Here is a 115,343-nt window from a genome sequence, read left to right on the forward strand (position 1 = left end):
AATTGAGAAAGTTTTTAAACGTTTACTGTCAGTCTTTTATGAACTCTCAGCTCCTTTTCCCATCCCTCTTAAATCAGTATTTCAATACCCTCCAATTAAAACTGCTTGCGCTTTAATTACTGTTGTTTTCTTTATCTCCCGCTTAGCGTTCCGTTAAGCGGATGCAAAGGTAAGAAGTGTTGTTTTAATTTCCTAATTTTAATTTCAAATAATTTAAAGTTTTTAATCCTTTATTTTTTATCTGTCGTTATGAGTCTTAGGGTTATTCTTTCTTTTCAGTATTTCAATGTAAACCGACAAACTCTCTTGTCAATCGATTATTTTTATGCTTCTTTTCTCTCAAAGCGGATGCAAAGATAACTGATTAACTTTCCTTTTTCCTAATTAAAATTTAGAAAATTTTAGAAAGTTTTTTATCGACTTATTGTCAGTGACTTAGGATTTTTAGTCGACCTCTCTCTGTTATCAGCATTTCAATCTCTTTGGCCATTTGCCTCCCCTCATTTGGGATCACAAAGGTAAGAACTATTTCTCCTCCTGCAACTCTTTATTGACTATTATTATTACGCACCTTTCCACTGCTTCATCAACGAACTATTGTTCAATAACTTATCTATTGAAATTATTTCAAATATTTTTAGGCACCTTATAAATTGGCACTGTACTGCATGGCTCTCCATACATAAGAGAAGAAACATAAGGGGTTAAATGCTTAGTTATTTCCGTAAAAGCAAATTCAGGATGACTTAAGTCAGAGCAACCTTTAATTACCAGTTTTCCATTTCTATACTGCTCCTGATCAATACTTGTTATATTAATGCGTAGCACTTCCTTCTCTAACTCATCAGAAGTCCCGAAAACTACAAGACTAGCATAAGGCGATAACTTAGATGCCAAAAGCATATAAGCCCAATTAGGAATGATGGCATCATCTGAACAATAAATATTTACAAAAGCATCTTTGTATTGGCTCCAGTCATGTTCTTTGGTAACCTCCCTGAAATCCTTTTCCTTCAAAACAAGTCCTTGAAAAAGGTAATCTTTCAAATCAATGGAAAACCTCTCTGTTTTCTTATCCAGAACTTCTTCAAGATCAAGTGTTACCAAGGGACTCCCTTTAACTCTGTTGATGATTTCCTCAGACATAATTTAGATTTTCATACTTTATATTAAAGAAATGACTTCTTCTTTGAAACTGGTGAAAAGAATTCCTTCCCATAATCAGGTTCAAAGTATGCCAAATCTTCAAATTGATTTAATTGATACTTTCCGAATGCCAACTTCCCCATAAACATTGCAGAGGGGTTAACATCTTTTATAATTATTAAGTTTCTTTTCTCTTTATAAAGATCAGATGCTTTTGAAGCCCCATTTCCAAAGAGGTATATGGTAGAATATTTATCAAAATATTTATCAAAAGAATCTTCAGTAAGAATAAGATTATTAAGCGGCTCGATTTCTGTCAAATCATACTGATTAACTTTATAAAACACTTCCATTCTCCTCGCATCAATCATTGGTATTAATAAAGGAGAAGTATTCAAAATGAATTTCTGCATTTGAACACACATAGTATCTAATGAAGAGATTGCAATCAAAGGAATATCCAATGCATAACATAGTCCTTTAGCAGTACTGAGCCCTATTCTTAAGCCTGTATATGAGCCTGGCCCACTTGACACAGCTACTGCGTTCAAATCAGCCAATCGTAAATCGCAATGGCTAAGTAGTTGTTCTATTAATAATGACAAGGATGCTGAATGAGATTTTTCTAAAAACAAATCTGCAGAAGCCAAAGTTTTTGAATCCTGATGTATTGCTACTGAACAAATACTAGTTGCAGTTTCTATGCTTAATATAGTAATCATATCAATTCGAATAGCTTTTTGAGGATGACAATCAGCACAAAAGTAGAAAATAAATAGCTGATAGTTGAGACAGATATTCTTCTGCTTAATTTAACACCGAAAGTCGCACTGATGAGTGTCCCTATTATGATTGGAATTGAAACCTGAAAGACAATGTAGCCAGTATGCGGTATATCCAAGGGAAACATAGGTTGCTGGAACATGTTAAATAACACCATAGATAATGAGGTAATTGATATCACTCCCAAGGAAATAGTTTTCGCTTTTCTGATCTCCATTCTTAAGCCTTCACTTAAGAACGGGATAATAATGATACCCCCACCCAAGCCAGTGAGTGCCGCTACAGTTCCAGCTGAAACGCCAGTAAAACCAAAAAATCTTTTAATAAAGCGGATTCTCTCTACAAAGAACTTTTGCCTTTGGGCATTTCTTAAGGTAGAAAGGAGCATTATAACCAATAATATTATTACAACTATATTAAATACTTCCTTAGAATAAAAAGGTGTATTTACAATAAAGTTCAGGGTAAGTAGTGAAGCAATGATAGCTGATAAACTAATTATCAGAATTGCTTTAGGATAGAACTCTTTATTCCCAATATGATTAACTGTGCCAAAACTGGCTGCAAAGAAGGTTCCAAGTATAGAATTAGCAACAGTATATTGAGCAATCTCCTGAACAGGAATACCTATATGAATAAATGCAGCAGGCAGGATTAATATATAAACCAAACCTCCTCCTACACCAAGTAAACCTGAAAATAAACCTCCCGCTAATCCTGCAAGAAACAATAAAAAATAAAACTCCATTAATTAGCTTTAAGCAATTCCTTATATTTTATTTCATTATTTAGAATTTCCACGGCATGAACTACCTCAATGTCGCTTTCGAACGATGCTTCAATCATACCTTGTCTTTTATGAAAGCGAGAGATAATTTCTTCTTTCAATACTGATTTAATTTCTTCCTGGAAAACCTGGACATCTTCTGACTTGTGATTTTGAATTTCCTTTTCCAGGTTTGCTAATTCATCATCTATAAATTCATGAAATTTATCTTTCTTCGATTGCTCCTTTAATTTACTAAGCATTCTCTCTGTATCAGAGTAATAATGATAATTCTTATTTTCCAACCAAATCGTAAATTCTTTAAAAAGTTGCTCTGGAATTTCAAAAGTCTTTGGGTCAGGAATATTCTCCTGGTTTTTGTAATAATAAGTAGTAGCAAAATCAAAAATAAATCCATTTTTAATTAATTGAACAGTAATAGGTGCGTAACCTTCATCTTCCACTTTGCTATCAGGGGAAATACCACCTCCATCATACACAACTCTACCTGATTTTGTCTTAAACGGGCTCTTTAGCGAATCCGGTATCTGACCTATACTTCCATCCTCATTTCTATGACTATAATCAATTGCCTGAATAGACCTGCCGCTTGGTATATAATATTTAGCGGTTGTCAGTTTAAGCTGACTATTATAGCTAAGAGGTCGAGTTGCCTGAACCAAACCTTTTCCAAAACTTTTCTGTCCTACCAAAACCCCTCTGTCGTAATCCTGTATTACTCCTGAAACAATTTCTGAAGCCGAGGCACTACCATTATTAATCAATACTACCAAAGGAATGTTAACATCCAAAGGATTCTTTGTAGCAGTATAGCTTTTGTTCCATTCCTCAATTTTACCTTTTGTGGAAACTATTTCATATCCTTTTGGTACAAACACATTTGAAACTTCAATAGATTCATTAAGGAGGCCTCCACCATTGCCTCTTAAATCCAAAATAACTTTCTTTGCTCCTTTATCCTTTAATTCGATTAGTGCTCTTCGAACATCAGATCCAGCACCGCTCGAAAACTCCGTTAATCGAATGTAGGCTATATCTTCTTCAATTAGCCCATAGTAAGGAACACTTTCAACATTAATTCTTGCTCTATCAACTGTAAATTTCAAAGGTTTTTTTTCGCCATATCTTTTAACAGTTACATCCAGACTCGTGCCAATTTGCCCTTTTAAAAGAGTGTTAATTTCATCTGTATCCTTTTCTCTGATATCCACTTTATCGATGGCAATTATTTCATCACCAATCTTAATACCAGCTTTTTCAGCCGGAGAACCTTCAAAAGCCATTAGAACAATATTTCTGCCATCAAACTTACCCATGGCCGTTCCAATCCCACCATATTGCCCGGTAGACATAATACGATAATCTTCAATTCTATCTTCCGGAATAAAGTTGGTGTATGGGTCTAAAGATTCAAGCATAGCTTCAATGCCAATTTCCATTAAATCAGTAGGATTGATTTCATCTACATAATAAGTATTAAGCTCTTTATACAGCGTTGTGAAAATATCAAGGTTCTTGATAATCTCGAAATACCGATCGGAAAGTTTTATTTTAAATGAAAACAGGCTAATCAGAATGATTGAGAAAACTGCAATTAGTAATTTCTTATTTGAATTCATGTGTATAAGTTTATTAAAGGTCACCTGGAATAACCTGAACATAGTTCTCTTTCAGAATGAACGTTTTTTATCTAAATATTCATCCTCGGTTGGTCCCGAGTACTCGGGATGGTTATTTCATGCGGTCGGTTTATTTACTGTTTCCTTCAAACGCTGTAATGTCATTTTTAGTTTTTCAGAGATTACAGAATATGGAAGGTCTTTGTCCGTGGTGTAAATATAAGCAATCCAAAAACTTTTCTTAATAGACTTGGGAGAAATCAAATGTTTCTGTAGCCTATAGCTTTCTCGAATCTTCCTTTTGATAGGGTTTCTGTCTACAGCTTTTTTGAATTTTCTTTTAGGTACTGTAATAAGTACCTGATGAGCTTGATGTTGATTGGGTATTGCCAAAGAGTTTTCCAAGTAGATAACTTTGAATGGGAATAAATAAAAAGAGGAGCCTTTGTCAAAAAGCTCCTTAATTATTTTTTTACTACTTAGTCGTTCTTCTTTCTTGAAGGAAAATGATGAATTATCTTTTAATTCGGAAGATATCATCCTATTAATAGCATCAGGCTATTTATTTTCTGTGCTTGCTTTTCTCATCAGAAACAGTCAGTTTATGACGACCTTTAGCTCTTCTTCTTGCCAACACAGATCTGCCATTAGCAGATTCCATTCTTGCTCTAAAACCGTGCTTGTTTTTCCTCTTTCTTTGAGAAGGCTGAAATGTACGTTTCATATCTTATATATTTATAATTCTTTGTTACTCAGTATTTCTTAAGGCCTGCAAAGTTAATTACTTAATTTATTATTACAAAGATAGTGTCAAAAATGATTTGAAATTATTCACATTAATAGGGTAAACCGCTTAATTATGATCAAAAACCGGAATAAATCCGCATTAAAGCTTTAGAAAACAAGTATGATTTCACAAATTTATCAAAATAAATGAATTAAACTCCTTATGCCTTACTACCATCTAAGTCAAAAATATCCGCATTCAGAATTTTTGCAGGTCGAAGTTACTTTTACAGAAATAGCTCGCAACTCTTTATCCGTTTCAGCAAGGCTACCGACATGGCGGCCGGGGAGATATCAATTAGGAAATTTCGCTAAAAACATCAGGAATTTTATTGCAAGAGATGAAAAAGGGAATACTCTGGATACTTTAAAGCAATCTCCACATCATTGGAAAATTCTCCTCAATGAAAGCCGAACAGTCAAAATCAGTTATGAATATTTCACTTCTGAGATTGATGGAGGAAGCACGTATGTGGATGAAGAACAGTGGTATTTAAACTTTATCAATTGCATGATTTACCTTGAAAATCAATTGGAAGTTAAATGCGAGATAGAATTAGCTGTTCCTAATGAATGGGAGATTGCTGCAGGTTTAGCACAAAAAGGAAAAACACTTTTTGCCAATACCTTTTATCAACTAGTCGATAGTCCGGTTATTGCTTCCCAAGTACTTAAGAAGTTACAATACAATGTGAATGGCATAGATTTCAATTTGTGGTTTAAAGGTGACATTCAACTTACATACCAGGATAAAATTCTCAGCGACTTTGAAAAATTCACCCAAGAACAAATAAACACAATGGGAGATTTTGAAAGTGACTCCTATCATTTTCTTTTCCAAATTCCTGACCAAAAAGCCTATCATGGCGTAGAACATTTAAATAGTACCTGCATAGTACTTGGTCCTGCCAAGGAGTTTAATAATGAGGAGTTTTATGACAACTTTCTTGGAATCAGTTCACATGAGTTATTTCATTACTGGAATATCATCAGAATAAGGCCCGAGGAAATGTTTCCTTACAATTTTACCAGGGAAAATTATTTCTCTACCGGTTATGTAGCAGAGGGTGTAACCACCTATTATGGAGATTTATTTTTAGTAAGAAGTGGCGTTAAAACTATTGAATGGTATCAAGAAGAACTTAACAAGTTATTAAAACGACATTTTGATAATTTTGGCAGGCATAATTATTCCGTGGCCAACTCTTCCATGGATTTATGGATTGATGGCTATGAAGCAGGAACTCCGGACAGGAAAGTTTCCATCTATGTAAAAGGAGCTATCATAGCTTTGCTGCTTGATTTGCAAATCATGATTGAAAGCAAAGGAGAGAAATCACTGGATGATGTAATGCGCTATTTATGGAGCAACTATTATAAAAAGAATAAAGGCTATTCTCCTGCCGATTACCTCAAAGTAGCAGAATTAGTATTAGGTGATGACCTATCCTCCTATAAAATAGATTTTATTGAAGGAACAGTTCCTGTGGAAGGCAAACTAGCTGAATTATTACCTGAATTTGGATTTGAGTTGATTGAAAAATATCCGGAAAACTCATTAGCAAAACGTATTGGTTTGAAATATACAGAAAACCAAGAAGGGTTCGCCATCAACAGAATAGCACCGGGCAGTGTTGCAGAGAAGGTATTTCGTAGGGGCGACATCATTATTAGTATTGATAATAAGGATATCAAGAACCTTGAAATGCAGCATATCCTGGATCTGGATAAGTTCACAATCCATTTTATGAGGAATGGCAAGATGAAAAAAACAGAAATCCATCAGCAGGTAGATGAAAAATATTTTGCCTATTATGAATTAAAAAAGCTTACAACTCTAACTGAAAAGCAAATGATGCTAAGGAGAAAATGGCTCAAAGCATGAGCTAGAAAAGTTAAATGGCTATAAAAAGCGAAAGGCCCCTCCCCAGGGACCTTTCTATTTCAACCAAAACCTTACAAAGTCATTGACTTAGATAAGATGTTGTAAAGTTAGGATAAAAAATTTTACTTGCAAACACTCATCTATTTTTTTTCATAAAAAACTATCCTTTTTATTTGAAAAATGAAATTTGCATGTTAAACAAGACATTTTGCCCGACTAAAGCATCAATCAAAATTCATAGGCTTGCTTTGCAGATACATGATCAGCAATTGATCTCCTTATCTCTTTTAAATTAGCCGGTTCAATTTTTGTAAATCTCTTTAATCCCAAAAGCATCATACGCTGTTCATCGCCTTCAGCAAAGGCAAAGATAGCTTCTTTACCAGCTTTTTGGGCTATATCCACAGCTCTGTGCATATATAATTGAGTCATGTTAATTTGTTGCTTGCAGGCTTCTTTTCCTTTCATCCCTATCAACTTCTCAGTTCTTAGTAAAGCAGACTCCGCAGCATAAACCTCAATCAACATATCTGCAAGGTTCATTAAAATCTCTTGCTCAGAGGAAAGCTTCTGCATATATTTTTGAACAGCAGCACCTGAAATCATTAAACCTGCTTTTTTCAGATTAGCCAATACTTTCTTCTCTTTGGCAAACAGAGCTGTATCTTCCTGCGCACCAAAATCAGGAATACTTGTCAATTCCTTCTGCACATTCATGGCAGGGGTCATCAAATCAATTTTTCCTTTCATAGCCCTTTTCAGAAGCATATCAATCGTCAACATTCTGTTGATTTCATTGGTGCCTTCAAAAATTCTATTAATACGTGCATCCCTATAGGCTCTATCCATAGGAGCATCTGCAGAGAAGCCCATACCCCCGTATATCTGTACACCTTCATCTACAACATAATCCAATGTTTCAGAACCATGTACTTTCAAAATAGCACACTCAATAGCAAATTCCTCTACGGATTTCAACTTTGCCTCTGCCTCATCCATTCCACCTTCAATCATCTCCTTAAAAGCATCGTCAATATTTTGACCTGCACGGTATGCTGCTGATTCAGAAGCATAGGTTCTGGCTGCCATTTCAGCTAATTTATGCTTGATGGCACCAAAAGTAGCAATTGATGTACCGAATTGCTTTCTTTCATTGGCATATTGGGCGGCTTGTCCCAACACACCCTTACAGGCCCCAATAGTTGAAGCCGCCAATTTTATTCTACCTATATTAAGGATATTTACGGCTATTTTAAATCCATTTTCCCTTTCTGAAAGAAGATTCTCAACAGGAACTTTACAATCGTTGAAAAACACCTGACGAGTAGAAGAGCCTTTAATTCCCATTTTAGCTTCTTCTTCATTCATGGTTACTCCGCCAAAGTCCTTCTCGATAATAAAAGCAGAAAGATTTTTATCATCGTCAATTTTAGCAAAAACAATGAATATGTCAGCAAAACCACCGTTGGTAATCCACATTTTCTGCCCATTGACGATATAATGCTTTTTATCTTCTGTTAAAATGGCTTTCGTTTTTCCACTATTGGCATCCGAGCCAGAATCCGGCTCAGTAAGACAGTAAGAGGCTTTCCACTCACCTGTAGCTAGTTTGGGCAGATATTTCTTCTTTTGTTCTGCATTACCATAATAAAGAATAGGAAGTGTACCAATTCCTGTATGGGCAGAAAGCGCAACGGCAAATGAATGGCCTGCACCAATTACTTCGGCTACTAGCATAGAAGTATTGAAATCCATTCCAAAGCCACCATATTCTTCCGGAACTGAGGTTCCTAAAAGTCCCAATTCACCTGCTTTGTCCATTAATGACGGCATCAATTTAGGATTGCCTTTTACATCATCAATAGCATCTAATTGAGGATAGATTTCTTGTTCAAGAAAATCTATACAAGTTTGAGCAATCATTTTTTGCTCTTCTGACCACTCTTCCGGAGTGAAAACTGCCTGGGCCGGGGTTTCCTTAATTAGGAACTCCCCTCCCTTTGCTGAAAATGTTTTTTCTGTTGTTGACATCTTTTTAATTTTTACTAGTGAGTAGTGGGTAAGGCTACCCACAATGTTTTTATTAAAATATATAGAAATTAAACCTGCCTCAGTACTTGAAATATAATCCTGAGACTCTGGCTTACATCATTTCGTAAATTCCGGCAATACCCTGACCACCACCGATACAAGCAGTTACCATTCCGTATTTGCCCTGAGTTCTTTTCAATTCATTAAATAACTGAACTGAAAGCTTAGCTCCTGAACAACCTAGTGGATGACCAAGCGCAATGGCACCTCCGTTGACATTTACTTTGCTCATATCAAGTTCCAGTTCTCTGGCTACTGCTAATGACTGAGCCGCAAAAGCTTCGTTGAGTTCAATTAAATCCAGGTCATTTAATTTTAAGCCTGCTTGTTTCAAGGCTTTTGGAACGGCCATTACCGGGCCAATGCCCATGATGCGTGGTTCAACACCTGCCACTCCGAAGCCCACCATTCGGGCAATTGGCTTTACGTTTAATTCTTTTACCATTTTTTCTGACATCACCATCACAAATGAGGCTCCATCATTAGTAGGTGAAGCATTTCCGGCCGTAACCGATCCACCTTGCGCAAAAACTGGTCTTAATTTCGAAAGCACTTCCATGCTGGTATCTGCTCGTGGGCCTTCATCTTTATTAACTACATAGTCACGGGTTTTCTTTTTGCCATCTTCCACATAAGTTTCCGTTACATTAATGGGGACGATTTCCTCATCAAATTTACCGGCTTCCTGCGCTTTAATAGCTTTCATATGAGAATTAAAAGCAAACTCATCCTGATCTTCCCTTGAAACATTAAATTTATGGGAAACCTGCTCTGCAGTAAGTCCCATTGAAGTGTAATAATCAGGGGTTTCAGTCGCTATTTTATAATTTAGAGCTGTTTTATAGCCCATTATAGGTACCAGTGACATAGATTCCGTACCACCTGCAATGATGATATCGGCAAATCCAGCCTGAATTTTTGAAGCTGCGATATTAATTGCTTCCAAACCTGAGCCACAATACCTGTTGATTACCATTCCCGGCACTTCTTTTCCAAGAGCCAATAAGGAAATCATACGTCCCATTTGCATTCCCTGCTCAGCTTCCTGCACAGCATTTCCTACAATAAGGTCATCCACCATTTCATTTTCTACTCCTCCTACCTGAGCAACCAAGTGCTTTATAATATCTGAAGCTAAGTCATCCGGTCTGTAAAATCGTAAACCGCCTTTTTTGGCACGTGTTACTGCCGATCTATATCCTGCTACTATATATGCATCCATAACATTTAATTTAAATTTTCTATAAATTTTAAATCTCTTATTCTAATTATATTAATTGACAGTTGACAATTCAATTGCCTGCGGCATCGATTCAATTGACAAAATTGTCAAGTATCTTTATTTACTTCGGCTATTTTTCTTCTGTACTTTTCAGGATGACCTATCATATGATTAAGTAATTTTCCAATTTGAATACTTTCAGTCATCAAAAGTTCATGCTTTTCACACTCTATATATTTACAATACAAAGCAAAATCCAACCAAGTTTGGGTTTCCGTATTTTCCATATCGCTATCGGAAACCTTATTAGTAAAATAAGCTTCATATTGCCTTTTTCTATAAGCCTCTGCAATACAAGACGCAACAGATCTGGAACTTCTTCTAATTTGATCAGTCAAAGAATACCTTTCTCTTTTGGAAATTTTTTTGAAATATCAAAAAAATTTCCATCGCTAGTTGAAAAGTTTTTTGATAAACTGTCAACTTTAGATAACCCCTCTCTACTTGTCTTTTGTCAATTGCCACTTTTGTCAATTGTTTATTGTCAATTAATTCCTAAGTGGCTTACCACCTTGAATTACTGACTGAATTCTTTCAAGCGTTTTCTTAGTTCCTAATAATGACAAGAAAGCTTCTCTTTCCAGATCCAATAAATATTGTTCTGAAACTTCCTGCGGATAAGATAAATCTCCACCGCACATTACGTAGGCAATTTTCTCAGCAATCAATTTGTCATGTTCTGAAATATAATTACCCATCTTCATCCCACTGATACCGGCACTAAATAAAGCAATACCTGTTCTTCCTTGAACCCTGATATCTGTTCTTTCCTTCGGCATAGTATAACCAGCATCATATAATCTCAAAGCTGCTGCCTTGGCATCGGCAATTTGCCGGTTGCGGTTTATGCTTATTCCATCAGATGGCCTAAGAATGCCCATTTCCCTGGCTTCCTCAGCAGAAGTAGCCACTTTGGCTGTAGCAATATTCATAAATGCATTCTGAAGAACATTTAATTCTACATCGCCTTCTTGTAATCTGTCAGAGACACGAAGTGCATTTTCCTTTGTACCACCACCTCCAGGAATTACACCCACTCCAACTTCTACTAATCCAATATAAGTTTCGGCTGAAGCCTGAATGTGATCGGCATGCATAGAAAGTTCACACCCTCCACCTAAAGCCATATTATGCGGAGCTGCCACTACAGGAACCGCAGAATACCTGATACGCATCATTGTTTGCTGAAACTGACGAATCATAAAATCCAATTCATCATAATCCTGCTCTATGGCATACATAAATACCATTCCTAAATTTGCTCCTAATGAGAAGTTAGAACCTTCATTGGCTATTACAACTCCTTTATATTTTTCTTCTCCAAGAGCAATACCTTTGTTTATAGCTTCAATAACCCCTCCACCCAAGGTGTTGGATTTTGACCTGAATTCCACATTTATTACATCATCACCTAAATCAATGATTGATGCTTCAGCATTTTCCCAAATCACTTTACCGCTTTCCCTCAGGTTTTCAAGAATGATAAATTCTTCAGTACCCGGGATCGCTTTATATGATTTGCTGTCGATATCGTAATATTTTTTAACTCCTTTTTCTACTTTGTAAAAAGACTCTGCCCCTGAAGCAAGCATATCATAAACCCACTGATTGGGTTTATAGCCTAATTCCTCCATTTTTTCAACAGATTTCTTCACTCCTAAAGTGTCCCAGGTTTCAAAAGGACCTAGTTCCCAGCCAAAACCTGTACAAAGGGCCTGATCTATCCGGTATAATTCATCAGATATTTCAGGAATCCTGTTGGAAACATATTTAAAAAGACCATAGAATGAGTCTCGGTAGAACTCGCCCGCTTTATCCTTCCCATTTAACAATACCGGGAATCTTTCTTTCAGATTAGTAATGGGCTTAGTTTGCTCCAAAGTACCAAAACTCACCTTTTTCTTTTCCTCATATTCCATGGATTCAAGGTTAAGAGTAAGGATTTCAGTTTTACCATCCTTTTTGGTTTTCTTGTAGAAACCTTGTCCTGTCTTATCTCCTAACCAGTTATTCTCTTCCAGTTTACCTATTACTTTAGGTAATTTAAATGTATCTCTGCTTTCGTCATTCGGAAGATTCTCATATAATCCATTGGCTACTTTCACTAAAGTATCTAAACCTACTACATCAGAAGTTCTGAAAGTGGCAGATTTGGGACGACCAATTACAGGCCCGGTGAGTTTATCCACCTGGTCTATATTTAAATCCATTTTCTGCATGGTTTCCACCACTTTAAGAATGGCATAAATTCCTACACGGTTGGCAATGAAAGCCGGGGTATCTTTACATAAAACGGTGGTTTTACCTAAAAACAAGTCTCCATAATGCATCAGGAAATCTGTGATGTATTGATTTGTTTTAGGGGTAGGGATAATTTCCAGAAGTTTCAAATAGCGAGGCGGATTGAAGAAGTGTGTTCCCAGAAAATGTTTCTGAAAATCTTCGCTTCTTCCATCCAACATTAGGTTAATTGGAATACCAGAAGTATTGGAAGAAATGATGGTACCTTGTTTACGGTATTTCTCAACCTTTTCAAACATTTGCTTTTTAATATCCAGCCGCTCAACAATTGCTTCCAGCACCCAATCGCATTCTTTGATTTTTTCCAGATCATCATCAAAATTGCCCAAGGTTATCCTATCGGCAAAATCTGAATGATATAATGCTGCCGGTTTATTTTTAAGAGTGGATTGAAATGCTTCATTCACAATTCTATTCCTCACCTGTGGTGATTCCAGGCTAAGGCCTTTTTCCTTTTCCGGTTCCGTAAGCTCTCTCGGGACCATATCAAGTAAAAGTACCTGCACGCCAATATTGGCAAAATGACAGGCAATTCTGGAACCCATAATTCCTGAACCCAATACTGCTACTTTTCTGATGACTCGTTTCATTTGCATTTAAGTTTATGTTTAATGATCAAATGGAACCTCGCTTTATATAATCATCTATTTGTTTATGATTACATCATGCGCGGTTTCAAAAGTGTATTTTTTTTCTTTTGTGAATCTATATTATATATTGAAAAATTAATCCTTTACTGTTTTAAGTCTATAGCAGAATAAATTTCTTTATCATCGATCAACTGATTGATCTGCAAAATCACATCAAAAAACACCTCTAATTTTTCAGGACTGATTTTATTAAAAACCGCTTCATTAAAAGCCTTTACAGTTTTTCGTGAGATCTCTTTTTTTTCTACACCCAATTCTGTCAAATAAATTCGAACAGATCGTTTATCCTCAGCATCCGGCTTTTTGTATATAAACCCTTTTTCTTCCATGCTCTTTAACATGCGTGTTAAGCTTCTGCTCTCCAAACCCATTAAAGGGGCAATTTTTGTTGCCGGTGTTCCTTCTTTAGTATTTATATTTAACAGTACAAAACCAATAGAAGTTGTGATTCCATATTGCACTGCCTGCTGATTATACATGCGCGAAATGGCATGCCATGCGGCCTTTATATTATAATCGATAGATTCTTCTCTCTTCATTGAATTCAAATATACAAAAATATAGTATGCATGCATACTATATGTGAAAAAATTTTTTTATTCTTTTCGAAGTGGTTTAAACGAAGATTACCTATTGGAAAAGACATTACAAAGAATTATTGATAGGTATTAAAGCATATTACCATTTAATATATTATTGGCAATAAATAAAGTGAGAAGAGAAATGCTATGGTATATTATGGCCTTTTAGCGAATGAGAAGTATGTAAATTGTTCTGAATAAATCCACAGCACCTATCTTTTTAGGATATTTTCCGTGTAATACCCAATATGTGGTACTGATTAATCAGGTAATCTGAATTATCACATATCAGTACTACATATTGAATTTTGAACTATAAAATCTTAAAAGATGATTTATTCGATTTTTCAAACCTTGAACAATATATCCAATTTGTTAATTCTTCAAATTCCCCAGGGGGTTCCTCACCCTGATGATAGTGAGCCACTAACGATCCAATCACCATTTGATGTTATTTTTTATATAGTTATCCCTATATTAATTATTATAGGATACTTCTTTTGGCGAAGAAGAAGGAAAAACAGGAATGATAAAAAATAACCTTTTCTTAAGAAAAGGATAAATAAAAAAGGGAAACTCGGTCGAGTTTCCCTTTTTTATTTATTAGATTTTGTTCGTTTTGGAATTACCCTCCAAAATCATCGAACCTTATATTTTCAGATGGTACACCCATATCATCCAACATTTTCAAAACTGCTGAGTTCATTAGTGGAGGCCCACATAAGTAGAACTCAATTTCTTCAGGTTCTTTAATATCTTTCAAGTAATTGTCATAAAGAGCCTGATGGATAAATCCTGTGTAACCATCGCCATCATCATCTAAACTCTTTTTCACTTTCCAGTTATCTTCTTCCATTGGTTCAGACAAGGCAATATGGAATTTAAAATTTGGATTTTTTTCTTCTATATCTCTAAAGTGGTTAGTGTAAAAAAGTTCTCTTTTTGAACGACCACCATACCAGTAAGAAACTTTTCTATCAGTACCTTCAGTATGAAACAAGTGGAAAATATGTGAACGCAATGGAGCCATACCGGCACCACCACCTATATAAATCATCTCAGCATCAGATTTGTTGATATGGAATTCACCATAAGGTCCGGAGATAGTTACTTTATCTCCCGGTTTTCTGGAGAATACATAAGAAGAACAAATACCAGGATTTACATCCATCCATCCATTTTTGGCTCTATCAAATGGAGGCGTTGCAATACGAATATTCAACATAATGATGTCTCCTTCTGCAGGATGGTTGGCCATAGAATAAGCCCTGAAGATTTCCTCATCATTTTTCATGACTAAATCCCACAATCCAAATTTGTCCCAATCTTCCTGAAAGATATCCTCCTTATGTCCCAATTCAGGGTGAGGTGTGATATCCATGGTTTTAAATTGTACTTCAATTGGTGGTACATCAATTTGAATATATCCACCCGGTTCAAAATCCAATGTTTCTCCTTCCGGTAATTGAACAACAAATTCTTTAATAAAAGTAGATACGTTATAGTTGGACTTAACAGTACATTCCCATTTTTTGATACCAAAAATTTCTTCCGGTATTCTGATATGCATGTCTTCCTTTACTTTTACCTGGCATGAAAGACGAACATTTTCTTTTTTCTCTGCCCTGCTTAAATGGCCTTCTTCTGTTGGAAGCACATCCCCTCCCCCATCTTCAACTACGCATTTGCACATTGCACAAGTACCACCACCACCGCAAGCAGAAGGTAAATAAACACTCTGTGTAGCCAATGTAGATAATAAAGTGGAGCCAGCTGAAGTTACAATAGGGTTTTCTTCATCTCCATTAACATAAATATTAACAGGGCCTGATTGTACTAACTTGGATTGCGCAAACAATAAAATAAATACTAATAGAAGTATGATTACTGTAAAGGCAATTACTGAAGCAATAATTACTGGTGTCATGAACTCTTTATTTTGTTCCTTTTTTAACTCAATGAATTGAAGTGCAAATATATTAGATAATCCTCAAAACCATATGTGGTTTTGATATATTTTTTAAATCCATTTCAGATGGCTAACATTTTGTGCCCTTAAAAAGTTGTGGATTTCCCGGGATTATTTGAATAAAGCTTTTTTCCACATTCCTTTCATTGTATTGTACTTGAAAGTAGATGGTAAGGCTTTCCAAAAATATTTATTTAATTCCACAGCAAAAGAAGGCTGCATATAACAGTTAATAGCACACCCTTCACATTCCGGCAACCGACCTTCCAAAGCAATTAACTGTTGTACTTCCCGGGTTTCATACAGTGCCGCTAATTTTTGTTCGATAGGAAATTTCTTCTTACCCAAATGGTAACATGGTAATACCAATTCATTATGAGGTGAGATTACAACTGTGGAACTTGCTGCCTTGCATACCGGGTCTATCACTTTATTCCCTCCATCTTTTCTTAACTGAATAAACCCTTCATTTAAATAAACATTTTTTTTCCTGCCCATTTTACTGATTATTTCCAGGTTCTCTGCCGTAAGCCCTCCTCCTGTTTCTACTTCATTGTAATCAAAAACAGGATTAATGATCAATACTAAATTATTGGGCAAGCATATTTTGGTATATACGTCCTCCAATTCATTCATATTCTCATTCATGGCTGTAAATAAAATGTCAGGCCTTTCCCCTAGCTGATGTGCTATATCTATTGACTGCATAACGAAATCATAACAAGCCACACCCCGCGCTTTATCATGTATTTCTTTATTATATGCATCCAGGGAAAAATGGAGCATGTCTACTAATCCTTTCAATGCTTTTGCTTTTTTTGGGTAAAGTAATCCATTGGTGGTAATAGTTGTCAAAAAACCTAAATCCTTGGCTAGTTTTAGAAAAATGTCGATTTCACGATGCAAGAGGGGTTCCCCACCAGTGAAATCAATAATTTTTACACCCATTTTTTTTAAGGCCAAGAGATTGGCCTCCACATCCTGCACTTTAATGTAAGGGCTTGGCTTTTCCCATATATCGCAAAAGTGACACGTAGCATTGCATCTATAAGTGACATAATAATTGCACAAAATCGGCTTTTGGATGAGTCGCATGCTGTAAAACTATGAAGTTTACATGATAAGCACTAATATTATAATGTTATGACTGATCTAAGTAAAATTTTACTCTCTGCAGATACTTTCTCCAAACAAGAAGCTGAAAAAGTAGCTGAAAGAATATTAAGAGACGAAGGTCATCTTGATGAATTATTGTCGATTTTCATTAAAGAAAATATTCGCCTAACCCAAAGAGCAGCATTGGTACTATGCTACTTTGCGGAGCAAAAACCGGATTTACTTATTCCTTACCTTAAATACATGTTAGAGAACTTATATAAAAATCCTACAGATGCTGTAAAGCGAAACACCCTTCGTATTTTACAATTTGTCGCTTTACCTACAAAATATCATGAGATGGCAATAGACAAATGTTTCCAATATTTGGAAAACAAAAAAGAAGCTATTGCTATCCAGGTATTTGCCATGACAGTTTTATCCAATATAGTAAGTGATTATCCTGAATTGAAAAGAGAATTAAAGATGTTACTTGAAAACAGAATACTCCATGGATCAGCAGGTTTTCAATCAAGAGGAAAGAAAATTCTGAAAAAGTTAAACAGATGTTAACCTCTTTAGAGGGAGGGGTTAAAAAAAAGCAATCAAATATGATTGCTTTTAGTGTCTCAGACAAATCAGGAGTGAGTTATAAATACTCCGGATAGTTACATACCGATGAATCTAAGATAGTAGTTATGAAAAAATCAATCTATCATTTTCAATAAAGTGGTCAGTTTAGTTTTTAATTGTCTTCTGTCAACAATAAAATCAAGGAAACCATGATCAAGTACAAACTCAGAACTTTGGAAACCTTTTGGTAAATCCTTTCCTATGGTTTCACGAATTACCCGTGGTCCTGCAAAACCAATCAGGGCTCCAGGTTCAGCAATATTAAAGTCGCCTAACATGGCATAAGAGGCAGTAACACCGCCTGTTGTAGGATCAGTTAACAAAGATATGTATGGGACTTTGGCTTCTGACAATTGTGCCAGTTTAGCAGAAGTTTTGGCCATCTGCATTAATGAAAAGCCTGCTTCCATCATTCTGGCACCTCCTGATTTGGAAATCATTAAGAATGGCACTTTCTTTTTAATAGAGTATTCAATGGCCCGGGCAATTTTTTCACCTACAACTGACCCCATGGATCCGCCAATAAATGAGAAATCCATACAAGCTATACAAATAGGCAAGCCATTTATTTTACCGTGGGCTGACCGTACTGCATCTTTTAAATCGGCTTTTTCCTGAGTTTGTTTGATTCGGATGGGATAGGGTTTACTATCCACAAACTCCAATGGATCTCCGGATGTCATATCCTTATCCATTTCAGTGAATTTGTTGTCGTCAAAAAGAATTTCAAAATATTCTTTAGACCCAATCCTTACGTGATATTCATCATCCGGGCAAACATACGCATTTTGCTTGAGCTCACGCATGTGGATGATTTTACCGTTAGGGGTTTTGTACCATAAACCATCCGGGGCTTCTTTTTTATCTTCAGTACGAGTTGTTATTCCTTTATTTTGTCGCTTAAACCAAGCCATATAGTCATTTTTTAATCAAGAAATATGATCGATTTCTTTCAATTGAAGGACAAAGATAATCTAATTGGTATTGATTTGCCAAAGAACTCTTTCAAATCCGTCCATTCAATCTTATTTTAAATTCACTCATAGCATAAATTTTTATGACTGAAATTTCACATCTGAACTAAAATCACTTATTTTTGATTTATATTGGCAGATATTATAATTTGTAGATGAACATTCTATTTTTTAAGATTAAATACGGGATCTACACGACAAAAGATTTTTTACCTGAACAAATAATAGCCGAATTATGCTAAAAAAAAGCCTTTTTGCCCTCCTATCATTTTTCCTTGTCATATACCTTTCATCCTGTAGTCATACGGTAAGAACCACCCAATCACAGCAAACCTGGAACGAGTACAAATCGATCAATAAAAAAAGCGTTAAAAAAACTCAAGACTACAGAAGCAAGAAAAACAGAAAAAAAAGATATTAAAACACTGATGTTCTTACTCCTGGCATCAAACAAAGCCCTCCAGCAATCGTAGAATAGTATTTCGGAAGGTTGGTTAAAGTGAAATCCTGAGGGTTTTAAACTACAATTAGTCCTATGGTATTTTTCATTAAAAAAAGAAACTGATGGAGCTAATTGTGGTCGTAAAACAGTTATTTCAAGATTAAGATACACTCGTGATAGTATTTATCCACTGTAGTATTTGGTTAAGAAATTAAATTGAAGCAAATTACGGAATGAACGTTCATTCCGCTATCAAAAACAAGATCGACAAGAAATCATTAATACTTAACACCACCTTAGTCTGCATATCAGAATTCGGTTTTCATGGTACACCAATATCCATGATTGCTGAAAAAGCAGGAATTGGAGCAGGTACGATATATCGGTATTTTGAAAATAAGGAAGCATTAATCAACGAGCTCTTTCTGGAAATCAAAAGAGATGTAATGGCTCAGATGTTGAAAGACTACGATAGCTCACTCGATTTTAAAAGTCGTTTTAAACATTTATGGATGAATCTTATTTCTTACTTCATGAAACATCCTCAGGAATTTCAATTTATTGAACAACATCGTTATGCATCATATATGAGCATGCTCACCAGAGAAGAAAGTTTTATGATCATGTCTCCGGTAATGATGTTTTTTATTGAAGCTAAAAGGGAAAAAGCTATAAAGGACTTGCCCTTGTACACTATTATTTCCCTCGCCTACGGCCCCATTACTTCCTTAGCTAAGCTGCAAATAGATCATCAGCAAAATTTAAGCGCAGAAAGAATAGATCAGGCTGCCAATGCCTGTTGGGATGCCGTAAGATTAATTGAGCGGAGTTAGAAAGTTTAGAAGCATTAATTGATAATTATGAAAACACCTAATATAATATTTAATGGTACCGGATCTTATATTCCATCAAAAATAATCTCCAATGAAGATTTCCTGGACCATACATTCTATACAGAAGATGGGAAACTCTTTGATATTTCAAATGAGGAAATCATCAGGAAATTTGAAAAAATAACAGGGATACAGGAAAGAAGGTATGCAGAAAAGGAACAATTAAATTCTGACCTTGGGTATGAGGCTGCAAAGAAAGCTTTGGCCAACAGCAGTATAGACAAAGAAGAACTGGACTATATCATTTATGCACAAAACTTTGGAGATATAGTTTATGATACCAACCGGGTTGACAATGTCCCTAGCCTGGCTGCCAAAGTAAAACATAAACTACAGATCAAAAATCCGGATGTGGTATGTTATGATCTGATATTTGGTTGTCCAGGGTGGCTTCAAGGTGTCATTCAGGCTTATCAAATGATTTTAAGCGGGTTCTGCAGGAATGTAATGGTTATAGGTGGGGAAACTTTGAGCCGGACACTTGATCCTCATGACAGGGATTCAATGATATTTTCAGATGGCGCTGGTGCCACCATAGTATCCGCATCTTATGATGATGACAGAAAAGGTATTTTAGGGTTTGCCAACAGAACAGATGCTGATGAAGAATTGAATTTCCTGGCGATGGGGAAATCCAATAATCCTGCATTGGCCAATGGCAGCAAATACATTAAAATGAAAGGCCGTAAAATATACGAGTATTCACTGGATAAAGTGGCCAGTGGCATTCAGGTGGCACTAAAGAGATCCGGCATCCTATTGGAAGAAGTCAAAAAAGTGCTGATCCACCAGGCCAATCAGAAAATGGATGAGGCTATTTTGAGGAAGTTGGGAGAACTCTACAACTTGCCACTAAATGGTGAAAATCTGATGCCCATGACAATCCAGAAATTCGGTAATAATTCAGTGGCTACTATTCCTGTAATGCTTGACATGTTGCTAAACAAAAAAATGGAAGGCCATTCCATTAAAGAAGGTGATGATATTATCATGGCATCAGTGGGTGCAGGAATGCATATTAATGCTGTGGTTTACAGGGTTTAACAAGCCTGTACTTCATATGAAGCATTTATTTCTGAACATTTGAAAAGGAATTTAGTTTTTGAAAATCCGTATTTCTAAATGTAACGTAAATGCGGGAACGTGAAACCAGACATAATTTAATCTTTAGGGCAATGATTATAAAATGCGAGCTTCTAAATTAAAACAGATGAAATTCATTGGAAAAACAGTGATGGTGATTTTATCCCTGGTGATATCGATGGCTTGTGAGCCGGGTCTGGTTGATGATGACCCAATGACTCCTCAATCCGGTACACAAGAAAACACCACTATTTTACTGGAGGGAAATATTTCTACTCAATCAACTGAATGGGTTTACACCAAATCTTCACCAATAAGCATCCCTCAAAGTAAAATAGACTCTATTATTTTCCAGGCTCCATTAAGAAGCGTAAATGCCAGTCCAGGAGCCGAGGCAATTTTATTTGATGAATCAAATGGAAATAAAATCAATTCGTCACTGGTCATTTCTACAATCCGCTACACTATACAAAATAAAAGGTCAGCCAATTTAAAAGGTTATTTTTCTTCAGGAGATTATTTATTGAAAGTAGGATTACGATCACAGTCATCCGACAATCCTGTTGCCATGCCTTATGAAGCCAAATTAATTATTTATTACCAGCCCTAATTGCCTCTCAGGATTTCATACAAAGCAATTGACAAAGCACTCACTACATTAATAGAAGAATTGTTCCCGAACAACGATATGTGAACCGAATGAGGTATTTCTAATAAACTGGCCTCAGAAATGCCTTTCCGTTCCGACCCTATTACCAATGCTACTTTAGCATAATCGGCAAATGAGAATTCCTGAACAGGAATACTTTCTTTTGTAATTTCCAACGCCACTACTTCATATTGTTGTTTTATTAAATCCTCAAGGACTATCAACGTACTTTCGCTAAAGCTAAAATCTATTTTTTGGTAGGTGTTTCTTGAAGCTCGTTTCACTTTTGTCGTGAGGTCTATTCCATGCGGCCCGGTAAAATACACCTTCTTCACCGCAAAAGCCTCTGCCACTCTAAGCACCATGCCTACATTTTCAGGGGTGCGGAGATTCTCAGCAATGATAACCAGTGGTTTATTATGCTCACTATTCACAACATCCTGATGTTGTTTCTGCAACTCTTCCATTCTTTGAGATTACCTTATTTTCTCCATCTGTGAATTCTTCAAAAATAGTTTTCATCCGCCATCCGGTTCAAAAAACATGACGCAATATCTAGATTAAATAATCAAAATGCCATAATGTCAGTAAATAATAAGAGATTAAATATTGGCACATCCATTGTTATAAATCTCAAAAAGAAATTAGAAAAAGCAAAAATTAATATATCATGGGAAAAATTATTGGAATAGACTTAGGTACAACTAACTCCTGTGTTGCGGTTATGGAGGGGAATGAACCCGTTGTAATCCCAAACAGCGAAGGAAAAAGAACCACGCCATCCATTGTGGCATTTTTAGATGACGGAAAAGGTGAAAGAAAAGTAGGTGATCCTGCCAAAAGACAGGCTATCACCAATCCTCATAATACTGTATCATCTGTAAAAAGATTCATGGGTAAAAAATTCTCTGAAATTACTGACGAGAAGAAAATGGCCTCTTACGTAGTGGAGAAAGGAAACAACGACACAGTAAGGGTGAAAATAGGTGACAGAACTTATACTCCACAGGAACTTTCAGCAATGATCTTGCAGAAAATGAAAGCTACTGCTGAGGATTATTTAGGACATGAGGTAACAGAAGCAGTTATTACTGTGCCTGCCTATTTTAACGATGCAGAAAGACAAGCTACTAAAGAAGCCGGTCAGATTGCAGGATTGGAAGTGAAAAGAATTATCAACGAGCCTACCGCAGCTTCATTAGCTTACGGTATGGATAAGAGAGATAAAGACATGACCATCGCAGTTTATGACTTAGGTGGTGGTACTTTTGATATATCTGTATTGGAATTAGGTGAAGGTGTTTTTGAAGTAAAGTCTACCAATGGTGATGTGCACTTAGGTGGTGATGACTTTGACCAGGTAATTATCAACTGGTTAGCTGATGAGTTTAAAAATGATGAAGGACTGGATTTAAGAAAAGATCCAATGGCTCTTCAGAGATTAAAAGAAGCTGCTGAAAAAGCTAAAATTGAATTATCAAGTTCAAGCAGCACTGAAATCAACTTGCCATATATTATGCCTGTTGATGGCGTGCCTAAACACCTGGTAAGAACATTGAGTCGTTCTAAGTTTGAGCAATTAGCAGACAGCCTGATCAAAAGATCAATGGAGCCTGTGAAAAAAGCATTGCAAGATGCAGGCATATCTCCATCTGATATTGATGAGGTAATATTGGTAGGTGGATCTACAAGAATCCCGAGAATTCAGGAAGAAGTAGAGAAATTCTTCGGCAGAAAACCTTCTAAAGGTGTAAACCCTGATGAGGTAGTTGCCATTGGTGCAGCTATTCAAGGTGGTGTATTGACCGGAGAAGTAAAAGACGTATTATTATTGGATGTTACTCCGCTTTCTTTAGGTATTGAAACAATGGGTGGTGTAATGACTAAATTAATTGAGTCTAACACTACTATTCCTTCTAAGAAATCAGAAACATTTAGTACTGCATCTGAGAATCAGCCTTCAGTGGAGATTCATGTATTGCAGGGTGAGAGGTCAATGGCCAAGGATAACAGAACCATTGGTAAGTTTCACTTAGACGGAATACCACCAGCACCAAGAGGAGTACCTCAAATTGAAGTAACTTTCGATATTGATGCCAACGGTATTTTGAATGTTTCTGCCAAAGACAAAGGTACTGGCAAAGAGCAAAAAATCAGGATCGAGGCTTCTTCCGGATTATCTGAAGCAGAAATCGAAAAAATGAAGAAAGAAGCGGAAGCTAATGCTGAGACTGATAAAAAAGAAAGAGAGAAAATTGATAAAATCAATCAGGCTGACTCTTTAGTATTCCAGACTGAGAAGCAAATGAAAGAATTTGGAGACAAACTTTCAGAAGGCAATAAAACGGCCATCAATGACGCATTAGCTAAATTGAAAGAAGCGCATAGCAAGCAGGATGTTGAAGCAATTGATCCAGCAATGGAAGCTTTAAACAACGCATGGCAGGCTGCTTCCCAGGAAATCTATCAGGCGCAGCAAGCTGAAGGTGGCGCTCAGGGCGGCACTGAAGGTCAGCCGGAAGGTAAAACTGATGACAGCGTAGATGACGTTGAATACGAAGAAGTAAATGATGACAAAGAGTCTAAGTAATTTTAGATGAAAGGTGCTAGAGTCTAAATCTTAGACTTTAGACTTCAAATATAAATTTTAAGCCCCTCGGGAAATTTCCCGAGGGGCTTTTTTATGATCATTATGCGCCCATACAATTCCAAGAAGCATTAAATTTCCCTTCATACCCAGATTAGGCCGAACTTAACATAAAGAGCTATTTTAAGCTAATCAAAATTTCCCAAAACACTATTTATTTCACTCCTACGGAGCTTTTTTGTATGTCTGTATTTTCTATTAGGGTATTACCCCTATGGGGCAAATGAACGTGGCAACTATAAGTAAGTATAAACAATTTCACAGCCCAAACTACCACACATTGTTCAAATTAAAGAAGCCTGAAATTCAAATTTATACATTTAAGAAATATTGCTTAAGGCATTCACCACAGCTCCAGAGGAGCCTGATCATACTAGTTAGTCATTACAACCGAACCAAAGCTCCAGAGGAGTGACATGATTTTTAATCCTGATTGCTTCAGTTTAAACATTCAGGTTCTTAGGGCATACCATATTCAATATGGCTCCTGATAATTTCCGTTTAACTATCGCAAAATCTCTATTGAAAGTTTGAAGGTGCCAATATGTGTATAGCTGCCTTTTTGATTTCCACTTTTATCTCACTCACCTCACCCATCAGTTCACCATCAATCTGAAGTAGCTCTTTTGTATGACACCGGATTTTGGCCGAGTTTGTTTTATAAATCTCCACAAAATCCGAATTATTGATATCTCCAAAAAAAGAGCTGAAAGTAAGTGAAACAAGGTCCCCCATGGGAATAGGCTTGAAAACAATCACCTCAAAAAATCCATCGTTCATGGAGCTGTCAGGATTAATAATAGCTCCGGTTCCGTAACTAGAAGCATTGGCAAATACAATCATTTCAGCAGTAACTTCAAACGACTGATCATTCAGTTCCACCGTAAAATCCGTTGCTTCCTTTTCGCTTAATGAATTAAAGAAAGATTTAGCATAGGCCAGTTTGCCACGTTCTCCATTATTCTCGAAATCCTGAATCATATTGGCATTAAAGCCCACATCGCTCAAGTGCAAAGAGATATGCTCATCATTGATCACCACCACATCCATAGGTTGGGGGGTGTTTTCCATCAGGATTAACAAACTGTCTTCAATATTTTCCGGTATATCCAGCTCATTGGCCAATCCATTGGCCGAACCTAGTGGAATAATTCCAAGGCTCACCTCGGTATCCAATAGTAGTTTGGCCAACAGATTAATAGTACCATCACCTCCACAAGCCACCACTGTTTTGGGGTTGGAAATTGAAATTTTTTCCTTGATTTTTTCAGGATCATTTACCCCTGTTGTATATAAAATCGTATATTTCCTATTATGTGCATTACATGCCGAATCTATATTGCTTTCTAATGCTGATTTGTCGGTATTTCCTGATTTAGGATTAACGATAAACAAATAATCTATTGGGCTCATATTCAATTTTACAATTAAAAACTTAAAGTTATTCTACGCTCCATCAATATACGATTAGGACTCTTCCTTAAACGATTTCTAGGAATAATTTCACCTCCCACAATTATCCCCTATATGGGATATGGGAGTAGAGAAAGGATATACGTAAAAGGACAAGTTTTGGAGAACAGACCTGATATATTTTCTGAAGCAACAGATAAAAAAAGAAAGAATCTTAAAACAATGCTGGGAAGATACCTCAGTTCCCCAATTCCTGAAACTACTGTGAAAATCAAACTGAATGGGCAAAATTATGAAACCATCAGTGACGAGCTAGGCTATTTTAGTGAATGGCTTTACCCTCCAAAACCCATTGATCCGGGCTGGCATCCTGTTTATTTTTCTATTTGTGATGAAGAGGGCAAGGAACAATGTGTAAAACAGGGAGAATTCCTGATAGTTCGCTCTGACCCGCAGTTTGGGGTAATTTCTGATATTGACGATACCGTATTGGTATCACACGCCACACAAATGTTGCGGAAAATCAGGCTTATTCTCACTAAAAATGCTAAAACCCGACTACCATTTGAAGGTGTGGCCTACTTTTACCGGCAATTAGCCGCAAATGGGAATCCATTGTTTTATGTCAGTAGCAGTGAATGGAATTTATATGATTTTCTGGCAGATTTCTTCTCCATCAGAAATATCCCTAAAGGTCCTTTTCTGTTGCAGGAATATAAATCAGGAATCAGGGACCTTCTTTTCTCAGGTGGGGGAAGCCATCAGCATAAAATTGAGAAGATAGAGCGTTTGATGAACCTCTATCCTGACCTAAGTTTTATTTTAATTGGTGATAGTGGACAGCGAGACCCGGAAATATATCAAAAAGCTGTAGATAAATTTCCCGGCAGAGTGAAAGCAGTTTATATAAGAAAAATTGGAAAGAAAGATGAGTTTGAAGAAAAGACTATCCAATATTTCAGGGAAAAAGGAGTGGAATTGCTGATGATGGAAACTACTGAAGAGGCAGTTAACCATGCAAGGAAGCTGCGGTATATTTAGGTGATAGGTTTTGATGTGTAGGAGTGATTATGTAAAAGTTAGGAGGTTGGCAAGGTTTCAGGTTTGCAGGTTATAGGATGATGAAGTTTTCACGTACATGATTCACCTAAAAAACTTCACCGTGGGTTTGACGAATAATCCCACTTGCCAGTTTAGGGAATTTGCCCACAAAATTTACTGCCAGTCGGGAGCGAAAGGAATGGCCAAACAAGTTCTGTGTTTTTCTACCATACCAAAGTCGTTGTGAAAAATGTCTTTGCCAGGTTTTCAAGTAGGTGCCTTCCACTTCTTCCCGCGTCCGGATATTGCCCTGATAGTATTCACTAACAGTATTTGCAGCTATAAAACCTGAATGAATAGCCATTGCCATCCCATTACCGCACAATGGAGTAATCAGGCCGGCTGTATCACCAGCCATTAACATGTGATTCTCTACCGTTTTCTTTTTCTCAAATGAAATTTCATTGATCACTTCCGGCTTTTCCCGTACAAAATCAGCATTTCCCAGGATATCCTTTAAATGTGGATTTTTGTATAAAACAGCTTTTTCCATTTCAGGGATAGAAGAATGGTTCTTCAGATTTTCCCTTCGGCTGAGGTAACAAATATTTAGCATTCCCTTTTCCACTTGGCTGACACCACAATAGCCTCCCGGGAAATTATACAAACCAATTAAGTGCTCGGGATAATCCAAAAAGGCATGGTATTTCACTCCCAGGAAAGGAGATTTCTTTTCAATAAAATTACGATTGAAGGTTTTATCAAGCTTCGATCGTTTCCCATAAGCATTGATTACAAATTCTGCCTGAAGGCTTTCCCCCTTTTTAAGATCTACCTGAAAGCCCTCACCATGAAATAGCACATCGGTTACTTCTGTTCCACAAAGTACTTCAACACCCAATAGCTTTGCTTTTTGATAAAGAAAATGATCCATCTCATAGCGACTAATGCCAAATCCTCCCAAAGGCAATTTTATTTCTGCTGTTTTTCCCTCAATATCAGACAACAAAAAACGCTTGAGTTGGGGAAGGGGAAACTCTTCAGGGAATATATCCATACGTTGTAAAAAAGGTACCACCTCATTGGAAATATACTCTCCGCAGACACGATGAAAGGGATAATGCTTTTTTTCTATTAATGTGGCTTCCACTCCATTCCTGGCCAGAGTAATGGCTGCTATCAAACCTGCCAATCCTCCTCCTACTATAATTACTTTTTGTTGACTATTTTTCAAACTATTATTTATTTTGCATGTATAAACACTAGAAGCCCCCGGTAGTTTAGCTTGTTTAATTGATAATTCTCATTAATACTACATCTTTCAGTAAAAGGTTTGTTTTAAAGGTCAGTGGACTGGAAAAATCATTACCTTTGTGGCTTGTTTAAAAATATGTGGACAAAACTAGCTCATAACGTAATAAAATTCAGGCTTCCCCTCATTATTATCCTGGCTTTAATCACCATTTTCATGGGATACCGTGCCAAAAATATTGAGATGGATTATGACCTTGCTCAAATGGTTCCTGACACTGATGTTGATTTCATAGCACTTAATAAATTTAAGGATTTATTTGGAGATGATGGAAATATATTAGCCATTGGAATAAAAGACAGCAGTCTTTATGAACCTCAAAATTTTGCCAGGCTTAATTATCTGGCCCGTGCTATCAATGATGTAGAAGGTGTTACAAATGTTCTTTCCATAGCCAATTTACAGCAAATTCAAAAAAATACTGCTGAGCAGCGTTTTGAAATGAGGCCAATGATTGATGAGTTACCTGAAAATCAGGAAGAATTGGACAGCCTGCTTGGTAAAATAGTTGATGAAAAGTTTTACTCAGGCCAGTTAATTAATCTCGAAACAGGAGCCACAGCGATTGTAATTTCTGTAGATGAAAAAGTGCTTAATTCGGCAGACAGGCAACGCCTGATGCAGGATATTATCCAGGTAGGTGATGCCTTTGCAGCAAAAACCAGCATAGAATTACATTATGCCGGATTACCATTCGTACGCTCAGTGATGATGGGCAAAGTTCGCCAGGAAATCATTAAATTACTGGTGCTTTCAGTTTTGGTAACAGCCTTTATCCTCCTGCTATTCTTCCGTTCCTGGGATGCTGTATTATTTCCGTTATTGGTTATTTTCTCCGTTGTTATCTGGTCCATGGGAACCCTGGATTTGCTGGGCTATAAAGTCACTATTCTAACGGGGCTTATTCCTACTATAATAGTTGTAATTGGTATACCCAATAGCATTTACCTGCTCAATAAATACCATCAGGAATTTGATCAACATGGCAATAAAATAAAAGCCATTAGCACCATTATTCGGAAAATAGGAGTAGTTACTCTGATAACTAATTTTACCACAGCGGTAGGTTTTTTAGTATTGGCCGTTACCGATATCAAATTATTGAGGGAATTTGGAATAGTAGTTGGCATCAATATATTTGCCACTTTTATTGTAAGTATCATTCTTATTCCAGCAGTTTTTTCCTACCTACCTAAGCCCGGAAGAAAGCAATTGAAGCATCTGAATTTCAAGATGACTGACTTTATGGTAGTGTGGCTAAACAAAGTAGTTCACGGACACAGAACCAAAGTATATGTCACTACAGGTATAATCATTGTAGTCTCCTTTGTGGGTTTGTTTAAAATCAATTCCATAAGTTATATGATTGATGATTTGCCGGAGGATGGAAAAACAAAAACTGATTTACGCTTCTTTGAACAAAATTTTAGCGGGATCATGCCTTTGGAGGTAGTTATCAATACTGGTAAGAAAAGAGGGATTGTCCAACTCAATACGCTTAGGAAAGTAGAGGAATTTGAGCAATTTCTGGATAGCATTCCCGCTATCAGTCAGCCGGTTTCTATCGTAAGTATGATAAAATCAGCCAGACAAGCCTATTATAATAACAACCCGGCATTTTACAGTTTGCCCAGCCAAAGGGACTATGGTTTTATTATGCGTTATCTTAAACAAGAAGAAGGGCAGCAGGATGTGATGAGCAATTTTACTGATGAAGATCTTCAAAAGATGAGAATCTCCTTAAAAGTAGCTGATATTGGTTCCGATAAAATGGATGTGCTGTTGGAGGATGTGATTAAACCCAGAATGACTCAAATATTTGAAAACACGGATTTTGAAATCACTATTACAGGAACTACACCTATCTTTATTAAAGGCAACAGGTATTTGGTGGAAAACCTGAGGTTAAGTTTATTGGTAGCCTTTACAGTGATTGCTTTTGTAATGGGGCTACTATTCTCCAACCTCCGGATGATCATCATTTCCCTGGTTCCAAATATGATTCCGCTGATCATTACAGCAGGAGTAATGGGTTATTTTGGTGTTCCACTAAAGCCAAGTACAGCTCTTATTTTCAGTATTGCTTTCGGTATATCTGTAGATGATACCATCCACTTCCTGGCCAAATACAGACAGGAGCTATTTGCCAACAACTTTTTTGTACCAATAGCTGTGACAAAAACATTGAAAGAAACAGGTAAAAGCATGATCTACACCTCCATTGTGCTTTTCGCAGGATTTATCGTTTTTGTCGCTTCTGATTTTGGTGGCACAGTAGCCCTTGGTTTCTTAACCTCCGCCACTTTATTGGTGGCAATGCTCACAAATTTGATAGTTTTGCCATCACTTTTACTTACTTTTGATGATGGTAAAAGAAGGAAAGATGTACATCCAATCATTGAGCAATACGATGACAATTTCTATGTGGCGTCTGATGATGAAGAAATAGATTTAAAAAAGATAAGCAAAGCAAACAGAACTTCAAGTGATGGAGACTCTGAAGAAAAAAATACATAATACAATGGGTCAATACAAAGAGTACAAAAACCTTGACTATGCCGAGCTGGCAGATAATATATTAACATATTGGAAAGAAAATAATGTCTTCCAACAATCCATTGACACTCGTTCGGGAAATCCAACTTTCACTTTTTATGAAGGGCCACCATCGGCCAATGGCACCCCAGGCATTCATCATGTAATGGCCCGAACTGTTAAGGATATTTTTTGCCGTTACAAAACCTTGAAAGGCTTTCAGGTAAAAAGAAAAGGTGGATGGGATACCCATGGTCTGCCTGTAGAATTGCAGGTTGAAAAAGAATTGGGAATTACCAAAGAAGATATTGGCAAGAAAATATCCGTAGAAGAATATAATCAGAAGTGCCGTGAAGCGGTAATGAAGTTCAAAGGTGAATGGGATGACCTGACCGTGAAAATGGGATATTGGGTTGACTTAGATAACCCCTACGTTACTTTTGAGCGCGACTATATGGAGACTGTGTGGCATTTGCTCAAGAAGTTCTACGACAAAGGCCTCTTATATAAAGGCTACACTGTGCAGCCATTTTCACCCTGCGCTGGTACAGGCTTAAGTTCTCATGAATTGAACCAACCCGGTACTTATCGAGATGTGAAAGACACTTCTGTCACCTCACAATTTAAGGTTAAGAAAGACCCCGGATCATCCTTTCTATTTGAAGAGGAAAATGAGGATGTTCGCCTTTTGGCATGGACTACGACTCCATGGACTTTGCCATCCAACTGTGCATTGGCTATTGGGGAGAAAATAGATTATGTAAAAGTAAAAACATTTAATCCATATACATATAAACCTGTATCTGTCATTCTTGCAAAAGCATTGATGGGCAAACACTTTTCTGATAAAGCCAGGGATGTAGCAATTTCCGATTATACACAAGGTGACAAATTAATACCTTTTGAAATCAAGCAAAACTTTAAAGGAAACGATTTAGTAGGAATCCGCTATGAGCAGTTGATGCCCTATGTAACTAATGAGAATTTAGAAAAAAATGCTTTCCGGGTGATTCCGGGTGATTTTGTAACTACGGAAGATGGTACCGGTATTGTTCATACGGCTTCTGTTTTCGGAGCAGACGATTTCCGTGTAGCAAAGCAAAATAATGTGCCTGCCGTAATGGTTAAAGATGAATTAGGGCAGGATGTTCCTTTGGTAGACAAGCAGGGAAGGTTTGTGGAAGAAGTCACTGATTTTGCAGGGAAATATGTAAAAGAAGAATATTATGATGATGCCACAAGAGCCAATCCTGATTTCAAACCAACTGATGTGCTTATTGCCATCAAACTGAAAGAGGACAATAAAGCATTTAAAGTAGAAAAATACGAGCACTCATACCCTCACTGCTGGAGAACAGATAAACCTATTCTTTATTATCCACTGGATTCCTGGTTTATCAAAACTACAGCCATGAAAGACCGCCTGGTAGAGCTGAACAAAACCATTAACTGGAAACCTGCTTCAACAGGAGAAGGCCGTTTTGGTAATTGGCTGGAAAACCTGGTGGACTGGAATTTGAGCCGCTCGAGATATTGGGGAACTCCATTGCCCATTTGGGTAACTGAAGACAGAACTGAGATGAAATGTATCGGTTCTATGGCGGAATTGCGGGAAGAAGTAGCAAAATCAGTGACTGCAGGATTTATGCAAGCTGAGCTACCAGAAGATTTTGATTTGCATCGTCCGTATGTGGATGATGTATTTTTAGTAAGTGCCTCAGGACAGAAAATGACACGCGAGGCTGATTTGATAGATGTTTGGTTCGATTCAGGAGCTATGCCTTATGCGCAATGGCATTATCCATTCGAGAACCAGGAAGAATTTGACAAGAATTATCCTGCTGATTTTATTGCAGAAGGAGTTGACCAAACAAGAGGCTGGTTTTTCACCTTGCACGCCATATCAGGGATGCTTTTTGATAAAGTAGCCTTTAAAAATGTAATTGCCAATGGTTTGGTGTTGGATAAAGATGGAAATAAAATGTCCAAACGTTGGGGCAATGCGATCAATCCTTTTGAAACACTATCGAAATATGGCCCGGATGCTACACGTTGGTACATGATCAGCAATGCTAATCCATGGGACAATTTAAAGTTCAATGTTCAGGGAGTAGAAGAAGTACAGAGAAAGTTCTTCGGTACGCTACAAAACACTTATAACTTCTTTGCATTATACGCCAATTTGGATGGTTTTACCTTTGAAGGAGATTACATCCCTTTAAATAAAAGAACAGAAAGTGACCGCTGGATTTTATCAAAACTAAATTCGCTGATCAAGGCTGTGAATGAAGCTTATGATCAATACGAACCTACAAGAGCTGCACGATTGATCCAGGAGTTTGTTTCAGGCGATTTGAGTAACTGGTATGTACGCCTGAACAGAAAGAGATTCTGGAAAGGAGAGTACAATGAAGATAAGAAAGCTGCCTACCAGTCCCTTTATGAGTGCCTGGAGAAAATAGCTATTATTTCTTCCCCAATTGCTCCTTTTTATACTGACCAGTTATTTCAGGACCTGAATAAGGTGAGCAAAAAGGATCAGTCGCTATCGGTTCATTTAGTGGATTTTCCGCAAGAAAACGAGCAAGTAATTGATCGCTCTTTAGAAGAAAGAATGTCCCTGGCCCAGCAAATCAGCTCTTTGACCCATTCCATCAGGAAAATTCAGAAAATAAAAGTAAGACAGCCTTTACGGAAAATTTTAGTGCCAGTATTTAATGAACATACCAAAAAACAAATACAAGCTGTAGAGGATCTGATTGCTTCTGAGGTAAATGTGAAAGCGGTAGAATATATTGATGATGCTTCGGGGGTTTTAGTAAAAAACGTGAAACCAAATTTCAGGAAATTAGGGCAGCATTTTGGCCCAAAAATGAAATTGGTAGCCAACATCATCAACGAATGGGGCAAGGAAGAAATAGCCACTATCGAGAAAAACGGCCAGATAGAAATTACACTTGAAGGTGAGAGCATCAACCTTTTGTTAGAAGATGTTGAAATCACTTCAAAAGATATCCCGGGCTGGTCAGTAGCTACCGAAGGAGGACTTACTGTCGCTTTAGATATCAATATTGATGATGAGTTGAAGAAAGAAGGAATAGCCCGTGATTTAGTAAACCGTATTCAAAATTTAAGAAAAGACCAAAGTTTAGAGGTGCAGGATAAAATCCATATTGCAGTGGAAAAAGGAGATTCTTTGGTAGAAGAAGCTATTCATCAGAACAAAGCCTATATTTGTGAAGAAACTCAGGCACTTTCGCTAGATTTGAAAGAGCAAGTAGCAAATAGTACAACTTTAGAAATTGATGATTTAAAAATTAATATATCTATTTCCTTATAAAACCCATACCCTGTGAAATATTCAAAGTACTTTTTCCTTACCATTGCGATCATTATACTTGATCAGGCTGTAAAATTGTTTGTGCACTTTAATATGGAATTAGGGTCAGCAGGACAAATTCCCGTTTTTGGTGATTGGTTTAAATTATACTATACCCTTAACCCGGGAATGGCTTTTGGAATGCAATTTGGGTCTGACTATGGGAAATTGGGATTGACTCTATTTCGCTTGATAGCAATGGTTTTCATTGCCTATTATTTATATAAATTGGCCAAAGACAAAACCCATCCTGGAGTATTGTGGAGTATGGCTTTGATACTGGGCGGAGCAATAGGTAATGTGATAGACAGTACTTTTTATGGTGTTTTCCTAGATAACGCTCCATATGATGCCATCACACCATGGTTTCATGGGCAGGTAGTCGATATGTTTTATCTGGATATCTGGGAAGGCCGTGTAGCAGAATGGGTGCCATTTTGGGGTGGGGATTATCTTTCTTTATGGCCTATTTTCAATATTGCAGATGCTGCCATTTTTACCGGGGTGGCTATTATTCTCGTTTTTCAAAAGAGATTTTTTAGTGCAATGAAGCAGGAAGCCAAAGCCTAGTTTCTCATTTATTCAGGTCAAACTTTTTTGCAGCTTCCCCATTCCGGAAGATTGATCAACAACAATCATCTACTTATTACTTAGTTTTTATAGGACGGTAATCTTAAATATTATTGGAATCGGGTTAACCTAACCCAAGGATATTTAACACTACTCTTTAAAATAAATAGCCGGCCCTACGCAAAGAAAAAGGCCCGAAAAATTCCGGGCCTTTCAATCATTTACAAAAATGTGTGATCTTAGTATACTAAAATCTGATCAGCGTTTCCGTCAGGATCATTATTAACTGTTCCATCAGTAGAAGTACTTCCTAATAATAAAACACCAGCTGCATGAGGCGCTGCCATAGAAGTTCCACTAATTGTGTTATAACCACCACCTTTCCAGGTTGAGTTGATCGCTACACCAGGCTGGCAGTAATCAACCGGAGGATTTGCATAGTTAGAGAATGAGGCCCAGTTATCGTTTACATCCATTGCAGAAATAGTGTAAACATTTGTTCCGTTTACTCTTGCAGGAGATGAATTATTAGCGTCAGCACTCTCGTTACCCGCAGCTAAAACCATTTTAATTCCTTTGCTTGCAGCATTAAGTACCGCAGCATCTAAAGCATCTGAAGTAGGACCTCCTAAACTTAGGTTGGCAACATCACCAGATGATCCGTTAGCAGCAACATGATCTACTCCGGCAATAACACCTGAGTAAGAACCACTACCACGTGAATCCAATACTTTCACTGGAATTACAGTCGCACCAGCTGCAACTCCAATTACACCAACATTATTATCTTTTGCAGCAACAGTTCCAGCTACATGAGAACCATGACCATTTCCATCATCAGTTGATTTTCCATCTCTTCCGGAAGTAAATGCATTAAAGCCTCTGGAAGCATCAACAGTTAAATCCTCATGATCCAAATCAATACCAGTATCGATGATCCAGGCAACAGAACCTCCAGTATAGCTTACACCACCATTAACTCTCGTAATACCATAAGGAGTGCTTTGGCTGGAGCTTCCGCCATCATCTCCACCACCATCATCCGGGTTATCATCACAAGGGCCACCATTTGGTGTTCCACATGGTGGGGCTAGAGTTACTATTCTATCAGGCTCAATAGAAGCAACTCTTTTGTCACTCTTTAATTCAACTAGTTCTTTATCGCTCAATTTTAGAGCAAATCCTTGAATAGCCTCGGAATAAACACTTAGAATGTTTTCTTTGGCAATATTCCTTTCTGATAATAAACTTTCAGTTTGATTAACTACAGCTAATTTTCTTTCTGTTACAGTGGCCAGGTTGCGGGACTGTAAACTTGCTTTCTCATTAAATGTCACTATATACTGACCTGGTATGATTTGACCATTTGTATTTTCACTTACCTCTATAAATTCGGAAGTGTCATCTATTTTCATTTCATCCTGGTTGTTACAAGATGTTAAGATGGCTGCTATCAGAACGAGGGATAACAGGGATTTTGTGATGTTTTTTAGTTTGATCATAATGTAATTTTTAGTTAAACAATTTGATTTCCTCAAAGCAGTAAAAAATATGTTGGAACGCAAAATAAAAACTATGTTTTTCGAGTAAAAAAGATAGTTTTTAGCAAAAAATACAATCAAAACCATAAAACATGAAAGTTTTTCTCAAATTTGCAGAATAATTATCCGTACTGTTAAAACAAATATTCAATGAGCTTTCTGATTATATACTCCTACATTAGGTACAAATACGAGTAAAATAGCATGTAATATAATAAAGAAAAAGATTGTAATTATTCTAACGGAAAGGCTTATCCCAATGTAATATTCCTCAAATTTATCAACCTCTTAATTCCTTTGTATTTTAGGCAAACAATAAGACAAGCTGTGCCATACCAAGGATTAAAATCAGAATGACAAGGGATAAGCGATAATCATTATTTTTAATAAGATAAAAATAAAGCCATGAACAAATCAGTACCAGGGGAATAATAAATCCGAAAACAGCGAATACCCCATACCTTTGATAAAACATTTGTCCCGGATTTTTAAGTGACTCTACTTTTATGGGTTGAGCAGTAATAGGACTCGCTGAAATTTTAAATATTTCTCCTTCTTCAAAAATCTCTGAATCTGCATGTTTGATCCTCATCTCATATCCATCATTAAAATTCAGGAGCGTATAATATTCATGAATTTTCCCTCCACGAGCATTATAGCTTTTAGTGAAGCCCCTGGCACTTATTAATTGCTTCTCTATTTCCTGGTTAGGAAGAAGGTAATCCACTGCCAGTATAATATTTAAGAAGGAGACAACTAATAATATTATCCTTACCCGGGAGAAAATCCAATGAAACATTTGTCGTTTCATTTCTGACTCCTTTTTCTTTCTGGCCCAATATTTTTTTCGATACTCTTCTTTATAGTTCTCTTGATAAACAGTCTGGGATTCATAAACAGTCTGAGGCGGTTCAGGGTGCTTTTTCAGGTATAAATAAGCATTATTAATAGCTTTAAATTGTTCACCTTGATCATCAGGATAGACATCCGGATGATATTTCTTGGATAAACTCCTGAATGCCTGCTTAATTTCATCAGGAGTAGCGCCTTCTGCCAATCCTAATTCCCGTAATGACTGATAATATATATGTTCGGAATTACTCATCATTACCCACTAAAAACCCATACCCAATTCCCAAAGCAAAGCCAATTCCTGTTCCAAGGGAAATATTTCCAAGTAAATACCCTAGCAAAGCACCTATCAAAGTAGCAATTGTCAATTTCAGGAAAGGATTTTTCAAGAATGAACGCATTATTTAAAGAGCCTGTATACAGGGTATCTTAAATGTGCTTTCTCATAATGTGCAGAGCGTTTGAAAATCCAATCCAATTGCGCATAATTACTCTGTGCAAAAGTGGAATCTTCCTCCTTCAACTGTTGAAATTCTTTTTGCTGCTCTTCAGAGAACTCATTTAAAATAGACTTTGCCTTTTCTTCAAAAACATAATCTGAAAACCCCTCTTTTTGCTGTAGAATTGAATCGAAGAAATTCCAGTTAAAAAAGGAATCTTGTGCCTCAGGTTCCAGCGTTTCCACCAGGTATCTTTTCGCTAACTGGTTCAATGGAATGATGTAATCCCCTTTTCTGAAGTTCATAGAAATGGTATCCACATCAACTTGTGTGTTATAATGTAAGTAATGACTTTCATACACATTCCTGACAGTTTGGTAATCCTTAATGCGGTAAGATTGTACATTTATAGTAGTGTCAATATTCAACACTTCCATTTTAACTCCATTCGCTTCCAATCGCTCTTTTAAGTTGTGCCATGCCTGGGGCAGGATGTAGTAATCAGGAACTCTCACTTCCTTACTCACTACATATTCATTGAAAAAAGGAACTTCCTTTTCAAATGGATCATCTCTATGGTATTTTAATAAAGGCTGGCCTGTTAGTTCACTTTCAGGCATGGAAGTGCGATAACCTTTCAGCGTAATCATTTTGAATTCATTCTTATTATTTTTCCATAAAACAGGAAGGCTATCAGCCTGCAATAGCTTTTCCTTTGCTTCACTTCGCAAAGATTTGATCTGTTCTTTTTGACTTCCACTGAGTTGAGCTATTGTCAATAAAAAATCATAATTAGCTTCTACCCTTTGCTCATAATCCTTCCACATATGACTTTCGGTCATAAACCCTATCGTTTGAAACAAAGTTGAATAGCCACTGGTGTAACGGGCAGCATCCCAGAATTGTGTCCATCCTTCTTCAGGTGATTTACCATGGACATTTACATAAGGGACCGGATCATTTCCTTTTTTGATCATCTCTTCAAAAATTAATGGCTCCAAAGTGTTCTCCAGGTACTTACCAAGTCCTCCACCTAGTTTGTTGTGCTGAGTACTTAAAATAGTAAGCACATGCTGATGGTCAGAGCCGTTGGTCACATGTGTATCAACAAATATATCCGGATCAAGAGAATGAAATATTTCGATAAAGGAAAAAGCATTTTTGGAATCCATTTTGATAAAATCCCTATTCAGGTCCAGGTTTTTGGCATTGCCCCTGAAGCCATAGGATTCCGGTCCATTTTGATTGACCCGCCAGACATTGTTCCTGTTCAATACTCCTCCAACGTTGTAAAAAGGAATGACGGCAATGACTACATCATCCAAAAATGGATTATCCTCTTCATTTTGCGCCAAATCTCTCAATAACATCATGGAAGCATCTACTCCATCCGGCTCCCCGGCATGAATGGCATTATTAATTAGAAAAACTGCTTTTTCTCCATTCTTAATCTCTGCCAAATTGAAATTTTGCGTTTTATTGAAAATAACCAAATGAAGGGGTTCTCCGCTATCTGTTAGTCCCATTTCCATCATCCGGATTTGTGGAAAAGCTTCCGCCAGGGATTGATAGTAATGAATACCTTGTTCATAAGTAGCCGTTTCCGTACCATTTGATTGTTCAAATGGCGTCTGAAACTCCTGCGCCTTGAGGCTGAGACCTGCTAAAAGTAAGTAAAGAGATAATTTGAAACACTTCATTATTTCATGACCTTTTGTTAAAAAAGCAAATTACAAAATGTTCTTTGAATTAGGACTTCTTCTATTCATAATTACAGGAACGATAGAAGATAGAGGCTTCTTTTTACAGATAAAATATCTTGTCTCTATCAAATTAACTTTCAATATTTATTGAAAGTTTAAAAACTTATATTATATTTGCTTTTATATGGAATACATTGAGGCGAAAAACAAATTCATACAGGCCTGGGGCACATTAGGATCAAGCTGGGGCATTAACAAAGCCATGGCACAGATTCATGCACTTTTACTAATTTCTCCGAATCCATTGACCACTGAAGAGATCATGGAAGAACTGAAAATTTCCAGGGGGAATGCCAATATGAATATCAGAGCCTTAATTGACTGGGGAATAGTGGAGAAAGAGCATCGCATTGGTGAAAGAAAAGAATTTTTCTCAACAGGAAAAGATATTCTTGAGTTAGCCAGGCAAGTATCAAAAGAACGAAGAAAGCGGGAAATTGATCCCATTTTAAAAGTACTGGAGCAGATACAAGATGTTTCCGGTGAAAATGAGAAACTCAGCAAAGAATTTAAGAACGTAACAGGAGATTTAAGAAATTTCACACAAAAGGTAGATGGTGTGATCGAAAAATTCTCCAAGTCCGACAAAAACTGGTTTTACAAATTGCTCATGAAACTTTAGCTATTTTTTTAAAATAAACTTTCAATATTTTCTGAAAATTAAATAAATAATGAAAATCAAACTCTAAACAAAACAAATATGAATTACAACATCCTAAGTTACCTGATTTACATCCCCTGCACCATTGCGCTCACAGTTTGGGTGGCTAACACATTATTTAAAAGCGGAAGAATTTTCCTGGTGGAAATATTTCATGGAGATGAAGCATTGGCAGATAGTGTAAATAAGCTATTGGTGGTAGGGTTCTATCTGATCAATATTGGTTATGCGGTTTATACTCTCCAAATAATAGGAGAAATAGAAACTGCGCAGGTTTTAATTGAGAAACTGAGCAAAAAGATAGGCTCCATCATTCTTATTTTAGGAGGAATGCATTTTTTCAATCTTTTTGTGTTCTTCAAACTTAGAAATAAAGCAAAGCAAGATCTTAAACTCCAGGTACAATGATCCGCTTTAACCTAAAATTACAGATCACATTATGCGGCATGGCTGGAATTCTAGCATTACTATTGATTTACAATACTGACTTTTTTATTTTGTTTGGCTTGTTACAATTTCTAGTGGGGTTTATCCAATATATTGCCTCCTTTATCTTGCTTATTTATAGGAAAACAAGGAATACTTTAGTCATTATTCATTTTAGTCTATCAACCTTACTGTTATCTTTCTTAATCATTTTGGAAGATAGTTTTGGTTTGATGATTTTCATTGTACCATGGATACTGGCTATCTTTTTCTGCTATATATTATATAAGCTTTACATAAAACAATTAACAGTAGGAAAACTTTGAAAGCGTATTAGAGGAAATTTCCTCAGGTAAACGATCATTTATTCAGAGGGAAAATCTCTTCTCCCTCTGAATTATTCCATTACTCCACATCCTTTAATAATTCCTCCACTGCTCTTTCCAACTGCTGATCACGGCCTTTTGAAATAACACCCGGCATATTTTTCACCTGGATATCAGGTTTGGTCTCACTGTTTTCCATCCATTTCCCTGCCTTATCCTTTGCACTAACAGGCACCGTGCCCCAACGCGTACCATCCGGCAAACCTTCCCAGCCTGCGAATGAGCATGTGCCTGGTACAGGCATCCCAACCGTTTTACCAATATTCAGATCAGTATAACCACAGGCAAAGCAATGTCCGTCACTGTAATTGGCTTCATTAAACATAGCCAAAGTGGGCTTCGTCCAGCGGAAAGTAGGCTCATAACCTACTTCTCGTTCTTCTGTAGCATAGGTAATAAATTTCTCCCCGGTAAAAAACATTGCCAGGTCAGCTACTAAATCACCACCGCCATTAAAACGGGTATCAACTATTACTCCTTTGCAATCATGGTATTTACCCATCATTTCTTCATAGGTGTTTCGGTACGGACCATCACTCATGCCCGGAATATGTATATAACCCAATTGCCCATTACTTAATTTTTCTACCTCTTCCTGATTTTGCTTTACCCACCTTTTGTAAAGCAGACCTCTTTCAGCTCCCAAACTAATAGGTTTGACAGTAATTTGCTGACGTTTCTTGCTGGCTGGGTCATAAATTTCAAGCAATGTAAACTGATCAGCTTTTCTGTTAAGGTATTGTGCCGCATCTCTGTCATTCGCTATTTCCAGTCCATCAATTTTTTCTATGATACTACCACTAGCAATATCAAATTTTGCTTTATCCAAAGGACCTCCTTTGATGATTTCTGCTATTCTAATACCGGAAGCTTTATGATCATAATCCATAAAAATTCCCAGTGAGGCTGTTGCATCTGATTCTTTGATGCTTCCGCTATATCTTGCCCCGGTATGAGAGGCATTTAATTCGCCCAGCATTTCAGAGATCATTTCAGCAAATTCATAACTATTTCCAATGTGTGGGAGGTATTTTGCATACTCAACTTTTAAACTATCCCAATCTACTCCATGCATATCGGAAGTATAGAAAATGCCATTGGTCCTGAGCCAAACATGTTCAAACATTTGAGCCCGCTCCGCTTCCTTGTCAAGCATCATATTACCATTTATCTTAACGGCTTCTTTTTTGCTTTTCTCCAGGTCTATTTTAAATATTGTCCCATCACTTAACAGAAAAAGATTTTTCATTTCCTTGTCCCACATGAGTCTGCCATATTTGGCATCCAGTTTCATTTCCATTTTGGTGTCTTTGGTCCAAAGCTCCGTGCTCCATAGGTTATAGTTTTCTTCAAAATTGGCCAAATAATAAAGCTTCTCACCATCTTTCGAAAGCACGGCATCACTTAATGAGGAAGAATGAATAGTAAAGCGTGCTTTTCTTTCCTCCATTAGATCCCAATCAAACTTTACCTCCTTAGGCTTTTCCTCTTTTTTATCTTCTTTTTTCTTATCCTTCTTCTTATCGTCCTCATCCTCCTCTTTCTCTTTCTTACTAAGTTTTTCAATTTCTTTCAGTAGATCGTGATCCTCTTTACTCAATTGATATTTATCCCAGGCTTCCTGATCAAAAAACATACTATACACATCTGTTTGTGAACCTCCACTGGTAGCAAAGCTTTTCAATCCATCACGGTTACTAAACCATAGCATTTGTTTGCCATCATTTACCCATTTAGGATAGTAATCGCTATAACCGCTCTTCGTTAAGTTCTTCATTTTTTGCTTCCCACTGGCATCCAGCAATACTACTTCTGCATTAGGCATGGTTGGCCTGTAAGTGGCCAGTAGCCATTTACTGTCCGGACTCCAGGTGAAGTACTGATCACCATCCCGCATATGGAAGAGTTCTGCCGAAGTGAGTAAAGTAACGGTTTCCTTTGTACCCAAATCCATCACTTTCAATGTTTTTCTATTTTCAATAAAAGCGATTTTTTTACCATCAGGAGAGTATTCCGGCAAATAGTTTTCCTGTTTATTGTCAATGAGAATGGTCTCTTTTAATAGAGTAGAGGCAAAAAAGAATGGCTCTTCTTTAGATCGTACTTTCTCCGTTTTGATAATAGTCCATTTACCCCCTTCTTCTCTTGAATAGACTAATGATTTACCATCAGGTGAAAAGTTCACAAACTTCTCCTGAGCGGCCGTACTGGTAACCCTCTTTGTCATTTTACCATCTACAGAAGTCACAAATACTTCTCCCCTGGCAATAAAAGCTACTTCTTTTCCATCGGGAGAGACAGTCATCTCCTGCACTCCTCCATTGATGGAGATATAGCTATCTTTATTGGAGGCACTTTGCGTACGAATGCTGATATCCAGTTTCTTTGGTTGCTCCCCCTCTACAAATGTGTAAAGCTCTCCATCATAACTAAAACTCATTTTCCCTGCATCAGAAATACTTAAAAACCTGACAGGGTGCTGTTGCAAGTTGGTGAGCTGTTGATTTTCTTCCGGTGAGTTCAAGTTCAGTTTATGAATATTGAAGTTCCCTGAAGACTCACTTAAATAATAAACGGATTTTTCATCAGGTGAGAACACCGGATTACGGTCTTCTCCGTAAAATGAAGTAAGCATTTTATGTGTATCCGTTGCAGCCTCATATAGCCAGAGATCTCTCGCAATGGCAGATTCCTGATGTTTTCTCCAGTCATTTTCGCCTCCTTTTTTATCCTGATAGATAATTTTAGAACCATCTTTACTGAATTGGGTAAGCTCCGCAGGGATTGTCCAAAGCATATCTATCCGGCCACCTTTTACAGGCACTTGATAAAGCTCATGCATGGAGTATGTTGGGTATTGTCGATGAGAAGCCAAATCCTGACGCACAGCTCCAAAAGTGACTGACAGATCATCAGCAGAAAAAGAATAAGGATATTCATCATTGGAATGATAAGTCAGCCGATTCGCTTCACCACCTTCAGCTTCCATTACAAAAATATCAAAGTTGCCATATCTGTCAGAGGCAAAAGCTATCTTTTTGCTGTCCTTACTCCAGGCAGGCATAAAATCATGGGCTTCATGAAAGGTTATTTGTCTGGCATTTCCTCCGGACGCTGAAGTTAAATATAAATCTCCTTTATAAGTGAATACAATTTGTTGGCCATCTGGCGATATGGACGGATAGCGTAACCATTGTGGATTATCCTGAGCATTGAGGTTTAGTTGAGCCAGTAATAATACCCCCATGAAGTAAGAAAAGAATGAATTCATAGATTAAAGTAATTAATTAGGTAAGTATAAAATATTAGACTGTAAATAAGATAATAATTTTGAAATAAACATTAAAACTTATTTAAGTGGCTAAATAAAAGCTGATTATAATCACAATATGGCTTTCAAATAGTATCCTCCTAAAATAATTCTCTCCTGCCTGTAAGAAAATGATTACTCCCAGTACTAATGGGCAAATGTTAAATTAAAACTTATTAATTATGAAAAATATCCTATGTAAAAATTCAAACGCACAAAGATGGACAGCACTTCTTGTGGCCTTATTATTTGCCACCGGGGTTCTGGGGCAAAACAATTACAGCTTTAAAGTGGAAAAAAGCGGTCAGGGTAAACCATTGATTTTTATTCCCGGCCTGATAAGTGGTGGTGATGTATGGGATGGAACAGTTGCGCATTTTTCTAAAAACTATGAATGCCATGTACTTACATTGGCCGGTTTTGCCGGGCAGGCACCCATTGAATCGCCACCTTATTTGGAAACCTATAAAGAGGACATCATTAGGTACATTAAGTCCAACTCTCTAACTGAAGTAAGTCTGGTAGGCCATAGTATTGGTGGCTATTTAAGTATGATGATCGGCTTGGAGCAAGATTCTGCTATTCAGCAATTAATTATAGTGGATGCCTTACCATTCTTTAGTCTCACATTTAATCCAAATGCCAAAGAAGGATTTGATCAAGCTTCTGCGGATCAATATATAGAAAATTTTAAAGCCTACAATCAGGAGCAAATCGATTCTTATAGAAGAATGACTGCCAAAGGAATGATTACTGATTCCATTTATTGGGATAAAGTGGTACAGTGGGCTAAAAGTTCAGATTTGAAAACAGAAGCTTATTGTTCCCATGAAATGATGGCCACAGATTTACGAGATAAATTAGCCAACATGAAAACCCCTATGCTTGTATTAGCAGCCTGGCAAAAAACTGAAATGTATCCTAATTACACATTGGAATATGCTCAGCAGATATATAACTCTCAATACGAAAAAGCCCCTAACTGCCAGGTGGTCGTGGCAGAAGATTCAAAGCATTTTATCATGTATGATCAGCCCGACTGGTTATATTCACAAATGGAAAATTTTTTACTTAATCCTTCCAAATGAACAAGGAAGAAAAAGAGCAGCTATTTAATTCCATTGTAGAAAAGTCCAGGGGCAGTATCTACCGTGTTTGCCTGACCTACCTTCGGGAAAAATCCGAGGTGGACGATCTCTATCAGGAAATTCTGATTGCTGTATGGCAAGCCATGGAAAGATTTCAGGAGAGAAGTAGTTGGAACACTTATATATATCGAATAGCCATTAACACGGCCATCAAGTTTAATATGAGGCTGAAAAAAAATGAACAGTATCTTGTGAAATTTGAAGTCCCGGATAAAGCGGAGGAAGTACAAGTCAACAATGATGAAGCGCTGAACAAGCTTCATCATTGTATTCATCAACTTAACGACTCGGACCGGATCATCATTGGACTGATTTTGGAAGATCTTTCCTACAAAGCAATTGCAGAAATTCTGCAAACAGACATTAACAATGTAGGCGTGAAAATTAACAGGGTTAAAAAAAGACTCTCCACATTAATGACAAAGAATCATGGATCAATTTGAATTATATAAAAATCAATGGCAACAACAGCAACCCTCTGATCAGGAATTGGCAATAGATGATATCCGCAAAAAAGCACAAGATGACTTGACCAAACATCAGCGAAAACTGATCTTTAGCAATCTTTTTATGTCTGTTAGCTTTGCTGCCACCATTGGGATGATGGTATGGATTTGGAATAGTATGAGTGATAGAAGTATATACTTTTATGTCAGCCTGATCTTTATATTTGTGCTATTAATCGTTTTTGCTGCAATACAGTGGTCTGGCGTACAGTACAAAAACATTAAGCCGGAAATCAATCCTAAAAAATTTATTGATTACAGTAGAAAAAAGCTCCTGCACAACCGCTTTACATTAAAATATGGCTTACCTGTTTATTTGTTCCTACTATCAGCAGGGTTAATGATGTATTTTCAAGATATCCTTGTGGGAGGAAGCCTGCTTTTTAAAGTTTTGGCCTATGGAATTACTTTCGGCTATATCATCATCACAAGCTTTTTCGCCTATAAAAAGGTGAAGAAAAAGGTAAAGAAAATAGACGAATTAATTGCTCACTTAAATGAGTGGGAGAAAATAATCAAGGAATAAACTAACCTCATTTAATTATTCTTTTTGAGAATGAAATAACACCCTTTAAACCTGAGTTCGATTTTAAAAATTGACGAAAAACTATATTAGGACGTTATTTCATTAACAATTAGCATGAGATACACCGTTAAGGCAGATTAAAGCAATCGAACTCAGGTTTTGGGTAATTAGGAAATAACCTCTACAATATTTCAGAATAATAGCCTGCTTTTTTAAATAAAACCTTGCAATTACTACTCGTTTTATTTCATAATCGTACTTTATCATCAAGTTTCTGCAAATTTTCAATATAATATTTTGATAAGTTGTTTACTTAGTGTAAATTAGACACTAAGTATGCTTTAGTTTTTTATTCTTCCTAAAAGCCCTGCGAACCAAAAGTCCATTTATTTTTTTATAGAATTTACAACACATTGAAAATTCCCGCTATGAATAACAAATCACTCTACGACCCCACCTTTGAACATGATGCTTGTGGCATCGGTACCATTATAAATGTAGATGGGAAAAAGGAGTTTCAATTGATTCAGGATGCGCTGGATATGTTGGAAAACATGGAGCACAGAGGTGGCAAAGGTTCTGATGCTCAATCCGGTGATGGAGCTGGCATATTGCTACAAATAGACAAGGAGTTTATTGATATTGTTTCGAAAGAGGCAGGTATCAACATACATAAAGGAAATCCGATAGGTATCGGGATGATCTTCTTTCCACAAATGAAACAAATTGCTGAGCGCTGCAAAGAGGTTTTCAAACAGCATGCCGCTGAATTAAAATTAAATATTCTGGGCTATAGACAAGTTCCCGTAGATCATAAAGTCCCTGGTGCCGGTGCCAAACCTGTAGAACCAAGTATAGAACAAGTATTCGTTCAACCGGAGGAAAACATCAGTGAAGAGGAATTTGAAAGAAAGCTATTTGTACTAAGAAATTACAGCCAACATTATATGGGCCACAATGTGCAAGGCAATAACAAAGCATTCTATGTATGCAGTTTGTCTACACGCACTATCATTTATAAAGGACAACTTCGCACCAATCAACTCAGGGTCTATTTTGATGATTTAAGGGATAAAAGACTAAAAAGTGCATTTGCCATTATACATTCCCGCTTTTCCACCAATACATTCCCCAACTGGAAACTGGCACAACCATTCCGCTTTATTTCCCACAATGGGGAAATCAATACCATCAGAGGAAATGTCACTAAAATGAAATCAAAAGAGGCAAGTTTTCAGTCTGATGTCTTTTCGGAAGATGATCTGAAAAAATTATTACCAATCACCAATCCTGAACATTCTGATTCTGCTAATTTGGATGCCATAGTAGAAATGCTTGTTCTGGATGGTCGTCCACTGGAGCATGTAATGATGATGTTGGTGCCTGAAGCCTGGCAGGACAATGACATGATGGATAAACAGCGAAAGGCCTTTTACAAATTCCATGCCTCCTTAATGGAACCATGGGATGGTCCGGCCGCTCTAATTTTTACCGATGGAAAAAAAGTAGGAGCCACATTAGACAGAAATGGTCTCAGACCTTCCCGATTCTGCATTACCAAAAATAATCGGCTCATTATTGCCTCTGAAAGCGGGGCACTGGCTATTCCACCAGAAGACATCATTCAAAATGGCAGGCTGCAACCGGGCAAAATGATTATGGCCGATATTGAGAAAAACAAAATATTATTTGATGAGGAAATAAAATCTGCTATCACCCATGACAAACCTTATACCGATTGGATTATTGCTCAAAGGGTAAAGCTTAGACTTCTACCCGATCCTCAAATCGAGAAAGAAACACTTACAGAGGAAGAACTGCTCACCAGACAGAAAGCTTATGGCTATACTTCCGAAGAGCTAAAAGTAATTTTGGCAGATATGGCCCAAACCGGAATAGAACCTGTGGGCTCAATGGGTGCCGATACCCCTTTGGCCATTCTAAGTCAGCAAAGCCAGCACATCTCCAACTATTTTAAACAGCTTTTTGCCCAGGTCAGTAATCCACCGATTGATCCTATAAGGGAACGAATGGTGATGTCCTTATTTACAAGGGTGGGAGCCAGTTTGAACATACTGAAAGAAAGTGCCGCACACACCAAGCAAGTACATATTTCCCAACCCGTCCTACTCGATTCGGACATTGCCAAATTCCGCTATCTGAAAGACATGGGCTTTGGATATGAAATAATCAATTGCGTGTTTAAGGCTGATGGTCAGGAAGGCCGTCTGGAAGAAGGTGTTAAGGAAATATGTGTACAGGCAGAAAGAGCTGCTAATCTGGGTAAAGTAGTTTTAATACTTTCCGATAAAAATATTAATGCAGATTTTGCACCTATTCCTTCTTTATTGGCTACAGGAGCTGTGCATCAACACCTGGTCAGCAAAAACCTGAGAACCAAAACAGGAATAATTGTAGAAGCCGGTGATGCCAGGGAAACACATCATTTCGCTACCATAATAGGTTATGGTGCCAGTGCAGTCAATCCATACCTGGCCATTCAAAGCATTGAAAACCTATATAAAAAAGGCTTATTGGGCGATCAGCTAAGCAAACAGGAAGCTGTGGAAAACTATCAAAAAGCAATTGGTTACGGCTTGCTGAAAATTCTATCTAAAATGGGCATTAGCACTCTACAGTCCTATCAATCAGCCCAGATATTCGAGGCTTTAGGTTTGGGAACCCAGGTGGTTGAAAAATGCTTTACAGGTACTATCTCACGTATAGAAGGCATCGGTTTTGAAGGACTTGCAAAAGAGGTGTTGGTAAGGCACCGCCAAGCATTCCCTACAAAAAAAGGTGTTAAAAAAAGGTTGGAAGTTGGTGGGGTTTATCAATGGAAGCAAAGAGGGGAAAAGCATCTTTTCAACCCTGAAACTATTCATTTATTACAGCATTCTACCAGGACTAATAATTTTCCGCTCTACAAAAAATATGCATCAAAGATAAATGAGCAACTAAAGGACACATTGACTTTACGCGGCTTGTTTGAATTCAAAAAGCGGATTCCTATTTCACTTTCTGAAGTGGAACCGGCTGATAAAATCCTCAAGAGATTTGCTACAGGCGCCATGTCATTTGGCTCAATTTCCCATGAAGCACATTCTACATTGGCCATTGCCATGAACCGGATTGGAGCCAAAAGTAATAGCGGAGAAGGCGGAGAAGATGAAATTCGTTTCGCTGTAAAGCCTAATGGCGATTGGGAAAGATCCGCTATTAAACAAGTAGCCTCAGGCAGATTTGGAGTAACCAGTTTTTATTTAACCAATGCTGATGAATTACAAATTAAAATGGCACAAGGAGCCAAGCCAGGGGAAGGCGGCCAGTTGCCAGGCCATAAGGTGGATGACTGGATCGGCAGGGTGAGGCATTCCACTCCGGGAGTAGGTTTAATTTCCCCTCCACCGCATCATGACATTTATTCTATAGAAGATTTGGCCCAATTGATTTATGATTTGAAAAATGCCAACCGTTCCGCCAGAATAAATGTAAAGCTGGTTTCGCAGGCCGGAGTAGGCACAGTAGCTGCCGGAGTTTCCAAAGCCAATGCCGATGTGGTGCTTATTTCAGGAGCTGATGGCGGCACGGGAGCTTCTCCTTTAAGTTCTATCAGGCATGCAGGATTACCATGGGAACTCGGCCTGGCAGAAGCTCATCAGACACTCGTGAAAAATGACCTTAGAAGTAGAATCACCCTTCAAACTGATGGCCAAATCCGCACCGGAAGGGACTTGGCCATTGCCACTTTGCTGGGTGCTGAGGAATGGGGAATTTCAACTGCAGCACTAGTGGTGGAAGGTTGTATTATGATGCGAAAATGCCATACCAATACCTGCCCGGTAGGTGTGGCCACACAAAATCCTGAACTCAGAAAACTTTTTACAGGAGATCCAGACCATGTAGTTAACTTTTTTCGCTTTCTGGCTGAAGATTTACGGGATATTATGGCGCAGTTGGGCTTCCGAACAATCAATGAGATGGTAGGTCATTCAGAAGTACTTAAAGTCAGAAATGACATTCCGCACTGGAAGTTAAAAGATATTGATTTAAGTCCCATTTTATACCAGGAACACATTCCGGAACAAGTGGGTGTGTTTAAGCAAATTGACCAGGATCACGAATTGGACAATGTACTGGACTGGAAATTACTTGAGAAGGCCTCTCCTGCATTGGAGAAAAAAGAAAAAGTAAATCATTCCTTTTCCATTAACAATATCAATCGCGCTGTAGGAGCCATACTTTCCAATGAAATCAGTAAAAGATATCATGGGGATGGATTACCCGATAACACGATCAATTTTAAATTTTATGGTTCGGCCGGCCAAAGCTTCGGAGCCTTTCTGGCCAAAGGAGTCAATTTAGAAGTAGAAGGTGAATCCAACGATTATTTCGGCAAGGGTCTTTCAGGCGGTTCTTTGATAATTTATCCGCCCAAGACTGCGAGCTTTAAAGCAGAGGAAAACATCATCATTGGAAATGTAGCTTTTTATGGAGCTACCTCAGGTAAGTCCTTTATTAATGGCATGGCCGGGGAAAGATTCTGTGTACGTAATTCAGGCGTATACACAGTTGTAGAAGGTGTTGGAGACCATGCCTGTGAATATATGACCGGTGGCCGTGTAATTGTATTGGGTGAAACCGGAAAGAATTTCGCGGCAGGCATGAGTGGGGGTATTGCCTATGTGTTGGATGAAAATCAACATTTCCGACAAAATTGCAATACAAGTATGGTTGGACTGGATCCTCTGGAAAAGGAAGATGTTGATTTAGTGAAAGAATTGATTGATGAGCATATTGCCTTGACAGGAAGTAAAAAAGGACAGGCGATAATGGAGAATTTTTCCCAATATCTCCATCAATTTATTAAAGTAATCCCTCATGATTATAAGAGGATTATGGAGGAAAACAGGCAAAAAGACGATCAGGAAACACCACAGAAAATTGTAGCATAATGAGCAAAAAAGACGGATTTCTAAAATATAAGAGAGAACTGCCTGAAGGCAGACCCCCTAAAGAAAGAGTGGGAGATTTTAAGGAAATACTTCAACCATTTCCCGAAACGAAAACCAAAGAGCAGGCTGCAAGGTGCATGGATTGTGGTGTGCCTTTTTGTCATTCCGGTTGTCCTTTAGGCAATATTATTCCTGAATTTAATGATGCCGTCTATCGGGAAGACTGGGAAGAAGCCACCGAAATCATGTATTCAACCAATAATTTCCCTGAATTTACCGGCAGAATTTGCCCGGCTCCTTGTGAGGCAAGTTGTGTATTGGGCATTAATAAGCCGCCAGTGACAATTGAGCATATTGAGAAAATGATTGGCGAGAAATCATTCGAATTAGGCTATATAAAAGCCAATCCACCAGAAAGCCGTACTGAAAAACGTGTGGCTGTAATTGGTTCAGGACCGGCCGGACTTGCTGCTGCTGATCAACTCAATAAAGCGGGCCATTGGGTAACTGTATTTGAACGGGATGACAGGATAGGCGGCTTGTTACGCTATGGGATTCCGGATTTTAAGCTTGAAAAGTGGGTGGTGGAAAGAAGATTGAACCTGTTAAGTGAAGAAGGCGTCCATTTTAAAGTAAATTCGGAAGTGGGCAGAAATGTTAATCCTGATATGCTAAAAGAGGATTATGATGCCATTGTCATTTGTACCGGCTCAACTGTACCAAGGGATTTACCTATTCCGGGCAGGGATTTAAAAGGAATTCATTTTGCCATGGAATTTCTAAAACAGCAAAATAAAGAAGTTGCAGGGGACGATGTTGCTGACAAGGTCAGCGCAAAAGGCAAACATGTAGTAGTAATTGGTGGTGGCGATACAGGCTCAGATTGTATTGGCACTTCTCACCGACAAGATGCTGCCTCTGTTTTGCAACTCGAACTATTGCCCCAACCACCCCGAAAGAGAGGCGATTTGGATCCATGGCCTTTGTGGCCAATGACCTTACGTACTTCTTCCTCCCATGAAGAAGGAGGCGAAAGAAAATGGAGTGTGCTCACGAAGGAATTTATTGGTGATGAAAATGGATTGACCCATATTAAATTAGTAGATATTGAATGGGTTAATCAAGGGGGCAGGCAAAACATGCAGGAGATTCAGGGGACAGAGCGTGATGTGCCCTGCGAATTAGCCTTGTTATCCATAGGCTTCACTCATCCTGAAAGCCCTTTGCTGGATGCTTTTGGAGTGGAAAAAACTAAAGGAGGCACTGTTGCTGATAAAAATTTCAAAACAAATATCGAAAATATTTTTGCAGCCGGAGATGCCAGGAGAGGTCAGTCTTTGGTAGTTTGGGCCATATCAGAAGGACGTGAAGCTGCCCGCGAAGTAGATAAATATTTAATGGGAACCACAGAATTGCCCTCAAAAAACGATTCTTTCTTTAGTGTAGCAGAATAAACATTCTCAAAACAAAATTCATTTAAAAATAATACATAATTAATAATTAAGGAGACGGGCATTTATAATGTAATTCGTAAATTTGTGCTATTAAAGGTTTAAATCAGGGAATTATTTATTATGAAATCCTCAAACTATGCAATTATAGATCAGAGTGATTCATCATTAATTTATATCACTTTTACCGGTTCTAAAGCTACGGATGCATCTTTCAAAAGATACCTGGATGAGTTAGAGTCATGTTATGATGAAAGGAATTATATTGGAAAAATATTTGATGCTACAAATGCCACTATTCCTAAACTAAGACACCAGAAACTACAAGCCAAATGGATTGAAAGAAATTGGCTATTGCTTAAAACGTATTGCAAAGGAACCGCCTATGTGATTCCCAGCACCACTCTAAGAACTGTTCTTAAAATGATCCTGTCGATGCAGAACCAACCTGTTCCCTATAAAATATTTAGTGATATAGAAAGTGCCAAAGAGTGGTTGAATAGCCTGGAAAGCAAAAAGGTGAAATAGGGCATTTTCTTAGTCCCATCTAATGAGGCTACACATGGAAAATGAATTTTAACTCTAAAACTGAATGCATTAACCTTAATGGGTGTTTTTTAAATTTTCAATTTAAATCCAAAACCTCAAAAAAGAGAATTTTCACTAACTATTGAGGTTTCACTTAAATTTCAAACTTTCTAAAACCAAATTTTATTTTTAATCTTTTGTCTTGATACAAAAGATAGAAAAAATCAAGACAAAAAGATGCTTCCACGCTACATTTCAGCGCGCTCCCCGCCTTTTTGTCGACCAGCCCGCTCGCTCTAAGCAAATATTATTTGGTTTTCTAATGTTGCAGTATTTATCAAGAGCTCCCTAATGAGAATTCGATTTCGAATTGCCTTTTACTTTCCAATAATAAATTTTTGGCTAAATACATCATTATTTGTTTTTAGCTGAAAAATATAAAGCCCCTGTGGCAAATTCGCTACATTGATTTTATTAGCAGAAGCAGATATTACTCCCTTTGCACTAACTTTTCCCGTAGCATCTATGATTTGATAATTTATCAATTTTGTGCGGGAGGCTTCCCATTGAATAGTGATGAAGTTATCGGCCGGGTTTGGAAAAAGCATGAAAGCTAATTTTTCCGATTCAGGCTTTTCAACAGAGGTGATCGCACTTCCCTTCTGGTTATAAATATCCAGTGCTGCATTTTCACTTTCTTTTAATCTGTAAGTACGCAAATAATCGCTCTCCGGGAATTCTTCTCTCCCATTTCCGATGAGGTTAATGCCATATTTATATTCAAAAGCAGAGCCTATCTTCTTATCATTCAATATTACTTTATAAATACCATCCCCGTCTTCATCAACCAACTCCTTTTCATCACTACCAAAATCATTTTGATTGGAAATTAATATAACTGTTTCCGTTTGAGGATCAAAGCTTTCACTTTCGATCATATCATTCATGTCCACCATCAGTTCAACATTGGTGAGGATATTTTCTTCATCCAATAATTTATAAATCCTGGTGGTCTGAGCAGGGATTTCGTTCAACTGATGCGTGAAACTACTACCTGCCTGGACTATTATACTTTCAGATTCCCCACTTAAAAGATCAACCAACTGATATTCACCGGCTGCAATACCTGAATTGGTAGAACTTATTTGAACCCCTGTTTTTGGAGAGCCGGAAACATTGGCCACTACCAGGACATGCTCATTTTCATATTGTCTTAAAAAAGAATATACCCCGTTATCACCAGTTTCAACAGTTCTATAATTTCCTCTGCGTAAGGCTATCTGTGAGTTTCGTGTACTGATCAGCTGATGGTAACTTCTCCACAAGGATTGCGGATCAATTTGCTGATTTTGAATATTTTTGTCAGTAAAATCTGCTTTAGGTGCTCTCCAAGGAGTTCCGTTGGTAAAACCAGCATGAGAAGCGCTGCTCCACTGCAAAGGCAAACGAATATCTTCATCCGGTTTGGCTCCCAACATACCTATTTCTTCACCATAATAAATATAAGGGATGCCCGGCAAACTGAATAATAGTTCCGCAGCTTGCCTGGCTTTATCTTCATTCTCTCCCAACACATTCATCACCCTGTCCATATCATGATTGGTCAAAAAAGAACCAAACTGCAAATAAGGATAACTCCCCATTACCTCCTCCGATTTCGCTATTAAGCCGGAGGCATTTCCATTATTCACCGCACCTAAAATATTTCCTGCCAAATCAAACTCAAATACATAATCCAGGCCATCACTGTCTACATATTTTTTGGCTTTCTCAGTGGCTGACCAAGCCTCACCGACAGCAAAAGCATCAGGATTTACACTTTTATAATGAGTTCTGAAATCTTTCCAGAACTGGAATGTTTCTTCTGTGTCTTCCAACCCCGCTTCGGTTTCGTAGATATATTTTACAGCATCCAATCTAAACCCATCTATGTTCATTTCCTCCAGCCAAAAACTGGCGATGTCAAACATTTCTTCCTTTACCGCAGGCGTTTCATAGTTTAAATCCGGCATTCCTCCCCAAAACAATCCATAGTAATAATCTCCATTACTTTGATGCCATACATTTTGTCCCCAGGGTCCGGTGTCTCCTGGACTAGTATCTTCCCACACATACCATTCTCTTTTATTATTGGTTGAATTTTCAGAATCTATAAACCAGGGGTGCTCGGTTGAGCTATGGTTCATCACATAATCAATGATCACTTTGATGCCCCGCTCGTGAGCTGCCGCAATAAAAGCTTTGAAATCTTCATTAGAGCCATAATCATTTTCAATGCTTCGGTAATCAGTTACGTCATAGCCATGGTAGCTGGGGGATTGTTGAATAGGCATTAACCAAATACCTGTAATGCCTAAATCTTGTTGGGTAGCAGGGTTGCCATCATTTAAATAATCTAGTTTTTCTGTCAGTCCCTTGAAATCGCCAATACCATCGCCATCTGCATCATAAAAACTGCGGACAAATATTTCATAAAAAACAGCATCATTCCACCAGTAGGTATCCTGGGTACCTATAGTAATATAGTTTTCAAATATTTTGGAAATAGTTTCGCCCTCTTCGTTAGCAATAGTCAGGCTGACATCATATTTACCTTCATTGGCATAAGTTACTATTGGGTTTTGGTCATTGCTGGTTGAAGGCGTACCATTGGGAAAAGACCACTCCCAGCTTATAGGATTCCCGTTGGACTGATCTGTAAATTGAATCACTTCCCCGGGCAAGCCGAAATTAGTGGAAGCGCTGATATTAACCTGTAAAATATTATCAGGTAGTTCATCATTATACCAAAATTCAATGATGGCATTTTCTTCTATGGTTAACTGCCTGTTCGAGCCCCCTACGGAAAATTCCTCTCTTCCATTCCATTCTCCATTAATGCGGGCCTTCAGTTCGATGCCTTCCCCTACTGAAAGAATTTGGTTGGCGGTATAAATACCATCATTATCTTCATCGCTTAAAAGCAAACCATTGGGAGCGCCCCAATTATTGAAAGAGCCTGCTATGTCTACAAATTCTGTAGCGGGATCAAATTTCTCCAAGGCCACTTGTTCATTCATATTTACCTTAAAAGTGACAGAGGTGCTTTGGCTAAAGGCGGTATGAAATACCAGCAAGAGAACTACGGGCAATAACTTTTGAATCGAATTTTCCATTAACCAAATATAACTAAAAAGTGTGTAAAGAGGGTTACCTGATAAATCCTTGCGAGATTTAGTCACATTAGAACCTAAAAAAGCCAAAAGATGTATCTACTGGAACCTGTGATTTATGTAACAATAATAATATCATCTGTAAGATAACGCCTCTACAATTGCCGACCTTTCCGTGTAAACCATTTAGATATAGATTTGAAATTATTTATTAAGTATATGATTAGTAACCGCTGCAAGTTGGCAGTGAAAGAAGAACTGACAAAACTGGGGTTACATTTCGTAGTGGCTGATTTAGGTGAGGTCGAAATCATGGAGGAAATAACAACGGAGCAGCTCAGGCTTTTGCAACTGGGCCTTAACTCCTCCGGGCTTGAATTAATGGACGACAAAAAAGCCATACTGATTGAAAAAATAAAGAATGTGATTACCGAAATGATTCATCATACTGATGAGTTGCCTAAGGTAAACTTTTCAGATTACATAAGTGAAAAACTGGATTACGATTATACTTACCTCTCTAATTTATTTACGGAAGTAAAAGGAATCAATATTCGTCAGTTTATTATAGTGCATAAAATTGAAAGGGTTAAAGAGCTGCTGTTCTATGAAGAGTTAAATCTTACGGAGATTTCCTTCAAAATGCACTATAGCAGCGTGGCTCACCTATCCAACCAATTTAAAAAAGTAACAGGACTTACGCCCTCTGCTTATAAGAAATTAAAAGATAAGAGTAGAAATACGATTGAGGAGATTGGCAAGTAATTTAATTTTTAAAGTGAGGTAAGCTAAAATTGGAAAAAAGTACTAAAGGATCGCAATACGCAAGGAGTTTGATTGAAGCAAGCCTCGACCCGCTGGTTACTATCAGTAACAAAGGGAAGATTATGGATATGAATGAGGCATTGACAAATATCACAGGCATAACCCGGGAAAAACTTACAGGAACAGATTTCCTGGATTACTTTACTGAAGCAGATAAAGCCAGGGAAGTATACCAGGAAGTATTTGCCAATGGATCAGTAGCAGATTTCCCACTTACTATACGTCATAAAAATGGTAAACTAACCGATGTATTATTTAACGGGTCTGTCTACAAAGATAAACAAGCTCGGGTGTTGGGGATAGTAATAGTGGCAAGAGACGTAACAGAGCAAAAAAGAATTGCCGCTGAACTTACAGAAGCAATTGTGTATGCAGAACTCGCTACAGGAATTGCCGAAGAGGCTAAAATGAAAGCGGAAGACGCACGAAAGGTGGCGGAAAATGCGGTAAAAGCCAAACAGCAGTTTTTATCCAACATGAGCCATGAAATCCGTACGCCCATGAATGCCATTATTGGTTTTACCAAAGTGGTACTCAAAACTGAGCTCACTCCCAAACAAAAAGAATATTTAACAGCCATAAAGACCAGTGGAGATGCACTCATAGTACTAATTAACGATATCCTGGATTTGGCAAAAGTGGATAACGGCAAAATGACATTTGAGGAAATTCCTTTCAATATATCTGCCTCAATTTCGGCCATTCTTCATTTGTTCGAGCTTAAAATACAGGAAAAGAACTTAAAATTTGTGAAGGAGTATGATTCCGATATCCCTAAAGTAATCCTGGGAGATCCATTACGGCTTCATCAAATCTTAATCAACTTAATAAGTAATGCTATCAAGTTCACCTCTAAAGGATCTATTAAAGTAAGTGTTAAGTTATTGGAAGAAGATGAACAACAATTAACTATAGAATTTGGGGTAACAGACACTGGCATCGGAATCAGTGAAGATAAAATCCTTAAAATATTTGAAAATTTCCAGCAAGCTTCCAGCGGTACTTCCCGATTATTTGGAGGAACCGGGCTTGGATTGGCTATTTCCAAACAATTGGTGGAAGCACAAGGAGGCAGTATTAATGTGCACAGTATTATAGAAAAAGGTTCTTCTTTTACCTTTACGCTAAGTTTCAAAAAAACAACTAAAGAAGCAGAATCGGAACCCATTATAGAAGAGCCGGATGCACTTATAAGTGATGTAAAAGTATTGGTAGTGGAGGATATCGCCCTCAATCAATTGCTGATGAGAACTCTCCTGGATGATTTTGGATTTGAGTGTGATATTGCCGTAAATGGAAAAGTGGCCATTGAAAAGTTAGAGAGCAAGGCTTATGATATCATATTAATGGATTTACAAATGCCTGAAATGAATGGATTTGAAGCCACAGAGTATATTCGTAAAAAATTAAAGCTTAATATGCCCATTATTGCATTAACTGCAGATGTTACTACCGCAGATTTGGCAAGATGCAAATCCGTTGGGATGAATGATTATATTTCAAAACCCATCGATGAAAAATTATTGCAAAGAAAAATGCTTTTATACCTTACCAGAGCAGCTCTAAAAAAACAAAATCAATCCAGAAAAGAAGAACAAAGCAGTAAAAGAAAATATATTAACCTTAAATATCTTATACACCGAACAAAGTCGGATCCCTTGTTAATGACCGAGATGATCTCCCTTTATTTAGGTCAAACCATTTCATTAAGAAAAGAAATGATAGAGAGTTCGAAAAACAAAAACTGGAAAGAATTACAAGTTATTGCTCACAAATTAATACCCTCCTTTTCAATTGTTGGATTGAGCCCCGAACATGAAACTTTAGCCAAAAATTTACAGGAATATGCCCGTAATGAAGAAAAACCTGAAGAAATCCAGGCGCTTGTATTAAAGCTGGAGAAAGTTTTAAACCTCGCCTGTAAAGAATTGGAGATAGAAATGAATCTTATAAATAAAACTACACCATGATTAATGAAAATAAATTAAAACTTTTCCTTGTAGACGATGATGTTGTTTACTTAAAAATGCTGGAAATTGAATTTCTCCAACATGGGGATTTTATCATAGAAACCTATGTATCAGGTGAACTTTGTGTAAAAAATTTAGCTCGCCAACCTGACATCATCATTTTAGATTACCTACTTGACGGAACTAACAAAAATGCTATAAATGGTATTGAAACACTGGATAAAATCAAAGCTATTGAGCCTGATCTACCGGTAATCATACTCTCCCAGCAAGATAAAATTGAAGTAGCTGTAAACTGTATGCACCATAAAGCGCTTGATTATGTAGTGAAAAGCGAAACAGCATTTGTGCGCTTACAAAAGATAATTACCGCAGTTTTTGAAAAACAAAAAATGGAAAAACAACTTATTTGGTATATGGAAAGAATGTAATGTGTTAATCTTTTTTGATCAGGCATAAGCTACAATTGCATTTATCCCCCTACGAGAGTTTATGTGAATCCCCTCATGAAAATACGCCCTAAAGAAGAGTTCTTTAGATATTTGGAAGCTATATAACCCTTGCATTTTTTTTCACACCGCCATTTTTTCCTAGTGCCGGAAGGACATCTCGCCCATAGCGTGACAAAAAATCATGGCTGTGAAAAATAGAGATTTTATGAATTGATATGCTTTTTAAGCAAGTCCACAAAGATTAAATCAATGATAGATGTAAGAATCGTGTTTAAGAGTGTAACTACATACATACTTTTGTACTTATATTTGTGAGGGTTAATTAAATTATTCATTAACCCACCCTCATAAAAAATAAGTGTAAACAATGATCAACTGGCCTGAAAAAAAAGAAAAGCTCAAACAAATCTTTATCACTCTTAAAGACAAAGATTTATTGATGGAAGAAGACAAAATGGACGAAGTATTGAGCAGGCTAGAAACTAAATTAGGGAAATCTAAAGAAGCTCTACGCAAATTAATTTCTAAATTATAATGCATTCTGCAAATAAATACCATTTACTCTTCAAAAGGTAAATTCATTGAATTTTCAGGAGGAACCTGCTTTATCTATCGGTAAGTTTCCAGTGTATAAAGCAGGCTTAGTCCTCACACTACATTGGCCAATAATTGCCCCTTCTATATCCTCTTTTGCATAACAGTGATTTATGTAAACCTCCCTGTGAAGCATATAAGTTATTGCGCAATCAAACCCTCACCTTTGTTTTGCTGAATATTCTTTTCAGACTGCACGCCAGATGCGTAGCTTAAATTTTTTAATGATGTTATTTACAAAATCGATTACCATATTCACCATAGCAGCAGCTATTCTTTTTACCGCATGCAATGAAAAGGAAGATGTAGGAGTACGCCCAAGTGTATTATCCACGGACCCAATCAGTGAAGCTAGTGGTATTGCAATTAACCATATAATCACTGCAACATTTAGTGAGGAAATGGATGGCTCTACTAATACGAAATTTAGTTTAAGACAGGGAACCGTAGAAGTAAATGGAACAACAGCTTACAATAACCTAACAGCTTCTTTTACACCTGAAAATGAGCTCTTACCTAATACACTTTATACTGCCGTTATCAATCAATCAGCTACAAGCCTGACAGGAAGCAGTATGTGGGAAGATTATACCTGGGATTTCACTACCGGAGAACTACCTGACAATACTGCACCAACGATCACTTTAAGCGATCCGGAAAATGATGCCATTAATGTCGAGCTTAACACTACTATTGTGTTTACTTTTAGCGAACCCATGGATCAGAGTACTTTCAACGCTTCAACCTTTGAGGTAAAGCAAGGAGAATCAGTTATTGCAGGTGAAATTACTACCGATGCAACAACGGCTACTTTTACTCCTTGGGAAAATTTAGAGGGCAATATGACATATACAGCAACTATTTCTACCGGAGTAAAAGATACAGCAGGAAATGCCCTTTTAGCCGATAAAATAATTTCATTTACTACTGCCGAAGCTCCTGATACATCAGTACCGAGAGTAAATGCGACAGAACCTATGGATAATGCAACAGAAGTTGTTCGCAACAAAACTATTTCTGTAACTTTTAATGAAGAAATGGATATTGAAACAATTAACAATTCCTCTTTCACATTAGAACAAGGAAACAATTCAATTTCAGGTACAGTAACTTACAATAATGAAATTGCGATTTTTACTCCTGATGCACTTTTGGAGGCCGGACTTACTTACACAGCAAGTATTTCAACAGATGCAAAAGATTTAGCTGGTAATGCATTAGCTGCAAATACTGAATGGAGTTTTACTACAGTTGAAACCTCTTCAGTCCTTGCAACAGTAGATTTAGGAAGCTCAGCTAACTATGTGATTTTAGCTAAGTCAACTATCACTAATGTGCCCACTTCAGCCATCACTGGTGATTTAGGCTTAAGCCCTGCTGCTACTTCTTTAATTACTGGTTTTGATTTGGTTGATGCCACAGGGTATGCTACTTCTACTCAGGTAGCAGGTTATAAGGTGTATGCTGCAGATATGGCAAGTCCAACACCTACTAATTTAACAGTTGCTGTTGAAGATATGATGTTAGCTTATACTGATGCTGCTGGACGTCCTACTCCTGACTTCCTGGAGTTAGCTACAGGTAGCATAGGTGGATTAACGCTATCTCCTGGCTTGTATAAATGGACAACTACTGTGACAATATCCGATGACGTGGTAATCAACGGTGGAGCCGATGATATTTGGATCTTCCAGATATCAGGTGATTTAAGTATGAGTTCTGCTAAGAACATTACTTTAACAGGTGGAGCACAAGCTAAAAATATTTTTTGGCAGGTGGCTGGTTCAGCTACTATTGGAACCAATTCCAGTTTTCAAGGAATTATTTTATCAATGAATGATGCAATCTTTCAAACTGAAGCCACATTATTTGGTAGAGCTTTGGCACAAAAGGCTGTAATTCTTGATAAAAATATAGTTACAAAACCAGAATAATTAAACACACTCATTTAAGAAAGGAAGGCTGCCGATGGCAGCTTTCTTTCTCCTTCATTATCCCATTTAAATAAAAATTATATGAAAACAAGAATATGGATGACCACATTCGCTGCTGTTATAATGGCCGCGTTTATCGGTGGTTGCAAAGATGAAAATGTTGAAATGACTGGCATCTGCCCAGAGGTAGTTTCAACCACACCGGAAGATTTGGAAACAAATGTGGTGCGTAACGAAATTGTAACTGTAACCTTTAATGGTGCTATCAATCCGGAATCGATAACTCCGGCAGCTTTTGGTTTAAGTGTAACTGCCAATACAAACGGTAGAGATATTGCTGCACAAGCTGTTACAGGCGACATGGCTTATGATGCAAGTACTTTTACTTTATCATTTACTCCCTCAAACCTGCTTTCCCCCAATACAAACTATACGGGTACTATATTTTCCTCTATAGAAGATTTAATGGGCAACGAAATGCAGGCGGATTATACCTGGAGCTTTACAACTAATGCAAACATCAGTACTGGAACAGGAACAGAGGTAATAGCTGTTGATTTAAAATCCGTTGAAAGATTTGGCATAATTGCCGGAGTTGGCGTGAGTAATGAAGCCGGCTTTAGTGAGATCCGTAATCTGGATGTAGGTATCAGCCCCGGTCTTCGATCTTCAATTACAGGTTTTCCACCTGCTATTATTGTAAATGGCGATATGTTTGCTTCTGATGATTTAGCACCGGCCGGAGTGGCAGATATGCTCACAGAAGCAAAGCTGCACCTGGAAGAAGTCTATCTTTTTACTGAAGGAGCATCTTCACCTGCCCCTGCTACTGTAGAAGGTGACCAAGGTGGTAAAACATTGGCTCCCGGCATATATAAATCAACATCAACACTTTTGATACAATCAGGTGACTTAACCCTGGACGCAAAGGGTGACCCTAATGCTGTTTGGATTTTCCAGATTGCTTCTGATTTTACAACAGTAGGCGGAGCCGGAGGAAGTATAATTCTAACGGATGGCGCACAAGCCAAAAATATTTTTTGGCAGGTAGGAAGTTCTGCTACAATAGGGGATTTCACCATATTCAAAGGAAACGTATTGGCTTTAACTTCAATTACCATGAATTCAGGAGCTGTTGCAGAAGGTAGAATGTTGGCCAGAAATGGTTCAGTAACTATGACCGACACCAACATAATCGAGAAGCCTTAATTAAAAAACTATTATGAAAAAAATAACTACCAATACAAACGAGAAACCCTTAGGGTTTCTCGTTAACAGACTGAATATTAAATGCTTTATTTTCAGTCTTTTGATTTTAATAGGTATACAAGTGCCATTAATGGCACAAGATGCAGAATACACTAAACCCTCATTCCGTTTTGGTTTGGCGGCAGGTGGAAACTTCAACTTTTATACTGGTACTACACAACGTTTAAATCAGGACTTAACAGTACCTACTGCATTCCGACAAGGTAATGGCATAGGACTTTATGTGGCTCCCTTAATTGAGTACCACCGTCCAGGCTCCCTTCTGGGAGTTATGTTGCAGGCAGGTTATGATAGTCGCAGAGGCTCATTCGATCAGGTGATGACACCTTGTAATTGTGAGGCCGACTTAAAAACAGAGCTTAGTTACATTACAATAGAACCCAGTTTACGTTTTGCCCCATTCAGGTCTTCATTTTATATTTATGCAGGCCCACGCTTTGCATTTAATATGGAAAAAGCATTCACTTATAGCCAAAAAGCAAATGCCGATTTTCCCGAACAAGAAGACAAAGAAGATGTAAATGGAGATTTCAGTAATATGAATTCTGTACTTCTTTCTATGCAAATAGGTGCAGGATACGATATTGAATTATCATCCAAAGAAAATAAAACGCAGTATGTCATTTCTCCCTTTGTAGCTTTTCATCCTTACATTGGTCAGGAGCCTCGTTCCATCGAAACATGGAATGTAACTACCTTAAGAGCGGGTGTAGCATTTAAGATAGGTAGTGGACAAAAAATTGACGAAAAGGAAAATACCGCAACTATTGGTCTTGCTGAGGCCCCTTCTGCTTCCAGAGTCAAATTTTCAGTGATTTCTCCGGAGAACATTCCTGTTGAACGAAGAGTAAGAGAAACATTCCCTTTGCGTAATTATGTGTTTTTCGACATGGGTTCTAATAACATTCCTGAGCGATATGTATTGTTGACTAAAGATCAGGTGAAAGATTTTAAAGAGGATCAACTGGAAGTTTTTACACCTAAAAAGTTGTCAGGGCGTTCAGAAAGAGCCATGGTTGTATATTACAACCTGATCAATATTGTGGGTGACAGAATGGGCAAAAACCCTCAGGCTACAATTACCCTGGTAGGTTCATCAGAAACCAGTAATGCTGATGGAAGAGCCATGGCAGAATCAGTTAAGCAATATCTTACAAGTGTATTCTCCATTGATCCGGCAAGGATAAAGGTTGAAGGACGTGAAAAACCAAAAGTTGTGTCAGGGCCGGAAGGTGGCACTATGGATCTCGCACTTCTTAGTGAAGATGACCGCAGGGTATCTATCGAAAGCAATTCACCTGCTATGCTAATGGAATTTCAAAGCGGGCCGGAAGCTCCTCTTAAACCGGTGCAATTTGAAGCCGTACAGATAGCACCACTTGACAGTTATATCACTTTTATAGCTGAAGGTTCAAATAAAGCATTTTCATCATGGTCGGTAGAAACAGAAGGCAAAAATGGTGAGGTTAAATACTTTGGTCCTTTTAATCAGGAAAAAGTGAGTATCCCTGGCAAATCCGTTATGGGCACACGTCCTGAGGGAGAATACAAAGTAACCATGGTGGGGAAAACCAATAATAATGAAGTTGTAAAAGAAAAAAAGACAGTTAATATGGTTCTTTGGACACCCGCAGAAGATGAAATAGGCATGCGATATAGTGTGATCTATGAATTCAATGAATCCAAATCTATCCGTATTTACGAAAAATATCTTACAGAAATAGTAGCTCCAAAAATACCTGCAAACGGTAAAGTTATTATTCATGGGTATTCTGACAAAATAGGAGACAAAGAAAACAACAAGGAATTATCTGAGGCCAGAGCTAATGATGTAAGGCAAATTTTGAAAAAAGCTTTAGCTAAAGCAGGTAAAAAGGATGTTCGATTTGAAGTGTATGGTTTTGGTGAAGATACTCAATTGGCACCATTTGATAATGAATTACCGGAAGGACGTTTCTATAACCGTACGGTAGTGATTGATATCATACCCAACAAGTAAAATCCACAACTTATAGATTAAGAGGCTGCCTTCCTGGTAGCCTCTTTTTTATTTCTAATGGTTTTACACAAATGATAAGGCTTCGATTTTCCCGGAATCAGTCAACTATATAAGTTTTGAAAGCTTCTATGTAATAGAATGAAGGTGAAATATCTCCAACTTTACAAAAAATAAAAGCTATCATGAACATGAACCAACAATTTCCTGATGTTTCTTTTGACAGACGCCCGAAAGTCAAAGAAATGAAAAAATTAAACCTTATAGAATTATTCCCTAATGTTTCAACGGAAAGGCTTCCGAAAATTAAAAATGCCTTCCACGGGAAGCTGTCTCAACTATTTCCTGACATCTCAGGGGAGATACGCAGCAGAACCGAATTTAAACAAAAAATTTACAAAGAGAGAGCCTTACAGTCTTCTGACTTAATAGATAATAAAAACTTAAAATGGATACTGGTTATTTTTACATTATCAATAACTCTTTACGTATGTTTTAATACTTTCAGTCTTAGTATTTAATTCGAAATCCGCTTAAAATAGTGCGTATTGAATCTCAGGCTCATTCTTATAAAGTAAGCTGTAGTTCGCTGCGCTTAAAACTACGGATAGAAAGAGGTTTTTATAATTTTTCCTTAAACCAATCTATGAGCAATTCATCTCTTTCTTTTACCTTATCAGAAAATTTGTGGTCAGTTTTAAATTTTTTAAGTGTAAAATCGTAATTGATTTCAGTCAGTTTACTGGCTATTTTATCTGATTGATTTGGATTTACCCGTTTGTCTTCTGTACCGCATAGGATAAGTAAACTAGCACTTTTATCTAATTCGTCAGCCCAATATATAACAGAACGTTTTTTCAGTTCTTCTTCTTTATTTTTTTCATAATTGGGTACTAATTTGGCATACACCTTAGTTTCCATTTCCGGTCTTTCCTTAATTAGCGCTTCTATATCTGATGGACCATTACCTATTACTGCTGTTTTTATTTTATCAGTGTGTTTTAGGGATAAATAAGTCATCATTCCACCTCTTGACCAACCGAACATACCAATTCTATTGGCATCCCCTTTTTCTATTTCTTTAGCAGTTTCAATTAAATTGAGGACATCATGAATATCATTACCTCCAAATTCATCATTTTCTCTATAACAACTGGCCATTACAACATAACCTTCATTTACTAATTTAGAGGTGGCAAATAGTAATGCATAAAGTGTCTTAGCCTTCGCCATTTTACCAATTTCTTTATTTCCACCCCGGTTAAAAATAATTACGGGAAATTTTCCTTCTCTTTTTGGCTCAGCAATTATTCCATTTACCAATAATGAATCACTTTTATAAACTATTACATAAAAATTAATTTGATTCAAATATTCATAAGTTTTTAATAGTGAATTGTTTTCGGAAATTTTATTCCAAATAGGTGGTATCTCAGAAAGATTAAAACTTTCTTTCGAGAGAATTTGTCCGTTTTTAAGATTTTTCGCTCTTTTAATATCTTTATCCTGGATTTCTTTATCCAAAATTGTATTGGAAAGTGCCTTTTCATTTTTATAAGATGTATAGTACTTGTTGCCGAACTTAAAGCCAATAAAGAGGCAAATAAATATTATAATTACTCCAATAAAAATTCCAATTCGTTTAACTATTTTCATAAATTTTATTTTTATGGTATGACTCCTGAACTATTTGTTTGTTACACATTACGCATAAAAAAAGTTGAATTTGTAAATTTGCTGAGTTAACTAAACATAGCAAGCAGGTCCAAAAAACTGAACCTCTTTTAACGGGTCTCGCTGAAAAGCCACCAACAAAGAGCCCGCGTCAAAAAGCAGAGTGTCTGCGTAAGCAAGGGGATTCCTGATAATTTATTTACCGTTTCCTTCGTCACGGCTCACAAATTTCAGGAATGACAGTAGCGGTGAGACAAAGAGGTCAGATAAGCTTGTTAGTAATTTCATTTTGCCTTTTTATGTAGCAAAAGTCTAACTACTATATCAATGAACAGGAACAACGATCCGGATATAGACTCTGGACTTTTCTAATGATCAAACAAAGTATCTACTTTACACATGAGTTTCACATAGCTAAGAAGTATGTGCTATATCGTTATGTCACCTAGTTTTTTCGTAGTTTGTGTATTTGGCTGTGTTTTCAAGCATATATTTAGGGCTATTCCCGATAAAAATATCGAAGTATGCTGTATGAGTTGCCCCCATTATTATTAAAACCCTGTCATCCTTAGTTAATGGAATGTCTGAAAAATTGGTGTACATTCTCAAATTTCTTTTATAAAACTCAGCTATGATATCCGATCCTTCAAAATTTCCAGGAGTATGCATAGTGGCTAAAAAGTTGTAAAAGTCAAAAGTTTCCGCCTTATACTCCTTTGTATTTATCTCTCTATATTGTTCTAGCAAAGGTTCTTTATTTACTTTTTCGTATTTATCCATAATACTTTGAACATAAAGACTGTCTGATGCTTTTTGATTAGCAATACTTATTAAACTAGGGTAGTCAAAACCAATTGGATTGTCAATTCCATAAATTTTTTTCGTGCCACTTAATCGCGCTACTTCAAGTCCAATAACATTTACTTCTTCCGAATAATTAATTCTATTGCTTTGGTCGTTCTTGTATTTTTGGTACGTTTCGTTAATAAAACCGGTGCTTTCAGGGGGTATTTCTACACAAATAATTGTTGGTTTGAAATCTACCAAACGGTCAACAATTAGTTTTATGTCTGCTTTAACTGTTGGGTTGTTTATGTCCGTAATTGAAGAATGAGCATCTGTGCTTCCACTTAAATGTATAGAACCAAAATTTAGCACTCTAATTTTGTCAGTGATGCTATTTTCAATTTTTGATTTATTTTTTACATCTTCTTTTCTTTCCGAATTACAGGCCAAAAAGGATAAGATTAAAATTCCTAATAGAAAAGGTTTCCTCATAATTATTTAGATTGGTTTTGAGTTAAGTACAATGCTTAGGCTTTGATGATTGGGACTAGAAAGCACTAAGCTTGCCATCTGCTGTAAGCCGCAACACCAAATTATATAGCGGAATAAATTTACGAATTGTGGTGAACTTTCCAACTACTACAAAACATTCCTGAACCTCATTTAGGCTTGAAATCACTTCCATTCATAGCCAAAACAACAGCCCCAAACTACCGTAACAATACATGACATTAGTCATCTTTTTCACCATTTATAATCAATAAATTGCAGACTATAGCCGGTAAATTTGTACTATCAATCTAAAATTAAAAACGAAAATACTATGTCCCATTCCATCAAAATAGTAAAACCTGAAGAAGCCGTTTCTCATGTAAAATCCAACCAGCGGATATTTATTCAAGGTGCTGCCATGACACCCGTTGCCCTCATAGATGCACTGGTAGCCAGGCACAGTGAATTAACCAATGTGGAAATTATGCATTTACATACGGAAGGCAGAGCCGGCTATACAGATGAACAATATCGCATGGCATTTCATATCAACAGTTGTTTTGTTGGAGGTAATGTGAGAAAATGCATACAGGAAGGAAGAGGAGATTACATTCCCATTTTCCTGAGCGAGGTGCACTGGTTGTTCAGAAGAAACATCCTGCCTTTAGATGTAGCCTTTATCCAGGTTTCCCCACCTGACATTCATGGCTATTGCTCTTTGGGCGTTTCAGTAGATATTACTTTACCTGCTATCGAAAATGCCAAAATTGTAATCGCACAAATCAATCCACGGGTTCCCAGAACACATGGAGATGGTATTATCCACGTTAGCAAAATCCATTATGCCATTGAAGTAAATGAACCTATCCATGCACACGACCTCACGGAGGCTACAGATATTGAAAAACAAATTGGGGCGCATGTTGCAGGCTTAGTGGAAGATGGAGCTACACTTCAAATGGGAATTGGGGCCATTCCGAATGCAGCCCTTGAGAATTTACATAACCACAAAAACCTGGGCATACACACAGAAATGTTTTCAGATGGTATTTTACCTTTGGTTGAAAAGGGCATCATTACTGGAAGCAATAAAGTAGTTAAAAACGGCAAGTTGGTTACCTGCTTTGCAGTGGGTTCTCAAAAGCTGTACGACTTCATGAACGACAATCCTATTGTTCATATGAAAGAAGCAGCCTATACCAATGATACAGCCATCATCAGGAGAAATCCAAAAGTAACTGCTATTAATTCCGCTATTGAAATTGATATCACCGGTCAGGTTTGTGCGGACACCATTGGCAAATACCAATTTTCAGGTGTTGGCGGACAAATGGATTTTATAAGGGGAGCATCGCTTTCCGAAGGCGGTAAAGCCATTTTAGCCATGCCTTCCATCACCAATAAAGGGATCAGTAAAATAGTGCCTTATTTACGAGAAGGAGCCGGGGTAACCACAACACGGGCGCATGTGCATTACATAGCCACTGAATATGGCGTAGTAGATTTGTTTGGAAAAAATCTGAAACAACGTGCTAAAGCCTTAATTTCTATTGCCCATCCTGATGCCAGGGAAGCACTGGACAAAGAAGCTTTTGAGCGGTTTAAGAGTAAATAAAATTTGAATCAGAAAAGCCTTTGCATTACAGAGGTTTTTCTGATTATTTTCTTTTTCTATAACTGACTGCTTCAATAGAATCATCCTCTTTCTTGATGTTAGTTTCTTTTCCTGGTACTATATCAGTATTATGAGCAGATACACAAAACCATTCACTGCCGGTTTTCTGCGCCACAAAAGTAAAAATAGTGTCTCTACTTTTGAGGTGCTGGTTTCCAATTGCTGTTTGTCCTTCTAAATGAAGTTTAGCATTTACTACAGCAACAGTATCTGAAAGATATTTGGTTTTGATTTTTCTTATGGAAAGTTTCGAGTTATTGAATAAATATCTCAATCCATAATCATGGGCTTTAAATATATCTTTTTTATTATGCCACCACAGACCTACTACATTAACAAATTCAGCATCTTCAGCAAATAAATTGGCTATACCTTCTGGCGCTCTGGCATTCCAGGCAGCTACAAAATTTTCCGGCAAGTTCTCAGGTTTTTTTACTTGATTATTAGATGGCATATGCAAGTTCTTTATTACCTTAACTTATTTCAATCCATTTTGTGTTAATACAATTTTCTAAAGCATCTGAGAAGACTCATACGCTAACATTATGGAAAAATCTACAACATAAGATACATCGACTGGAGCGATTTTTAATTGGTATGCAGTGAAATGCACTGCCAGTCATCCCCAGATTTCTGAACCACAAAGTTGAAAACCATATCTTTCCTTTGGATTTTATTTTTCGCAGAAGGATGGCTATCCAAATACAATTGGGCTTTTACCTCAGCAATTGTATCTGTAATATATTTAGTGCTAACATTCTTAACAGAAAGCCTTACCTCTTTAAAATTAAACTTGAGGCCGTTGTCATAAGCACTGAAGAATTCTTTGTTCTTATGCCTCCATAGCCCTTCCACATTCTCCAATTCAGCACTTTCATCAAACAAGTCTATCAATTCATAGGTATCCCTGTCGTTCCAGGCTGTCACGAATGTATCGGGAATGTCCTCGGGAGATCTTGGCTTTTGGTTCTTTAATGGTTCCATTTTAAAATATTTTGTTCAGGTAAAATGTAAAGGTAGTTTGCCTGCATTAAATTATATTCTTACTCGAAAAAATAAAATAAAAAACCCCTGATCAATTGAAATCGAACAGGGGTTTTGATCTATTTTGAATCAGCTTATTTAAGCTTCCTTTTCACTTCTTTTTCTTCAAATCCTTCGATTATATCACCAATCTCAATGTCATTATACCCTTTGATACTGATACCACACTCATAGCCTTTCTTCACTTCAGCCACATCGTCTTTGTATCGTTTCAATTGGTCAATTTCACCGGTATACTTCACAATTCCATCTCTGATCAATCGGATTTGGTTATTACGTTTCACATAACCATCAGTCACCATACAACCTGCAACAGTTCCCACTTTAGTAATTTTGAAGACTTCTCTCACTTCAATATTACCTGTAATGACTTCTTCAGTAGTTGGTGCCAGCATACCTTCCATCGCATCTTTGATTTCATTGATAGCATCATAGATGATAGAATATAACCTGATTTCAATCTCCTCTGCCTCTGCAATTTTCCTTGCATTTTGTGAAGGCCTTACCTGGAAACCGATAACAATCGCATCGGAAGCCGAAGCTAACAATACATCTGATTCTGAAATCTGACCAACTGCTTTGTGAATGATCTTCACCTGGATCTCTTCATTGGACAACTTCAATAATGAATCTGCCAAAGCCTCAATAGAACCATCCACATCACCCTTAATAATCACATTCAGTTCTTTAAACGAACCTATTGCCAATCTACGGCCAATTTCATCCAAAGTAATGTGCTTCTTGGTACGCATGCTTTGTTCACGCTGGATTTGCTCACGCTTATTAGCGATTTCTCTGGCTTCACGATCATTATCCATGACGTTAAACCTGTCTCCAGCCTGAGGAGCACCATCCAATCCCAGCATTAATACCGGAGTTGAAGGACCTGCTTCCTGTAGCTTTTTGCCGCGGTGATCAAACATGGCTTTCACCTTACCATAGTGAGAGCCTGCTAATAATACATCTCCCACTTTCAAAGTACCACTTTGCACCATAATGGTGGTTACATAACCTCTACCTTTATCAAGCTCGGCTTCTACTACTGTACCGGTAGCATTTCTGTTAACATTGGCTGTCAGTTCTAAAACCTCAGCTTCCAACAATACCTTCTCAAGTAAGTCGTCAATACCTTGTCCGGTTTTAGCAGAAATTTCCTGACACTGATATTTTCCTCCCCAATCTTCCACCAATATATTGATATTCGCTAATTCTTCTTTTATTTTATCAGGATTAGCATTAGGCCTGTCTATTTTGTTAATGGCAATTACCATTGGCACACCTGCAACCTGTGCATGATTGATGGCCTCTTTGGTTTGCGGCATCACGGCATCATCAGCGGCCACTACAATTACGACCACATCGGTAATTTTGGCACCCCTTGCACGCATGGCCGTAAAGGCTTCGTGACCCGGAGTATCTAAGAAAGCTACTCTTTTACCAGATTCTGTCTCCACAGAGTAGGCTCCAATATGCTGCGTAATACCACCTGCTTCACCTTCTGTAACTTTTGCTTCACGTATATAATCCAGTAAAGATGTTTTACCATGATCTACGTGACCCATTATAGTTACAATAGGCGCTCTTTCTGTTAAATCTTCTGGGTTATCAACTGTTTCAGTTACTTCTGTTTCATCATCGGCTTCTGTGAATTTCACATCGAAACCAAATTCATCAGCAATAATAGTGATTGTCTCTGCATCCAAACGCTGGTTAATAGAAGCAAAAATACCCAATGCCATACATTTGGCAATGACATCATTTACGCTCACATCCATCATTGAAGCCAAATCATTGGCCGAAATAAATTCTGTGGTTCGTAGTACTTTTGATTGTTCTTCCTGCTCCTGTAAATCGCCCTCTCTTCTATCTGCCTGACTTTGTCTTTTTTCTTTTCTGTATTTTGATCTGTTACCTCCAGCGCCTCCGGTATTACCTTTGCCACTTAGGCGAGCCATCGTTTGTTTGATTTGCTCCTGAATTTCCTTTTCAGTAGGTTCCACTTTTTCTACACGACCTCTTCTTCCACCTGCTGCTGCGCCTCCTCTTTGGTCAGGTCTTCCTCCTCTTTGATCGCCTCTGGCTGCACCACCACCACCGGCTGTGGCGCCAGTTCCTGAACCTGCACCTCTAGATTCTTGAGGCTTGGTAGCTCCAGGAGCATTGGTAGCAATTCTTTTCCTTGGACGTTTGCCTCTACGCGCTTCTTTCTTATCATCAGATGAAGCAACAGGTTTTACGCCTTTTTTACCTTTTCTATCTTTTTCCTTAGGCAATTCAATTTTCCCTAAAACAGTAAGACCTTTTAAAGCATCCGCTCTGGCTGCAATGGTTTTTTCTTCTACTTTCTCTTCCTCTTTAGGAGTCTCCTTAGGTGTTTCTTCTTTAGCAGCAGGTTGAGCTTCCTCCGGCTTTTTGGCCTCTTCCTGAGCTTTAGGTGTTTCTTTTACCTCTGCTTTATCATCAGCTTTTTCTTCTTTAGCGCCATCCGCTTTTGGAGTCTCAACTGGCTTGTCTGTTTCCTTTGTAGGTTGAACTTCCTCTTTAGGTTTTTCGGCCGATGGACTGATTTCTTCTTTTTTGGGCTCTTCTGGCTTCTTAGTATCCTCAGGTTTAGCTGCTTTCTCAGCAGTCGGCTCCTCTTTTTTCACAGGAGCTTCGGGTTCTTTATTTTTCTTAGGTCCTAAGTCTATTTTACCCAATACTTTAATCCCCTGAAGTTTTGGAGCTTCGGATTTATAAGAATCATCATCTTCCTTTTTAGCTGGAGATGGTTCTTCTTCTTTTGCAGGGGTTTTTGGTGCTTCCTGACTCTGCTTACTGGAACCAGCCCCTGTATTTTTAATCAGAATATTATCCTCTTCTTCCTCTTTTTCAACAGCATCACCATCTGAATCAATAGTAACATTGCTATTATGCTTTTTACCTATGGTAAGGCCGGAAGCCTCTTCTTTTTCCATAGCGGATGAAGCAAACTCTTTAGCAAGCATGTTAAATTGCTCTTCAGAGATTTTAGAATTTGGTTTGCTATCCACCTCAAAACCTTTTTTACTCAGGAAATCCGTGATTGTAGATAATCCTACATTCAACTTCCTTGCAGCAAGGTTGAGACGCATCATTTTTTCTTCTGACATAAATGCTTTGTATTCTTCTTAATATTATTAATTCGAGCCTATTAAAATTTACTCGAATTCCTGACTAAATATGTTAAATATTTCGTCTATAGTTTCTTCTTCCATATCGGTTCTTCTGATAAGCTCTTCCCTACCAACTTCCAACACTCTCTTAGCTGTATCCAAACCAATTTTTTTCAATTCAACAATTACCCAATCTTCAAGTACATCGCTGAATTCATCTATCAATACATCCTCTTCTTCGGCAGCAGATAGTTCTCTGAAAACATCAATTTCCATACCTACCAATTTACTGGCCAATTTAATGTTTTGTCCACCTTTTCCAATCGCTAAAGATACTTGATCTGGCTTTAAATAAACAGAAACACGCTTTTTATCTTCCTCAATTTTGATAGAACCGATTTTAGCGGGGCTTAATGCTCGCTGGATATATAGCTCTAAGTTTTCTGTATAGTTAATTACATCGATATTCTCATTCTGTAATTCACGCACTATACTGTGAATTCTTGAACCCTTCATCCCTACACAAGCTCCTACAGGATCAATTCTGTCATCATAAGACTCCACCGCTACTTTAGCCCTTTCTCCAGGTTCCCTAACGATTTTCTTAATAGTGATCAATTCATCATATACTTCCGGTACTTCCTGCTCAAACAATCTTTCCAGAAAAACAGGTGATGTTCTTGAAAGGATAATTTTCGGATTGCCATTGCTCATTTCTACTCTGTGAACAATCGCACGCACGCTATCTCCTTTTCGGAATCTATCCTTTGGTATCTGCTCAGATTTTAAAAGCACTAACTCATTACCATCTGAATCGGTCAATAAAGTTTCACGACTTAAAATCTGGTACACTTCACCAGCAATGATTTCACCCACCAATTCTTTATACTTGGCAAAAAGAATATCTTTCTCCAAATCCTTTACTTTTTGGATAAGGGTTTGTCGTGCAGTGGTAACAGCTCTTCTACCAAAATCCAGTAACTTCACTTCTTCCGCTACTTCTTCACCAATTTCAAAGTCAGGCTCTATTTTCTTGGCTTCTGACAAACTGATTTTATCATGTTCCCAGATGTCTTCGGAATTATCATCCACAATTTCACGGAAACGCCAGATTTCCAAATCACCTTTATCGGCATTTATAATAATATCAAAATTATCATCCGTTTCGTATTTTTTACGGATCATAGTTCTGAACACGTCTTCCAGGATACGGATCATGGTAGGACGATCAATGTTTTTCTGCCTTGCAAAATCGGCAAACGATTCTATTAGATTTAATGTGTCCATGTGTTACTTAAATGAAACCAAGACTTTAGTTTTCTTTATTGATTGAAAAGGAATACTTACTTCCTCTTCCTTGATTTTCTTACTTCCTTTTTCTTTTATTTGTTGGCTCACCAGGATAAAACCCGGTTCAACCTTTAATAATTCACCCGTTATGATAGTATCATCAATTGTTTCAACTTTCACCTCCCTGCCAATATTCTTTTTATATTGACGCTCATTTGCCAACGGATGATCCAGGCCCGGAGACGACACTTCTAAAATATAAGGTTGTTCACCCATTACTTCATCCTCTTCCAGCCGTGCACTTAACTGGCGACTCACGCTCGCGCAAAAGTCAATATCCACTCCCTCATCACCATCCAACAAGATCATAATCTTTCTTTTATCGCTACCCGATATCACAATATCTACGATAAAGTAGTTCGGATCAGTAATGATTTCCTGCAAATAAGCATTTATTTTCGCTTCTAAATCCATTATTCTACGATAAAAAAGAGGGGACTAAAAGCCCCCTCTTTTATTTGTTTACTAACTTTGTTGCAAATTTAGAAGAAAATTCTGAGCAAAACAAATAGCATGTATTTATATACATCAATTAAACTCAAATAATGCTATAATCAGTTAAAAGCCTTATTAATAAGTGCTTATTCACACAAATCTGACTTAAAATAGTTCCTCTTATTCTACTGATATGACAATTAAACCGTTTTAGGCAAACAGGATGATGGGAATTATTATGCCAATGTCTTTTCAGATGATTTATTCTTTTATTTCACAAGAACAAGGAAAGAAACTTCAAAATATTCCTAAAAAGAAAATCAAATTTTTAATTTTGCAGCATGATAAAAGATTTAAAAATCCATAACTCACTCACTCGTAAGAAAGAAGTATTTAAGCCTATCAATCCACCTTTTGTGGGGTTATATGTCTGTGGGCCTACTGTATACAGTGATGTACATATGGGTAATGTCAGAACTTTCATGAGTTTTGATGTGATTAATCGTTATCTGAGACACCTCGATTACAAAGTGCGTTACGTGAGAAACATCACAGATGTAGGCCATTTGGTAAATGATGCGGATGATGGTGAAGATAAAATTGGAAAAAAAGCCAAGTTAGAAAATCTTGAACCCATGGAAATTGTACAACGTTACGCCAATGGTTTCCACCAGGTAATGGACATGTTCAATAACTTGCCTCCAGATATTGAACCATCAGCCACAGGGCACATAGTTGAGCAAATAGAAATCACTAAAAAGCTACTGGAAAATGGATGGGCCTATGAGAAAAATGGTTCTGTTTATTTTAATGTAGAGAAATATAACAATTCCCACGAATATGGGGTGCTAAGTGGAAGGAAAATTGAAGATTTGCAAAGCAATACCAGAACATTGGACGGTCAGGACGACAAGAAAAGCCCGCTGGATTTTGCCTTATGGAAAAGAGCTTCTGATGAGCATATCATGCGCTGGCCATCACCCTGGGGAGATGGTTTCCCGGGATGGCATTTGGAATGTACTGTAATGAGTACTAAATATTTAGGAGAAACGTTCGATATCCATGGCGGTGGAATGGATTTGAAATTCCCACACCACGAATGTGAAATAGCGCAAGCTGTTGGAGCCACAGGAAAACCACCGGTCAATTATTGGATCCATACCAATATGCTGACTGTGAATGGCCAGAAAATGAGTAAATCATTAGGCAACTCATTTCTTCCAACTGAATTAATTTCAGGGGATCATGAAATGCTCGAGCAAGGGTACTCTCCTATGTCTGTCAGATTTTTTATGCTCCAGACACACTATTCCAGTACATTGGATTTTAGCAATGAAGCACTTAAGGCTGCCCAAAAAGGCTACAGGAAATTGGCCAATGGATTAAAAGTATTGAAAACCCTTCACTTTGTGGCCGATGATGGTGTGGAAAATGAGCAAACAATTTCTCAGATCAATCAGCTTTGTGATGAGTGTTACCGCTCCATGAACGATGATTTCAATACAGCAAAAACCGTTGCGCAATTGTTTGATTTGCTAAAAAAAATCAATTCACTTCATGCAGGCCAGTTAAAATACAGTGAAATTGGATCAGCTGTTTTTGAAAAAATGGTTAACACATATCGCTCATTCATGGTGGATATTTTAGGTCTAAAAGAAGAAAACCCTGCTGAGGTGGATCCTATTATCAATGCATTGTTGGATATCTATAGGAAAGCAAAAGTTGAAAAAAACTATGCCCAGGTAGACGAAATACGTGCTATTTTGAAGAGCAACAAACTCCTGATAAAAGACATGAAAACCGGGGTAGACTGGGCTTACGAGGAATAATCCAATCCTTTGTAAAACCATCAACATCAATTTTGAGCTGTTTCTTCATTTGAGAAAAATAGCATTTTCCTTTTTAAAAACAGAAAGAAATGGATGGGATAAGCAAAAAACTCACAGTTGAAATAAATGCTAAAAAAGCTTTTCGGAAATTTGTTCATGAATTCAATCAATGGTGGCCGAAAGAATATACCTGGTCGCAGGATTTTCTCAGGGAAATTAAAATAGACCCGAAAATAGATGGGCTATGTACAGAAATTGGCCCTTATGGATTCCGAATTGATTGGGGACGAGTAACAAATCTTACTGAGAATGAAAGTATAGAATTTAAGTGGCAAATTAGCCCAAAAAGAGAACCTATTCCCAATCCTGATGCTGCAAGTGATATAAAAATCAATTTTACCCAGCAGAATGGTTCAGCTACAAGTATTGAATTTGAGCATTACAATTTTAGAAATCACGCTGATGGAGGCAAGGAGTATCAGGAAATGATGGATTCTGAGTATGGTTGGGATTATATTTTAGGTCAGTTTATAAATTATTGCAAGGAATAATTCTTGCTTGACAGCCTTACCGGAGCCATTATTTTTACAGCCAATTGTTTTTAAAAGCACGCTGGCTCAAATTTAGAAAGGATATCCAATTCCAAAGTTCCAGATCACGTTATCCCTGCGCCAACTCTTGTCTCCATAGCGGAAATCATCCTGCCAAAAGAAATCACCATTTTCATCAGGCTTTCTCAAAGGTGTGGCCACATCAAGCCGAATTACAAAAAATTCAATGTCCACTCTGAGGCCGACCCCTGCGCCAACCGCAACCTGATCTATCCAACCTGAGCTAAACTTTCTGCCGTCCCCTTCAACATCTTCTACATTCCTGAGCCATACATTACCTGCATCGGTGAAAACAGCTCCTTTTAAAACTGAAACTATTGGGAAACGATATTCTAAATTGGCTTCCAGTTTAATATCCCCTGCCTGATCAAAGAAAGAACCTGTTCTACTTCTGCTTTCTTCAGGTACGTACCCACCGGGACCAAGAGATCTAATCCGGAAAGCCCTTACACTATTGGGACCACCTGAAAAATATTGTTTCGAGAAAGGAAGGTTATCGGAATTACCATACGGCAAACCAAAACCTGCAAAAACCCTGCTCACTAATCGTGGCTCATCTCCAAGGTTCAGATAGTGGCGGACATCCACATCAAACTTTGAATATTGGGCATACTGCTGACCTAAAAACTCTCTGTCTTCACCTTCTATACCACCAATATTTTGTCCCAATGCAATTGTATTACCAGCAAAATCCGCAGTGAAAAGCAGAAAAAAGCGGCTTTTTTGTTCCTGCTTCAGTAATTTATTATACTGAAATGAATAAGTTAAGCCTGCTATAAACTGTTGCTCAAAGCTACGTTCCAGCAGTGGGTTATCATCCAATATACCTTCAAATTCCGCAGTGGTATTGGAAAGATTAATCAAATTAATGGATATAGGATTTAAGTTGTGACTTACATATCGGTTGGCATTCCATGTGTAACCCATTTGTGCCAGAAATGAATTTAGAGAAAATAACTGTGACCTCCGGAGCAAATCATAGGACAAAACAAATTTGGTTTTAGGCACAGAATAACGGAAATACTGCTCCAGATTAAAAGGAGCAATTATCCTTGGCACCAGCAGCTCTCCTTTTATACCTGTTTCCAAACTACTTAAACCAGAAAGGTCACCTCCTGATATTTGTGCTTCATAACCAATTTTACCTGTTACAGTGAAACTTTCGCCTCCACGAAATAAATTTCGATTTTCATATTCCATATTAAAGGTGGGGCCGGCAAAATTATTCGATTTTGACACTAGCTGTAATTCAGTCCTAAAAGCTCTTTTTCTCATTGGAGAAAGGTAGATTGAGGTATTCAACTGTCCCAACCCATCTTTCTGAACTGAATCTTCCTGAAAACGAATACTCACAAATCTATAGGTTCGTAAAGAATTTAACCTACGGCTTGTGTGATCTTCATTTGTCTGATTATAATAGTCTCCCTCATTCAATAACAAGTAAGGATGCAGACGGTCTGGCCGGAAAAACTCTTCTTCCTGAATGAATCTCACTCCTTCATACTCTGTAGAGTCCAACGAAACCTCAGAGCTGTCCATCTTTACCTGGTAATTAGGGTAAACTTTTATGTCTCCTATAACATATCTCAAAAGTGCGTCTTCAGGAGTGGTTCTTTTAATTGAAAGGGTAAGTGAAACTTGATTGTCCAACTCCGTACTTAAAGTATCCGCATCAAAAAACAAGTAGTTGTCTGTAAAATAGTAAAAGCCATAATCCTTCAGTAATTGAGCAATCTCCCCTCGTTCTTCGGTCAATTTATCAAGCGTATAAGGCTGGCCTTCCCTCAATATTTTTTGATCCCGGATATGCTGCACTATTAGCGTATCCAATGCTGAGTCTCCTCTTTGTGTGTATTGATAATCTGCAATCATCAAACGATCTCCAGGTCGAATAACATAAAAAGCTTCTCCGGTTTTCTCTTCATGAATGGTATCGGAATCGATCTCACTATAGAAAAACCCCAGGTTTTCCAGCCTGTTAAACATTAGTTTTTCAACTGTTCCTGTTTCTACATCACTCATTAAAACAGGCTCCTCCCCAATTTTTTTATTTACCCATTTGGCAAAAAAACCGGCTTCATCACGCTCTACTTTTTGGTATGCCCACAGCCCGATCCTCATCCCTGCAATTTTATTATTGGGCTCGGGAATCAATACATCCTCTACTTTATCGAGGATTTCATTTTTATATTTATTGGGCACACCACCCTCAAAAGAAATATCTGCACCCAAGTATAAACGTTCGTTTTCAGGTAAGTGCTTTAAGGTATTGCAACTCAACATAGTTGTTAGCAATAATAAAATCAGTACTATATTTTTTGCAAACGATTTATTCATTTTCCTCAACTTCTTCTGTATTCTCCGGCTCATCAAGTTCCTCTTCTTTCGACCAAAGTTCACTAAGTTTATCAAACTCTTTAGTAAACTTAACTGATACCCCGGTTACTATTACTTGCCCATCCAAAAGCCCTTCAAATTCATTCCTACGGAAACCAGTTAACATATACCGACCATCTTCAGTGAGTAAATATTCCACTAAAACATTGCCCAATACATCTGTGGCGCTTTGTCTCTCTCTTTGCTCCCCTTCAAGGTCTACCTGGCTACCTACTTTTACCCTGAACCTGTCGTCAAAAAGTGACTTACTTAAACTAACATCCAATTGCGTTCTATCTTGTGCCGTTCCCGTTTCATAATCTTCATAGCTCTTTAAGTCCATTTCCAAATCAACTCCTTTTATGTATCGGTCGCTTAGCTTATTGAGTTGGTTTGATAGTATCTGACTGGCACTATTTCGTGCTATCGCCTCGGAATCGGGGCCACTACTTTCGCTTCCGGCCGGGAAAAATTGATTTAACACCAATAATGAGAAAACCTGCTTGTTTAATCTTGTTTCATTTTCATTAATAGCCTGAATTTGTTGGTATACGGTTCCACCTATTGCTCCTCTTGAATTTTGTGGCATGTCCAATCCAAATGAAATTTCCGGCTTGGAGATAGACCCATCCACAAATAACTGCACTATAAACGGTAGTTTCTGACGGTAGCGGTTTTGCACCTGCGTGGCCGATCCGGAAATCTGGTCTTCCATAAGGCTATTTGGAGCTGTTTCCACATTGTATTGAGCTGTAATATCCAGGGAAGCTCCCATAGGATCTCCCGTCCAGCTTATTTCGCTTCCACTTTTAATTTCAAATTTCCTTTTTACCAAGTCGTATAAACTAAGTTGATAAAAGCCACTATTCACAAGATAGTTACCACTCAAGGTTAGTGTGCCGTTTTTCCTTAAGTTTAATAACAGGTCTGCTTCTCCTGAAACTGTTAAATAATCACCCCTTCTTTCATCTACAATAATGTTGAAAGCGGCATTCTTATCAGTTTTGATATTGGCTGTAATTTCCATACCGGAGAGCTGAGTACTTTGAACCTCCTCTTCATTTTTCACTGTATCAGCCGGTTCATAAGGACTTTTAAATTCTACAATACCTTCTCTTTCTACCATATCAACTTCTGAATCGGGAATAACATAGGAGAAATCAGTGTCCTCATTAAGGCTCACAGTGGCACTTATTTTCGCATTACTCACTCTACCTTTCCAGTCAGCATTTATATCTACAAAAGCTTTCCCATAAAATAGTTCATTATCCTCTTTGGTGGAATTCATTAATTGAAAGTTTTTAGCATTTACCTGCAGGTCTATTTCCGGATCAGTAAAATCATCCGTCAGTATGGTACCATTAAGCTGCATTTTCTGTCCCTGCCGATCTACTAATGTAAAGTTATTTAACGCTATTTTCTCCTTTTCCAGGGTAATGGTTTCATTTGGCAAGCCAAATGAAGTATTCAAATCGGTCAGTAATAGTGAGGCTTTCTGAAACTGTAACTTTCCAGAATAAGTAAAATCAGAAGGCGTTCCATTTATATCAAAATTTCCTGTTAATGCCCCTTCTGCTTCCTTAATTAAGCCTTCAGTAAAAGTGGTTATAAAAGGCAAAGACAATTCGTTAATTTTAGATGCCATTTCAAATTGCAAAGTGTCGGAAGAGGTATCAAACCAACCTTTATTATCCATATTTAATGGACCATTGATGTTCAAATTCAATGCATAACGGCCGGCACTCTCTTCTTTCACATCAAGGTAAAGGTTGCCTGCATCCTCCTGTAATACTTTAATATCATTTAAATTCAAAGAGGCATAAAGGTTTAACGGTTGTGTAAAATCATCCATTTTTACCTCTCCTTTAAGAACTCCCTTTAGCGGACTTTCTTCGGCATTGATAATGGCGAAGAAATTCTGGATTTTGAAATTCTCAAAATTAAATAACATAGCGGTAGTCTCCCCACTTTCAGTGCTTAAGCTGAAAAGCTGTTGATTCCTTTCAAAAGCCAGGTTCCGGATCATAGGTGCTTCTTTATCAAAATACAATTGGTTGTTCTCATCCAAATTCCAATCTCCCCCATTCAGTATCAGGTTTTGGGGAGAAATATTCCAGACGAGTGAATCATTATTGTTCCTTGCTTCGGCACTTACATGGAAAAGGCTATCTTCCTCTTCATCTTGCATATAAAAATTAAACACTGCTTGTTGCTCACTAACGGTAGCCCTCAATCGGGTAGGATATATATCCATAATGCCTGATGTTATTCTATTGATAGTGGTAGTAGCTTCTAAATTTTCAGCATCAGAAACAATGTCCACCTGCAGGCTGTCAATTTTGATATCCTGAAAAGTTAGCATAGGCATATCCAAAAAGATTTCCAATGCCTCATCTTGTGCTGAGTATTCCCCAACAAGTAATAAAGGCTCAAAGTGAAGGTCAAAAGGAAGGAAATTTTCAATATTATTACTCAGGGCTGCATCTAGTTTAAAATCCACATACAACCCTTGCGAAGTGGTATCCTCTTCAAATAATTGCATTGCCAGTAAGCTGCCAAGGCTAAAATCAATGTTGGACAATACTTCTAAAGATTGATTGATGTGTGTATTAAAAGCTATTTCTTCCCAATTTAAATTGATCATGCTTGAATCAGGAGAGTTATATAAATTAAACTGAAGATCATTAAAAGGATAAGCTTCCTCCTCAGTTCCAAAGGAGAAATTATTGATTTTCAAATCTGCAAACTGCTCGTTTTCATTCATTCTTAAGTTGGCAAAGGCATTCATTTGCAGATATGCCAATGAATCAGCTATTCCAAAAGCCAACAGATTCATTCTTTTTATTTTGGTTGCTACCCTAATTGACTGATCCAGACTGTCAATATTTCCTGAAACATCCAGCATGAAATCCAGAACGCTATTAGTATACTCTGTATGTAAGGAGACCTCATTATCTATTAATTCAGCATGTAACTCTATTGGTTTAAAATCATTTTGTAGGTAGGAAAGGTTATCTATTTTTAAATCGGCTTCCGCCTTAATGTTCGCTAATTCTATTCCCTGACCTTTTACAGTTAGCATTAAATCTACCGGTTTATAAGTGGCTGTATCCTGAAGCCATTTGTCCAGAGCCAGGTCCTCTCCATTTAATTTGAGATTGTAATTTTTCGGTTCGTTCATATTGAAGTTCCCACTTAACCGGATTTTGGAAATATCATCTATCACAGTTCGTAAATCAGCTCTTGCTTTACCTTTGTCCCATGAAGCCTGACCCGTCATCTGGAGTTTCTGAGGGTAATGAGAGGGGTAATCCGAAGGTAAAAAACCCTTGAAATCAGAGGTTCTGCCTTTCAAATTGATATTATCCAGGAAAACCGATAGATTTTCCGTGGAAAGAATTTGTTCGGCACGACCATTTATGGCCAAAGAAAAGTGTTGCCCATAGAATAGTTTTATTTGACTCAAATTCATCTGCTCAGTTGAGCCTTCTATATTTCCATATAATTTGAAAGGGTGTTTGGCCAAATCCCTAAAGGAGGTATCAGTTCTTAATTCCGGGGCAAAATAGTAGGCGTCAGTAAGGTTGATTTGTGTACCTAAACCAATTTTTAAATCCACATCGCTTCCATAAAGGCTACCTTGCATCAAAGAGTCCAGCTCTTCATAATTAAGTACCAAATTAGTTTCAAAAACAGATTGGTTTGTTCGCAACACAAAATCAGATATAACGACTTGGTTTTGATCAAAAGCAATGCCTGTAGTGAGTTCTTTCAATTGAAATTGATTAGAATCTTTCACTGATAATCCTATACTATTCAAATCAAGAAGCTTCTGCTTATAATTTAACTCCTCCAGCTCCAGGCTTAAATCCTGAAATTCCATATGCGCTGCATTAAACCCTTGCCGGTTTTCCGGTTTTTGTCCCTGGTGAAAGCTTAAATCAGCAATATTAAAATCAAATTGGTTTATCTGGATGTTCCAATCAGGCCAGTCAAAGCTTTCGGAAGAATCAGAGGTGCTCGTGGTATCCTGTGTACCCGTACTTTCTGCCATTTGAAAATGAAAATATTCCTGCTCGTTTAAAAAGCTTTCTACAAAAACATGGTTTTTATTGAGATCAATACCGGATTCTTTAAGTGCCAATTCTTTCCAAAGGGCACTGATTGACATGCTGTCAAATTTTGTCTCATAGTTGATGGCAATATCTTGCAACTGTAAGTCTTCAATGGTAATGTGGGGCAATAGTCCTGTGGTATCCTGGCTTTCTTCCGTCTCAGCAAATTCCTGCTTCTGGCTATAATTAAGGACTACATTTGAAAGGTTTAAATTGTCTACTGAAAATATGAGGCTGTCCAAATCAAACTCATCCATGGCTATTTCCAGTTTGCCCAATTGCAAAGAAGTATTTAAACCTATAGTGTAATCCGAGTAGGTGAGTGCGATATCTTCTAAATCAACATCGCGGACTTTAAAAGTGGTATTTGATTCTTTTTGCTTTTCCTCCTTAGGAGGCTCCTCATTCTCTCCTGCAAATGCATCAATGATAAACTGGTAGTTAAATGTTGTATCCTGTGGACTGTTGTGCACATTTGCCCTTAAACCTTCCAGTTCAAGGTTCTTCAAAATATATTTCCCTAAAAGCATTGGGCGCCACGCCATATCTACTAATAAAGATTCTGAATAAATAAGAGTGTCCTGTTGTTGATCCTCCACATAAAGACCCTCAACAATGGCTTCTCCAAGAAAGGAAATATAAAGTTTGTCTATTTTTACCTCTGTGTTGGTTTTCTCACTTACAAAATCTGTAGCATAATCTGTAATCTTCTGTTGTACGACAGGCAATCGTAACAACAATAGGATGACAATCAGTAACAAAAGCAGAATACTGAAAGTATATAAGACTATCTTTCCAAATTTTTTCAAATTAGCAAATAGAGGTTTTAAGGAAATATAAATTAAAAGAAAAATTAACTGGAATTACCTAAGTTATAAGGCAATGAGTTTGTTTAATAAACGGAAAAGAAAAAAAAAGATTGGCTATTTTATTTCTTAATATCTAAATCTTCATAAAATTCCTGCTCTTTATAAGGGTGCTTAATATTAAATATTGATATCAGAATATTTTCAAAAATAGGACCCAGCCAAATTAACAGAAGCCCGGAAATCCCTAAAATAATAGATTCATTTTTCAAGGTTTGCATATTCTCCAACCAAAACAAGCTATGGAGTATAGAAGTGACAATCCGAAGGATCAATGTCCAGTTTTTACGCCAGGTAATGATTATTAAAGTATTTTGAAGAACTATAAGCACACCAAATACCAGGACATAATCATTCACAAACCAATCCAAAAATAGGTTTTCGAACACCGTTCTTTCAGTAGACAACCCGAAAATGGATTCTGAGAGCCACAAAAATCTATAGACGCAATAAAACAGTAATATCTGAATCAGACTGATTAGAAAACCAACAAAAACCCTCTTTTTTAACATGTGCTTCCAATTTGGCTTAAAAGATACAAAAAGGAAAGAAAGCAGCCATTTTTTTTTTAATTCTAAAGTTGGTGCAATCCAAAAATTCATCAAATATCACATCCATATATTTCTAAAAAAAACCGTTATATGAAATTAGCCTCTTGTGAATAAGACCATTAGTTACATCATTTATTGCTTACTTCCGTATCTAAAATAACGGAAAACAAATCCCCCAGGGGTATGAAAACCCATGTATAACTCTTAAATTGGGATACCAACTTTAATAATTATGGCAAAAACTATCATTGTATCCAATAGATTACCGATTAGAATAGAAAAAGAAGAGGAAGAACTAATTTATAAAACCAGTGAAGGCGGCCTGGCTACCGGCCTCGGTTCCATTTATAAAGAAAATGATAATATCTGGATTGGCTGGCCAGGTATTTCCCTGGAAAAGGAAGAGGAACAAGAGGTAGAGGAAGAACTCATCAATAGGAATATGCGCCCCGTATTTCTTTCAGAAAGTGAAGTACAGGAGTTCTATTTAGGGTTTAGCAACCAAACCTTATGGCCTGCTTTCCATTATTTCATTCATCATATGCGCTTTAAAGAGAAAGAATGGATAGCCTATATGCAAGCCAATCAGAAATTTGCAGATGCTATTTCTAAATGGCTTGAGCCTGATGATACTATTTGGGTACATGATTACCAATTAATGCTTGTTCCGGAATTGCTCAGAAACAAATTCCCTAATGTGACTATAGGATTCTTTCAACACATTCCTTTCCCTTCATATGAAGTTTTTAGAATGATCCCCTGGAGGAAAAAACTTTTAAATGGTCTTTTAGGAGCAGACTTTATAGGTTTTCATACTTATGATGATATGCGGCACTTTTTAAGTAGCTGCCATAGGCTGGCCGGCTATAGCTATAACAGAAATCAGATTCTTGTGAAAAACCGTCTGGTAGAAGTGGACTCCTTACCTATGGGGATTGATTATGACAAATATGCTGAATCGGCAGGAAGTCAACTTGCCAAAGCCAAGGAAATTAGTTACCGTGATTCCCTTGGTCCACAGGATTTAATTCTCTCCATGGACAGACTGGATTATTCCAAAGGAATTCCCGGCAGGTTAAGGGCTTTTGAAAAATTCCTGGGAGAATACCCTGAATATCAGGGAAGGGTCTCCATGTTTTTGATAGTGGTTCCTTCTCGCGATAAAGTACCTAGCTATAAAGAGCTTAAGGAAGAAGTAGAATTTCTGGTGGGCCACATCAATGGAAAGTATGGCACCATTAATTATGTACCTATTCATTTTTATTACAGGAGTTTCCCTCTTGATGATTTATCGGCTTTTTACAGAATGTGCAAAATCGCTATGATTACTCCCAACAGAGACGGGATGAACCTTGTCTCCAAAGAATACATTGCCTCTCGTGAAAATGTGGATGGCGTGCTCATATTGAGTGAGATGGCAGGTGCCTCCAAAGAGCTTTCTGATGCCTTGCTGGTAAACCCTAATGACGAAGCACAGATGGTGCTTTCCATAAAGACTGCATTGGAAATGCCTCTGTCGGAGCAGAAAAGGAGAATGAGCAGTATGCAAAAAACAGTACAAAAATACACCATTTTTCAATGGGTAGATTTGTTTATCAACAACCTCAAAGACCTGAAAAAACGACAATTAGCTATGGCCACTAAGAAGTTGAATAGTGGTTTGAAAGAAAAATTAGTTGAAGAATTTAAAAAGGCAAAAGAACCAATCATCTTTTTAGATTATGATGGCACATTGGTTCCATTCCATGAAGACCCGAATGATTGCGCACCAGATGAAGAGTTGACAGGGATTCTGAAGAAGCTTTCCAAAATAGCCCAATTGGTTATTATTAGTGGAAGAAAAGCAGGTAACCTTGATCTGTGGCTTTCCGATCTGGACATTGATTTGATTGCTGAACATGGTATAAAAGTAAAAAGAGCGGGTAAAGATTGGGAGGAAAATGAGAATCTGATTTCCAATGAATGGAAAACAGAAGCCAGAAGCATTATGGAGTTCTATATTCAGAGAACACCTGGGGCATTTTTAGAAGAGAAAGATCATACGTTGGTTTGGCACTACAGAAAAGTAGAAAAAGGTTTGGGAGATTTACGTTCAAGGGAATTGTCAAGTCATTTAAAGCATTTTATGACCAATAAAGACCTTAATGTGATAGATGGTGACCATGTAGTAGAAGTAAAGCCTTCTGCAATTAATAAAGGAAAGGCCTCACTCGAAAGAATTAAAGGACAGAATTATGACTACATCATGGTTTTTGGAGACGATCGTACGGATGAGGATACTTTTGAAGCCTTAACTGATAAAGCTCATACTATAAAAGTAGGAAGTGGATTTTCTTTTGCCAAGTTTGCCGTAGAAAACCATGAAGAAGTAAGAAGTTTACTACAGGATATGATTGATGCGAAATAGTAGTTAGCAATTGGGGCTTTTATTTCATAAATACATTCCACCATTCCTGGAAACAAATAAGTGCCCAAACATGCGCATGGCTGTCACCCGGATCGGATGAAAAAAGCTTTCTCTTAAGTTTTTCAACACCTTCCACATCAAAAATGGCTTGGGACTCAATAAAGTCCTGGCTGAGCCATTTATTATTGATATCTCCTTTTAACTGGTTTTGCAACCAACTTAAAAGCGGTACTTCAAATCCATGCTTGGGCCTATTGTAAATTTTGGCTGGTAATTTATCACGGAATGTATCTTGTAATATTCTCTTTTTCATACTGCCATTCACCTTAAATCCTTCAGGAAGGCTATTGGCAAAAGCCACCAGTTCATGATCCAGAAAAGGCACACGTACTTCCAAAGCATGCGCCATGCTCATCAAGTCCACTTTTTGAAGCATATCTCCTTGTAGCACCAATTGCTGATCCAATTGTAAGGCCTGATTAATTGAGGGTTGGGTGATATGGTTAAGTGTGCCAGACTTCCATAAGTCAAAAGCTTCAAAATCTATCTCCTCCAACATATCATCAGATAAAATATCCGTTACTCCTCTGCCTGACTGTAAGCTTGCCAGTAACCAGACTTGTTCTGAAACATCTAATTTTGAGGCCTCCGCAAATTTACTTAATTGCCTGGCTTTATTAGCTAATGGATTATTTCGGGACTTAGGCAATAAATTCCATAGAAAGCCTAAAGACCCTGCCAATTTTTCTTTTAAGCCGGGATGCCATAAACGGTATAAAGCAGCATGTTTATTGTATCCGCCAAATAGTTCATCTGCTCCATCACCTGACAATGCAACTGTCACCTTTTCTTTTGTCAGCTGACTAAGGGCATAAACAGGCAGGGCAGAACTGTCAGCAAAAGGCTCTGAAAATTGCCTGAGCATTTTAGGTAAATAAGTGTATAAATCATCCAGACTAAGTTGAAAAACCTGATGCTCTGAGCCTATATGTTTGGCTACAGCATTGGCATATTCTGTTTCGTCAAAGTAAGAATGACCTTTATAGCCTATGGAGAAAGTATGAAGATGGTTGGTTTTTTCTGCAACCAGTGCCGATATAATGGAAGAATCCACTCCTCCACTTAAAAATGTACCTAAGGGGACATCAGCCACCAATCTGCGTTCTACAGACTGATTCATCAGTAACCTCAGCTTTTCCTGAGCTTCATTATAAGTGCCGCTAAATTGTTGCCCAAAAGTATCTTTCAGCTGGTACCAATTGTTAATCTCTACCGATTTCTTTTTTACTACAGCATATTGGCCAGGCATTAACTTTTTAACACCTTTCACCATGCTCATGGGAGCAGGCAAGTAGTTTAATTGTAAATAGGTAAACAAGGCATTGGCATCTACTTTTTTTTCAATCCCAAATTTCATTATTGCTTTTAACTCGCTACCGAAAATGAAACGATCTTCATCCTTAAAATAATAAAGAGGTTTAATACCATAGCGATCCCTTGCCAGGAGGATTTCCTGTTTTTGCACATCATAAAAGGCAAAAGCAAAAAATCCATTGAGTTGAGGGAGTGCATCTGCCCCATGATGAATAAGCATCTGTAGCAATACTTCAGTATCACTTTCAGTTTGGAAAGTTACTCCCCGGGAAGTGAGATCTTGCCTGAGTTGCTTGTAATTGTATATTTCCCCATTAAAAACAATTTGATACCTGCCATCATGAGCGGACATAGGTTGGTTTCCTGCAGAGGAAAGATCTATAACGGATAGGCGTCTGTGTCCCAACCCCACAAATTCATCTACATAAATATTTTGATGATCAGGTCCACGATGGCTTAACTCTTCAGTAGCCAAAGATAAATTGGGGAGATTAAACCTTCCGATCTCATTAAAAGCAAATATTCCTGTTATGCCGCACATGCCGCGAAGATAATGAAATTCTGCTGAGATAGTTATAATTATTCATTCAACCAAAGTGAAGTATCCGCTCCTAAGCTGTGTAACCACTGTCTGTAATAGTACCTGTATTTCGATTGCAGCTCAATATATTTCAACCGCGCATCAACAAGGCTCATCTGACGGTAATTGATAAGGAAAATACTACTTTCACCCATCTCAAATTTTCTTAATTCCGCAGTAAGCAATTGTTCATATTGCCTTACTACTTGTTGATACGTTTCCAATTGAGTGCTTATATTTTGAAAAGTATTTTCATACTGCCGGGCTTTATTCAATATTTCCAGGCGTTTTTGTTGCACTTGCAAGTTGGCATTTTCAAATTTTAGCTCATTCAACCTCAAAGCACCTCTTTCTGAACGTAATAAAAGAGGAACACTAAAAGTGAGTCCCCAATTATAATTATCCAATCCTGCCACTTCACTTATATCATTGGCAGGATTTTGCAGGACATTATATTCCAGGTCTAATTTAGGTTTTAATTTTTCTCTTTTCAGCCTGCTATCTATCCGAATCATCTGCATTTTGAATTCGTAAGATCTTATCTCCGGATGATCTTGCACAAAAATGGGAAGGGTAGCCCTTAAGCTATCAATTTGATCTTCGGAAATAGTATTAACGTCTGACGGATAAAAATCTCCTTCCTCTAAAGGATTGCGTTCATCTCCCCAGAGGAAAGTGTACAAATTTAACCTTGCCGTTTCCAAATCATTATCTAACTGCTGATTTTGAATGGATAAGTTTTGTAGCTGGATAGAAGCTTCCAGTGTATCCACCGCGGGTTTATCTCCTTGCCTAAAAGCTATTTTGAAATTCTGAAAATTATCTGCAGCCAATTCTATGGCCTCCTCCACAACAATTTTCTGATATTTGTACTGCACCCATTGCCAATAATTTCGACTGGCTTGTAACATGACATCAATCAATAAAAGCCTTGCCTCATTTTCAAAATTTTGTCTTTCAATAAATGCTTGCTGAAGTGCGGCCCTGCGCTCATCTATTATTAATCCTTGAAGTACAGGTACAGAAACACCTGCATACCATAAGCCTTGAGGAGGAAGTGTTCTTTCCCGGCTAATATATTCACCTTCATTCCAATCGTACCCAGCCTGTACTTTAATTCCAGTACGGGTGGGCAAGGTAATACCTGAGTTGCTGTAAAGGTAATAATTAGTGCCATTGTAAAATTTCTGCTTATTCTTAGAGAATAAATAGGGATCAAATCCTCCCCTGGCCTGAAGTACAGCAAATTCTCCCATTTCCATTAAGTTCTGGGCCTGTTGAGCCATAGGGTGATTTTCCAAAACCAAGCGAAGGAATTGTTCCTCCGTTAGTTCCCCGGAAAGTTCCTGGGCCCGGGCTTTCTGATTACCTATAAAAATTATGGCACATAAGATAAGACAAAAGAAATTTCTCATTTTTTTTCCTTTCCTTTCTCTTCATATACTACATTATTATCCTCATTCTCAGGATTATAATAATTAGGTGGAAAGCCATTAATTTGTCTCCAGATCTCATACCATATTGGCACATCATGCAATAATGCCAGGGTATTGGCTCCGCCTCCTACTCTAATTGCCTCAGGCCACTCCGGTTCTTCAGGATCTTGTTTTACCAACAGCCTGTACATCCCATTATCACTGATAAACCTATCTATAGCAACTACCTCTCCGCCAAATGTTCCATAAGAAATGTTGGGCCAGCCAGAAAATACAATAGTAGGCCAGCCATCAAAAATTATTCTTACATCATTTCCAACATGCATAAGGGGTAAATTCATTGGCTTCACATACATCTCCACAGCATACTCAATATTATCAGGCATTAATGTAATTAATGGTTCTCCTGCTTTTATGTTTTCCCCAATTCCCGTACTTACCGCTTCAGTTATATAACCATCCTGAGGAGCTGTCACATAATAATAACCTGCCCTTACCTGGTAATTTGTCAACTGATTCTCAATTTTCACTACTTCCATTCTGGCATCCTGAAGGTTAGAGCGCGTGCTAAATTGCTCTGAATATGCTTTTTGTAATTTATCAGTATATTCATTGTATACGGAATTAAGTTCTATCTGCGCATTCAGAAATTGGTTTTGACTACTTAAAAGCTTGCTTTCAGCACTGATTTTTTTTGCCAATGCTTCCTGTAACTTTAGCCTCCTGCTTTCCAGATCCGTAAGGGATTTCAAACCCTCTTCATATAATTCTTCCTGCCTTTCAAGCTGTCGTTGAGCTATTTCAAGGTTAGTTATTGCAGCCTGATAGTCAATACTGTCTGCCTGAATTTTTAATTCAGCCTGCCTTAAATAGTTTCTTGCTTGCTCTTGTTTGAGTCTTCTATTCTGTTCAATAGCCTTTATTTGGTTGTCCAATGCTTTTATTTTGTCTTCATAAAAATCAAGCGATTGACGTTTTGCTGCTAATTGCTCCTGCGTACGTTCAATTAAACGCGGATCAAAATAAGATTCCTTTGTTTCAGAAATAAACAATAAACTATCTCCCTTTTTCACCTTTTGTCCTTCCTGAACAAACCATTCCTCTATTCTTCCATCAATTAATGAATTTAACTCTTGTGGCCTGTGGGAGGGAGATAAAGCAGTTACTTTCCCTTTACTTCTCACATTCTGGGTCCATGGAAGAAAGGAAATAAAGATAAAACTGACGAAAAGTGCTACTAACAAACGTTTCAACAATTTGTCAGGTTCGGTATCATCAAAAAGGCCAAATGAACGAAAGTCTTTCTCTTTAACTTTATTCCTAATAGAATATGGGCTGATATTAAGCATTTTTACTTAAAGCTATTTCTTGAAACCAATTATGATTTTTAGCATCCAAACCTGGGATATCATATAACAATTTACCCTTCTCCATTCCTATTACACGATCACATTTTTCTATCACATCCATATTATTACTTACTAATACAACTGTTTTCTTACTGTTTGTAAGATATTTGACAAAATCTAATTTCTCTTTATACGAAACCATACCAAATGCATCTTCCCAAAGTATAAGGGATTTATTACCTAAAATCCCTCTAGCCCATAACAACTGTTGTTTAGCTCTTTTGGGCAAGGTTTTATCACCAGGAAACAATATTTTCTGAAAACCTGAGGGTTCTGATTCCAGGTACTCGCTCAATCCGGTAACTTCACATGCTTCCTGTAATTCATCGAAAGAAATTGATTCAACCCCCATACTTAAGTTTTCTGCTACAGTACCGTGAAAAATTCCTTCCGTTGACATACAATCACCTATTTTTTTACGCAATTGCGTTAAATTGATATCTTGTAATGGAACCCCATTAAATGATATATTTCCCTCATAAAAATCAAACCACCCTGCCAATAATTGAAGTATAATAGTTTTACCTGCATTGGAAGTACCGGTAAGGCAAATTTTCTCTCCCGGTTTTATATCAAGAGTAATATTATTAAGAAATTTATGCGTAGAACCATTCTGAGCCAAAGTTAAATTCTTTAATTTCACCTCTATCCCTTCTTCATCTACTTTAAAATCCCTATACCCAGTTGCCATATCTTCTAAAGGCAAATCGGTCACTACTGCCAACTTATCGACTGAGGTAAGGATATCATAAATTGATTCTAGCGTAAAGATCATTTTCTCCACAGAATTAATGATAAGAATGATGATGATTTCAGCAGCCACAAACTGACCAATATTCATTTGTTGCTGAAAAACCAACAGACCTCCAATCAGAAGCAAACCTGCGGTGACTACTGCTTTAAATATGATAAGCAGGTTATATTGATTTTTTAACACATTAAAGTGAGAACGTCTGGCTTTAATGTAGGCTTCGGTATTCTCATCATTCTTCTCCAAAGGCAATTTTGAATCCGATGCCATTTTGAAGGTTTCTACATTTCGGGCCAACTCCTCCAGCCAATGAGCGGTAGCATATTTGTGGTGTGATTCAATAATACTTGTTTCAAGTCCTTTGGGAAAAGTAAACCGAACAATTAGAAATATGAGTATCACTAAAAATATAGAGAACAATATAAAGAAAGGGTGGTAAAAAGAAATAAGCAATAAGCCAAAAACAATCTGGAAGAAGGCAGTTGTAAAATCAATTAGAATCTTTGATAAGCCTTTTTGTATGGAGGCAGTATCAAAAAAGCGATTAATTAATTCCGGCAAATAGGTTCCTTTTATCTGGTCCAGTTTGAATTTTGGTATTCTGTAGGCAAATTCAAAAGAAGCACGTGTAAAAATCTTTTGTTGCAAAATTTCATTTATGGATAACTGCCTGACTTGCAAGAACCCAAAAACAATTACTCCGATAATGACTAATGCAACTAGTACTATCCAGGAGGTGCTTACTTGTCCACCTAAAATAAGGTTGATGATAGCCTGAATGCCAAGCGGCAAAGTAAGGCTAACTAATCCAGCGAAAATTGCATAGATATAGATAGTTAATACAAGCTTCTTTTCAGGCTTTAGTAAAGCAATAAATCTTTTTAACGGATGAATGGATGTTTCTGAAGCCATTATTTACCTTGTTGTTTCAAATTGTTATATATAATGTGAAAAAAAATATCTGCCAATTGATCGGAGTCCTTACTTACATCTGATAATGATGGCAAATGCCGGGCAAAATAATATTGATGTAATATACCTTCAATACAGGTAGAGACCAAAGTATGGGCGTGAGGATAATTGGGATCAATTTCGTGAACTATCTTAACAAGCCTTTTAACCACTGTTTTAAATGCCAGAAAAAAACCAGCTTTGTTTTCCTCATCAACTTCTTTAATTAAATAAGCTTTAGATGATTCGGAAATAACAATATTAATTAAACTTCGAAGCGAAAAAGAGATGTTTTCTCTTTCCGCTTTCTCGTTTTTAATAGGCTGACATATTATTTCAATTGCCTTTTTTAATTTAGAAGAAGAAGGCTCAATATTATTAGTGCCAAAAACTATTTTGTATTCAAGCCAGGCCCAATACCAGTTATAAAAATAAAGAAGTAGCTTATGTTTACTTTCAAAATACCGATAAATGGAGCTTTCCGTAGTCTTTAATTCTTTTGCTAATTTACGAAACGTAAAATGCTCCATACCCAACTCATCAATCATCGTTAAAGATGTTGAAAGTATTTTTCTACCTAAATCTGATGATTCAGGGTCTTTTAGATAGATAAGGGGGTTCACTTCAATTTTAATCGAAGATAATAAATCGCTCATTTTAAAAGTATTTCCTTCTTAATTAAAAGTAATACTATCAAAAACGATAATCCTTAAGAATTGTTCATTTTTATTTTAAAAAATTTTATCAGGGTTAAGAATACCATTGGGATCAAACACTTTTTTAATACCTCTCATCAAATTAAGATTTACATCACCCAGAGCCATTTGCATATAAGGTCTTTTAGCAATGCCTATTCCATGCTCCCCGGAAAGCGTACCTCCCAATGCTACTACTTCTTCAAAAATCTCACGTATGCCTTCATTTACTTCATTATTCCAGTAAGCATCACTCAGGTTTTCTTTCATGATATTGATATGAAGATTACCATCCCCTGCATGACCATAGCATACTGAATTAAATCCGTATTTAGCACCTACTTCTTTTATAAAAACTATTAATGCTGGCAAGTTTCCACGAGGTACCACTACATCCTCTGCCTTAGTAAGAGAATAGGCATTAACAGCCGGACTTACATTGCGCCTTAGTTTCCAAAGCTCATCCTTACGTGATTGGTTATCTGCAAATAAAATTTCCCCTGTATCAAAATCTTCCAAAACATTCAGGATCACTTCCGCTTCATTCATTAAAACTTCATCATCATTTCCATCGAGCTCAATGAGTAAATGTGCTTTAATGTTATCAGGCAATTCAATATTCACCTTCTGTCCCATATGTTCCAAAAGATATTTTTGAGTTTTCTCGATGGCATCCCTTTCCATAAATTCCATTCCTGAAGGAGATACTCCTGCTTTAAAGATGGCGGCTATAGCCCTGCAAGCTTCTTCATTACTGGTAAATGGTGCCAGAAGTGTTACATCTTTCTTGGGAAAAGGCCTTAATTTAAAAACTATTTTAGTCACAATGCCCAAAGTACCTTCGCTGCCACACATTAACTGAGTAAGGTTATAACCTGTACTATTCTTTAGTACATTGGCACCTGTCCAGATAATCTCCCCGCTTGGCAAAACCACTTCCATATTGATTACATAATCCCGGGTAACGCCATACTTTACAGCTTTAGGACCGCCAGCATTTTCAGCCAGATTTCCACCTAAGAAACAGGTACCTTTGCTGGATGGATCAGGCGGATAAAATAATCCTTTTTCCTTTACTGCATTCTGGAAAACCTCAGTAATTACACCAGGCTCTACAGTGGCTTGCAGGTTTAATTCATCAATGGACAGTATGTTATTAAAACGCTCCATACTGATTACTACTCCATTTTTAGTAGGCAAAGCACCTCCGCTCAATCCTGTGCCTCCTCCACGTGGAGTAACCGGAATTAAGTGTTCATTACATTTTTTTAATATGTTGCTGATTTGTTCAGGAGTATGTGGTTTAACCACCAAATCTGGCATAAAAGAATAGTCTTCCGTCTCATCATGACCATACTTTAATTTGTCTACGTCCAATAAAAAGGCATTTTCTTTACCTACAATACTGGCTATTTCTTCAAAAATGCTTTGATTTGTAACAGATTCCATTTGAATGCTTCGTTAATTGATGATGACACAACACAAAAGTAGTAAATTATATTTCTTTCAATTATTAATTACAATTTTAGTACTCACCACCCTATCAAGTTGTATAACAAGCAAAAAAGCTAAAATCAGGGAGAGGAAATTAGACACTATAATTGCTACTTCAAGATCGTATATAGGTACGCCCTACAAGTGGGGAGGGGTCAACCGATCAGGAATGGATTGTTCGGGCTTGCTTTATGTGAGTTTTAAATCAGCAGGGATGACAATTCCTCGCACATCAGCCGAACAAAGTAAAACCGGTGGCAAGGTAAAATTCAGAAAGTTAAAAAAAGGTGACCTGGTTTTCTTTGCCATGGGTAAAAGAAGAAGGAAAATCACCCATGTGGGCTTAGTAACTGAAGTAAGAAGCAAAAATGATGTACGATTTATCCATGCTTCTTCCAGCCTGGGAGTAATTGAAACAAATATTTATACTGATTATTACACAAAAAAATTCAGGAAAGCCCGTAGATATTTTTAAGATTGGTTTTTTTTCATAGATTTGCATGCCCAATTACCGGGGCATTAGCTCAGCTGGCTAGAGCGCTTCGCTGGCAGTGAAGAGGTCATCGGTTCGACTCCGATATGCTCCACAAAGCCACCCAAACAGGGTGGCTTTTTTTGTTTCATATTTCTTTACGGCAATACTTTACCGATTTTGTAATTTAAAAGGTGTGTAGGGTGCTTTATTCATAAAACCAGCAATCTATTGCCGGAAATTTATTTTACTTGTTCACAAAAGCAGGGTGTTCACGTTACGTGAACAAATAAAATATGTGAACAAACTATTAAATCATAGCTCATAAAAAAACCCTGACAGTTTTCACTATCAGGGTTTGAATCTTGCAGAGGAGGAGGGATTCGAACCCCCGGTACCTCGCGGTACATTGGTTTTCAAGACCAACGCGATCGACCACTCTGCCACTCCTCTATAATCAAAATCCGGAATCCTTTCCCGAATTGGAATGCAAATGTAGGCGAAATTTATTTCAGTGCAAATAAAAAGCGCAAAAAAAATATCACTTCAGTGGCTTTCCTTTTTTGGCATGGTCCAGACTCACATTTAACTCCAGTCCTACAATCAGGAAAAGAGAGAGGAATGAAAACCAGATCATAAGAGCTATTAAGGCCCCAATCGAGCCATATAACTTATTGTACGTTCCGAAATTATTAATGTAAAATGAGAATCCGAATGAAGCTGCCAAACATAACAGAGTAGCTAAAATAGAACCGGGATTGAAAAAATGCCATTTTTCCTGTACTGCCGGAGCAATGTAGTATATTACTGAAATGGCAATCTGGAATAAGAAAAACACTACCAGAAACCTTAAAACAACAAATAAATATATCTCGAAGGAATCGTTAAAGAGCCCCCAACTCTCCAGGTAGTTTATAGCTAATTGTGCAACAATCAATAAAATAATGGAAGTGAACAATACAAATGCCAACAGAAATGTAAGGGATAGAGCCACCAATTTTGACCTGAGAAAACTACGCCTTTCTTTTGTTCGGTAAGTTCGGTTAAATGCATTGATCAAAGCTGTAGTACCGTTGGTTGCAAAGTACAAAGCAAAAATAAAACCCACTGAAAGCAATCCTCCCCTGGATTTTGACAGAATATCCTCTATGGTTGTTTCTGCTTCAGCATAAATGGAAGCCGGCATAGTGCTTTCCAACAATGTCATCACTTCTTCCGTAAGGTTCTCTATAGGCAGTTCCGGAATTAAGGTGAAGAGGAAAATAATGGCCGGGAAAATCGCCAGTGTAAAATGAAAAGCCACATTATTAGCTCTTTCAATAATGTTCTGATCCCTTAACTCTTCCCCGAAAATTTGAAACAATTTAAAATAAGATACGCCACTTGTCTTTAGCTTTTTTCTCTTCAGAAAGTGAATGAAGTCTCTTAGAAAAGGAATGGACAATATGATTCGTAAGTATTTATACTTCATCAAAAAAAGGATTTAGTACATCTGCCAAAAGTGGGGGGATTTGACAGGGTTTCCCGCTTGCCTTGTTCACAAACACAAGTACGGTGTAGCCTTTGTGTATCAATACCTCTTCTTTAAAAATCTCATAATGGTATTTGATCTTCACCCCGGGCTTTTCATGAATGCTTAACCTAATAAGAAGTTCATCGTCATACAAAGCAGGCCTGAAAAATTTAGAATGATTCTCAAAAACCGGCATGATTACACCCTCTTCCTCAATTTTCTTATAGGACAATCCATGGCTTCTAATGGATTCCACACGAGCAACTTCGTAGTAAGTAGAGTAGTTACCGTAATAGCAATAGCCCATCTGGTCTGTTTCAGCATATCGCACACGTAATTTATGTTCAAACAGATACATCTACCCTATTTATAAATTCTTGACTTGTTCAACTCATTTTGATATCTGGCTGCATTTTTATTATGTTCCCTCAAATTGGTAGCAAATGCATGGTAGCCGGAAAAATCTGGTTTTGCACAGAAATAAAGATACTTGTGATCTTCAGCATTTAACACAGCATCAATTGAGTTTATTTCAGGTAAGTTAATTGGCCCGGGAGGCAGCCCTCGGTGCTTATATAAATTATAAGGAGAATCAACCTCCTTATGAACATTCAGCACTCGCTTCATTGTAAAATCGCCAATGGCAAATACCAGAGATGGATCTGCCTGCAGGGCCATATTCCTTTCCAGTCTGTTAAGATAAACACCTGCAATCCTGGGTTTTTCATCTGATTTTATACTTTCAGCCTGCACAATAGAAGCCAAAATACTTACTTCTTTAGGAGTCAGTCCAAGTGCTTTTGCTTTTGCTTTTCTTTCTTCATTCCAGAATTTCTCATATTCTAAGTACATCCGGTCAAAAATCCCCTTTGCCGAAGTAGTGTAATACACTTCATATGTATTAGGAATAAACATGGTCATGATGTTATCACTCGTGAAGCCATATCTGTTTATCAGGGAATCATTTTCAAGCAACGCCAGAAATTCAGTGGAGTCCGCTCCTACATTATCTGTAATTTTGGCAGCAAGCTCCGATTTCAACCTCACATTGTTAAATGTAATTTGGGTTGGAATTTGATTTCCGGAACGTAAAAGACGGATAGCCTGAAGGTTGGTCATATCTTTTTCCAACAAATATAATCCGGGCTTCATGTTGTCCTGATAGCTCAATATTTTGGCAACAAAACTGAAAGATAGCATATCGTTGACTATTCCCCGATCATATACTTTATCTTGTAAATCTTTGAAAGACATGTCTTCCTCTATTATTATTACTTCATCACCTTTTTCAACCAAAATGTTCTCAGTAAAAAAAACCTGGTAAAAATAAAAAACAAAAGAAGTGATCAGGACTGAGGATACAATCACAAAGCCTACTAGGAATTTATTTTTATTCATAAATAATATTTTTTTTGATCCTTTGAATTTTTCAGATCGTAATATATGTAAATAGCAAAATGCAAATTTAAGTATTTTGTTTTTATGATTAACCACTACAGATTGAAGCAATTTTATTATTTTTGATTTATGGCAGCGGAATTTATCAAATTATACGAGCAAAATCCTGATGAAAGAAAAATCAAACACATAGTAGATTTATTGAAAAATGGGGCAGTCATTATTTACCCTACTGATACAATTTACGGGTTGGGCTGTGATTTATCTAATCGTAAAGCCATTGATAAACTGTGTTGGGTAAAAGGTATTAAACCGGGGAAAATCAATCTCTCATTTATTTGTGAGGACATGAGCCATATTTCTGATTACGTGCGAAACTTATCTACTCCCACATTCAAATTGATGAAGAAAAACCTGCCTGGGCCATTTACTTTTATTTTACCGGCCAACAGCAACGTACCCAAGATTGTCAATGCCAATAAAAAAACAGTGGGGATTCGTATTCCGAACCATCAAATTCCACTTAGCATAGTCAATCATTTAGGAAATCCTTTAATCACCACTTCCATTAAAGAGGATGATATCGTAGAATATCCTACTGATCCTGAAGAGATTTATGAAGCATTTAAAAATTTGGTAGACGTAGTAATTGACGGTGGATTTGGCAAAAACATACCCTCCACTATCATTGATTGTACAGTTGAACCTGCAGTGATTTTACGTGAGGGCTTGGGTGAACTCATCCATTAAGCTAATTTTTCTTCAGGCTTCCTACTATACTCATAATTAAAGACTTTGCTTCAACATCTTAACAAAAAATGATCCATGTCGGATAAAAGTACCCCAAAGAAAGTTCTTATAGAATTACAATATTTACCTCCAATTGCTTATTTCACTTTATTGGATGGAAAAGAGGAAATAATACTGGAGGCGCATGAAAATTTCGAAAAACAGACTTACAGGAACAGGTGTGAAATACTGTCATCCCAACAAGTGGAAACTTTAACTATACCTCTGAAAGGTGCTAATAAAAAAATCCGAACAAAGGACATTAGGATTGACTCAGACCAGACATGGCAGATAAAACATTGGCGCAGCCTGAAAACCTGTTATGGAAAAACACCCTTTTTTGAGTTTTTCGCAGATGAGTTTGAACCTCATTATCATAAAAAATATGAATTTTTGTGGGACCTCAATTGGGACTTGCTGACAAAGTGTCTGAAAATCATTCAATTGCCCATTAAAGTAACCGAGACTGACAGTTTTGAAAAGGAAATAAATAATAACGTTATTGATGCCCGATCGTTAATTAATCATAAAAGTAAGGAATCAATAAAGGGTTTTTTCGTGCCACGGGAATATTTTCAAAACTTTGGCAACAATTTTGAGAAAAATCTGAGTGTGATAGATTTATTGATGAATGAAGGACCCAATGCAAGAAATGTCATTCAGGAGTCAAAAGCAGTAAAAATTTAATGTCTTTAAATTAGCCCCTTTAAACCAATCAATCTTTGTATTTATGATTTAAAGCAAGCTTAAGGCGGTTATTCAGTTTATTTTATACTAAAAGGTCAATTTAATTACATTGAATCAAAATAAGATAATTTAAAAACTTTAGTTTTTTTATTTAGTTTTTAATATAGTTACATTTAGTTATGCGTTGCATAACAAGTATTATTTATACAAGGAGATAGAATTATGGAAGCAAAATTTTCAAATAGAGTAAAAGAAGTTATTTCTTTGAGTCGTGAAGAGGCATTGCGCTTGGGGCATGATTATATAGGTACGGAACATTTGTTATTAGGCATGGTAAGAGAAGGCGAAGGCGTTGCCATTAGTTTGCTTAAAAAATTAGGTATTTCCCTGGATGAGTTAAGAAGCGAGCTGGAAAGAAGTACAAGGGGAACTGCCACCAATAATGTAAAAAACCTGGCCAATATCCCTTTGACAAAGCAATCAGAAAAAGTATTGAAAATTACTTATCTGGAAGCCAAAATATTTAAAAGTCAATTAATCGGAACAGAGCATTTATTACTTTCCATTTTAAGAGACGAAGATAATATTGCTTCTCAAGTGATGGATAAGTTTGATGTCAATTACGATGTAATCAAAGAATTACTTGAGTACCAAACACAAAACCCAATGGCATCTTCTGACACAGATGATAGTGATGAAGATTCAGGCAAGCTGTTTGGTGGAGGTCCACGTGACACTGGCAGTTCCGGAGGAAGCAAAACAGCTGAAAAATCTAAAACTCCTGTTTTAGATAACTTTGGACGGGATTTGACCAAATTGGCTGAAGACGATAAGTTGGATCCTATAGTGGGTCGTGAAAAAGAAATAGAAAGAGTGGCTCAAATTCTTTCAAGAAGAAAAAAGAACAATCCTATACTAATTGGTGAGCCGGGAGTAGGTAAAACGGCCATTGCAGAAGGTCTGGCACTCAGGATTATTCAAAGGAAAGTTTCTCGTGTCTTATTCAATAAAAGGGTTGTTACCTTGGATTTAGCTTCATTAGTAGCAGGCACAAAATACCGTGGACAGTTTGAGGAGCGAATGAAAGCAGTCATGAATGAATTGGAAAAATCACCTAATGTGATCCTTTTCATTGATGAGTTACACACTATTGTAGGAGCTGGCGGGGCGTCTGGATCACTGGATGCCAGCAATATGTTCAAACCGGCTTTAGCAAGGGGTGAAATACAATGTATTGGTGCCACCACTTTGGATGAGTACAGACAATACATTGAAAAAGATGGTGCTCTGGCAAGACGTTTCCAAATGGTAATGATTGATGCTACCACTGTAGAGGAAACAATGGAAATTCTTGATAACATCAAAGATAAATATGAGGATCACCACAACGTAAACTTTACTCCTGAAGCAATAGAAGCCTGTGTGCGATTAAGTGACAGGTATATTTCTGACCGATTCCTGCCTGATAAAGCCATTGATGTAATGGATGAAGCCGGTGCAAGAGTACACATCAATAACATACACGTGCCTGATGACATAGTGAAACTGGAAGCGGCCATAGAGGATGTGAAGAAAGAGAAAAATTTGGTGGTAAGGAGCCAGAAATATGAAGAGGCTGCCCGATTAAGGGATAGTGAGAAAAAATTATTAGATGAGCTGGAAACTGCTAAACGTAAATGGGAAGAGGAAACAAAAACCAAACGTTATAAAGTAACCGAAGATAATGTGGCAGAAGTAATTGCCATGATGACAGGCGTACCTACTAAAAGAGTTGCGCAAAATGAAGGCGCAAAGCTTAAAGGAATGGGCGATGATTTGAAAGGTCAAGTAATCGGACAAGATGAAGCTATCACCAAATTATCTAAAGCTATTCAAAGAACTCGTATAGGCCTTAAAGATCCTAAAAAACCAATTGGTTCTTTTGTTTTCTTAGGTCCGACAGGGGTAGGTAAAACAGAACTTGCCAAAGTATTGTCTCTATATTTATTCGATAAGGAAGATGCCTTAATCAGAATAGATATGAGTGAGTACATGGAAAAATTCTCTGTATCCAGATTGGTAGGAGCGCCTCCGGGATATATTGGATATGAAGAAGGTGGTCAGCTAACTGAAAAAGTAAGAAGAAAACCTTATTCAGTAGTGCTGTTGGATGAGATCGAAAAAGCACACCCGGATGTATTCAATATCTTATTGCAAGTGTTGGACGATGGAATTTTAACTGACGGATTGGGAAGAAGGGTCGATTTTCGTAATACAATCATTATCATGACTTCCAATATTGGGGTTCGTGACTTGAAGGATTTCGGTGCGGGAATTGGTTTTGCTACTCAGGATAAGATGAACAATTCCAATGATGTGATGAAATCAACTATTCAGAATGCGTTGAAAAAGGCATTTAGTCCTGAATTCTTAAACAGGCTGGATGACGTAATTGTTTTCAATACACTGGAAAGAGAGCATTTACATAAAATTATTGATCTTTCATTGAAGAAAGTATTTGATAGGATGTTGTCTTTGGGATACGATATTGAGTTAACTGACAAAGCCAAAGATTTCTTATCTGAAAAAGGATACGATCAACAGTATGGAGCACGACCTCTTAACAGGGCCATACAGAAATATTTAGAAGACTTAGTAGCAGAAGAAATACTAAGTGAAAATATTAAAGTAGGTGATTCCATTATTGCTGACCATGAAGATAAGAGTGACAAACTCTTTATTAAAAAGAAGAAAAAGAAGAAGGATGATAATCCTGAAAATAAGGAAGACCAAAAAAAGGCTGATTAATCAGCCTTTTTTTTTGGCTTGTAGTCAGGTAAATTGTTTTATTGATAGAATTAATTTAGCAACTAAACGATAATTCTTAGTCTTTTCGGATGATTACACAAAGTATGATCATTTTAGGGTTATATTTATAAAAAAAACACCTATAACCATGCAGTTCCAAATAGCCGACAAAGAAGTTATCCTCAATAAGTTAAATACTCTTATCAAAGAAAGCAACACATCAGTTTCTGACTGGAAAGTTGGAATAGCCTCTTTGCAAAGGGTTTCTTTATTAAATGTGCAAGAGGAAATTTATTATCAAAACTGTGAGAAGGAAATAGCCATTGAAATTATGTTTAATTTGATTGCCGCAGGAGTTCAAACTTGTAAAATGAGCAAATCAAATTTCAACGGGATATACCTTTACAGATAGGAAAAACGGGGAAATCATTTTGTCCCCATTCATACTCATTGAATATAGTATTTAGCTGTAGAGGGAGGATTCGAACCTCCAGGAAGAAGTTAGGCTTAGACATTCATCATAAACTGCGGAAACAGATTATCGTGAGTGCACTGAGCTTTATTCCATAGCCTTCACCCCCGAGATAGGAGGGCATGTTTGCCAGTTTCATCACCCTACAAAGTACTCCACCGTAGCTTTAGCGAGGTGGATAGTTTAAAACTTTAACATTCAGCACTTTTTTAAACGCCTCTATGGCATTAGCTGTAGGGGAAGGAGTCGAACCTTCACGAAGAAGTTAGGCCCTGGAATTCACGATAAATTATAGAAACAAATTATCGCGAATTTTCAGAGCTTTATACTTAGGTCTTCACCCCCGAGATAGGAGGGCATGTCTGCCAGTTTCATCACCCTACAAGATACTCCACCATAGCTTTAGCGTAGGTGGATAATTTAAAATCTTAACATTCAGCACTTTTTGCTGAACAGAATCTAAACGCCTCTATGGCATTAGCTGTAGGGGAAGGAGTCGAACCTTCACGAAGAAGTTAGACCCTGGAATTCACGATAAATTATAGAAACAAATTATCGCGAATTTTCAGAGCTTTATACTTAGGTCTTCACCCCCGAGATAGGAGGGCATGTCTGCCAGTTTCATCACCCTACAAAGTACTCCACCGTAGCTTTAGCGTAGGTGGATTCAGTCAACACTTTTTGCTGTTCTGATATTTCAAAGGTAATAAAAAGATCAATATGTTGAATTATATTCAACATATTTTGAAAATAAATACAGATAATGTAATTTATAGTTTATCTTGTTGATTATTTAATAATTATGACCTAAAATAATGGAAGAAAATTATCAACTTGACAATACTGATTTAGCCATTTTAAATATTTTAATGCATGACGCACGCAAACCATTTACCGAAGTAGCAGAAGAAGTGTTTGTTTCTCCGGGAACAGTTCATGTAAGGATGCGGAAAATGGAAAAACTGGGCTTGATTAAAAATGCGCAGTTACAAGTGGATTTGGCAAAGTTAGGAATGGATGTTACAGCTTTTCTAGGGGTTTATTTACAGAAAAGCTCGCTTTACGACCATGTGGTAACAGCACTCAAAGCAATTCCTGAGATTGTAGACTGCCACTATACAACAGGAGCCTATTCTATGTTTGTAAAGGTGATTTGCAAAGACACCAATCATTTAAAGAATATTCTGCATGATCATATTCAACCCATCGAAGGTATTGAACGGACAGAAACTTTTATATCTTTGGAAGAGAGTATCAACCGACCTCTTGTATTGTCAAAGCAATAATTTGATTCATATAACAATGTCGTTTAGTTAAGACAAACATCCTTCTCCTTTGGAGAAGGACGGAAGGTTGAGGTTTTAGTTTAAAGCTTAACTAAACGACATTGACTTACATATTATTAAAATTATATTTTCGTTAGTTTGCAGTGGTTTTTAAATTTTAGACAAATCCTTACTTCTTCTATGTTCAATTATATTATCTGGAACCCTGATGGAATTATCGTTGATCTGGGTTTCTACCAGCTTCGTTGGTATTCAGTCCTTTTTGGACTTGGCTTTATATTGGGATATCTCTTTGTCAAGTGGCGCTTTAAACGGAAGCAATTGGATGTTAAATTATTGGATAATTTAGCTGTTTATTTAGTAGTAGCCACTGTTATTGGAGCCAGGTTGGTACATTGTTTTTTTTATGACTGGGATTATTATCAGAACCACCTTTTGGAAATCCTGCTTCCCTTCCGTTTTACTCCTGAATTTGAATTTACAGGTTTCATGGGGCTTGCCAGCCATGGTGGTGGTGTAGCCGTAATTATTGCCTTATTAATTTTCGCCAGAAAATATGATTTAAAAAAACTATGGTTGCTGGATACCATCGCTTTGGTAGCTCCATTGGTCGGAGCCTGTATTCGCCTTGGGAACTTGATGAATTCAGAGATTCTAGGCCAGCCTACTAATGTAGCCTGGGCATTTATATTCAAACAAGTTGATGCCTTGCCAAGGCATCCGGCTCAATTATACGAGGCTATCTCCTATCTATTTATATTTATGTTGCTTTTTATAATTGATAAAAAAAGACAAGTGAAAGACGGATTTATTCTTGGAGTAATGCTGGTAGGTGTATTTATTGCCAGGTTCCTGATCGAATTTGTAAAGGCAGATCAATCTGATTTTGAAGCAGGTATGACCATCAATATGGGGCAGTGGTTAAGTATCCCTTTTATTATTGTTGGTATTGTTTTTATAGTATGGTCAATAAAAAGTGACAAATCTGGTGAGAAAACAATCAACTAGATCAGTTTATGAATCCAGTTTTGTTTGATGGTTTGCTTTCTACTACAAACTTCTAACTCTTTTGTAATCAAGCAATTTATATTATTTCAAGAAAGATCACTGATTCCACAATATATCTTTCCTTTCTTCAAACAATACACTATCATAATTTGTAAATTTGCAGGTTTAAATGTTGAAAATGAATTTACCCAATCAATCTGTGATATCGGATAATAAAAACACCATTGCTACTTCCGAAGAATACCTGGAGGTAATTGGTGCAAGAGAACATAATTTAAAAAATATAGATATTTCCATTCCAAGGAATAAGCTGGTGGTGATTACCGGTATTAGCGGGAGTGGTAAATCGAGCCTGGCTTTTGATACTATTTACGCTGAAGGTCAAAGGCGTTACATGGAAAGCTTCTCAGCTTATGCACGTTCTTTCATAGGCAATATGGAAAGACCTGACGTGGATAAAATTAATGGCCTTTCACCGGTTATTTCTATTGAGCAAAAAACCACTTCCAAAAACCCTCGCTCTACAGTAGGTACACTTACCGAAATTTATGATTTCCTGCGGGTACTTTATGCCAGAGCCGGAGAAGCTTATTCCTATAATACAGGAAAAAAGATGCAGCGCCAGACGGAAGATCAAATCATTGGCCATTTGATTGGTGAATTCGATCAGGCTAAGTTGAGTATTCTTGCACCTGTAGTGAAAGGCAGAAAAGGACATTACAGAGAGCTTTTTCAACAAATCAGGAAAATGGGCTTTAACAAAGCCAGAGTGGATGGTGTGATAATGGATATTGATGATCGAATGCAGGTGGATCGCTACAAAACCCATGACATTGAAATAGTAGTAGATCGTATTGTAGTAGATGAAAAAGATAAATTTCGTATTACACAATCTGTGAAAACTGCTTTAAAACATGGGAATGGCATTATGATGGTGCGTGATACGGAAGGAAATATTCAGCACTTCTCTAAAAACCTGATGGATCCGGAGACAGGTTTGGCCTACGATGAGCCGGCACCTAATAGTTTCTCTTTCAACTCTCCCTATGGTGCATGTCCTACCTGCAATGGTTTAGGAGAAATTGAACATATTACAGAGGAAACCATTATTCCTGATCCGAAATTAAGTATTAGCAGAGGAGGAATAGCTCCCCTGGGCGAATACCGGGATATCTGGATTTTCAAGAAAATAGAAGCCATTCTAAAAAACACCAAAGTCAACTTATCCACTCCATTGGAAAAATTCCCGGAAGAAGTGATCAATGTGTTGCTTTATGGGAGTAAAATGAAAGTGGAAGTGCCTTCCGTAAAATATCCGGGTACTAATTGGGCTACTAGTTTTGAAGGAATAATCAATTTTCTGGAGAAACAGCAGGAAAGTGGATCAGATAAAATGCGCGATTGGCTGGCAGATTATATGGTAGTGCAAACCTGCCCTGACTGCAACGGTTATCGCTTGAAAAAGGAATCGCTTCACTTCCTGATAGACAAAACCAATATTTCAGAGTTAGCCATGAAGAGCATTACTGAGTTGAGTCATTGGCTGGAAAATGTGGAGGAAAGGCTGACAGAAAAACAGCAATTGATTGGTGCAGAAGTACTGAAGGAAGTAAGAAAAAGAGTAGGTTTCCTTTTAGATGTCGGTTTGGATTATCTCTCATTAAACAGAACTCTAAAATCTTTATCTGGTGGTGAAGCACAAAGGATCAGACTTGCTACTCAAATAGGAACACAGTTAGTAGGCGTATTGTATATTCTGGATGAGCCAAGTATTGGCTTGCATCAGCGGGACAATATGAAATTAATCTCTGCCTTGAAAGAATTGCGAGATTTGGGCAATACTGTTATGGTAGTGGAGCATGACAAAGATATGATGTTGGCCTCAGACTTTATTCTGGATATTGGTCCGGGAGCCGGCAGGCATGGTGGCAGGATTGTGGCAGCGGGGGATCCTGATAGTTTTTTAAAACAAGGAAGTAAAACAGCCAAGTATTTAATGGGGGAATTAGCTATTGAAATCCCTCAGGAGAGAAGAAAAGGAAATGGCAAAAAACTAAAGCTAAAAGGAGCCACCGGAAATAACCTGAAGAATGTTTCAGTTGATTTCCCTTTGGGAACCATGATTTGTGTGACAGGTGTTTCAGGAAGTGGCAAGTCTACTTTAATTCATGACACACTCTATCCTATTCTCAACCAGAAATTTTATCGATCCAAACGAGAGCCGATGCCTCACAAAAGCATTAGTGGACTGGAGCATTTGGATAAAGTAATAGAAGTAGATCAATCTCCCATTGGTCGTACACCAAGATCAAACCCGGCAACCTATACAGGCGTATTTACTGATATTCGTGCGCTGTTCAGTAATTTGCCTGAAGCAAAAATAAGAGGTTATAAACCGGGTAGGTTCTCTTTTAATGTAAAAGGTGGCCGCTGTGAAACCTGTGAGGGAGGTGGAATGAAACTCATTGAAATGGATTTTTTGCCGGACGTGCATGTACCTTGTGAAACCTGCAAAGGTAAACGTTATAACAGGGAAACATTGGAAGTGCGGTTCAAGGGAAAATCAATCTCTGATGTATTAGACATGACTGTGGAGCAAGCAGTAGATTTTTTTGAAAACCAGCCAAAAATATTGCGGAAAATTCAGACTTTATCAGAAGTTGGTTTAGGTTATATCACTTTAGGACAGCATGCCACAACACTTTCCGGAGGGGAAGCTCAAAGAGTGAAATTAGCAACTGAATTATCTAAAAAAGATACAGGAAATACATTTTATATATTGGATGAACCGACTACTGGCTTGCATTTTCAAGACATCCAACATTTACTGGATGTACTAAAAAAGCTGGTAGACAAAGGTAATACAGTGCTTATTATTGAACACAATATGGATGTAATTAAAGTGTCAGATCATTTAATTGATCTGGGGCCGGAAGGCGGAAACGAAGGAGGCAATATTGTATTTACCGGAACTCCTGAAAACATACTAAAGAAGAAAGATAGCTATACAGGAAAATTCCTGAAATTGGAGATGAAAGAGTGATATAGTAAATTAATAATGTTCATCATTCTCCAATCCATAAGGAATGCCCGTATATAAAATTCCGATTTGTTTTATCTAACTTTATAACTTAATCTGATTTAAAATGGAAAAACTTTTAATTCTACACGGTGCCTTAGGTTCTAAATCTCAATTTGAGGCATTAATCAGCTCATTTTCCAATCAACTGGATGTGTATTTTTTAGAATTTTCAGGTCATGGAATTCAAAAATTCCGTAAAGATTTTTCAGTGCCTCAATTTAGTAACGAACTCAGTCAATTTATCCAGACTAACTCATTGCTGGGCTGTCATGTTTTTGGCTATAGTATGGGAGGATATGTGGCTCTGTATAATGCACTTTCTCATCCTGAACATTTCAGATCTCTTCAAACATTAGCTACAAAGTTTTCCTGGAATCCGGATATAGCAGAAAAGGAAATAAAAATGCTTGACCCTGATAGAATTGTGGAGAAGATTCCTGCATTTGCAGAAGTACTAGATAAAAGACACGGGAACTGGAGAAAATTAATGGAATCTACCCAAGACCTGATGAAACAATTGGGCGAAAATCCTTTGCTTGACACTTCAAATCTTCCAACGCTTCAAATTCCTGTGAAAATAATGCGAGGGAGTTTAGATACAATGGTTTCGGAAGAAGAAAGTAAATGGGCGGTTGAAAACCTCAATAAGGCAAGATATATTGAAATCCCTGAAGCAAAGCATCCAATTGAAAAATATGATCCAGCCAGTTTAGCAGCTTTGATTGAAAGGAACCTCTTAGATGTTTAAAGTACTTTTCACACCAAAACTTATCAATATTTATTCTATTCACTCAGAATTCTGTCTCGATTAATCAATTTATTACTTACCATAAACCGACCGCTTTAAATATTTTTTTTTATGCTGTTAGCTGGCCATATTGTTTTCTTCGGCCAACATTCCATTTTATGGGATGTAATTATAGTCCTCAAATGTAAATATTCATTTTAATCCTTTTTATCTCTTCTCAATTTTGGTGTAACTTATTGAGAATCATTAGAATTATTTAAATAGATGGATTAAGTAATTTTGGATAAATCATACGGATATGTCACAAACAACATTAGAATTGCCCGAAGTTATAGTAGAACAGCAACCGGAGATTTCGGCAGCTGTGATCACATTAAGAGGAACTCTTACAAGCGAAGACTACAGAAGAGCCATGGAAGCAAACTATGATCTGTGCAAGTTCCCTCATATAAAAAATTGGCTTCAAGATAATACTGAGGCAGGTTTATTGTCAATAGAAGACCAACAATGGGTGTCCAACGTACTTATACCATTAGCCGCCCAGTTTGTAGATAAAATAGCTATAGTTATTTCGAAAGATGTCTTCAGGAAGTTTGCAGCTAAAAATATTCTTGATAAAAAAAGAGGGGAGTTAAATTTTCAATATTTTCCCAACCTGGAAGAAGCTAAAAATTGGTTGAAATCATAATATTTAGATTAGGGGAAGAAGTGAGAGGGCAAAAGAGTTAAATCTCGTTTTCTCACTTTACTTTTTTTATTCTGAAGCTTAATAATATAACCAGGCCAATACCCACTGCATTTCTGAGAAAAACCTCATTAAAAGTATAATTTGCATCCACCAGAATGCCAAATAAAAGAGGACCCAAAGCAGTACTTAATACCATTACTGTCACAAACAGGCTTCTCACCTTACCAATTATTTCCACTCCAAATATTTCAGCAAAGAGGGCGTTTTTTATTGTGCTTCCTGAGCCATTGGCAAAACCCATAAGTGCCAAAGCTAAGGGATAAATGATAGGAGCGTCTGATGTTAATAGGACTAACACTCCTGCCAGATAGGGAATAAGAATAAAAGGAAATAACATTTTTGCACTTAGCCTATCCACTAACGGGCCGGCAACAAACATTCCCAGGGCGCTGGTTCCTGCAAAGGCCGCTAATGAAGATGAAACCCATGCGTCACTCCAGCCTTTAGCAGCTCCTAATTTTAATTGGAAAAAGAAAATAGCGGTATTGGTAAACCCCAATGCAAATACAGCCGGAGCAATGATCACAAAAGCTTTATTAGAAATTATATCCCAGACTGTCGTTTTTGAAGGTTCAATACCAATATCTTTATCAGAAAGCACCTGTTGTTTCTTTTTCTTCCTGTAAAGCCAATAAACGACTGGCATAATAAACAGTAAGACAAGCGCGGCATTTAATTGTAGGGATCCTCTCCAGCCTAACCAGCCAATGCATAAGGTAATTAGAACAGGTAGAGTAGCTTCACCAAAAGGATGCCCTGTAGTAGCAATTCCTATAGCTTTGCCCCTGTTTTTGTCAAAATAGCGGGTCATGGTGGAAACAGCCGTATGGCTCATCAGTCCCTGCCCGAACAAACGCAGCAAGTAAAAGCTAATACCTACCACTATTACATGAAAAGCAAATGATAAAGAGATTAAGGCCACAAATAAACCAATCAAAATCATAGCCATATATTTCCCCAAACTCATTCGATCAAACAGACTGCCTAAATAAGGCAGTGTAAGAGCTGAGGCAACAGTAGCGGCTGCATATAAACTACCCATAGCAGCATTCGACATTCCAAATACTTTCTCAATGGAAGGAATATATAGAGAGATCAGAAAAGTTTGACCAAAACTGGAGAAATAGGCGAAAATAAAGCCAATGATTAAAATATAATAATATTGAGAAAATAGTTTTTTCCAACTTCCCATGAATGGATTTTTACAGTTTTTCTTCTTGTGATTTAGCTGTGGTGGTAATAAAAAAAGGAAATCACTTTCGCAATTTCCTTTTTATTGAAAATCAATTGCAATTTTTCACTTACATATGAATAGGCCTGTTTTCAGTAGCCGTCAAACAAGCTTCTTTTACAGCCTCCATATAAGTAGGGTGTGCATGAGACATGCGTGAAACATCCTCAGCTGAAGCACGGAATTCCATGGCAGTAACCGCACTGGCAATCATATCAGCTGCCCTGGCTCCAATAATATGGATACCTAAAATCTCATCTGTTGCTTTATCAGCTATAACTTTTACCAATCCGTCAGTATCCATACTAGCCCTTGCTCTTCCTAATGCTTTGTAAGGAAAAGATCCGGTTTTGTATGCACGACCTTCTTCTTTCAATTCCTCTTCGGTAAACCCTGCTCCGGCTACTTCTGGCCAGGTATACACTACATTAGGAATCAGTTTATAATTAATGTGAGGTTTCTGTCCAACCATAGTCTCTGCAACAAAAACACCTTCTTCTTCAGCTTTATGTGCCAACATAGCACCTCTCACTACATCGCCAATTGCATAAATATTATCGGATTCAGTTTTTAAATGGTTATCAACTGGAATTCGGCCTCTTTCATCTGCTTTAATGCCAGCTTTTTCCAAATCAAGCCCTGCTGTATAAGGCTTTCTTCCAACTGAAACCAGGCAATAATCCCCTTTGATGGTTTGACTTTCGCCTTTTTCGTTTTCGAAAGTCACTTCTACTTCTTTGCCTTTATTTTCAACCTTGGTTACTTTATGTTTCAGTTTCACATCCATACCAAGCTTCTTCATGCTTTTCTTCATCTCTTTGCCCATGGTGCCATCCATAGTAGCAATTAGGCTATCAAGAAACTCAATCACCGTAACATCGGAACCGATTCTTTTATACACAGAACCTAGTTCTAAACCAATTACACCTCCACCAATCACAATCATGTGCTTCGGAACTTCTTTTAACTCCAAAGCCTCTGTACTGCTGATAATTCTTTTCTTATCAAATTTCGCAAAAGGCAATTCAACAGGTTTTGAGCCTGTGGCAATGATTACTTTATCGGTAGAAATTTCAGTGGCTTTACCTTTAGAGTCAGTTACTTTGATAGTATTTTTATCAATAAAAGAACCTACTCCTGTATGCACATCAATTTTATTTTTCTTCATGAGAAAGGCAATTCCTTCCACATTTTGCTTCACTACCTCTGCTTTACGACCAATCATTTGCTTGATGTCTACTTTTAAATTGCTCAGGTTAATTCCGTGTTCTTTAAAAGTAGTTTCTGCATTGTGAAAATGCTCAGAAGAATCCAATAAAGCTTTTGAAGGGATACAACCTACATTTAAACAGGTTCCTCCTAAAGTATCATATTTTTCTATAATAGCGGTTTTCATTCCCAGCTGTGCACAACGAATAGCTGCTACATATCCTCCAGGGCCTGATCCTATTACTGTTACATCGTATTTTGACATATTTTTTTATTTTATGTACAAAGTAGCGAGTACTGAGTACAGAGATTTTATATTTTTATTTATTGTCTTGAGTTATAAGTTTTAGGTATTAAGTTTCTTCTGAAAAAGGAAAATCATCTTTTTAAGTTGAGTTATTTTTTCAAGAATTTCATTATAATTTTCAACTTGCATAAATCTAAAGTTATAAGATAATTCAACTTGCATATCTAATTCAAAAAGTGAGCCCATTGTAATTCCTAAGAAATTATTGAACTCTTTATTGCCATTTCTACCAGCTCCTTCTGCAATATTGGAAGGGACAGAAACAGCACATCTCCTCATTTGAGAAGTAAGTCCATATTTTTCTTCGGTAGGAAAAGTTTTAGTTAGCTCATAAATGTTT

85 protein-coding genes and 2 tRNA genes (1 of these 87 running past the window's edge) are annotated in these 115,343 nt (G+C 37.3%); 41 read left to right on the forward strand and 46 right to left on the reverse strand.

The window, feature by feature from the left end:
* Nucleotides 1–627 precede the first annotated feature (627 nt).
* The 6 genes from JKA74_RS16605 to rpmH all read right to left on the reverse strand — a co-directional run bounded on the left by JKA74_RS16605 (nt 628) and on the right by rpmH (nt 5,059).
* Entirely contained in the window at nt 628–1,146 is a 519-nt protein-coding gene (locus JKA74_RS16605; protein WP_201432356.1) for a DUF2480 family protein, read from the reverse strand.
* 23 nt (nt 1,147–1,169) lie between these two features.
* Nucleotides 1,170–1,868, reverse strand: a complete 699-nt coding sequence (tsaB, locus tag JKA74_RS16610; protein WP_201432357.1) for a tRNA (adenosine(37)-N6)-threonylcarbamoyltransferase complex dimerization subunit type 1 TsaB — start codon at nt 1,866–1,868, stop codon at nt 1,170–1,172.
* Nucleotides 1,865–2,677, reverse strand: a complete 813-nt coding sequence (locus JKA74_RS16615) for a sulfite exporter TauE/SafE family protein (protein ID WP_201432358.1) — start codon at nt 2,675–2,677, stop codon at nt 1,865–1,867. The genes tsaB and JKA74_RS16615 overlap by 4 nt, the downstream gene beginning before the upstream one ends.
* Nucleotides 2,677–4,335: a S41 family peptidase gene (locus JKA74_RS16620; protein WP_201432359.1), complete on the reverse strand. Its 1,659-nt coding sequence runs from the start codon at nt 4,333–4,335 to the stop codon at nt 2,677–2,679. Before JKA74_RS16620 ends, JKA74_RS16615 begins: the two co-directional genes overlap by 1 nt.
* A 117-nt stretch (nt 4,336–4,452) precedes the next feature.
* The gene (gene rnpA / locus JKA74_RS16625; protein WP_201432360.1) at nt 4,453–4,875 is read right to left on the reverse strand and encodes a ribonuclease P protein component; all 423 of its coding nucleotides are present in this window, start codon (nt 4,873–4,875) and stop codon (nt 4,453–4,455) included.
* A gap of 22 nt (nt 4,876–4,897) precedes the next feature.
* On the reverse strand, nt 4,898–5,059 hold the full coding sequence (rpmH, locus tag JKA74_RS16630; protein WP_201432361.1) for a 50S ribosomal protein L34: 162 nt from the start codon (nt 5,057–5,059) through the stop codon (nt 4,898–4,900).
* Nucleotides 5,060–5,284: 225 nt separating this feature from the next.
* Here rpmH and JKA74_RS16635 point away from each other — a divergent pair, with 225 nt between their 5' ends.
* Nucleotides 5,285–7,006: a M61 family metallopeptidase gene (locus JKA74_RS16635; RefSeq protein WP_201432362.1), complete on the forward strand. Its 1,722-nt coding sequence runs from the start codon at nt 5,285–5,287 to the stop codon at nt 7,004–7,006.
* Nucleotides 7,007–7,234: 228 nt separating this feature from the next.
* Here JKA74_RS16635 and JKA74_RS16640 read toward each other — a convergent pair whose 3' ends face one another.
* From JKA74_RS16640 to JKA74_RS16670, 7 genes are all read right to left on the reverse strand, one after another.
* Entirely contained in the window at nt 7,235–9,037 is a 1,803-nt protein-coding gene (locus tag JKA74_RS16640; RefSeq protein ID WP_201432363.1) for an acyl-CoA dehydrogenase family protein, read from the reverse strand.
* Nucleotides 9,038–9,149: 112 nt separating this feature from the next.
* Nucleotides 9,150–10,319: a thiolase family protein gene (locus JKA74_RS16645; protein ID WP_201432364.1), complete on the reverse strand. Its 1,170-nt coding sequence runs from the start codon at nt 10,317–10,319 to the stop codon at nt 9,150–9,152.
* A gap of 107 nt (nt 10,320–10,426) precedes the next feature.
* Nucleotides 10,427–10,717, reverse strand: a complete 291-nt coding sequence (locus JKA74_RS16650) for a four helix bundle protein (protein WP_236587869.1) — start codon at nt 10,715–10,717, stop codon at nt 10,427–10,429.
* 150 nt (nt 10,718–10,867) lie between these two features.
* The gene (locus tag JKA74_RS16655; RefSeq protein ID WP_201432365.1) at nt 10,868–13,270 is read right to left on the reverse strand and encodes a 3-hydroxyacyl-CoA dehydrogenase/enoyl-CoA hydratase family protein; all 2,403 of its coding nucleotides are present in this window, start codon (nt 13,268–13,270) and stop codon (nt 10,868–10,870) included.
* Between the two features lie 143 nt (nt 13,271–13,413).
* Nucleotides 13,414–13,869, reverse strand: a complete 456-nt coding sequence (locus JKA74_RS16660) for a MarR family winged helix-turn-helix transcriptional regulator (protein WP_201432366.1) — start codon at nt 13,867–13,869, stop codon at nt 13,414–13,416.
* Between the two features lie 667 nt (nt 13,870–14,536).
* Entirely contained in the window at nt 14,537–15,838 is a 1,302-nt protein-coding gene (nqrF, locus tag JKA74_RS16665; protein ID WP_201432367.1) for an NADH:ubiquinone reductase (Na(+)-transporting) subunit F, read from the reverse strand.
* A 153-nt stretch (nt 15,839–15,991) separates the two neighbouring features.
* Nucleotides 15,992–16,975 (reverse strand): radical SAM protein, encoded by a 984-nt coding sequence (locus JKA74_RS16670; RefSeq protein ID WP_201432368.1) that lies wholly within the window; start codon nt 16,973–16,975, stop codon nt 15,992–15,994.
* Nucleotides 16,976–17,023: 48 nt separating this feature from the next.
* Between JKA74_RS16670 and JKA74_RS16675 the strand changes: the two genes are divergently transcribed.
* Nucleotides 17,024–17,548, forward strand: a complete 525-nt coding sequence (locus tag JKA74_RS16675) for a hypothetical protein (protein ID WP_201432369.1) — start codon at nt 17,024–17,026, stop codon at nt 17,546–17,548.
* Nucleotides 17,549–17,682: 134 nt separating this feature from the next.
* On the opposite strand, the gene accD is transcribed toward JKA74_RS16675, so the two are convergent.
* The gene (accD, locus tag JKA74_RS16680; protein WP_201432370.1) at nt 17,683–18,522 is read right to left on the reverse strand and encodes an acetyl-CoA carboxylase, carboxyltransferase subunit beta; all 840 of its coding nucleotides are present in this window, start codon (nt 18,520–18,522) and stop codon (nt 17,683–17,685) included.
* Nucleotides 18,523–19,257: 735 nt separating this feature from the next.
* Here accD and JKA74_RS16685 point away from each other — a divergent pair.
* The 3 genes from JKA74_RS16685 to JKA74_RS16695 all read left to right on the forward strand — a co-directional run bounded on the left by JKA74_RS16685 (nt 19,258) and on the right by JKA74_RS16695 (nt 21,610).
* The gene (locus JKA74_RS16685; RefSeq protein WP_201432371.1) at nt 19,258–19,857 is read left to right on the forward strand and encodes a TetR/AcrR family transcriptional regulator; all 600 of its coding nucleotides are present in this window, start codon (nt 19,258–19,260) and stop codon (nt 19,855–19,857) included.
* 27 nt (nt 19,858–19,884) lie between these two features.
* A complete protein-coding gene (locus tag JKA74_RS16690; protein ID WP_201432372.1) occupies nt 19,885–20,961 on the forward strand; it encodes a 3-oxoacyl-ACP synthase III family protein in 1,077 nt (358 codons plus the stop codon).
* Between the two features lie 166 nt (nt 20,962–21,127).
* Nucleotides 21,128–21,610, forward strand: coding sequence for a hypothetical protein (locus tag JKA74_RS16695; protein ID WP_201432373.1), 483 nt, complete (start codon nt 21,128–21,130; stop codon nt 21,608–21,610).
* On the opposite strand, the gene JKA74_RS16700 is transcribed toward JKA74_RS16695, so the two are convergent.
* Nucleotides 21,607–22,116: a TrmH family RNA methyltransferase gene (locus JKA74_RS16700; RefSeq protein WP_201432374.1), complete on the reverse strand. Its 510-nt coding sequence runs from the start codon at nt 22,114–22,116 to the stop codon at nt 21,607–21,609. The genes JKA74_RS16695 and JKA74_RS16700 overlap by 4 nt on opposite strands.
* A 203-nt stretch (nt 22,117–22,319) precedes the next feature.
* On the opposite strand from JKA74_RS16700, the gene dnaK reads away from it, so the two are divergent.
* Nucleotides 22,320–24,239, forward strand: a complete 1,920-nt coding sequence (gene dnaK / locus JKA74_RS16705) for a molecular chaperone DnaK (RefSeq protein WP_201432375.1) — start codon at nt 22,320–22,322, stop codon at nt 24,237–24,239.
* Between the two features lie 576 nt (nt 24,240–24,815).
* Here dnaK and JKA74_RS16710 read toward each other — a convergent pair.
* A complete protein-coding gene (locus tag JKA74_RS16710; protein WP_201432376.1) occupies nt 24,816–25,709 on the reverse strand; it encodes a diacylglycerol/lipid kinase family protein in 894 nt (297 codons plus the stop codon).
* Between the two features lie 159 nt (nt 25,710–25,868).
* On the opposite strand from JKA74_RS16710, the gene JKA74_RS16715 reads away from it, so the two are divergent.
* Nucleotides 25,869–26,750, forward strand: a complete 882-nt coding sequence (locus JKA74_RS16715) for an App1 family protein (RefSeq protein ID WP_201432377.1) — start codon at nt 25,869–25,871, stop codon at nt 26,748–26,750.
* A gap of 106 nt (nt 26,751–26,856) precedes the next feature.
* On the opposite strand, the gene JKA74_RS16720 is transcribed toward JKA74_RS16715, so the two are convergent.
* Nucleotides 26,857–27,984 carry an NAD(P)/FAD-dependent oxidoreductase gene (locus JKA74_RS16720; protein ID WP_201432378.1) on the reverse strand — a complete coding sequence of 376 codons (1,128 nt, stop codon included), beginning with the start codon at nt 27,982–27,984 and terminating at the stop codon, nt 26,857–26,859.
* A 156-nt stretch (nt 27,985–28,140) separates the two neighbouring features.
* Here JKA74_RS16720 and JKA74_RS16725 point away from each other — a divergent pair, with 156 nt between their 5' ends.
* From JKA74_RS16725 to JKA74_RS16735, 3 genes are read left to right on the forward strand one after another with little or no spacing between them, the layout of a single operon-like run.
* Nucleotides 28,141–30,579, forward strand: coding sequence for an efflux RND transporter permease subunit (locus JKA74_RS16725; RefSeq protein ID WP_201432379.1), 2,439 nt, complete (start codon nt 28,141–28,143; stop codon nt 30,577–30,579).
* Between the two features lie 4 nt (nt 30,580–30,583).
* Nucleotides 30,584–33,937, forward strand: coding sequence for an isoleucine--tRNA ligase (gene ileS, locus JKA74_RS16730; protein ID WP_201432380.1), 3,354 nt, complete (start codon nt 30,584–30,586; stop codon nt 33,935–33,937).
* 12 nt (nt 33,938–33,949) lie between these two features.
* On the forward strand, nt 33,950–34,546 hold the full coding sequence (locus JKA74_RS16735) for a lipoprotein signal peptidase (RefSeq protein WP_201432381.1): 597 nt from the start codon (nt 33,950–33,952) through the stop codon (nt 34,544–34,546).
* 239 nt (nt 34,547–34,785) lie between these two features.
* Here the strand turns inward: JKA74_RS16735 and JKA74_RS16740 are convergent, their stop codons facing one another.
* The 4 genes from JKA74_RS16740 to JKA74_RS16755 form a co-directional block, all read right to left on the reverse strand.
* Complete coding sequence (locus tag JKA74_RS16740; protein WP_201432382.1) at nt 34,786–36,048, reverse strand: S8 family serine peptidase; 1,263 nt, start codon at nt 36,046–36,048, stop codon at nt 34,786–34,788.
* A 343-nt stretch (nt 36,049–36,391) separates the two neighbouring features.
* Complete coding sequence (locus JKA74_RS16745) at nt 36,392–37,192, reverse strand: J domain-containing protein (protein WP_201432383.1); 801 nt, start codon at nt 37,190–37,192, stop codon at nt 36,392–36,394.
* The gene (locus JKA74_RS16750) at nt 37,185–37,328 is read right to left on the reverse strand and encodes a hypothetical protein (protein ID WP_236587870.1); all 144 of its coding nucleotides are present in this window, start codon (nt 37,326–37,328) and stop codon (nt 37,185–37,187) included. The genes JKA74_RS16745 and JKA74_RS16750 overlap by 8 nt, the downstream gene beginning before the upstream one ends.
* An 11-nt stretch (nt 37,329–37,339) precedes the next feature.
* Complete coding sequence (locus JKA74_RS16755) at nt 37,340–39,079, reverse strand: M14 family metallopeptidase (RefSeq protein ID WP_201432385.1); 1,740 nt, start codon at nt 39,077–39,079, stop codon at nt 37,340–37,342.
* Nucleotides 39,080–39,266: 187 nt separating this feature from the next.
* Between JKA74_RS16755 and JKA74_RS16760 the strand changes: the two genes are divergently transcribed.
* Nucleotides 39,267–39,764 carry a GbsR/MarR family transcriptional regulator gene (locus tag JKA74_RS16760; protein WP_201432386.1) on the forward strand — a complete coding sequence of 166 codons (498 nt, stop codon included), beginning with the start codon at nt 39,267–39,269 and terminating at the stop codon, nt 39,762–39,764.
* Between the two features lie 78 nt (nt 39,765–39,842).
* Entirely contained in the window at nt 39,843–40,211 is a 369-nt protein-coding gene (locus tag JKA74_RS16765) for a hypothetical protein (protein WP_201432387.1), read from the forward strand.
* A 423-nt stretch (nt 40,212–40,634) separates the two neighbouring features.
* Here the strand turns inward: JKA74_RS16765 and JKA74_RS16770 are convergent, their stop codons facing one another.
* The gene (locus JKA74_RS16770) at nt 40,635–43,886 is read right to left on the reverse strand and encodes a S41 family peptidase (protein ID WP_201432388.1); all 3,252 of its coding nucleotides are present in this window, start codon (nt 43,884–43,886) and stop codon (nt 40,635–40,637) included.
* A 221-nt stretch (nt 43,887–44,107) separates the two neighbouring features.
* Between JKA74_RS16770 and JKA74_RS16775 the strand changes: the two genes are divergently transcribed.
* From JKA74_RS16775 to JKA74_RS16800, 6 genes are all read left to right on the forward strand, one after another.
* Entirely contained in the window at nt 44,108–45,013 is a 906-nt protein-coding gene (locus JKA74_RS16775; RefSeq protein ID WP_201432389.1) for an alpha/beta fold hydrolase, read from the forward strand.
* Nucleotides 45,010–45,516, forward strand: a complete 507-nt coding sequence (locus JKA74_RS16780; RefSeq protein WP_201432390.1) for an RNA polymerase sigma factor — start codon at nt 45,010–45,012, stop codon at nt 45,514–45,516. The genes JKA74_RS16775 and JKA74_RS16780 overlap by 4 nt, the downstream gene beginning before the upstream one ends.
* Entirely contained in the window at nt 45,503–46,105 is a 603-nt protein-coding gene (locus JKA74_RS16785; protein ID WP_201432391.1) for a hypothetical protein, read from the forward strand. The genes JKA74_RS16780 and JKA74_RS16785 overlap by 14 nt, the downstream gene beginning before the upstream one ends.
* Nucleotides 46,106–46,533: 428 nt before the next feature.
* Nucleotides 46,534–51,060 carry a glutamate synthase large subunit gene (gene gltB / locus JKA74_RS16790; protein ID WP_201432392.1) on the forward strand — a complete coding sequence of 1,509 codons (4,527 nt, stop codon included), beginning with the start codon at nt 46,534–46,536 and terminating at the stop codon, nt 51,058–51,060.
* Nucleotides 51,060–52,514 carry a glutamate synthase subunit beta gene (locus JKA74_RS16795; RefSeq protein ID WP_201432393.1) on the forward strand — a complete coding sequence of 485 codons (1,455 nt, stop codon included), beginning with the start codon at nt 51,060–51,062 and terminating at the stop codon, nt 52,512–52,514. The genes gltB and JKA74_RS16795 overlap by 1 nt, the downstream gene beginning before the upstream one ends.
* Before the next feature lie 120 nt (nt 52,515–52,634).
* Nucleotides 52,635–53,039 (forward strand): DUF7793 family protein, encoded by a 405-nt coding sequence (locus JKA74_RS16800; RefSeq protein ID WP_201432394.1) that lies wholly within the window; start codon nt 52,635–52,637, stop codon nt 53,037–53,039.
* A 377-nt stretch (nt 53,040–53,416) separates the two neighbouring features.
* Here JKA74_RS16800 and JKA74_RS16805 read toward each other — a convergent pair whose 3' ends face one another.
* A complete protein-coding gene (locus tag JKA74_RS16805; RefSeq protein WP_201432395.1) occupies nt 53,417–56,194 on the reverse strand; it encodes an alpha-amylase family glycosyl hydrolase in 2,778 nt (925 codons plus the stop codon).
* Nucleotides 56,195–56,410: 216 nt separating this feature from the next.
* Between JKA74_RS16805 and JKA74_RS16810 the strand changes: the two genes are divergently transcribed.
* The 8 genes from JKA74_RS16810 (at nt 56,411) to JKA74_RS20795 (ending at nt 65,752) form a co-directional block, all read left to right on the forward strand.
* A complete protein-coding gene (locus JKA74_RS16810) occupies nt 56,411–56,956 on the forward strand; it encodes a helix-turn-helix domain-containing protein (protein ID WP_236587872.1) in 546 nt (181 codons plus the stop codon).
* A 29-nt stretch (nt 56,957–56,985) separates the two neighbouring features.
* Complete coding sequence (locus tag JKA74_RS16815; RefSeq protein ID WP_201432397.1) at nt 56,986–58,986, forward strand: PAS domain-containing hybrid sensor histidine kinase/response regulator; 2,001 nt, start codon at nt 56,986–56,988, stop codon at nt 58,984–58,986.
* Nucleotides 58,983–59,417, forward strand: a complete 435-nt coding sequence (locus tag JKA74_RS16820) for a response regulator (RefSeq protein ID WP_201432398.1) — start codon at nt 58,983–58,985, stop codon at nt 59,415–59,417. Before JKA74_RS16815 ends, JKA74_RS16820 begins: the two co-directional genes overlap by 4 nt.
* Nucleotides 59,418–59,805: 388 nt before the next feature.
* Nucleotides 59,806–59,973 carry a hypothetical protein gene (locus JKA74_RS16825; RefSeq protein ID WP_201432399.1) on the forward strand — a complete coding sequence of 56 codons (168 nt, stop codon included), beginning with the start codon at nt 59,806–59,808 and terminating at the stop codon, nt 59,971–59,973.
* Between the two features lie 283 nt (nt 59,974–60,256).
* Nucleotides 60,257–61,966, forward strand: coding sequence for an ice-binding family protein (locus tag JKA74_RS16830; protein ID WP_201432400.1), 1,710 nt, complete (start codon nt 60,257–60,259; stop codon nt 61,964–61,966).
* 81 nt (nt 61,967–62,047) lie between these two features.
* On the forward strand, nt 62,048–63,175 hold the full coding sequence (locus JKA74_RS16835; protein ID WP_201432401.1) for an ice-binding family protein: 1,128 nt from the start codon (nt 62,048–62,050) through the stop codon (nt 63,173–63,175).
* A 13-nt stretch (nt 63,176–63,188) separates the two neighbouring features.
* A complete protein-coding gene (locus JKA74_RS16840) occupies nt 63,189–65,234 on the forward strand; it encodes an OmpA family protein (RefSeq protein ID WP_201432402.1) in 2,046 nt (681 codons plus the stop codon).
* A 242-nt stretch (nt 65,235–65,476) separates the two neighbouring features.
* Nucleotides 65,477–65,752 (forward strand): hypothetical protein, encoded by a 276-nt coding sequence (locus JKA74_RS20795; RefSeq protein ID WP_236587874.1) that lies wholly within the window; start codon nt 65,477–65,479, stop codon nt 65,750–65,752.
* Nucleotides 65,753–65,852: 100 nt separating this feature from the next.
* On the opposite strand, the gene JKA74_RS16845 is transcribed toward JKA74_RS20795, so the two are convergent.
* Nucleotides 65,853–66,887 carry an alpha/beta hydrolase family protein gene (locus JKA74_RS16845; protein ID WP_201432403.1) on the reverse strand — a complete coding sequence of 345 codons (1,035 nt, stop codon included), beginning with the start codon at nt 66,885–66,887 and terminating at the stop codon, nt 65,853–65,855.
* 459 nt (nt 66,888–67,346) lie between these two features.
* The gene (locus JKA74_RS16850) at nt 67,347–68,183 is read right to left on the reverse strand and encodes a DUF5694 domain-containing protein (RefSeq protein WP_201432404.1); all 837 of its coding nucleotides are present in this window, start codon (nt 68,181–68,183) and stop codon (nt 67,347–67,349) included.
* 331 nt (nt 68,184–68,514) lie between these two features.
* Here JKA74_RS16850 and JKA74_RS16855 point away from each other — a divergent pair, with 331 nt between their 5' ends.
* Nucleotides 68,515–69,798: an acetyl-CoA hydrolase/transferase family protein gene (locus JKA74_RS16855; RefSeq protein ID WP_201432405.1), complete on the forward strand. Its 1,284-nt coding sequence runs from the start codon at nt 68,515–68,517 to the stop codon at nt 69,796–69,798.
* A 43-nt stretch (nt 69,799–69,841) separates the two neighbouring features.
* On the opposite strand, the gene JKA74_RS16860 is transcribed toward JKA74_RS16855, so the two are convergent.
* The 5 genes from JKA74_RS16860 to JKA74_RS16880 all read right to left on the reverse strand — a co-directional run bounded on the left by JKA74_RS16860 (nt 69,842) and on the right by JKA74_RS16880 (nt 75,800).
* Nucleotides 69,842–70,312: an SgcJ/EcaC family oxidoreductase gene (locus JKA74_RS16860; protein WP_201432406.1), complete on the reverse strand. Its 471-nt coding sequence runs from the start codon at nt 70,310–70,312 to the stop codon at nt 69,842–69,844.
* Nucleotides 70,313–70,446: 134 nt separating this feature from the next.
* Nucleotides 70,447–70,842: a DUF4440 domain-containing protein gene (locus JKA74_RS16865; protein WP_201432407.1), complete on the reverse strand. Its 396-nt coding sequence runs from the start codon at nt 70,840–70,842 to the stop codon at nt 70,447–70,449.
* A gap of 134 nt (nt 70,843–70,976) precedes the next feature.
* The gene (gene infB / locus JKA74_RS16870) at nt 70,977–74,033 is read right to left on the reverse strand and encodes a translation initiation factor IF-2 (protein WP_201432408.1); all 3,057 of its coding nucleotides are present in this window, start codon (nt 74,031–74,033) and stop codon (nt 70,977–70,979) included.
* 48 nt (nt 74,034–74,081) lie between these two features.
* Nucleotides 74,082–75,323 carry a transcription termination factor NusA gene (nusA, locus tag JKA74_RS16875; protein ID WP_201432409.1) on the reverse strand — a complete coding sequence of 414 codons (1,242 nt, stop codon included), beginning with the start codon at nt 75,321–75,323 and terminating at the stop codon, nt 74,082–74,084.
* Between the two features lie 3 nt (nt 75,324–75,326).
* On the reverse strand, nt 75,327–75,800 hold the full coding sequence (locus JKA74_RS16880; protein WP_201432410.1) for a ribosome maturation factor RimP: 474 nt from the start codon (nt 75,798–75,800) through the stop codon (nt 75,327–75,329).
* A gap of 362 nt (nt 75,801–76,162) precedes the next feature.
* Here JKA74_RS16880 and cysS point away from each other — a divergent pair, with 362 nt between their 5' ends.
* Both cysS and JKA74_RS16890 read left to right on the forward strand, forming a co-directional pair.
* Nucleotides 76,163–77,650, forward strand: a complete 1,488-nt coding sequence (gene cysS, locus JKA74_RS16885; protein ID WP_201432411.1) for a cysteine--tRNA ligase — start codon at nt 76,163–76,165, stop codon at nt 77,648–77,650.
* Between the two features lie 89 nt (nt 77,651–77,739).
* The gene (locus tag JKA74_RS16890) at nt 77,740–78,201 is read left to right on the forward strand and encodes an SRPBCC domain-containing protein (RefSeq protein WP_201432412.1); all 462 of its coding nucleotides are present in this window, start codon (nt 77,740–77,742) and stop codon (nt 78,199–78,201) included.
* A 72-nt stretch (nt 78,202–78,273) separates the two neighbouring features.
* On the opposite strand, the gene tamL is transcribed toward JKA74_RS16890, so the two are convergent.
* The 3 genes from tamL to JKA74_RS16905 form a co-directional block, all read right to left on the reverse strand.
* The gene (gene tamL, locus JKA74_RS16895) at nt 78,274–80,598 is read right to left on the reverse strand and encodes a translocation and assembly module lipoprotein TamL (protein ID WP_201432413.1); all 2,325 of its coding nucleotides are present in this window, start codon (nt 80,596–80,598) and stop codon (nt 78,274–78,276) included.
* On the reverse strand, nt 80,591–85,561 hold the full coding sequence (locus JKA74_RS16900; RefSeq protein WP_201432414.1) for a translocation/assembly module TamB domain-containing protein: 4,971 nt from the start codon (nt 85,559–85,561) through the stop codon (nt 80,591–80,593). Before JKA74_RS16900 ends, tamL begins: the two co-directional genes overlap by 8 nt.
* Nucleotides 85,562–85,680: 119 nt before the next feature.
* The gene (locus tag JKA74_RS16905) at nt 85,681–86,130 is read right to left on the reverse strand and encodes a hypothetical protein (protein ID WP_201432415.1); all 450 of its coding nucleotides are present in this window, start codon (nt 86,128–86,130) and stop codon (nt 85,681–85,683) included.
* A 271-nt stretch (nt 86,131–86,401) separates the two neighbouring features.
* On the opposite strand from JKA74_RS16905, the gene JKA74_RS16910 reads away from it, so the two are divergent.
* Nucleotides 86,402–88,576 carry a bifunctional alpha,alpha-trehalose-phosphate synthase (UDP-forming)/trehalose-phosphatase gene (locus JKA74_RS16910; protein WP_201432416.1) on the forward strand — a complete coding sequence of 725 codons (2,175 nt, stop codon included), beginning with the start codon at nt 86,402–86,404 and terminating at the stop codon, nt 88,574–88,576.
* 19 nt (nt 88,577–88,595) lie between these two features.
* Here JKA74_RS16910 and asnB read toward each other — a convergent pair whose 3' ends face one another.
* The 6 genes from asnB to JKA74_RS16940 form a co-directional block, all read right to left on the reverse strand.
* The gene (gene asnB, locus JKA74_RS16915) at nt 88,596–90,491 is read right to left on the reverse strand and encodes an asparagine synthase (glutamine-hydrolyzing) (protein WP_201432417.1); all 1,896 of its coding nucleotides are present in this window, start codon (nt 90,489–90,491) and stop codon (nt 88,596–88,598) included.
* Between the two features lie 38 nt (nt 90,492–90,529).
* On the reverse strand, nt 90,530–91,945 hold the full coding sequence (locus tag JKA74_RS16920; protein ID WP_201432418.1) for a TolC family protein: 1,416 nt from the start codon (nt 91,943–91,945) through the stop codon (nt 90,530–90,532).
* Nucleotides 91,942–93,315: an HlyD family secretion protein gene (locus JKA74_RS16925; RefSeq protein WP_201432419.1), complete on the reverse strand. Its 1,374-nt coding sequence runs from the start codon at nt 93,313–93,315 to the stop codon at nt 91,942–91,944. The genes JKA74_RS16920 and JKA74_RS16925 overlap by 4 nt, the downstream gene beginning before the upstream one ends.
* Nucleotides 93,308–95,038 (reverse strand): peptidase domain-containing ABC transporter, encoded by a 1,731-nt coding sequence (locus tag JKA74_RS16930; protein WP_201432420.1) that lies wholly within the window; start codon nt 95,036–95,038, stop codon nt 93,308–93,310. The genes JKA74_RS16925 and JKA74_RS16930 overlap by 8 nt, the downstream gene beginning before the upstream one ends.
* On the reverse strand, nt 95,038–95,733 hold the full coding sequence (locus JKA74_RS16935; protein ID WP_201432421.1) for a TetR/AcrR family transcriptional regulator: 696 nt from the start codon (nt 95,731–95,733) through the stop codon (nt 95,038–95,040). Before JKA74_RS16935 ends, JKA74_RS16930 begins: the two co-directional genes overlap by 1 nt.
* 75 nt (nt 95,734–95,808) lie before the next feature.
* Nucleotides 95,809–97,221 carry an FAD-binding oxidoreductase gene (locus tag JKA74_RS16940; RefSeq protein ID WP_201432422.1) on the reverse strand — a complete coding sequence of 471 codons (1,413 nt, stop codon included), beginning with the start codon at nt 97,219–97,221 and terminating at the stop codon, nt 95,809–95,811.
* Nucleotides 97,222–97,240: 19 nt separating this feature from the next.
* Between JKA74_RS16940 and JKA74_RS16945 the strand changes: the two genes are divergently transcribed.
* Together JKA74_RS16945 and JKA74_RS16950 are read left to right on the forward strand one after the other, a co-directional pair.
* On the forward strand, nt 97,241–97,741 hold the full coding sequence (locus tag JKA74_RS16945) for a C40 family peptidase (RefSeq protein WP_317193618.1): 501 nt from the start codon (nt 97,241–97,243) through the stop codon (nt 97,739–97,741).
* Between the two features lie 38 nt (nt 97,742–97,779).
* Nucleotides 97,780–97,853 (forward strand) — tRNA-Ala (locus JKA74_RS16950).
* 253 nt (nt 97,854–98,106) lie between these two features.
* On the opposite strand, the gene JKA74_RS16955 is transcribed toward JKA74_RS16950, so the two are convergent.
* From JKA74_RS16955 to mltG, 4 genes are all read right to left on the reverse strand, one after another.
* Nucleotides 98,107–98,191: transfer RNA gene (locus JKA74_RS16955), tRNA-Ser, on the reverse strand.
* Between the two features lie 88 nt (nt 98,192–98,279).
* Complete coding sequence (locus tag JKA74_RS16960) at nt 98,280–99,209, reverse strand: YihY/virulence factor BrkB family protein (RefSeq protein WP_201432423.1); 930 nt, start codon at nt 99,207–99,209, stop codon at nt 98,280–98,282.
* Nucleotides 99,199–99,609, reverse strand: a complete 411-nt coding sequence (locus JKA74_RS16965) for an acyl-CoA thioesterase (protein WP_201432424.1) — start codon at nt 99,607–99,609, stop codon at nt 99,199–99,201. The genes JKA74_RS16960 and JKA74_RS16965 overlap by 11 nt, the downstream gene beginning before the upstream one ends.
* Nucleotides 99,610–99,614: 5 nt before the next feature.
* Entirely contained in the window at nt 99,615–100,649 is a 1,035-nt protein-coding gene (gene mltG, locus JKA74_RS16970) for an endolytic transglycosylase MltG (protein WP_201432425.1), read from the reverse strand.
* A gap of 129 nt (nt 100,650–100,778) precedes the next feature.
* Between mltG and JKA74_RS16975 the strand changes: the two genes are divergently transcribed.
* The 9 genes from JKA74_RS16975 (at nt 100,779) to JKA74_RS17015 (ending at nt 112,196) form a co-directional block, all read left to right on the forward strand.
* A complete protein-coding gene (locus tag JKA74_RS16975; RefSeq protein WP_201432426.1) occupies nt 100,779–101,399 on the forward strand; it encodes an L-threonylcarbamoyladenylate synthase in 621 nt (206 codons plus the stop codon).
* Between the two features lie 75 nt (nt 101,400–101,474).
* Nucleotides 101,475–102,125, forward strand: a complete 651-nt coding sequence (locus tag JKA74_RS16980) for a WbqC family protein (protein WP_201432427.1) — start codon at nt 101,475–101,477, stop codon at nt 102,123–102,125.
* A gap of 222 nt (nt 102,126–102,347) precedes the next feature.
* Complete coding sequence (locus JKA74_RS16985) at nt 102,348–104,912, forward strand: ATP-dependent Clp protease ATP-binding subunit (RefSeq protein ID WP_201432428.1); 2,565 nt, start codon at nt 102,348–102,350, stop codon at nt 104,910–104,912.
* A gap of 148 nt (nt 104,913–105,060) precedes the next feature.
* Complete coding sequence (locus JKA74_RS16990; RefSeq protein ID WP_201432429.1) at nt 105,061–105,324, forward strand: hypothetical protein; 264 nt, start codon at nt 105,061–105,063, stop codon at nt 105,322–105,324.
* A gap of 875 nt (nt 105,325–106,199) precedes the next feature.
* Nucleotides 106,200–106,670 carry an Lrp/AsnC ligand binding domain-containing protein gene (locus JKA74_RS16995; RefSeq protein ID WP_201432430.1) on the forward strand — a complete coding sequence of 157 codons (471 nt, stop codon included), beginning with the start codon at nt 106,200–106,202 and terminating at the stop codon, nt 106,668–106,670.
* Nucleotides 106,671–106,850: 180 nt separating this feature from the next.
* Nucleotides 106,851–107,678: a prolipoprotein diacylglyceryl transferase gene (gene lgt, locus JKA74_RS17000; RefSeq protein WP_201432431.1), complete on the forward strand. Its 828-nt coding sequence runs from the start codon at nt 106,851–106,853 to the stop codon at nt 107,676–107,678.
* A gap of 178 nt (nt 107,679–107,856) precedes the next feature.
* Nucleotides 107,857–110,721, forward strand: a complete 2,865-nt coding sequence (uvrA, locus tag JKA74_RS17005) for an excinuclease ABC subunit UvrA (RefSeq protein ID WP_201432432.1) — start codon at nt 107,857–107,859, stop codon at nt 110,719–110,721.
* Nucleotides 110,722–110,824: 103 nt separating this feature from the next.
* Nucleotides 110,825–111,508, forward strand: a complete 684-nt coding sequence (locus tag JKA74_RS17010) for an alpha/beta fold hydrolase (RefSeq protein WP_201432433.1) — start codon at nt 110,825–110,827, stop codon at nt 111,506–111,508.
* Between the two features lie 298 nt (nt 111,509–111,806).
* Entirely contained in the window at nt 111,807–112,196 is a 390-nt protein-coding gene (locus JKA74_RS17015; RefSeq protein WP_201432434.1) for a SpoIIAA family protein, read from the forward strand.
* 52 nt (nt 112,197–112,248) lie between these two features.
* Here the strand turns inward: JKA74_RS17015 and JKA74_RS17020 are convergent, their stop codons facing one another.
* The 3 genes from JKA74_RS17020 to JKA74_RS17030 all read right to left on the reverse strand — a co-directional run.
* The gene (locus JKA74_RS17020; protein WP_201432435.1) at nt 112,249–113,448 is read right to left on the reverse strand and encodes an MFS transporter; all 1,200 of its coding nucleotides are present in this window, start codon (nt 113,446–113,448) and stop codon (nt 112,249–112,251) included.
* 109 nt (nt 113,449–113,557) lie between these two features.
* The gene (lpdA, locus tag JKA74_RS17025; protein WP_201432436.1) at nt 113,558–114,961 is read right to left on the reverse strand and encodes a dihydrolipoyl dehydrogenase; all 1,404 of its coding nucleotides are present in this window, start codon (nt 114,959–114,961) and stop codon (nt 113,558–113,560) included.
* An 81-nt stretch (nt 114,962–115,042) separates the two neighbouring features.
* On the reverse strand, nt 115,043–115,343 hold the 3' portion of the coding sequence (locus tag JKA74_RS17030) for a four helix bundle protein (protein ID WP_201432437.1). The gene runs 53 nt beyond the window's last position; 301 of the gene's 354 nt are visible here — the last part of the coding sequence; its start codon lies off the right edge, out of view; its stop codon occupies nt 115,043–115,045.

The organism is Marivirga aurantiaca (genome assembly GCF_016679925.1).
Taxonomy (GTDB): Bacteria; Bacteroidota; Bacteroidia; order Cytophagales; family Cyclobacteriaceae; genus Marivirga; species Marivirga aurantiaca.

Excerpts from the sequence above, each read along its gene's own strand:
- JKA74_RS16605 (WP_201432356.1), bottom strand. The coding sequence starts at position 1,146 with ATGTCTGAGGAAATCATCAACAGAGTTAAAGGGAGTCCCTTGGTAACA.
- tsaB (WP_201432357.1), bottom strand. The coding sequence starts at position 1,868 with ATGATTACTATATTAAGCATAGAAACTGCAACTAGTATTTGTTCAGTA.
- JKA74_RS16615 (WP_201432358.1), bottom strand. The coding sequence starts at position 2,677 with ATGGAGTTTTATTTTTTATTGTTTCTTGCAGGATTAGCGGGAGGTTTA.
- JKA74_RS16620 (WP_201432359.1), bottom strand. The coding sequence starts at position 4,335 with ATGAATTCAAATAAGAAATTACTAATTGCAGTTTTCTCAATCATTCTG.
- rnpA (WP_201432360.1), bottom strand. The coding sequence starts at position 4,875 with ATGATATCTTCCGAATTAAAAGATAATTCATCATTTTCCTTCAAGAAA.
- rpmH (WP_201432361.1), bottom strand. The coding sequence starts at position 5,059 with ATGAAACGTACATTTCAGCCTTCTCAAAGAAAGAGGAAAAACAAGCAC.
- JKA74_RS16635 (WP_201432362.1), top strand. The coding sequence starts at position 5,285 with ATGCCTTACTACCATCTAAGTCAAAAATATCCGCATTCAGAATTTTTG.
- JKA74_RS16640 (WP_201432363.1), bottom strand. The coding sequence starts at position 9,037 with ATGTCAACAACAGAAAAAACATTTTCAGCAAAGGGAGGGGAGTTCCTA.
- JKA74_RS16645 (WP_201432364.1), bottom strand. The coding sequence starts at position 10,319 with ATGGATGCATATATAGTAGCAGGATATAGATCGGCAGTAACACGTGCC.
- JKA74_RS16655 (WP_201432365.1), bottom strand. The coding sequence starts at position 13,270 with ATGAAACGAGTCATCAGAAAAGTAGCAGTATTGGGTTCAGGAATTATG.
- JKA74_RS16660 (WP_201432366.1), bottom strand. The coding sequence starts at position 13,869 with ATGAAGAGAGAAGAATCTATCGATTATAATATAAAGGCCGCATGGCAT.
- nqrF (WP_201432367.1), bottom strand. The coding sequence starts at position 15,838 with ATGACACCAGTAATTATTGCTTCAGTAATTGCCTTTACAGTAATCATA.
- JKA74_RS16670 (WP_201432368.1), bottom strand. The coding sequence starts at position 16,975 with ATGCGACTCATCCAAAAGCCGATTTTGTGCAATTATTATGTCACTTAT.
- JKA74_RS16675 (WP_201432369.1), top strand. The coding sequence starts at position 17,024 with ATGACTGATCTAAGTAAAATTTTACTCTCTGCAGATACTTTCTCCAAA.
- accD (WP_201432370.1), bottom strand. The coding sequence starts at position 18,522 with ATGGCTTGGTTTAAGCGACAAAATAAAGGAATAACAACTCGTACTGAA.
- JKA74_RS16685 (WP_201432371.1), top strand. The coding sequence starts at position 19,258 with ATGAACGTTCATTCCGCTATCAAAAACAAGATCGACAAGAAATCATTA.
- JKA74_RS16690 (WP_201432372.1), top strand. The coding sequence starts at position 19,885 with ATGAAAACACCTAATATAATATTTAATGGTACCGGATCTTATATTCCA.
- JKA74_RS16695 (WP_201432373.1), top strand. The coding sequence starts at position 21,128 with ATGAAATTCATTGGAAAAACAGTGATGGTGATTTTATCCCTGGTGATA.
- JKA74_RS16700 (WP_201432374.1), bottom strand. The coding sequence starts at position 22,116 with ATGGAAGAGTTGCAGAAACAACATCAGGATGTTGTGAATAGTGAGCAT.
- dnaK (WP_201432375.1), top strand. The coding sequence starts at position 22,320 with ATGGGAAAAATTATTGGAATAGACTTAGGTACAACTAACTCCTGTGTT.
- JKA74_RS16710 (WP_201432376.1), bottom strand. The coding sequence starts at position 25,709 with ATGAGCCCAATAGATTATTTGTTTATCGTTAATCCTAAATCAGGAAAT.
- JKA74_RS16725 (WP_201432379.1), top strand. The coding sequence starts at position 28,141 with ATGTGGACAAAACTAGCTCATAACGTAATAAAATTCAGGCTTCCCCTC.
- ileS (WP_201432380.1), top strand. The coding sequence starts at position 30,584 with ATGGGTCAATACAAAGAGTACAAAAACCTTGACTATGCCGAGCTGGCA.
- JKA74_RS16740 (WP_201432382.1), bottom strand. The coding sequence starts at position 36,048 with ATGATCAAACTAAAAAACATCACAAAATCCCTGTTATCCCTCGTTCTG.
- JKA74_RS16745 (WP_201432383.1), bottom strand. The coding sequence starts at position 37,192 with ATGAGTAATTCCGAACATATATATTATCAGTCATTACGGGAATTAGGA.
- JKA74_RS16755 (WP_201432385.1), bottom strand. The coding sequence starts at position 39,079 with ATGAAGTGTTTCAAATTATCTCTTTACTTACTTTTAGCAGGTCTCAGC.
- JKA74_RS16760 (WP_201432386.1), top strand. The coding sequence starts at position 39,267 with ATGGAATACATTGAGGCGAAAAACAAATTCATACAGGCCTGGGGCACA.
- JKA74_RS16765 (WP_201432387.1), top strand. The coding sequence starts at position 39,843 with ATGAATTACAACATCCTAAGTTACCTGATTTACATCCCCTGCACCATT.
- JKA74_RS16770 (WP_201432388.1), bottom strand. The coding sequence starts at position 43,886 with ATGAATTCATTCTTTTCTTACTTCATGGGGGTATTATTACTGGCTCAA.
- JKA74_RS16775 (WP_201432389.1), top strand. The coding sequence starts at position 44,108 with ATGAAAAATATCCTATGTAAAAATTCAAACGCACAAAGATGGACAGCA.
- JKA74_RS16780 (WP_201432390.1), top strand. The coding sequence starts at position 45,010 with ATGAACAAGGAAGAAAAAGAGCAGCTATTTAATTCCATTGTAGAAAAG.
- JKA74_RS16785 (WP_201432391.1), top strand. The coding sequence starts at position 45,503 with ATGGATCAATTTGAATTATATAAAAATCAATGGCAACAACAGCAACCC.
- gltB (WP_201432392.1), top strand. The coding sequence starts at position 46,534 with ATGAATAACAAATCACTCTACGACCCCACCTTTGAACATGATGCTTGT.
- JKA74_RS16795 (WP_201432393.1), top strand. The coding sequence starts at position 51,060 with ATGAGCAAAAAAGACGGATTTCTAAAATATAAGAGAGAACTGCCTGAA.
- JKA74_RS16800 (WP_201432394.1), top strand. The coding sequence starts at position 52,635 with ATGAAATCCTCAAACTATGCAATTATAGATCAGAGTGATTCATCATTA.
- JKA74_RS16805 (WP_201432395.1), bottom strand. The coding sequence starts at position 56,194 with ATGGAAAATTCGATTCAAAAGTTATTGCCCGTAGTTCTCTTGCTGGTA.
- JKA74_RS16810 (WP_236587872.1), top strand. The coding sequence starts at position 56,411 with ATGATTAGTAACCGCTGCAAGTTGGCAGTGAAAGAAGAACTGACAAAA.
- JKA74_RS16820 (WP_201432398.1), top strand. The coding sequence starts at position 58,983 with ATGATTAATGAAAATAAATTAAAACTTTTCCTTGTAGACGATGATGTT.
- JKA74_RS16825 (WP_201432399.1), top strand. The coding sequence starts at position 59,806 with ATGATCAACTGGCCTGAAAAAAAAGAAAAGCTCAAACAAATCTTTATC.
- JKA74_RS16830 (WP_201432400.1), top strand. The coding sequence starts at position 60,257 with ATGATGTTATTTACAAAATCGATTACCATATTCACCATAGCAGCAGCT.
- JKA74_RS16835 (WP_201432401.1), top strand. The coding sequence starts at position 62,048 with ATGAAAACAAGAATATGGATGACCACATTCGCTGCTGTTATAATGGCC.
- JKA74_RS16840 (WP_201432402.1), top strand. The coding sequence starts at position 63,189 with ATGAAAAAAATAACTACCAATACAAACGAGAAACCCTTAGGGTTTCTC.
- JKA74_RS20795 (WP_236587874.1), top strand. The coding sequence starts at position 65,477 with ATGAAAAAATTAAACCTTATAGAATTATTCCCTAATGTTTCAACGGAA.
- JKA74_RS16845 (WP_201432403.1), bottom strand. The coding sequence starts at position 66,887 with ATGAAAATAGTTAAACGAATTGGAATTTTTATTGGAGTAATTATAATA.
- JKA74_RS16850 (WP_201432404.1), bottom strand. The coding sequence starts at position 68,183 with ATGAGGAAACCTTTTCTATTAGGAATTTTAATCTTATCCTTTTTGGCC.
- JKA74_RS16855 (WP_201432405.1), top strand. The coding sequence starts at position 68,515 with ATGTCCCATTCCATCAAAATAGTAAAACCTGAAGAAGCCGTTTCTCAT.
- JKA74_RS16860 (WP_201432406.1), bottom strand. The coding sequence starts at position 70,312 with ATGCCATCTAATAATCAAGTAAAAAAACCTGAGAACTTGCCGGAAAAT.
- JKA74_RS16865 (WP_201432407.1), bottom strand. The coding sequence starts at position 70,842 with ATGGAACCATTAAAGAACCAAAAGCCAAGATCTCCCGAGGACATTCCC.
- infB (WP_201432408.1), bottom strand. The coding sequence starts at position 74,033 with ATGTCAGAAGAAAAAATGATGCGTCTCAACCTTGCTGCAAGGAAGTTG.
- nusA (WP_201432409.1), bottom strand. The coding sequence starts at position 75,323 with ATGGACACATTAAATCTAATAGAATCGTTTGCCGATTTTGCAAGGCAG.
- JKA74_RS16880 (WP_201432410.1), bottom strand. The coding sequence starts at position 75,800 with ATGGATTTAGAAGCGAAAATAAATGCTTATTTGCAGGAAATCATTACT.
- cysS (WP_201432411.1), top strand. The coding sequence starts at position 76,163 with ATGATAAAAGATTTAAAAATCCATAACTCACTCACTCGTAAGAAAGAA.
- JKA74_RS16890 (WP_201432412.1), top strand. The coding sequence starts at position 77,740 with ATGGATGGGATAAGCAAAAAACTCACAGTTGAAATAAATGCTAAAAAA.
- tamL (WP_201432413.1), bottom strand. The coding sequence starts at position 80,598 with ATGAATAAATCGTTTGCAAAAAATATAGTACTGATTTTATTATTGCTA.
- JKA74_RS16905 (WP_201432415.1), bottom strand. The coding sequence starts at position 86,130 with ATGTTAAAAAAGAGGGTTTTTGTTGGTTTTCTAATCAGTCTGATTCAG.
- JKA74_RS16910 (WP_201432416.1), top strand. The coding sequence starts at position 86,402 with ATGGCAAAAACTATCATTGTATCCAATAGATTACCGATTAGAATAGAA.
- asnB (WP_201432417.1), bottom strand. The coding sequence starts at position 90,491 with ATGTGCGGCATAACAGGAATATTTGCTTTTAATGAGATCGGAAGGTTT.
- JKA74_RS16920 (WP_201432418.1), bottom strand. The coding sequence starts at position 91,945 with ATGAGAAATTTCTTTTGTCTTATCTTATGTGCCATAATTTTTATAGGT.
- JKA74_RS16925 (WP_201432419.1), bottom strand. The coding sequence starts at position 93,315 with ATGCTTAATATCAGCCCATATTCTATTAGGAATAAAGTTAAAGAGAAA.
- JKA74_RS16930 (WP_201432420.1), bottom strand. The coding sequence starts at position 95,038 with ATGGCTTCAGAAACATCCATTCATCCGTTAAAAAGATTTATTGCTTTA.
- JKA74_RS16935 (WP_201432421.1), bottom strand. The coding sequence starts at position 95,733 with ATGAGCGATTTATTATCTTCGATTAAAATTGAAGTGAACCCCCTTATC.
- JKA74_RS16940 (WP_201432422.1), bottom strand. The coding sequence starts at position 97,221 with ATGGAATCTGTTACAAATCAAAGCATTTTTGAAGAAATAGCCAGTATT.
- JKA74_RS16945 (WP_317193618.1), top strand. The coding sequence starts at position 97,241 with ATGATGACACAACACAAAAGTAGTAAATTATATTTCTTTCAATTATTA.
- JKA74_RS16960 (WP_201432423.1), bottom strand. The coding sequence starts at position 99,209 with ATGAAGTATAAATACTTACGAATCATATTGTCCATTCCTTTTCTAAGA.
- JKA74_RS16965 (WP_201432424.1), bottom strand. The coding sequence starts at position 99,609 with ATGTATCTGTTTGAACATAAATTACGTGTGCGATATGCTGAAACAGAC.
- mltG (WP_201432425.1), bottom strand. The coding sequence starts at position 100,649 with ATGAATAAAAATAAATTCCTAGTAGGCTTTGTGATTGTATCCTCAGTC.
- JKA74_RS16975 (WP_201432426.1), top strand. The coding sequence starts at position 100,779 with ATGGCAGCGGAATTTATCAAATTATACGAGCAAAATCCTGATGAAAGA.
- JKA74_RS16980 (WP_201432427.1), top strand. The coding sequence starts at position 101,475 with ATGTCGGATAAAAGTACCCCAAAGAAAGTTCTTATAGAATTACAATAT.
- JKA74_RS16985 (WP_201432428.1), top strand. The coding sequence starts at position 102,348 with ATGGAAGCAAAATTTTCAAATAGAGTAAAAGAAGTTATTTCTTTGAGT.
- JKA74_RS16990 (WP_201432429.1), top strand. The coding sequence starts at position 105,061 with ATGCAGTTCCAAATAGCCGACAAAGAAGTTATCCTCAATAAGTTAAAT.
- JKA74_RS16995 (WP_201432430.1), top strand. The coding sequence starts at position 106,200 with ATGGAAGAAAATTATCAACTTGACAATACTGATTTAGCCATTTTAAAT.
- lgt (WP_201432431.1), top strand. The coding sequence starts at position 106,851 with ATGTTCAATTATATTATCTGGAACCCTGATGGAATTATCGTTGATCTG.
- uvrA (WP_201432432.1), top strand. The coding sequence starts at position 107,857 with ATGAATTTACCCAATCAATCTGTGATATCGGATAATAAAAACACCATT.
- JKA74_RS17010 (WP_201432433.1), top strand. The coding sequence starts at position 110,825 with ATGGAAAAACTTTTAATTCTACACGGTGCCTTAGGTTCTAAATCTCAA.
- JKA74_RS17015 (WP_201432434.1), top strand. The coding sequence starts at position 111,807 with ATGTCACAAACAACATTAGAATTGCCCGAAGTTATAGTAGAACAGCAA.
- JKA74_RS17020 (WP_201432435.1), bottom strand. The coding sequence starts at position 113,448 with ATGGGAAGTTGGAAAAAACTATTTTCTCAATATTATTATATTTTAATC.
- lpdA (WP_201432436.1), bottom strand. The coding sequence starts at position 114,961 with ATGTCAAAATACGATGTAACAGTAATAGGATCAGGCCCTGGAGGATAT.